Raw genomic sequence first — 112,919 nt, 5'->3', positions numbered from 1 at the left:
CATGAAGTGCATCACGCTCTGGTCGCCGAGGTCGAAATAGAAATAGACCTCGGAGCGGCGGTCGTGCAGGTGCGGCGGCATGGTGTTCCAGACGCTGCCAGTCTTGAGCACGGTCAGGCCCAGCAGCAGCTGGCAGGACTTGCAGGTCGCCGGGACGATGTACTGATAGATGGTGCGTTCGTTCGAGGTTTCCAGCGCGCCGCGTTCCAGCGGCACCGCCTTGTCGATCGAGATGTGCACGGTCTCGTAGCGCGCGTGCGCCGGGGTCGAGGCCAGGTAGAACTTCGCCGGGGTCGCGGCGTCGTCGGACGCGAACTCGACCTGGGCGCTGCCCATCGGCACGTACAGGCCGTCCTTGGGCTTGAGCGCGTAGGCCTGGCCGTCGACGGTGACCGTGCCGGCGCCCGCGCCGACGTTGACCACGCCCAGTTCGCGCCGGGCCAGGAACGGCTGGCCGGCGGCGGAGGCGGGCTCGGTCTGCGCCGGCAGCGACACCGGTGCGGCGACCGGGGCGGCGCCGCCGATCACGAAGCGCTCGTTGTGCGAGTAGTCGAGGCGGATTTCGCCGGCCGCGAACAGGTCGGCGATCAGGTAGCGGTCGCGCAGTTGCTCGTTGCTGGCGCCGACCATCATGTCGGGGTGGGTGGCGTGGTAGGTCTTGCGGAACATCGGGCCTCCGGAATGCGCATGCCTGCGATGCCGCCCGCGGCGGCTGATCCGGGGATCATAACGGGGTTTTGGTAACCGGTGTCAAAAGTTCGGGTCGAACCGGACCGGGGCCGTTCGGGGTGGGTGTGGCCCTACCGTATGTGGGAGCGAGCCAGATCACTGTGGGAGCGAGCCAAGTCGCGATCGGATCGCCCAGAGAAGGCGCGAACCGCTTCGCGCCCGCCTACCCAAAGTCTGCGGGATTGCGGAGCATCGGCGCGTCATCACTGTAGGAGCGGCGTAAGCCGCGATCGAAGCTGCGCACTCGCGCCGCCGGCACGTCATGGCCGACGGCCCGTCGCGGCTTACGCCGCTCCTACAGAAAGCCGCCAACAGAAAGCCGCCATGCCGCGATGCGCGGCCAATCGGGGGATCGAACCGCAGCACCCGGCCACCCGGGCAAGCCCGCCCTCAACCCGGCGGCGGCTGGCTCGAATCGCGCACCACCAGATGCGGGGTCACCGACACCGGCTCGCTCGGCGCGTCGCCGTCTTCGGGTTCCGGTAGCAGCAGCATCTGCGCGGCCTGGCGGCCGAGGTCGCGGATCGGCGAGTGGATCGTGCTCAGCGCCGGCCATAGCTGGGTCGCCAGCGGGCTGTCGTCGTAGCCGACCACCGACAGGTCGGCCGGGATCGACAGGCCGCGGCGCATCGCGGCCTTGTACACGCCGGCGGCCATCTCGTCGTTGCAGGCGAAGATCGCGGTCGGACGCGGCGATTTGGCCAGCAGGTATTCGGCGCCGGCGACGCCGGACTCGAAGGTATAGCCGCCCTCGAACACGTAGTCTTCGCCCAGTTCGATGCCGCGCTGGGCCAGGCCGTGGCGGAAACCGCCGCCGCGTTCGATCGAGGAGCGGTAGCGGCGCGGGCCGGTGATCAGGCCCAGGCTGCGGTGGCCCAGCGACTGCAGATAGTTGGCCGCTTCCACGCCGGCCAGGCGGTCCTGGGTGTGCAGCATGTTGGCCGGCTCGTCCAGCGGGATCGAGGCGATGCGCACGTAGCGCACGTCGATCTCGCGCAGCGCGGCGGCCAGCTGGTCGTCCTCGGACACGCGCGGGATCAGGATCACCCCGTGCAGCTTCTGCTGCAGGGCGAAGCGGCGGATGCCGTCGATGTAGTCCTCGCGATGGCTGTCGCAGGGATGCACGACCAGTTCGTAGCCCGAGTCGCGCAAGGCGTCCAGCGCGCCGTACTGCATGTTGACGATGTACTGCGCGGTCGGGTTGTCGTAGACCAGGCCGATCAGGAACGAGCGCCGGAACGCCAGCCCGCGCGCCTGCGGATCCGGCGCGTAGCCCAGCTGCTTCATCAGCGACTGGATCTTCTCGCGCGTGTCCGGCCGCACCAGCGGCGAATTGTTGATGACCCGCGACACCGTCTTCTTCGACACCTCGGCCAGGCGCGCGATGTCGTTGATGGTGGCCTTGCCCAGCGCGGGCATCTTGGCGGGCGCGCCATCGCCCCCGGCCGCATCGGCGGGACGGGCGCTGCGCGGACCGCGGCGCGAGCCGCGCGGAGGGGCTGGATTCATGGCGGCTCGAAGGCGGGGAACGGTCCGGTCCAGGGACCGGTGCTGGTTCGATTCTAGCCGGGCATGTCCCCGGTGGACATCGTCAGCTTACTTCAGCAGCGCCGGCAGCCACAGCGACAGTTGCGGGACGAAAGTGACCACCAGCAGCACCGCCAGCGCGGCCAGCCAGAACGGCCAGATCGTGCGCAGGGTCTCGCCCATGCTGATCTTGCCGATCGCGGTGCCCACGAACAGCACCGAACCCAGCGGCGGCGAGATCAGGCTGATGCCGCCCTTGAGGACCAGGATCACGCCGAAGTGGATCGGGTCGACCCCGATCGCCTTGGCCAGCGGCAGGAAGATCGGCGTGCAGATGATGATCATCGGCGCCAGGTCCATGAAGGTGCCCAGCACCAGCAGGATCAGGATCATCAGCAACAGCAGCAGGTTCTTGTCGGTGGTCAGCGAGGTCAGCGCGTCGACCGCGGCCGTCGGCACCTGCAGGTAGGCCAGTAGCCAGCCGAACGAGGCCGCCGAGGCGATCACGAACAGGATCATGCCGGTGGTGCGTGCGGCGCCGGCGACGGTTTCGAGGAAATCGCGCCAGCGCAGGTTGCGGTAGACCAGCGCGGTCACCAGCAGCGCGTAGACCACGGCGATGGCCGCGCTTTCGACCGCGGTGAAGATGCCGGCGCGGATGCCGACGAAGATCAGCGCGACCAGCATCAGGCCCGGCAGCGCGGCGACGAAACGGCGAACCACGATGCCCAAGCCGGGGAAGGCCTCGACCGCGTAACCGCGGCGGCGCGCGATCACCCAGCAGGTCGCCATCAGGGTCACCGTCATCAACAGCGCTGGGATGATGCCGGCGGCGAACAGATCGGCGATCGAGATGCTGCCGCCGGCCGAGGCCGAATACAGGATCAGGTTATGCGAGGGCGGCACCAGCAGCGCGACCATCGACGCGGTCATGGTCACATTGACCGCGAAGTCGCGATCGAAACCGCGCTTGACCATCTGCGGGATCATCGCGCCGCCGATCGCCGAGACGTCGGCGATGGCCGAGCCCGACACGCCGCCGAAGAACAGCGAGGACAGCACGCTGACCTGGCCGAGGCCGCCGCGCAGGTGCCCGACCAGGGCCGAGGCCAGGCCGATCAGGCGTTCGGAGATGCCGCCGCGCAGCATGATCTCGCCGGCGAAGATGAACAACGGAATCGCGATCAGCGAGGCCGAGCCGGCGCCGGCCGCGGTCTGCTGCACCACCACGATCGGCGGCAGGCCGATGTAGATCAGGGTCGCCAGCGCCGCCGAAGACAGCGCGTAGGCGACCGGCACGCCGACGATGAGCATCACGGCGAACACGCCGAACAGGATCGCGACTTCCATCATTCGCTCCGGGGACGATCGGTGAGCGGCGCGGTCAGGGCCGCGACCAGGCGTTGCAGCGCGAATACCGCCATCAGCGCGCCGCCCAGCGCCATCGGCGCATAGATCGCGCTCTGCGGCAGCGGCGCGCCGGCCATCGGCACGTTCAGCCCGTCCAGCAGCAGCTCGCCGCCCCACACCGCCAACACCGCACCGATGCTGGCGATCACCAGGTGGGAGAACGCCAGCAGCCAGCGCCGCAGGCGCGGCGGCGAGCGGTGGACCAGGATGAAGAAGCCGAAATGCGAGCCGCGGTGCACGCCCGCGGCGGCGCCGAAGCTCATCGCGGTGTTGAGCAGCAGCAAGGCCACCGGCTCGGTCCAGCCGGGCGAATCGTTGAGCACGTAGCGGGCGAACACCTGCAGCGCCTGCACGGCGACCATGCCGACCAGGGCGGTGCCGGCGACCGCGACCGCGAAGCCGGCGAGGCGGTCGAACGGGCCGTTCGGCGCGGCCTCGTCGTGTTCGAGGGCGCTGTCCGGAGCGAGGGCGATGGGAGCGTCTGCCAAGGGATCTGCCTCAGGCCAGGGAACGGATGCGGCGGTACAGGGTTTCGATCGCCGGGTCGCGGTGGTACTCGTCCAGCAGCGGCTGCACCGCGGCGCGGAACGCCGGCAGGTCGCAGTCGTTGATGCGTACGCCGCCTTCGATCACGGCCGCGCGCGCCAGCGCTTCGGACTCGTCCCACAGCCTGCGCATCACCGCGACCGAGCGCCGCGCGGCATCGCGCAGCAGTTCGCGGTCGTCCGGGCGCAGCGCCTCGAAACTGCGCCGCGACATCAGCAGCACGTCCGGCGCGTAGGAATGTTCGGTCTGCGACCAGAACCGCGCGGCTTCGAACTGGCGGCTGGAGTGGTAGCTGCGCAGGTTGTTCTCGGCGCCGTCGATCAGATGCGTCTGCAGCGCCGAAAACACTTCGCCGTAGGCCAGCGGGGTCGGGTTGCCGCCCAGCAGCCGGATCATGCGCATGAAGATGTCCGAGGCCGGCACCCTGAACTTGAGGCCGTGCATGTCGGCCGGGCCGCGGATCGGCCGGCGTACGTTGTAGAAGCAGCGCGCGCCGCAGTCGTAGATCGCCAGGCCGACCAGTTCGCGGCGGTCGAAATCGCGCAGCACCGCCGCGCCGACTTCGCCGTCCAGCGCGCGGCGCAGATGCGCGACCGAGTCGAACACATACGGCAGCGACAGCGCCTGGGTCAGCGGGAACGCGTTGTTGAGCGCGCCGCTGTAGACGCGGGTGATGTCGATGGCACCGAAGCGCGCCATGTCGATGGCTTCGGACTCGCGACCGAGCTGGCCGGAGTGGTACAGGCGCAGGCGCAGGCGGCCGCCGCTGGCGCGTTCGATCTCGCGGCCGATCCATTGCACCGCGGCCACGGTCGGGTAGTCCTTGACGTGCACGTCGGTGGCGGTGAGCAGGCGGCTGCCGTCGTCGGCGCGCAGAGCGGCCGGCGCCGCGGCGAGCGCGCAGGCGGCGCCCAGGCCCCGGATCGCGTCGCGGCGACTGGTCATGCGGCGTTCTCCGGTTGCGGATCCACGCTGGCGGCGCGCACCGTTTCGCAGTGCAGGCGGCCCCAGCGGCCGAACGAGATCATCGCGCTTTGTCCGGCCAGGATGTCGTGGATGCCGGTGGCCGCGCCGGTGGTCACCCACATGCCGGCCTTGAGCGGATAGCCGCGCTGCGCGCAGCGCGACAGGGCGAAGGCCAGCGCCGCGAGCAGGCCGCCGGCGATCGATCCGGCGCCGCCGTGGCCGACCGAGCGCCCGTCGATGAAGGTTTCGCAGCGCAGCTCGGCGTCGGCGAGGTCGCGCCAGCCCGGAATCTCGGGGCCGACGATCAGGCCGGCGTTGTTGCCGAAGTCCGAGACCACGATCGGCGGGCCGAGCAGGTTGATGTCCGGCAAGGGGCTGCCGGCCAGCTCGATCCCGATCGCCAGGACGTCGACCAGGGCGGCGGCGTCTTCGTGGCTGTACTCGGTGCGCTCGGGCGGGGCGTCGGCGCCGAGCCGAAACACGAACTCGGCCTCGACCGCGGCGAAACCGCCGCCGATGGCCGCGAACCGGCCAGGATGTCCACCGGTTGCCAGTTGCACCGCGTCGGCGAAGATCGGCCCGACCAGACGCTCCTCGCCCAGCCGGCGCTCCCAGGCGTCCGGGATGCGGCCGACCTTCCAGCCCGCGATCGGTTGTCCCCACAGCGCGATCGCCCGGTCCTGCACGGCATAGCCCTCGTCCAGGGTGCGCGGCAGCGTGCCCGGATAGTCCGGCAGCGCCTGCGCGGCGCGGCGCGCCGCGACCAGGCGCCGCGCGATCGCGCTGTCTTCGCCGCCATCTTCGATGGTCGATGTATCCATGCCGGATCGGATCCCCTGCAGCGTTTCCTCGTCGGAAGTGTTGTATAGGAAACCGGTGTCATTGACAATCCGGGCCTACACTCGGGCGCCGGAGGGGACAGATCGATGATCCAGTTGCAGGGGCAAAAACGTGGTGGGACGGGCGCCGGTGGTCGCGGACGCAGGCTGCGCTGGCTGGCCGGCGCGCTGCTGGGCCTGGCCGCGCTGGCACCGGCAATCGCCGCCGACACGCCCGTGCCGGCGTTCCCGGGCGCCCAGGGCTGGGCCGCGCACACGCCCGGCGGGCGCGGCGGCCGCATCCTGCGCGTGACCACGCTGGCCGCGTCGGGGCCGGGCTCGTTCGCCGAGGCGGTCGCGGCCAAGGGCCCGCGCATCGTCGTATTCGAAGTCGGCGGCGTGATCGACCTGGATCGCCAGGAAGTCCGCATCACCGAACCCTACCTCACCGTCGCCGGCCAGACCGCTCCACAGCCGGGCGTCACCTTCATCCGCGGCGGCCTGATCGTCGCGACCCACGACGTGGTCGTGCGGCATATCCGCGTGCGTCCCGGCGAAGCCGGCGCGGGCAAGAGGGCTGGCCTGGATTTCGACGCCATCACCACCGTGCGCGGCGCCCGCGACGTGATCGTCGATCACTGCTCGCTGACCTGGGCCACCGACGAGAACCTGTCGGCCTCGAGCACGCGCTTCTTCGGCGAGAGCGAAAAGGACTGGATGGAGAACGCCTCGCGCCGGATCACCTTCAGCCACAACCTGATCGCCGAGGGCCTGGCCAATGCCACCCACGCCAAGGGCGAGCACTCCAAGGGCTCGCTGATCCACGACCACGTCAACGAGGTGCTGATCGTCGGCAACCTCTACGCGCACAACTACGAACGCAACCCGCTGTTCAAGGGCGGCGCGCGCGGCCAGGTCATCAACAACCTGATCTACGACCCCGGCCAGCGCGCCGTGCACTACAACCTGATCGCGGAGGAATGGCTGGGCCATCCGTATTCGACCGGCCAGATGGTCGCGCGCGGCAACGTGATGCGCGCCGGGCCGTCGACGCAGGAACTGGCGTTCTTCATGGTCGGCGGTTCAGGGGACATCGAGCTCTACGCCGAAGACAACCTCGTCGTCGACCGCCTCGGCCGGCCGCTGCCGCAGCAGGCCCGCTACACCACCGCGCCGGTGCGGGTGATCGAAAGCGCCCAGGCGCCGCCGTTGCCGTTCGGGGTGACGTTGCTGCCGTCCGCGCAGGTCCAGGACGCGGTGGTCGCGCAAGCCGGCGCGCGGCCCTGGGACCGCGACGATATCGACCGCCGCATCCTCGCCGACACCATCGAGGGCCGCGGCAAGATCATCGACAGCGAAAGCGAAGTCGGCGGCTATCCCAAGCAGGCACCGACCCAGCAGGCATTCGTGCCGGAGGATTGGGACCTGGCGACCATGGAACCGCTGAAGCCGCTGCCGCGGCGTGCGCCGCTGAAGTGAGTTGCGTGCGACGCCGGCGCGCCGCTCAGCGCGCCGCGTCGTCGTCGCGCAGCAGTTTCGCCAGCGCCAGGTCCGAGCCGCGCAGGGCGGAGGCGAATTCGATCGCGATCCGGCGCGCGCCGGCCGGCGAGAAGTGGGTGTTGTCGGTCACCCCGTTCGGATAGTTCGGATGCTCGCCCGGCGCCAGTTGCAGGAACAGCCGCCGCGAGCCATCGACGCCGGCTTCCTGCAGCAGCGCCTGGCTGCGGCGCTCCAGATCGATCAGGGCCACATGCTCGCGCGCCGCCAGCGCCCGCACCCGGCCCGGATACTCGCCGTGGCTGTCCTGGACTCGGCCCTCCTCGTCGAAGCGGCGTCGCGATATCGGCGTCAGCAGGATCGGCGTGGCGCCGCGTGCGCGCACATCGGCGACGAAACCTGCGAGGTTGCGTTCGTAGTCGGCCAGCGGCGTGTAACGGTCGGGCTTCTCGACCGATTGGTCGTTGTGGCCGAACTGGATCAGCACCCAGTCGCCGGCGTGCAGGCCGTCCAGCAGCGCCTGCCAGCGGCTTTCTTCGATGAAGCTGCGGGTACTGCGGCCGTTCTTCGCATGATTGACCACGCGCACCGTGCCGGGCCGGAAGCGCGCGGCCAGGTGCTCGCCCCAGCCGGTTTCCGGGCGCTTCTCGGCGAGTTTCTCGGCCATGGTCGAATCGCCGGCGAGGTGGATCGCGACGGCCGGCGCGCGTTCGCCGGCGAAGCTCGCCGCCGTCGCCAGGCTCAGGCACAGCAACAGCAGGTAAGGCCAGCGACGCATACGTATCCTCGCGGTCAAAGTTCGGGTTGCCAGCCACCGAGCACCAGATCGCGGCGATGGCGCGCGACCGCGGCGCGGTCGAGCCGGCGCCGGCCGGGCGTGCGCGCCGCGCCGGGGCCGCGGCTGTCGTGTTCGTACAGGCGCCCCGCTTCCGGCGCCAGCATGGTGCGGCTGCCGTCGCGCGCCGTGTAGCCCATCGCGTCCCAGCCGCGCGGGTCGATGTGCGCGTCCATCCAGCACGACAGATACACCGCCGCGCCGACCGCGTCGGGATCGCCGTACTTGCCGTCGGCGAACGTGCGCCCGGGCCGCCAGGCGCGTCCGAGCGCGACGCTGGCGTCGGGCACCTCGGCGTCGCGAGTGAGGCGGCAGCGCAGGAAGCTGAGCCCGTAGGCTTGCGCGCTGGGCGTGCACGGCACCGCCACGTAGCCCTGGCGTTCCTTGCCCGGCCGGTAGCGCGAATGCAGTTCGCAATCCTCGAACAGCGCATTGCCGCCGCCGAACACGAAATCGACGCTGCCGGCGATGCGGCAACGCCGGAACAGGCTGCGGCCGGCGTCGGCGAACAAGGTGTCCTGGTGCCCGTGCAGATCGACTTCGTGCAGCACGCTGCGCTCGGCGCCGCGGTCCAGCATCAGCGCCACCGCCTGCGCGCCGTTGGGGCCGATCGGCTCGAAGCGCGGCGCGCTGAGGTTGCCGACGTAGTCGAACGCGTTCTCGATGCGCAGGCGTTCGGCGCGGAAGTCCGGCGCGCGCACGATCACGCTGGCGCAGCCCCAGGTGCCCCAGGCTTCGCCGTCGGGCCGCGCCATGCCGGCCGCGGCGTCGTAGCTGAGCACGCTGCCGGCGCGGTCCTCGCCGATCAGATGGATGTTGGGCTTGTCGATCAGCAGCTTCTCGCGCCATACGCCGCGCCCGATCCGGATCCGGTACGGGCGCCGGCCATCGCGCGGCGCCGCATCGATCGCGGCCTGCACCGATCCGAACGCCGGCGCGTCGCCACAGCCGGCGCCGCTTGCGACCACGGCGTCGAAGCCGGCGCCGGCCCGGGAGTCCGCGGCGCGCGCGCTGGCGGCGAGGGCGGCGGACGCCAGCGCCGCCTGCAGGAAGCGGCGCCGGCTGCGCGTGGCGCCGTCGATCACCGCGACGGACCCGCGCCGATCAGCACCGGGATCGGCACCAGCCAGGTCGGATCGATCCGGCGGTACAGCGTCGGCGTCCATTCCACCGTGCCGCTCAGGCTGTCGCCGTTGGCGGCATTGAACGCGGCGACCGGGTCGACCGCGCGGCCGTTGTGCAAGGTGCCGGCGGCCTGCAGGCGCGTGCCGTTGAGGCGCTGGATGAACAGTTCCGGCGTCAGGGCGCGATCGGTCAGGAAATGGTTGTTCTGCGCGAATATCTGCGACTCGATGCCGGCGCCCCAACTGTAGGCGTAACGCTCGGCTCCGGCGCGATCGGCGCTGTAGAGATTGTTGTAGACGTGCACCTGTCCGTAACGCACGCGCGGCACGCGCTGGCCGAGGTTGTGGAAATGATTGTGGTGCAGGGTCAGCCGCAGCTTGCCGCGATCGGCGACCGCGCTGTCAGAAGACCCCACCAGCATCGCCTTGTCGTGTTCGCTGAATCGGTTCCATGAAACCGTCACCAGATCCGATTCGTTGGTCACGTCGACCAGGCCGTCGTGGATCTGGTAGAGCCGGCCGAAGTAGCTCGGCAGGGTCGCGTCGTCGGTCGCCGCGTCCTTGAACTCGTTGTGGTCGATCCAGACATGGGTGGCGTTGCGCACCGAGATCGCGTCGTACTGAGAGTTCCAGTTGCCGGTGGCGCCGTCGGTCGGCGACCACTGCGGGAAGCAGTCGTAGGTGTCTTCGAAACGCAGATTGCGCACGATCACGTTCATCGGCTGGTTGCCGCTGGTGCTGCCGGGACGTATGTCGAACCAGGCGCCGCGCACGCGCGCGTCGCGGCCGACGCCGACGAGCGTGGTGTTGGCCGGAATCCGGATCCGCACGCGCGCCTGCTGCGCGGCGACCGAGGCCAGGCGCGCGCGCTCGAGCGGGCCGCTGGGATTGACGCGTCCCCAGGTCGCCGGATCGTAGGCGGCCAGGAAGGCCTCGAGCGTGTACGGGGTCGCGGTCTGCGGATCGGGGCGCGCGTAGTCGGCGCAGCTCAACGGCTGTCCGCCGGCGTCGACATTGGCGTCGATGGTGCCGACGATGCGGACGATTTTCGGAGTCGGGTCCGGAAACGCGAGCGCGGCGACCAGTTCGTTGCGGTCGTGCACCTCGTGCACGCGGTCCTCGGCGGCGGCCGAACCGCCGGTGGTGCCCTGCGGCAGCGCGGCGGTGGCCAGCGAGGCCCAGCCGTCGTTGGCGGGCAAGGTCTCGCGGTCGATGTCGCGGGCATGGCCGGCCTGCGCGGCCGTGGACAGCATTGCCAGCGCGATGCCGGCGCACAGGACGATTTTCGCGGCGTTCATTGCGGAAAGCTCCTTGTCGTGGTGCAGTCGATGGACGACGAACACGGAAGGCGCGCGTGGGCGGCTACGTTGCGATCGGATCGCCGGGCGATGCCTGCGCTGTCTGGATTCGTCGGGACTGTTGCGGTGACCCGTACTGCCTGCAGCGCCGGAGGTTCGGCCGGCGCGGATGCGAAACCGCCGAAGCCGGCCGCGTCGCATCCGCGCGCGGCCGGCACGATCGTCAATGCGCGATCACAGCTTGTAGCGGATGCCGAGGAAGTACTGGCGGCCGGTGTGGTGGTAGACCGAGGCACGGTCGCCCAGCGAATCCACCCACTGGTCGTTGTACTCGTCGGTGAGGTTCAGCCCTTCCAGGGTCAGCTCGATGCGGTCGTTGAGCTTCCACGAAGCCGACATGTCGATGGTGGTGGTGGCCTTGGTGCCTTCGACGTCGTTGTTGTTGCGGCCCGGCACCGTGGTCAGGTAGTCGTCGCGGTAGGCCGCCGAGACGCGCGCGCCGAAGCGCTCGCCTTCGTAGTAGAGCGTGGCGTTGTAGGCGTTCTTGGACAGGCCGGTCAGGTCGGTCCGCAGCGAGGACGCTCCGGTCGAAGTCACGTACTGGATCTTCGATTCGACGTAGGTGTAGTTGAGCTGCACGCCGAAGTCCTGCCAGAAGCCTTCCGGCAGGAAGGTGAAGGGCTGCTGGTAGCTCAGTTCGAAACCCTGCAGGCTGCCGCCGGGCGTGTTGACCGGAATGTTGAACTGGAAGTCGTCGGTGGGCGAAGCGCCGGTACCGGCGAGCAGGCTGTCGGGCAGGCCGGAGGTGTTGTACGGGCGGGTTTCGCGCGAGGTCTGCACGAAGGTGCTGATGTCCTTGTAGAACAGGCCCAGGCCGAGCAGGGCCTCGTCGGCGAAGTACCACTCCAGGCTCAGGTCGTAGGTCTTGGCGCGGAACGGTTCCAGCAGCGGATTGCCGCCGTTGACCGTGCGCGCGCCGCCGCTGACGTTGACGGTGACGCCGGGCGTGAGGTTGCCCAGGCCGGGACGCGACATCACCTTGGCGGCGCCGAAGCGGACCAGGAAATCCGGCGTCAGGTCGGCGACCAGGTTCAACGAGGGCAGGGTGTCGTCGTAAGTGCGCTGCACCGTGGTTCGCACCGGCACGCCGCCGACGATGGCGTAGCCGGTCGAGGTCTGCTTGGTGTCGACCTGGCGCACGCCGATGTTGCCGCTGATCGGGATCGAACCGAGCTGGGTGTTGAAGTCGCCCTGCAGGTAGAAGCCCTGGTCGCGTTCGGTGACGCTGCGGTTGTTGCCCAGCACGCCGGCGATCTTGTCGCTGACGGTGAAGGTGCCGGTGTTGCCGTAGATATTGAACACGCGGTTGAAGGCGTCGATGTCGGGAATCAGCCAGACCGAATCGTTGCCGGCGCCGGTGCGGGTGTTCTCCAGGCCGATCAGCGAGGTCAGGTCGGCAAGGCTGGTGCCGGCCGGCAGCCCGGGCACCGCCAGCTCGGACGCGCGCCGGAACTCGCGGCTCTCGAAGGTGTATTCCTTGAACTGCGCGCCGCCCTTGAGCTTGAAGGCCGGCGCCAGGTCCCAGGCGAAATCGAGTTGGGCGGTGTCGTAGGTATTGGTGGCGAACTGCGGGCGCAGGCGGATCTCGGAGATGCCGTTGACGAAGGTCCACTGGCTGGGATCGGTGACGTCGAAGCCGTTATCGATCACCGGCAGGCGATCGTTGCCGCGATAGTCGTAGCTGTAGCCCTGCACGTTCTGGCGGTCGAGCGTGATCGTGGTCTGGATCGGGTTTTCGAACTCGGACTTGGCGCGGCCGACCTGGGCGTGCAGCTTGAAGTCGTCGGTGAGCTCGTGGTCGCCGTAGAAACTGAACTGGGTGAACTTGGTGCTGAGTTCGTCGTAGCGCGCTTCCGAACGCACATCGACGTTGTTGAAGCGGCCGTAGACCAGGTTGCCGTTGCCGTCGACCTGGCCGTCCAGCACCACCGTCTGCGGCTTGCCTGTGCCGGTGCGGCTGAACGACACCGCCTCGATGAAGTTCTCGGTGCGGGTGGCGTCGAACTTGGCGTACAGCAGATCCAGGCCGATGTCGGTGCGGTCGCTGACCTTCCATTGCAGCGCGCCGGTCACGCCCAGGCGCTGCTGGTCGTGTTCGAGCACGCCGTAGCGCGGAATGCGCGGGTGGAACACGCCGGCGCCGCGCGCTGCGCTAAACGGCGAGGCCGCGCTGAAGCCGCCGCTGCTCGGGCCGTTGTCCCAGCGCACCGTGCTGTGGCCTTCCTCGACCAGGCGCCGGTCGGTGTAGGCGACCGAGAGCAGAGCGCCGAAGCGGCCGTCGCCCCAGGTGTTGCTGATCAAGGCCGAAGCGCGCGGGTCGGTGTCGCCGGACAGATCGTTGTAGCCGAGCTGGCCGCCGGCGACGAAGGTGAAGCCGTCGTAGTCGAACGGGCGCGCGGTCTGCAGGTCGACGGTGGCGCCGAGCGAACCTTCCTCGACTTCGGCCGACGCGGTCTTGCGCACCTTCAGGCTGTTGAACAGTTCCGAGGCGAACACGTTGAAGTCGAAACCGCGGCCGCGGTTGGCGCCGCCGGAACTGTCGGTGCCGCCGGTGGTGGTCAGCGCCTCCATGCCGTTGATGCGCACGCGGGTGAAGTCCGGGCCCAGGCCGCGCACCGAGATCTGCCGGCCTTCGCCGGCGTCGCGGGCGATCGACACGCCGGGAATGCGCTGCAGCGATTCGGCCAGGTTGAGATCGGGGAAGTCGGCGATGTCCTCGGCGACGATGGCGTCGACCACCCCGGTCTCGCCGCGCTTGATGTCCAGCGCGCGTTCCAGGCTGCCGCGGAAGCCGGTCACGGTGACGGTTTCCAGGTCCTTGGCCGGTTCGGACGCGGCCGGCGCCGCGTCCGCGCTGGTCTGCTCGGCGGCCGCCGCTGTGGCCGGCGCCGTGTTCTGCTGCGCGAACCCCACCGCCGGCGCCATTTGCAGGGCCAGGGCGATGGCGCCTGCAAGAACGGTAACCGGTGTCTTTTTTGCCGCGCGTTGCGATTGCATCTGGATCCCCTCCCAAAGTGGTCCGACGGCTGTATAGCGCTTGTTGACTAGCCTGCAGCGCTTGCTATGGTGTCTCGGGCGGTCGAATGACACCGCTGGTCAAAACCCTAGCAAAAGCTCGGGCCAACATCATGCTGCGGTGCGCAATCGGGTATTCAGGGGACCGGCGGGGCCGGCGCGGAGAGGTGGAATGAGTCAACGCATAGTGTGTTTCGGGGAGCTGCTGCTGCGCTTGGGCGCCCCCGGGCATGAGCGCCTGCTGCAATCGCCGGCGTTGCAGGTCCACGTTGGCGGCGCCGAAGCCAACGTCGCCGTGGCCCTGGCCCGCTACGGTCACGAGGCGGCCGTGGTCGGCCGGGTCGCCGATAACGCCCTGGGCGCTGCGGCGGTGGCCGAACTGCGCCGGCATGGGGTCGATACCCGCGCCGTGCAGCCCGCGCCGGGTCGCATGGGCCTGTACTTCCTGGAGACGGGCGCCGGCCATCGGCCCAGCAGCGTGCTCTACGACCGCGCCGACTCGGCCTTCGCCCGCGCCGGCGCCGATGCCTACGACTGGCCGGCCCTGCTGGAGGGCGCGGCCTGGCTGCATCTGTCGGGCGTGACCCCGGCGCTGGGCCCGGTCGCGGCCCAGGCCGCGATCGCCGCCGCCCAGGCCGCGCGCCGCGCCGGCGTGCGGGTGAGCTTCGACGGCAACTTCCGCAGCAAGCTCTGGCAGGCCTGGAGCGGCGACGCCGCGGCGATCCTGCGCGAGCTGATGGCGCAGGCCGAACTGATCTTCGCCGATCATCGCGACTTCGCCGTCGTGCTCGGCTTCGAGACCGATGCGGCGAGCGCCGAGCAGCGCTTCGCCGACGCCGCGCGGGCCGCGTTCGCCGCGTTCCCGCAGCTGCAGCGCGTGGCCAGCACGGTGCGCGTGCAGCACAGCGTCGACCGTCAGTCGTTGTCGGCGCTGTCGCTGCATCGCGACGGCGCCGCCGCGCAGACGCCGGTATGCGAACTGAGCGCGATCGTCGACCGCATCGGCAGCGGCGACGCGTTCGCGGCCGGCGTGCTGCACGGGCTGATCTCGGGCATGGACGAGGCGCACAGCCTGCAGTTCGGTTGGGGCGCGGCCTGTCTCAAGCACGCCGTGCCCGGCGACTTCGGCTGGTCGGACGCCGAAGAAGTCGCCGCCTTCGTCGCTCAGGACGGCTATCACGTCAGGCGTTGAGGCGACGCTCGCTTAGAGCAGCGCGTGATCCGGAACTTCGAGTTCCAGCGACAGCGCCAGGTGATCGGACAGCGCGGCCGGCACGGCGCGTGCGGAGGTGCAGCTCAGGCCGTCGCCGATCAGGATGTGGTCGATCGCCCTTTGCGGGCGCCAGCTCGGGAAGGTCGGCAGCGCGGACTGCGGCGGCTGCAGGCGGGTGCGCTGGAACAGGGTGCGCATTTCCGGCTGATCGACCGAGCAGTTGAAGTCGCCCATCAGCACCGCGTGCGGGTGGTCGTGCAGCAGTTCGGCGATGAAGGCCAGCTGCGAGGCGCGCGAGGCCGCGCCCAGCGACAGATGCGCGACGGCGACGGTCAGGGCGTCGTCGTCGTCGCCGAAGTGCGCCATCAGCACGCCGCGGCCCTTGACCCGGCCGGGCAGCGGATGGTCGATGACTTCGCGCGGTTCGAGCTTGCTCAGCAGGCCGTTGGCGCTGGAGGCGACGCTGCCGACGCGGCGGTTGGGCTGGTGGCTCCAGTAGTCGAAGCCGGCGCGCTGGGCCAGGTAGTGGGTCTGGTTGGTGAAGCCCGAACGCAGGCTGCCCGGGTCGCTTTCGTTGAGGCCGACGATGTCGTGCTCGCCGGCCAGTTGGGCGATGGTGTCGAGGCTGCCGCGCTTGTTGCCGGCGGGCAGCACGTGCGACCAGCTGCGGGTCGCGTAGTCGCTGTAGCGGCGCGTGCTGGACCCGGCCTGGATGTTGGCGCTGAGCAGACGCAGTCGTCTGCGCGTATCCATGCCGGCCGGGTCCATACGACGATTACTGCGCGGCGGCTGCGGCCGGGCCGGTGGCCGGAGCGCTGCCCTCGGCGGCCGGAGCGGCGCCGCCGGTGCGCGCGGCGCGTTCCTGCGCGACCAGGTGGTCGGTGATGCGCAGCATGTCCTCGAAGTTCTTGCCGATCACGCGGTACTTGCCGTCGACCACGATGTTGGGCGTGGACTCGACGCCGCTGCGGGTCAGGAAGGCCTCGGCGCGCTTGAGCTTGGCGTCGATCGCGAAGCTGGCGTAGGTGCTTTCGAACTGCTGCTTGTTGGCGCCGAACTTGGCGTAGAACTCGGCGAAGTCGACCGGCTTGACGCCGTTGACCGGCAGGCTGCGCTCCAGGTGCACGGCGCGGAACATCGCGTCGTGGGTGCGGCCGACCAGGCCCATCGACTCGGCGGTGTAGAAGGCCTTGGCGTAGGGCACCCAATAGCCGCCGAACGGCGCGGCGACCGGGACGAAGTTGACGTCGGCGGTCTGCTTGGCGCGCCAGGAGTTGACCAGCGGTTCGAACTCGGCGCAGTGCGGGCAGGTGTAGCCGAACACTTCGACCACTTCGATCTTGCCGGTGCCCGGCGCGTACGGCGTGCCGCCCGGGATCTCGACGTAGTCGGTGCCGGCGACCGGGGCCGGGCCGGTCGGCGCGGTGGCGACGGCGGCGGGCGTGATCACGGTCTCGGGCGCGGCTTCCTGGGTCGGCGTCGGCGCCGCGTTGGCGGGCGCGGCTTCGCTGCTCGGCGCGGCGGCGGTTTCGGCGGAGGGAGCGGCGGCTTCCTGCTGCTGGGTGCAGGCGGCCAGCGCGAACAGGGCGGCGAACAGGACGGGGTAACGGTGCGGCTGGGCCAGGCGCAGGGTCATGGATCGAATCTCCACAAAACGGTCGGATCGGATTGGCGGCGCGCAGACGGCAGTGCCGTCGCGACGCCGGGGAATGCGTCGGCCGTCAGGATAACGGCCGACGCGCTGAACACGGAGTGTAGGCGCGACCGGGGCGGCTCAACGCGCCTTGCCGGCCGCGCGCTCGCGCGCGACCAACTGGTCGACGATGCGCAGGCTCTCTTCGAAGCTGCGGCCGGCGACCCGGTACTTGCCGTTGACCACGAACATCGGCGTGGCGTCGACCCCGCTGCGGGTGATGAAGTCGCGCGCGCGCTCGAGCTGGTCCTCGATGCCCTTGCTCTCCATGGTCGCGGCGAACTTCTCGGCATCGGCGCCGTAGCGTGCGTAGAAGTTGGCGATTTCCTGCGGCGAGGCGTTGTTGATCGGCAGGCTGCGCTCTTCGTGCAGGGCATTGAACACCGCCTCGTGGGTCTTGCCGGTCAGGCCCATGGCCTGGGCGGTGTAGTAGGCCTTGGCGTAGGGCTGCCAATAGCCGCCGAACGGCGCCGCCACCGCGACGAAGTTCACGTCCTTGGGCTGCTTGGCCTTCCAGGCGGCGACCAGCGGCTGGGCGTGGGCGCAATGCGGGCAGGTGTAGCCGAACACTTCGACCACCTCGATCTTGCCGCGCACCGGCGCGTAGGGGCGGCCGTCGTCGATCACGAAGTAGTCGCGGTCCGCTTCCAGTGCCGGGGCGGCGGTCTTGCCGGCGGCCGACGCGGCCAGCGGCAGCAGCGCGCTCAGGGCCAGGGCGGCGAGGGTCGGGAGCAGGCGGAACGGGCGTGGGGTCATCGCAGGGTCTCGCGGCGATCGGATCGGGGGCGGTGAGGACCGCGTTGGGGGGCGTCCGGACAAAAAAAGACGCCGGCGTTAAGCATAACGGCCGGCGTCTCGAACCAGGAGTATCGGATGTGACCGGCGTCGCGCGCGGAAGTTCCGTGGCCGGTCTTAGTGCGTAGCGGCGGCGGCCGGCACGTGCGCGGCTCGCTCCTGTGCGATCAAAATGTCGGTAATGCGCAGCATATCCTCGAAACTGCTGCCGATCACCCGGTATTTTCCGTTAACGACCAGGGTCGGGGTCTGCTCGACGCCGCTGCGCATCATGAACTGCTTGCCGCGATTGACCCGGGTCACGGTGGCGAAGCTGTTCATGGCGGCCACGAACTGCTGCGGGTCGGCGCCGTAGCGGCCGTAGAAGCGGCCGATCGCGGCGTCGTCGGGCTTGTCGCCTTCGCCGGGCATGCTCTGTTCTAGGTGGATGGCGCGGATCAGGGCGTCGTGGCTGCGCCCGACCAGGCCCATCGAGTCGGACACGTAATAGGCGCGGGCGTAGGGCTCCCACTCCGGGCCGAACGGCGCCGGCACGTAGGTGAAATGCACGTCCGCGGCCTGCTTGGCCTTCCAGGCGTTGACCAGGGGCTGGAACTGGGCGCAGGCCGGGCAGACGTAGCCGAATACCTCGACGACCTCGATCTTGCCGGGCACCGGCGCGAACGGCTGGCCGCCGTCGATGGCCGCGTAGTCCTTGCCGGCGACCAGGCCCTGGGAGGCGGCGGCCGGTGGCGCGGCCGCTGCTGGGGCCGCGGCCGGCGTCGCCGCAGCAGGCGTCGCCGCGGCGGGTTCGGCGCCTGCGGCGACCGCGGGCTCGCCTTCGACGGCGGGTTCGGCGGCGACCGGGGCGCTGGCGGCGGGCTCGGCGGGCGTGGCGCTGTCGGCGGGCGCGGACGGCTTACAGGCGCTCAGCGCCAGCAATGCGATCAGCAGCGGAGCGAGACGGATGGGCGGCATGGTCGGCTCGGATCGTGGCCGGCCCGGGGCGGGCCGTTTCGGCGCCCACGATAAAAGAAATCGCGAAAGGAAATCGCGGGCGCAGGATCGCCGCGCCCGCGCAAACGAAAACGCCGGCCACGGGGCCGGCGTTTCGTGGCGATTGCGCGGAACGGGCCGCGCGCCGCGGGTCTCAGGCGCCGGTGGCCGGCTTGGCCGGAGCGGCGTCCTTGGCCGGCGCCGCCGGAGCGGGCGCGGCCGGAGCCGGTGCCGGAGCCGCGGCGGGCGCAGCGACGGCCGGCGCCGGCGCATCGGCGGCGGCGAAGTCGTCGGCGCGCTCGTGCAGGCCCTGCAGGTAGCTGGACAGCGAGCCGATTTCCTCGTCGGTGAGGTTCTTGGCCACGGCCGCCATCACGTTGAACAGGTGCGGATCGCGCTGGGTGGTGGTGCCGGCGCGGTATTCCTCGAGGCGGCGCTGGGCATAGGCGGCCTGCTGGCCGGCCACGTGCGGGTAGGCCGGGCCGGGGTTGCCGGCGCCGCCGGGACCGTGGCAGGCCATGCACGCCGGAATGCCGCGCGCCTTGTCGCCGGCCATGAACAGCTGCTGGCCGACCTCGAAGAACTTCTTGTCCTTGTTCGGACCCGACGCGATCACGGTGTCGTCGGCCACGCCGGCGCCGGACTTCTGGGTCGCGAAGTAAGCGCCCAGGTCGCGGGCGTCCTGCGCGGTCAGCGCATCGGCGTAGGGCTTCATCGCCGCGGCCATGCCGGTGTTGCGCTCGCCGCTCTTGAACAGGGCGATCTGGTGGGCGATGTAGCGTTCGCTCTGGCCGGCCAGGCGCGGGTACTGCGGATCGGTCGGATTGCCGTCCAGGCCATGGCAGGCCGCGCAGGTGCCGGCCTTGGTGGCGCCCGCCTTGACGTCGCCCCAGCTGGCCGGCTTCTCGACCAGCGGCGCGGCCTGGACCGGCTCCTTGTCGGGGATCGGCGTGATCGTGGGCTGGGCGTAGGCGACGGCGACGGCCGCCATAACGGTCAGACCGACGATGCCTAGGACGCGGGCTTGGCTCATGTAGCTGGGCTCCGAAACACTGGGATGGCGGGCCGCGATGCGGTCGCCGGAACCTCGGAATTATCGTCGCGGGGGCAGGGCGGGTCAACGCGAATCGCTGTCCGCAGGCCGCGCGGCCTGGGTTTTCGGGCCTGCGACGCGTTCCGCGGCGGGCGTTTCGCACCGTCGCCGTGCGATCCTAGCGCCCATGGCCAATCCTCTCGCCCGTGCCCGCTACCTGTTGGCGGCGCACACGCCCAAGCAACTCCCGCCCGACGGCGGCTTCGAAGTCGCCTTCGCCGGCCGCTCCAATGCCGGCAAGTCCAGCGCCCTCAACGCCATGTGCCAGCAGAACGCGCTGGCGCGGGTGTCCAAGACGCCCGGCCGCACCCAGCAGCTGGTCTTCTTCGACATTCCGCCCAGCACCGACCGCTACCTGGTCGACCTGCCCGGCTACGGCTACGCCAAGGTCCCGCAGGACCTGCAGGCGCACTGGCAGGCCTTCATCGACCAGTATTTCCAGACTCGGCAGGCGCTGCGCGGCCTGGTCGTGGTCATGGACATCCGCCATCCGCTCAAGGACTACGACCGCCAGATGCTCGGCTACGCGGTTTCGCGCGGCCTGCCGGCGCACGCCTTGCTGACCAAGGCCGACAAGTTCGGCCGCGGCCAGCAGTCGCAGGCCTTGCTGGCGGTGCGCAAGGACCTGTTCGCCGCCTACGGCAATTCGGTCAGCGTGCAGACCTTCTCCGGCGAGTCCAAGCAGGGCGTCGACGAAGCGCGCGCGGTGGTCGGCGGTTGGCTGGAGCTGTAGTCGCCCGGCGCGATCGCGCCGGGTGGGGCCTGCCTAGCCAGCGCGCCGCGCGACGTAGGCGCCGTGCGCCGGAAGGCGCAGGCGCTGGCCATCCCATTCGCCCTCGACCAGACCGTGGCCCTGCAGCGGCTGCCAGCCTTCGTGCGCGTCCAGCGCCATCTCCTGCGGCTGCGCCGACAGGTTGAACACCAGCAGCAATTCCTCGTCGCCGAGCCGGCGCGTGAATGCCAGCAAGGGTTCGGCGACCTCGCGGAACGCGATCTCGCCCAAGCGCAGCGTCGGCTGGCGCCGGCGCCAGGCCAGGAAGCGGCGGAAACCGTGCAGCGGCGACTGCGGGTCGGCCTCCTGCAGGCTCACCGAGCGCGCGCGGTGGCTGTCGGGAATCGGCAGCCACGGCGTGCCGTCGCTGAAACCGGCGCCGGCGCTGTCGTCCCAGGGCATGGGCGTGCGGCAGCCGTCGCGGCCCTTGAAACTGGGCCAGAACGCGATGCCGTAGGGGTCGCGCAGCGCTTCGAACGGCACTTCGGCTTCCGGCAGACCCAGCTCCTCGCCCTGGTACACGCAGACCGAGCCGCGCAGCGAACAGGCCAGCGCGCTGAGCTGGGTGGCGTAGTGCGCCGGCTCGCCGCCTTCGCCCCAGCGGCTGACCACGCGCTGCACGTCGTGATTGGAGATCGCCCAGCACGGCCAGCCTTCGCGCATCTGCGCTTCCAGCGTCCGCACCGTGGCGCGGATGTAGGCCGCGCTATGGTCCTGGGTCAGCAGCTCGAAGCTGTAGCCCATGTGCAGGCGTCCGTCGCGGGTGTACTCGCCCATGGTCGCCAGCGAATCTTCGGACGAGATCTCGCCCAGCGCCGCCGCGCCCGGATAGCGGTCCAGCAGCGCGCGCAGCTCGGCCAGAAAGGCCAGGTTCTCCGGCTGGGTGTTGTTGTGATGGTGGTACTGGAAGGCGTAGGGATTGTCGGGGCTGAAGCCGCGGCCGACGCGCCGTTCCTTGGGCTTGGGCGGGTTGTCGCGCAGCAGCGCGTCGTGGAAGCAGAAGTTGATCGCGTCCAGGCGCAGGCCGTCGACGCCGCGGTCCAGCCAGAAGCGCACGCTGTCCAGCACCGCCGCGCGCACCTGCGGGTTGTGAAAATTGAGGTCGGGCTGCGCGGCGAGGAAGTTGTGCAGGTAGTACTGGCCGCGCCGCGGTTCCCACTTCCAGGCCACCCCGCCGAACAGCGACAGCCAGTTGTTCGGCGGCGTGCCGTCCTCGCGCGCGTCGGCCCACACGTACCAGTCGGCCTTGGGATTGTCGCGGCTGGCGCGGCTTTCCTTGAACCAGACGTGCTCGGCCGAGGTATGGCTGAGCACCTGGTCGATCATCACCTTCAGGCCCAGGCCGTGCGCCTTGGCCAGCAGCGCGTCGAAGTCGTCCAGGCTGCCGAACAGCGGATCGACCTCGCGGTAGTCGGCGATGTCGTAGCCGAAGTCGGCCATCGGCGACTTGAAGAACGGCGAGATCCAGATCGCGTCGACGCCCAGTCCGGCGACGTACTCGAGCTTGTCGATGATGCCGCGCAGGTCGCCGACGCCGTCGCCGTTGTCGTCGCGGAAGCTGCGCGGGTAGATCTGGTAGATCACCGCGCCGCGCCACCACTGGGCCGCGCGCGTCGCCGCGCTGCCTTGCGTATCGCCGAGCGCGACGCCGGTGTGGACCGATTCGTTCAAAGCCACCTCGAATGGATGCGGGCGGCGCGCCTGCGTCGCCGCGGAGTGCTGGCGAGCTTACCGGCAGGCGCCGCGCCTGCGCGCGCCTGCATACGTATTCACTGCGATGCTGCATTGCAGCGCCGCGCATGAATGCGACATCGATGCGCATGCAAGGCCATGAATACGTATGCAAGGTGCGCTGCAAGGCGATCGGCCTGCCTAAGATTGGCCGCACCGCCGGAGCGACGCGACCGGCGAACGAAGCGGCGCGGCGCCATCGGCGCAGCCGCACACGAAGCAAGCTTCTGGGAGGGGGCATGTTGAAATTGAAGTCGGCTTCGTTGAAGCCCAATCTGTTGACCGTCGCGCTGGCCTCGCTGGGTTTGTGCAGTCCCTGGACCGCATGGGCGGCTGGACAGGACGCCACGGCGCCCACCGCCGACCCGGCGCCGGCCAACCAGGCGCACGAAATCGAAGCGGTCACCGTCACCGGCAACCGCCGCGAACAGTCGATCCAGAAATACTCCGGTTCGATCCAGGCCTTCACCGGCGACGAGCTCGACAAGCTCGCCATCAACGCCGACATTCGCAACCTGCAGAACGTGGTGCCGGCGCTGCAGATCACCAAGCAGGAAGGCAAGTACGAGATGTACCTGCGCGGCATCGGCGCATCGGATTCGGACTTCTCCTCCGATCCCGCGGTGGCGACCTATTACAACGGCATCTACCTGCCGCGCCCGCGCTCGATCGGGCCGATGTTCTTCGACGTCGAGCGCGTGGAAGTGCACAAGGGCCCACAGGGCACGGTGCGCGGCCGCAACGCCGCCGCCGGTTCGATCAACGTGATCTCCAAGCGTCCCGAGTTCGACGCCTTCAACGGCAACCTCAAGATCGGCGCCGGCAATTACGACTTCCGCACCTACGAAGGCGTGCTCAACGTCCCGTTCGGCGAGACCTTCGCCGCTCGTCTAGCCCTGTTCAACGAGTCGCGAGACTCCTACATCAGCAACGGCTATCCCTTCGATCTGGAAGGCCCCGGCGCCATCGACAACTCGGCCGCGCGCCTGAGCCTGCTGTGGGAGCCCAACGAGAACTTCACCGCCTTCGTCATGATGGACAAGGTCAAGGAGGAGGGCACAGGCGATCCGGGCATGTTCACCGAGCGCGCGCAGGCGCGCGGGATCGACATCGACGACCTCGACGATCCGTTCCGCCAGTACTTCCGCACCCAGGGCGAGACCACGAACGATATCGAAGGCATCTCCGGTACTTTCACCTACCGCTTCGACGATGCCTTCGCGGTCGAGTTCAGCACGGCCTACCGCAAATACGACTTCTACAACCGCAACGCTTCGCGCGAGTGGCAGCTGGGCCCGGTGTACCCGGGCAGCGAGGTCGAGGCCTACCACAACCCCGAACGCCTGCGGTGGAACGATACTTTCATGCAGGCCGACAAATCCAGCACGGCCATCAACGAGCTGCGCTTCTTCGGCGACACCGGTCGCCTGATCTGGTCGGCGGGCGTGTTCAACTACCAGGAGAAGTACGACTACGTGTCCTGGGACGTCGGCAACGGCTACTGGGGCGACTGCGAGTGGTTCGCGCCGGGCACCACCTGTGGCTGGCAGGACGGCCTGGGCGGCGAGAACCGCGGCGACGGCTCCAAGGTGCGTTCCAATGCGGTGTACGGCGACTTCACCTTCTCGGTCAACGACGACCTGCGCCTGCTCGCCGGCCTGCGCTACACCAAGGACAAGAAGACCGCGCGCGAGCGCCACGTGAAGTACCAGTTCGTGGTGCCCGACGCGCTGTTCCAGCAGTTCTTCGGCACCGCGCCCAATACCGGCACCAATCCGTGGACCACCGGCCTGACCCTGCTCTCGCCGGGCTTCCGCCTGCGCGATCCGGGCGCGCGCATGCCGGTGCCGACGGTGTGCACCAACAACGATTGGACCCCGGCCGCCACCGCCGGCTGCAACAACGGTCTGGACTACTTCCTCGACGGCTTCCAGAGCCTGGGCTACCAGGACAACTGGGACGAGTTCCTGAACCGCTACCGCGACCAGATCGATGTGATCATGCGCTCGGACTACGGCCCCAGCGCGACCAACGTCAGCGTCTACGAAGACGACTACCTCGACTGGCGCGTCGGCGCCGAGTACGACCTCGCCGACAACCAGATGCTCTACGCCACCGTGTCCACCGGTACGCGCTCCGGCGGCCTCAATCGCCCCATGACCCTGGCCGACGGCCGCGTGCTGTCGATCCAGTTCAAGCCCGAGCAGCTCACCTCCTACGAAGTCGGCTACAAGAGCGACGTCCACTGGGGCGAGATGCCGGTGCGCTTCAATGCCGCCCTGTTCTATTACGACTACCAGGACAAGGTGCTGCAGAACATGATCGACGTGCCGGCACCGACGCCGGACAATCCGAACGCGGTCACGCGCCAGGTGCTCAACGACAACGCCGCCAACGCCAGCGTGCTGGGCCTGGAGTTCGAGGGCCGCTTCGGCTTCGAGCACGGCCTCAGCCTGGGCTACAACTTCACCTACCTGGACACCGAGTTCAAGGACTCGGACGTGCTCGACACGCGTTCCAACCTGATCGTGCCGCTGGACGGCAACCGCCTGCCCAACACCTCGAAGTACAACCTCAACCTCAATCTGTCGCAGAACATGGGCGTGGATTGGGGCGCGGTCAGCTCCTTCGACTGGACGATCAGCCTGGCCTACCGGTCCGACTACTACCTGACCGCATACAACAGCCGCGGCTTCGGGCTCGACGCCAACGGCAACGTGATCGAGATCCCGCTGTCGCAGATGTCCTTCAACAACGGCTCCAACCCGGCCGGCGCCGGGCCCGCCGCCAACGGCCTGGCCATGAACGACAAGGTCGACGGCTATACCACGCTCAACCTGTCGGCCGGCCTCAACTTCGGCCAGGACGAGCGCTTCCGCGTCGACGCCTTCGTCTCCAACCTCACCGACGAGGCGTATTCGGGCAAGGGCTTCATCAACAACTCGGTCAACATTCGCTACCTCAACACGCCGCGGATGTTCGGGCTGCGCTTCGCCTCGAAGTTCTGACCGACGCCGCTGCAACCCGGCCGCCCTTCCCGTCGCACGGGCAGGGCGGTTACGGCGGCGGCGCACGAGCCATGACGGACCCGATCCATGACGGCCCCGATCCGATGACGACCAAACCGACGCTGTCGTTCTGGCAGATCTGGAACATGTGCTTCGGCTTTCTCGGCATCCAGTTCGGCTTCGCCCTGCAGAACGCCAACGTCAGCCGCATCTTCCAGACCCTGGGCGCCAGCATGGAGGCGATCCCGGTGCTGTGGATCGCCGCGCCGCTGACCGGCCTGATCGTGCAACCCATCGTCGGCTACCTGTCCGACCGCACCTGGACCCGGCTCGGCCGGCGCCGTCCCTACTTCCTGATCGGTGCGGTGCTGGCCACGCTGGCGCTGTTCGCGATGCCCAACTCGCCGACGCTGTGGATCGCGGCCGGCCTGCTGTGGGTGCTGGACGCATCCATCAACATCTCGATGGAGCCGTTCCGCGCCTTCGTCGGCGACCAGTTGCCGACCTCGCAGCGCGCCGGCGGCTATGCGATGCAGAGCTTCTTCATCGGCGTGGGTTCGGTGATCGCCAGCGCGCTGCCTTACGCGCTCGCCCATTTCGGCGTCGGCAACACCGCCGCGCCCGGCGCCGTGCCCGACACCGTGCGTTATGCGTTCTACTTCGGCGGCGCGGTGCTGCTGCTGTCGGTGGGCTGGACCGTGCTGCGCACGCGCGAGTACCCGCCGGAGATGCTGCGCGCGCACGACACCGCGCCGCGGCCGCCGCAGCGCGCGCTCGACGTCGCGCGCGCGCGCCGCCACGGCCTGGCCTGGCTGGTCGTGGGCATCGCGGGCGCCGGCGCGGTGCGGCGGTTCGGCTTCGATCCGCAGCTCTACATACTCGCCGGCCTGCTCGCCGGCTACGGCCTGGCGCTGGTGGCGGTCGGCCTGGTGCGGCGCGACCGCGCCTTCGCCCACATCATCGGCGACCTGCACGGCATGCCGGCGGAGATGCGCAAGCTCGCGGTGGTGCAGTTCTTCTCCTGGTTCGCCTTGTTCGCGATGTGGATCTACACCACCGCCGCGGTCACCCAGGTCCACTACGGCAGCAGCGATCCGTCCTCGGCGGCCTACAACGAAGGCGCCAACTGGGTCGGCGTGCTGTTCGCGGCCTACAACGGCTTCGCCGCGCTCGCGGCGATCGCGATCCCGTGGATGGTGCGCCGCCTGGGCCTGCGCCTGAGCCATCTGGTCAATGTCGGTCTCGGCGGCCTGGGCCTGCTGTCGTTCCTGCTGATTCGCGATCCGCAGTGGCTGCTGCTGTCGATGGTCGGCGTCGGCTTCGCCTGGGCCTCGATCCTGTCGCTGCCCTATGCCTTGCTGTCCGACAGCGTGCCGGCGGAGAAGATGGGCGTGTTCATGGGCATCTTCAATTTCTTCATCGTGATTCCGCAGTTGGTCGCGGCCAGCCTGCTGGGATTCTTGCTCAAGACCTGGTTCGGCGGCCAGCCCATGCAGGCCTTGGCGATCGGCGGCGTGAGTCTGATCGTGTCGGGCCTGTGCGTGTTGCGGGTGCGCGAGCCGGCGGTGCGTGCGCCATGAAAACCTGGTTCATGAAAGCCCGCTTCATGAAAACCCGACTCCCGTCGCGCGCCTTGGGCGCTGCGCTGCTGACGCTACTCGCGAGCACCGCCGCCGCCGCCGATACGCAAGGCGACTACTACGGAACGCTGGAACCCTTCGCCAGCGACGCCGTCTATTTCGTCCTCACCGACCGCTACGTCAACGGCGATCCGTCCGACGACCAGCGCGAACAGGGCGGCCCGGATCCGGCCACGCGCAGTTTCGACCGGCCCGTGCCCGGCGCGCCGGCCGGCGAGAGCGACAACATCGGCTACCTCGGCGGCGATTTCAAAGGCCTGCTCGCCAACGCCGGCTACATCCGCGAACTCGGCTTCGGCGCGGTCTGGCTTACGCCCATCGTCGACAACCCGGACCAGGCCTTCACCGGCGGCGAGGTGGTGACCTGGGGCGGCGCCTTCCAGGACCGCGGCAAGACCGGCTACCACGGCTACTGGGGCGTGGACTTCTATCGCCTCGACGAGCACCTGCCCAGCCGCGACCTGGATTTCGCCGGCCTCACCCAGGGCCTGCGCCGCCATGGCCTCAAGACCGTGCTCGACATCGTCGCCAACCACGGCTCGCCCTCGTTCACGATGCCGAGCGACCAGCCCAAGTTCGGCGAACTCTATCGCGACGGTGTGCTGGTCGCCGACCACCAAAACCTGGCGCCGGCCCAGCTCGATCCCGCCCATCAACCCTTGCACCGTTACTTTCATACCCAGGCCGACCTGGTGCAGCTGTCGAACATCGACGACACCAACCCCGAGGTGCTCGACTACTTCGTCGGCGCCTATACGCAATGGATCGACCAGGGCGCCGACGCGTTCCGCATCGACACCATCCGCCACATGCCGCATGCCTTCTGGAAAGCCTTCGCGCATCGCATCCGCGCCAAGCGGCCGGGCTTCTTCATGTTCGGCGAGGCCTTCGATTATCGGGCGCGCAACATCGCGCCGTTCACCTGGCCCGAGAACGGCGCTGTAAGCGTGCTCGACTTTCCGCTCAAGGAGCGGATGGCCGAGGTCTTCGGCCGCCGCAGCGCGGGCTACGAGCGGCTCGAGGAGCGGCTGTACCTGCGCCGCGGCCCGTACGCGAACCCGTACGAACTGATGACCTTCTACGACAACCACGACATGCCGCGCCTGGACGCGAGCGACGAGGGGTTCATCGACGCGCACAACTGGCTGTTCACCGCGCGCGGCATCCCGGTGGTCTACTACGGGTCGGAAACCGGCTTCATGCGCGGCCGCGCCGAGCACGCTGGCAACCGCAACTACTACGGCCAGGCGCGCATCGACGCAGCGCCGGGTCAGCCGATCTACGAACGGCTCCAGCGCATCGCGCGGCTGCGCGCGGCCACGCCGGCGTTGCAGCGCGGTCTGCAGGTGGATATGGAGTTCCGGGGCGATCGCGCCGCGTTCTATCGGGTCTACCAGCACGATGGTGCCGCGCAGATCGCGTTGGTGCTGCTCAACAAGGGCGCGGCGCCGGCGGACTTCGAGGTCCGGCGCTACCTGGAAGCCGGTGCATGGCGCGATGCCTTGGGCGATGGCAGCGTCGCTGTCGCCCGCGACGGCACCCTATCGGCCACGGTGCCGGCCCACGACGTCAAGGTGTTCGTGCTCGACGCGCCGCCCACGCGCAGGGACCTGCGCCGCGCACTGGACGCCTTGATGCGGCGCAAGCTCGTGCGTTGAACTGCGACCCCCGCGGTGCGCGCTCAGCTTCCGCTGGAACGCCGCACCACCAGCGAGGCGGGCAGGGTGATGCTCTCGGTGGTCTCGCCGAGGATCTGGCGCAGCAGGGTTTCCACCAGCAGCTCGCCGGCGCGCTTGGTGTCCTGGAACACCGTGGTCAACGGCGGGCTGGCGAAGCGCGCCATCGGGATATCGTCGAAGCCGACCACGGCCAGATCCTCGGGCACGCGCAGGCCGGCCTCGGCGAAGGCGCGCAGCGCGCCGATCGCGATCAGATCGCTGGCCGCGAACACCGCGTCGAAGCGGCCGCCGCGCGCCATCAGCTCGCGCGCGGCGGCGTAGCCGTCTTCCTCGAAGCTTTCCGCGTCGACCTGCAGGATCGCCTCCATGGCGCCACCGACTTCGCGCAGCGCGGCGTCGCAGCCGCGGAAGCGGTCGAAGAACTCCGGGCAATGGCTGGAGGCGCCGCCGAGGAAGGCGATGCGGCGATGGCCCAGGCCGACCAGGTGCTCGCCGGCCAGGCGTCCGCCGCTGAAGTTGTCGCAGCCGATCGACACACCCGGCTGATCCGGCAGCACCGCGCCCCAGCGCACGAAGCGCGTGCCTTGCGCGACCAGCTTCTCCAGCTTGCCCTTGTAGGCCAGGTAGTCGCCGTAGCCGAGCAGGATCAGGCCGTCGGCCTTCATGCTGTCCTCGTAGTCGGCGTGCCAGTCGTCGGAGAGTTGCTGGAACGAGATCAGCAGGTCCTGGCCCTCGCGTGCGCAGGCGCGCGTGATCGAGCCCAGCATGGACAGAAAGAAGGGGTTGATGTGCGACTCGTCCGGAGTCGGGTCCTCGAACAGCAGCAGCGCCAGCGTGCCCGAGCGTTGCGTGCGCAGGCTGGAGGCGTGGCGGTCGACCTTGTAGTTCATCTCGCGGACCAAGGCTTCGACCCGCTTGCGGGTTTCGGCGTTGACCAGCGGGCTGCCGCTGAGCACGCGCGAGACCGTGGCCTGCGACACGCCGGCGCGGTGCGCTATGTCCAGCGATGTGGCCTTGGATCTGCGGGTGCGCATGCACGGGGCCGGTCGACAGAGAATCCGCAGTGTAGTGAGCGCGTGGCCGCTGCGCATGCCGCATTGCCGCACGCGATCCATTCCGGTCATCGCGGTGACGTGGGTACGCCCATCGTGCTCGCGCTTGGCCTACGCCGGTGCAAGCTAGGTCGTCGCTTACGGCTCTGCATCGCGCAGGCGCGGATCCATCGCCGCGCGCAAGGCGTCGACCAGGGTGTTGATCGCGACGATCAGTGCGCCGACCACCAGCACCACGCCCAGCACCAGGGTGTAGTCGCGGTTGAGCGCGCCCTGGACGAAGTAGCGGCCCATGCCGGGGATGCCGAACACCTGCTCGACCACGGCCGAGCCGGTGACCACGTTGATCAAGGCCGGCGACAACCAGGCCGCGACCGGCAGCAGCGCCGGTTTCATCGCGTGCGCCAGCAACAGCCGCGCTTCCGACAGGCCGCGTGCGCGCGCCGCCTTGAGGTAGTCGGCCGACAAGGTTTCCAGCAGCGAGGCGCGGGTCAGGCGCGCGCAGTAGGCGATGTTGGGCAGCGCCAGCGCGATCACCGGCAGCACCACGTGGCTCCAGCCGCCCCAGCCGCCGGCCGGCAGCCAATGCAGGGTCACCGCGAACAGCAGCACCAGCAGCGGCGCGGCGACGAACTTCGGTATCGCCAGGCCCAGTCCCGCCGCGAACATCAACACGCGGTCGGTCCAGCGCCCGGCGCGCAAGGCCGCCCATGCGCCCAGCGGTATGCCCAGCAACAGCGCCAGCAGCAGGGCGAGGCCGCCGTTGAGCATCGACACCGGCAAGGCGCTGGCGATCAGCTGGGTCACGCGGTAGTCGGGGTACTGGAACGAAGGCCCGAGGTCGCCGCGGACCACGTCGCCCAGCCAGGCCAGGTATTGCGCGGGCAGCGGCCGATCCAGGCGGTACTGCGCGGCGAGCGCGGCCTGCACTTCCGGCGGCGCGGCCTTTTCCGTATCGAACGGGCCGCCCGGCGCGGCGCGCAGCAGCACGAAGCACAGCGTGGCCAGCAGCCACAGCGTCAGCAAGGCTTCCGCCAACCGTCCCAGCACGCGCTTCATCGCGCCGGTCCTGCGAAGGACAGCCAGCGGCTGGCGTGGCGATCGAGCGCGTTGGATTCGTAGCCGCGCACGCGTTCGCCGACCAGGTGCTTGGAGGTGTAGTAGTACAGCGGAATCACCGCGTCCGAATTCAACAGCCGGGTTTCGGCGGCGTGCAGCCAGGCGTTGCGCGCGGCTTCGGTCTGGGCGGCGTCGGCCTTGGCCAGGCGCTGGCGGAAGGCGGCGTCGTCGTAGCCGCTCCAGTTCAAAGGGCCGTCGCTGCCGAACGCGGCCAGGAAGTTGCGCGCGTCGGGCACGTCGCCGATCCAGCCGCCGCGGAACACCTGGGTGATCGCGCGCTGGCGGCGGTTCTGCACGAACACCTTCCATTCCTCGTTGCGCAGCCGCACCTGCACGCCCAGGGTCTGGCGCCACATCGCCGCCACCGCGAGCGCCAGGCGGCGGTGCGGGGTCGAGGTGTTGTAGCGCAGCTCGATCACCAGCGGCCGCTCGCGCGTGTAGCCGGCGGCGCGGTACAGCGCACGCGCCTGCGCCTCGCGCTGGGCCTGGCTCAGCGAGGCCCAAGCCGTCTGGGCCGGGGTGTAGCCGGCGATGCCGGGCGGCACGATGCCGTAGGCCGGGGTTTCGCCCAGGCCGGTGACGTGGCGGGTGAGCTTGTCGCGGTCGATCGCCATCGCCAGGGCCCGACGCAACTGCGGTTCGTCGCGCAGCGGCGGGCGGCTCAGGTTCATGCCCAGCCAGAACGCACCCAGGTAGGGCGACAGGCGCAGGCGCTCGCCGAAGCGCGCGCGCAAGGCCGTCAGCGGCTGCGGCGGCACCACTTCGGTGATGTCCAGGTCGCCGGCGGCGAAGCGCTGCAGTTCCGCGGCCGCGTCCTCGGTGACGTGGTAACGCACCTGCGCGATCGCCACCCGCGCGGCGTCGTGGAAGCGCGGATTGCGCTGCACCAGCAGATTGGCCTGCGGCGTCCACGCCGCGAGCGTATAGGCGCCGTTCGATACCAGCCGCCCCGGCCGGGTGTGCTGGGCCTGGTAGCGTTCAACCGCCGGCAGGTACACCGGAAACGCGATCGGCAGCGTCAGCAGCGCCGGCAGCGACGCGCTGCGCTGCAGGCGGAACACCACCGTGCGCGGATCCGGCGCCGACACGCCCAGTGCCGACGGCGGCTGCCGCCCGGCCTGCACCGCCTGCGCGTTTTCCAGCGCGTCGAACAGTTCGCCGAACGGCGCGGCGGTCGCCGGCGCGAACGCGCGCCGGAAACTGGCGACGATTTGGGGAGCGTCCAGGGCCTCGCCGTTGCTCCAGCGCAGGCCCTCGCGCAATACGAAGGTCCAGGTGCGGCCGTCGGCCGACACCGACCAGCGCTGCGCCATGCCTGGCACCAGCCGGCCGTGCGCGTCCTCGGTGACCAGGCCTTCGTACAGGTCGCGCAGCACATTGCCGCAGGCGACTTCCTGGCAGCGGTGCGCGTCCAGCGTGCTCGGCTCGGGGCCGTTGCCGCGCTCCAGCGTCTGTGCAGGCACGGCGCAGGGCATCAGCGCCAGTAGCAGGGCCGAACCATAGCGTTGCAGGGCGGACGTTGTTCGGTGCAAGGCGAGGGCTACACTGCCGGGGTCTGGTGATTGTAGGTCAGTGGCCGCATATCCCCGGAAGCAGCAAGGGCCGGGCGTCGCAGGACGCCGCCGGCCCTCCGCGCGTCGCGACGGCGGCGCGCGAGCAAGGCATCCCGCCTTGCAGCGCAGTGTCGACGAACGAGGTGCGTGTGTCCGGTCCCAGCCAGGTCAAGGATGTCCCGATTCCGCCGATGGCCAGCGGCGGTCGCACCGCGCTGATCGAATACCTGGTGTCCGGCGCGCGCGCCGACGACGACTGGAAGATCGGCACCGAGCACGAGAAGTTCGGCTTCCGCACCGACGACCTGCGCCCGCCGACCTTCGACGGCGAACGCGGCATCGAAGCCCTGCTCAAGGGCCTGACCCAGTTCGGCTGGGAGCCGGTGGAAGAACACGGCCGCGTGATCGCCCTGACCCGCGACCAGGCTTCGGTGTCGCTGGAGCCGGCCGGCCAGCTGGAACTGTCGGGCGCGCCGCTGGCGACCCTGCACGACACCTGCTGCGAGGCCGCGCAGCACCTGCGCGAAGTGCGCGCGGTCGCCGAGCCGATGGGGCTGGGCTTCCTCGGCATGGGCTTCCAGCCCAAGTGGCGCCGCGACGAAATGCCGTGGATGCCCAAGGGCCGTTACAAGATCATGCGCGAGTACATGCCCAAGGTCGGCACCCTGGGCCTGGACATGATGACCCGCACCAGCACCGTGCAAGTCAACCTGGATGTGCGCGACGAAGCCGACATGGTGAAGAAATTCCGCGTCTCGCTGGCCCTGCAGCCGATCGCGACCGCGCTGTTCGCCGACTCGCCGTTCACCGAAGGCAAGCCCAACGGCTTCCTGTCCTACCGTTCGCACATCTGGACCGACACCGACCGCGACCGCACCGGCCTGCTCGACTTCGTGTTCGAGGACGGCTTCGGCTACGAGCGCTACGTCGATTACCTGCTCGACGTGCCGATGTACTTCGTCTATCGCGACGGCACCTACATCGACGCCGCCGGCCAGTCGTTCCGCGACTACATGGACGCCAAGCTGCCGGCCTATCCGGACCAGCGGCCGACCCTGAAGGATTGGGCCGATCACACCACCACCGCGTTCCCGGAAGTGCGGCTGAAGAAATACCTGGAGATGCGCGGCGCCGATTCCGGCCCGTGGAACCGCATCTGCGCGCTGTCGGCGTTCTGGGTCGGCCTGCTGTACGACTCCAGCGCGCTGGATGCGGCCTGGGACCTGGTCCTGGACTTCACCCCGGAAGAGCGCCACGCCCTGCGCGATGGTGTGCCGAAGCAGGCGCTGCAGCTGCCGTTCCGCGACGGCAAGGTCCTGGACCTGGCCCGGCGCGCGCTGGAGATTTCCGCGCACGGCCTGGCCCGGCGCGGCAAATTCAACAGCAACGGCGCCGACGAATCGATCTACCTGGAACCGCTGCTGGAGTTCGTCGCACGCGGCCAGACCCCGGCCGAGCGCAAGCTCGAGCTGTTCCACGGCGCCTGGGGCGGCAGCGTGGATCCGGTGTTTACCGACTTCGCGTATTGAGGCGGCTCAGGCCGCGGTGCTCGATGCGGTGCGCCTGCGGCTTACCGCATCCTGCGTAGGGTGCGGTGATAACCGCAGCATCGCCGCCTGACGCGCAGCGCTCGATGCGGTGCGCCTGCGGCTTACCGCATCCTACATAGGGTGCGGTGATAACCGCAGCATCGCCGCCTGACGCGCAGCGCTCGATGCGGTGCGCTTGCGGCTTACCGCATCCTATGTAGGGTGCGGTGATAACCGCACCATCGCCGCCTGACGCGCAGCGCACACCTCGATCGCGTCGGATTCCGGCAGCGCCGCGGTGCTTCAGCCCGTCACCGCGTTCGCATTCGCCAACTGCTTGGACAACAGCCTGAGCTGGTCCAGTGCCGGCTTGTTCATGCGCCGTGCGTAGGGCGGCAGGCGCTTGGCTTTCGCCAGCGCGCCCTCGCACAGCTGGCGCGCTCGCTCGGTATCGCCCCAGCCCACCAGGGTCTGCGCGTAGTGCGCATGCGCGTCGAAGCCGCTGCTGTAGCCGACCAGAGTGTCGAACTCCTCGCGCGCCTTGGCGCGGTCGCCCTCGGCCGCGACTGCGCGGGCGTAGGTGAGGTGGCCCTCGTTGGAGCGGTAGTCGGGCCGACGCCGGATCAGCTCGTCGAGCAGTTCGCGCGCGCGCCGGGCGTGACCGCATTCCAGCAGCGCCTGCGCCAGCCGCACCTGGATATCGGGATCGTCGGCGTGGATGCCCTGCAGCGCCGATTCGTAGTGGGTCGCCGCTTCCGAAGCGCGGTCGCTGGCGAGCAGCGCATCGGCCAGGCGCAGACGGCGATCGGTGGTGGCCGCGTCCTCGAAGGCCTGCTGGGCCTCGCGCAGTTCGCGGCTGGGGTCGAGCGCGCGCTTGACCCCGCCGACCAGGGCGCGGCCATGGCGGCTGTGGCGCATCTCGGGCAGCCAGATCGTCAGGCCGTAGATCACGCTGCCGAGCAGCGGGAACATGAAAAGGATGCCGAGCCAGTAGCGCTCCTGCCCGCTGCGCACGGCGTGTACGGCGAAGAACAGCGCCACCAGCACGTGGGCGCCCAAACCCAGAAACGGCATACGGTCTCCCCTGTCCCGACCGGCGCACAGTGTCGGGGTTCCGCCTGCTTCTGGCTAGACCGTGGTGGGAGGAGCGAAACGCAGAGTCCAGGTCGTTACCGATGTAACCAAATTCATGAACGGCAGATTGCTGCAACGCACAAGTTGCTGTTATAGCCTAGCCATATGAATGTCATGACCGACACCAGCGACGAACCCTTGCGCGCGGTCGATTTCGCGCCCACCGACGCCTTGCTTCGCGAGGACGTAAAAAACCTGGGCGCGCTGGTCGGCGAGATCCTGGCCGAACAACGCGGCGCCGGTTTCCTCGATGCGGTCGAGCGTCTGCGCCGCGCCGCGATCCGGCGCCGCGAATCCGACCGCCCGCTGGCCGCACTCGCCGATGCCCTGGCCGACATCGACCTGGAGCAGGCCTCCGACCTGGTGCGCGCCTTCGCGACCTATTTCCAGGCGGTCAACCTGGCCGAACGCGTGCACCGCATCCGCCGCCGCCGCGACTACGAGCGCAGCGGCGCGGCCGCGCAACCCGGCGGCCTGCGGGACGTGCTGTCGGCGCTGGCCCGCGAAGGCGTCGGCGCCGACGAACTCGCGCAGCTGCTGCCGCGGCTGCGCATCGAACCGGTGTTCACCGCTCATCCCACCGAGGCCGTGCGCCGCGCCCTGCTGGAGAAGGAACGCCAGATCGTGGGCTGCCTGGTCGCCGACATCGACCGCAGCCGCACCCCGCCGGAGCGCCGCGCCGACCGCGAACGCATCCGCCTGGCCCTGACCGCGAGTTGGCAGACCGCCGAAGCGCCGGCCGCCAAGCCCAGCGTCGCCGACGAGTTCGAGCACGTCGGCTTCTATCTGTCCGACGTGCTCTACCGCGTGCTGCCGGTGTTCTACGAGATGTTCGAGGAAGCCCTGCGCGAGGCCTACGGCGATACGCCATCGCTGCCGGACGTGCTCGGTTTCGGCACCTGGGTCGGCGGCGACATGGACGGCAATCCCAACGTCGGCGCCGACACCATCGCCGCGACCCTGGCCGGTCAGCGCGCGCTGGTGCTGCGCGCCTACCGCCGCGACCTGGACGCGCTGGGCGAACTGCTGAGCCAGTCGGTGACGCGCGTGCGCATCGACGAAGCGGTGCTGGCGCGGGTCGAGGACTACAGCTACCTGTTGCCCAAGGCCGCCGCCGCGCTCAAGCCGCGCCACGCCGACATGCCGTATCGCAACCTGCTCAGCCTGATGTCCGCGCGCCTGCAGGCGACCGCCGACGAGAGCGTGCACGGCTATCCCGACGTGGCCGCGTTCCTGGCCGACATCGTCGCCATCGAGGACAGCCTCAACGCCAACCAGGGCGGACACGCCGGCGGCTTCGCGGTGCGTCGCCTGCGCCGTCGCGCCGAGTGCTTCGGTTTCCACCTCGCCAGCCTGGACCTGCGCCAGGACTCGGCCACCCACGACGCCGCTTTGTCCGCGGTGCTCGGCGACCCGGACTGGGAACGGCGCGCGCCGGCCGAGCGCGCGCAACGCCTGCATGCCTTGCTCGACGGCAGCGCGCCGCCGCGCAGCGACGGCAACGGCGCCGCGCGCGCCAGCCTGGACGTGTTCCGTGCGGTCGCAAGGCTGCGCCCGCGCTACGGCGAACATGCCTTCGGCCCCTACATCGTCAGCATGAGCCGCAGCGCCGCCGACGCCCTGGCCGTGCTCGCCCTGGCGCGCACCGCTGGCTGCGTTGACGCCGCCGGCCGCGTACCGCTGGACGTCGCACCGCTGTTCGAAACCGTCGACGACCTCGACGCCGCCGCCGACAGCTTGCGCGCGCTGTTCGCCGACCCGGTCTACCGCGCCCACCTCGACGCGCGCGGCGGCCGCCAGGTGGTCATGCTGGGTTATTCCGACAGCGCCAAGGACGGCGGCATGCTGGCCTCGCGCTGGGCCCTGCAGCAGACCCAGGTCGCGCTGACCGCGCTGGCCCAGGACAGCGGCGTGCGCATCGCGTTCTTCCATGGCCGCGGCGGTTCGATCAGCCGCGGCGGCGGCAAGACCGAGCGCGCGGTGATCGCCGCGCCGCGCGGTTCGGTCGACGGCTTCCTGCGCCTGACCGAACAGGGCGAGGTGATCCATCGCAAGTACGGCATCCGCGCGATCGCCCTGCGCAATCTGGAGCAGACCACCGGTGCGGTGCTGCGCGCGACCCTGCGCCCGCGCCCGCCCGAGCCGCGCGAAGCGGGCTGGCGTGCGATCGCGTCCGAACTGGCCGACGCCGCGCGCGCGCACTACCGCGCGCTGGTGCACGAGGACGCGCTGTTCCCTGCCTACTTCCGCGCCGCGACCCCGATCGATGTGATCGAACGCCTGCGGATAGGCTCCCGTCCGGCCAAGCGCGCCGGCGCCGGCGATATCGGTTCGCTGCGCGCGATTCCCTGGGTGTTCGCCTGGTCGCAGAACCGTGCCGGCCTGACCGCGTGGTACGGCGTCGGCACCGCGTTGGAGCGAGCGCTCGCGCGTCACGGCCGCGAGACCCTGGCCGAGATGGCGCGCGACTGGCCGTTCTTCACCACCCTGATCGACGATCTGGAAATGGTCCTGGCCAAATCCGATCCGGCGATCTTCGAGCGCTATTCGCTGCTCGCCGCGGCCCTGCCCGAAGGCGATCTGCATGCGCGCTTCCATCCCGGCATCGCCGCCGAATTCGAGCGCACCCGCACGGCGGTGCTGGCGATCAAGGGCAGTCGCGAACTGCTGACCGGCGACCACCGCCTGCGCCAATCGATCCGCCTGCGCAATCCTTATGTCGACCCGATCAGCCTGCTCCAGGTCGACCTGCTGGCACGCTGGCGTGCTGCCGGACGGCCCGACGATGCCTTGCAGCAGGCGCTGGTGGCGACGGTCAACGGCATCGCCGCGGGCGTGCAGAACACCGGCTGATTCGCGGCCGGCTTCCTTGCACAGCCTGTCGCCACGCGCATCCGGGCGTAGCCGCGACCCTACGAATCGACGATGGAAACCGGCCGGGCAGGCTTCGCCGCGCGCCCGATCTGATACTATCCCCCAGTATCAGGCGCCACAGACCGAGGCCGTTCCATGCCGCATTCCCCTGCAGAGAAAAAGCGAGTCCTGACCCGTGTCCGCCGCATCAAGGGCCAGACCGAGGCGCTGGAGCGCGCGCTGGAGCAGGGCAGCGAATGCGCGGCCGTGCTGCAGCAGATCGCGGCGATCCGCGGCGCCATCAACGGCCTGATGTCGGAAGTGCTGGAGAGCCACATCCGCGAGGAACTCGGCCAGGCCGTGTCCTCGCAGAAGACCCGCAGCGCCAGCATCGACGAGGTCGCCGCGCTGGTGCGCTCGTATCTGAAATGAATTCGCGGCACCGTTACCCGCTGCGCCCGAACCTCCGGTCGCAGCCCGTCTTTCCTTCCGCCTCGCGGAACGCCAACGCAGGAGAACCATCCCCATGAGCCGGGTCATCAAAAGCCGCGCCGCCGTCGCCTTCGCCGCCGGACAGCCCTTGCAGGTCGTCGAGATCGACGTCGAGCCGCCGCGCAAGGGCGAGGTGCTGGTGCGCATCGTCGCCACCGGCGTCTGCCATACCGATGCTTTCACGCTCAGCGGCGACGATCCCGAAGGTCTGTTCCCGGCCGTGCTCGGCCATGAAGGCGGCGGCGTCGTGGTCGAAGTCGGCGAGGGCGTCACCAGCCTCAAGCCCGGCGATCACGTGATCCCGCTGTACACGGCCGAATGCCGGCAATGCAAATTCTGCCTGTCGGGCAAGACCAATCTCTGCCAGGCCGTGCGCGCGACCCAGGGCCGCGGCGTGATGCCGGACGGCAGCTCGCGCTTCAGCTACAACGGTCAGCCCATCCATCACTACATGGGCTGCAGCACCTTCAGCGAGTACACGGTGGTGCCGGAAATTTCGCTGGCGGCGGTCAATCCCGAGGCCGCGCTGGAGAAAGTCTGCCTGCTCGGTTGCGGCGTGACCACCGGCATCGGCGCGGTCCACAACACCGCCAAGGTCCAGCCCGGCGACACGGTCGCGGTGTTCGGCCTGGGCGGCATCGGCCTGGCGGTGATCCAGGGCGCGGTGCAGGCCAAGGCCGGCCGCATCATCGGCATCGACACCAATCCGGGCAAATTCGAACTCGCCCGGCAGATGGGCGCGACCGACTGCGTGAACCCGAAGGACCACGAGCGTCCGATCCAGGACGTGCTGGTCGAGATGACCGACGGCGGCGTCGATTTCAGCTTCGAATGCATCGGCAACGTCCACGTCATGCGCTCGGCGCTGGAGTGCTGCCACAAGGGCTGGGGCGAGTCGGTGATCATCGGCGTGGCCGGTGCCGGCCAGGAGATCAGCACGCGTCCGTTCCAGCTGGTCACCGGCCGGGTCTGGCGCGGTTCGGCCTTCGGCGGCGTCAAGGGCCGTACGCAGCTGCCGGGTATGGTCGAGCAGGCGATGAAGGGCGAGATCGACCTCGATTCCTTCATCACCCACACCCTGCCGCTGGAACGCATCAACGAGGCCTTCGACCTGATGCATGAGGGCAAGTCGATCCGCACCGTGATCCACTACTGACATGCAGCGCATCGAATCCCACGCCTGTTTCGGCGGCCGCCAGGAAGTCTGGCAACACGAGTCCAGCGTGCTCGATTGCTCGATGCGCTACGCCGTCTACCTGCCGCCGCAGGCCAGCGGCGAAGCCTGCCCGGTGCTGTACTGGCTGTCCGGCCTGAGCTGCAGCGAGCAGAACTTCATCACCAAGGCCGGCGCGCAGCGTTACGCCGCCGAGCACGGCCTGATCCTGGTCGCGCCCGACACCAGCCCGCGCGGCGCCAGCGTGGCCGACGCCGAGGGCTACGACCTAGGCCAGGGCGCCGGCTTCTACCTCAATGCGACCCGCGAGCCTTGGGCGGCGCACTACCGCATGTACGACTACGTGGTCGATGAGCTGCCGGCGCTGGTTGATGCGCACTTCCCGAGCAGCGGCGCGCGCGCCATCAGCGGGCATTCGATGGGCGGGCACGGCGCGCTCACCATCGCCCTGAAGAACCCGGGCCGCTACCGCAGCGTATCGGCGTTCTCGCCTATCGTGGCGCCGTCGCAGGTGCCCTGGGGTGAGAAAGCCTTCGCTGCCTACCTGGGGGACGACCGCGATGCCTGGCGCGAGTGGGACGCGAGCGCGCTGGTCGCCCAGGCGCGCGAGCGGCTGCCGCTGCTGATCGATCAGGGCGAGGCCGACGAGTTTCTGGCCATCCAGCTCAAGCCGGAACTGCTGCGCGACGCCTGCGCCGCGGCGGGTCATCCGCTGCAACTGCGGATGCGGCCGGGCTATGACCATAGCTATTACTTCATCGCCAGTTTCATCGGCGAGCACATCGCGCACCACGCGGCGGCGTTGCGCGGCTGAGTGCGCAGCATCGGCTTCGATCGCGGCTCGGATCCGAGGCGGTTGCGGGTGCGCGTCGCCGCTCCGTTGGCGCGATCGCGGCTTACGCCGCTCCCACAGGAAGCGGCGGGCGCGGTGGCTGCGCGGAGGGGTCGCGCAGTTTCATGATCGACAGGGGAGCTCGACAGGGAGCTGGTGCTACGCGGCGGTGACGTCGCGCAGTTCCCAGCCGGTGCCGGCCAACAGCCGCATGCGGTGCTTGAGCACGGTGCCGGGAATGGTCGAGGTCAGCACCAGGTCGATGTGCAGATCGTCCTGCTGGCCGTCGACGGTGGCGGCGGGGTCGGTGGCGCCGAGGCTGGCGTCGACCTCGTCGGGGTCGGGCTGCTTGGCGCGCCAACGTTCGAACAGGTGGTTGCTTCGCAGCGCGTCCTGCAACTGCTCGGCGAAGCCCTCGGCGCTGACCGCGGAGAACGACAGCGAGGGATCGCTGCCGCGCGCGCGTTCGGCATCGGGAAGGCTGAGGTAGTAACGGGTGACCATCATGGCGTCTCGTGCGGGAACTGCCTCTAGCCTAGGACGGCGTACATGCGTGGTTTGTGAACGCCATGCGTCGAATCCGAGGCGATGCGACGCCGGTCAGCCTACGCGGGGCTTGCGCCCGCCCTTGCGCCCGCGCGCGGCCGGGCCGACGTCGGCGGCGTACTCGTTGCGCAGGCTGTCGATCAGCGAATACACCCAGGGCCGCATCGCCACCAGGATGCCCACGCTGCGGCGTTTCGACGGCGGCAGGCTGATGTCCAGCTCGGCCGCCTCCTTGAACTCGATCTGCAGGCGTTCGAGCTTGCGGCGCAGCACCGCCAGGGACGCTGCGCCCAGCTCGCGGATTTCCAGCGCCAGCAGGGTGTCCGGTGCGCGGAACTCGTCGAGCAGGAACTCGCGGCTGGCCGCGCCCAGGTAGCGGGCGCGCACCGGACCGTCGTCGCGCCAGGAGAAATCGCGTGGCACGCGCAGCCGCACCTTGTCGCCGGGCAGCAGTTCGACCAGCCCGAGCCGGTCCAGGCGCGCCAGCAGGCGCGTCAGTTCCGGCACGCCCAGGTCGTAGCCCTCGCGTATCGCATCGGCGCGCCAGCCTTGGCACAGCAGGTGGAACACCGTCATCAGGCGCGGCGATTGCGCCAGTTCGGCTTCCTGGCGCTCGCTCAGATGGCGAGGCGCGTCGCGCGCGCCGCGCGCCAGGCGCGCCAGCTCGAAGAAGTCCAGGTCGAGCAGGGCGCAAATCCGCTCCAGCCGTTCCAGGTCGATGCGGCCGCTGGACAGCAGGCGCTTGACCGTGGGTTCGGACACGCCCAGTTCGCGGGCGAGGTCGGCATAACGCCAGCCGCGCTCCTTGAGCACGGCTTTCAGCGCAGCGAGGACGCGTTCTCGTTCGGCCATGGGCGGGAGGTGGCGGCGGTCGGGACAGTAAGGATCATAATCCGATACTGGATTCATCGCGGTTGCGCCTGCCGATACCCGCCGGCAAGGTCCGATCTGCCTTCCCATCGGTCCGATCCATGCGAACCACGAGTGCGCCCGCCGTCGCCGCGCCGATCCAGCTCAACGACGTCCATTCCGGCCTCAACGCCACCTCCGTCGCCGGCCTGCTCAGCCCGCGAACGCTGGATGAGGCCTGCCAGGCGGTGCGCGACTGCGCGCGTCACGGCCGTTCGACCATCGCGGTCGGCGCGCGCCATGCGATGGGCGGCCAGCAGTTCCTGTCCGACGGCTGGCTGTTGGACACGGGCGGCTTGGACCGGATCGTCGATTTCGATCCCGAGCGCGGTCTGCTGACGGTGCAGGCCGGCGTGCGCTGGCCGGCGGTACTGGACTGGCTGGCGCGCCATCCGGCCAACCTGAAGGCGTGGACCATCCGCCAGAAGCAGACCGGCGCCGACGACTTCAGCATCGGCGGCGCGTTCGCATCCAACATCCACGGCCGCGGCCTCGCGTTCGCCCCCTTCGTCGAAGACGTGGAGTCGATCGTGCTGATCGACCATCGCGGCGAGCCGATGGTCGCCGACCGCCGTCGCAATGCGAACTGGTTCGCGCTGGCCGCCGGCGGCTACGGTCTGTTCGGTCTGGTCGCGCAACTCACCCTGCGGCTGGTGCCGCGCACGCGCTTGCGCCGCGAAGTCGAGCTGCTGCGCGTGGGCGCGCTGACGGCGCGGCTGGAGACCGCGATCGCGCAGGGTTGCAGTTACGGCGACTTCCAGTTCGCGATCGACCCGCGCAGCGACGACTTCCTCGATCTGGGCATCGTGTCCTGCTACCGCCCCGTTCCCGAAGACGAGGCGGCCGCCGAGTCGGCGCACCGCCACCTGCGCGCCCAGGACTTCGCCCACCTGCTGCACCTGGCGCATACCGATCCCAGCCGCGCCTTCCGCGAGTACGCGGACTTCTACTTGGCCAGCCACGGCCAGCACTATCTGTCCGATGCCCAACAGTCGGGCGTGTACCTGGACGGCTATCACCGCCCGATCGACGCGGCGCTGGGTCATTGCGGTTCGGAAATGATCACCGAACTGTACGTGCCGCGATCGCGGCTGGCGGAGTTCATGGGCGCCGCCGCCGACAGTCTGCGCCGCCATCGCGCGCAGCCGATCTACGGCACCGTGCGGCTGGTGACGCGCGATCCGACCAGCATGCTGGCCTGGGCGCGCGAGGACTGGGCCTGCATCGTGTTCAACCTGCACGTGCGTCATGACGCGGACGGGCGGCAGGCGGCGGCCACGGCGTTCCGCGCCCTGATCGACGACGCGCTGCGCTACGGCGGTTGCTACTACCTCACCTATCACCGCCATGCCACGCGCGCGCAGGTCGAGACGGCCTATCCGCAATTCCCCGAGTTCCTGCGCCGCAAGCGCGAACTCGATCCGGACCGGCGTTGGGACAGCGACTGGTACCGCCACCACGAAGCCTTGTTCGCGGACGGCGAACGATGAGTTCTGTGTCCACGTCCATGCTGGTGGCGGCCGCGACGGTGCAGCGTGCGCGCGGCGATCCCGGCGCCGAGGATGCGGCGATCGCGCGCGCCTGTCTGCGCCTGTGCGGGGACCGCAGTCCAGGCTTGCTGAGCCTGGTCGACAGCGCGCCCGGGCGCATCCTGCTGGCGCTGCTGGAGCGCCTGCTTTTGCCGGGCCTGCGCGCGCACTACGCGTGGCGGAAGCGCCGCATCGCGCAGTGGGCGGGACAGGCCTGCACCGACGGCAGCGCGCAACTGCTGCTGATCGGCGCCGGCTACGACGGCTTGGGCTGCGCACTGGCGCGGCGGCATCCCGATCTGCATGTGTTCGAGCTCGACCGCGAGGTCAGCGTCGCGATCAAGCGCCGGGCACTGGAGCAACTGGGCCTGCATCCGCCGCGTTTGCACCTGCTGGCGACCGACCTCATGCACGCCGATCCGCTGGCGACGCTGCGCGACTGCAACGAATTCGACGCCGCCCGCCCGACCCTGTGCGTCGCCGAGGGCGTATTGATGTATCTATCGTGGCCGCAGGCGCGGGCTCTGTTGAGTCGCCTGGCACGAGAGCTGGCGAGCCCTGCCATCGTGGCCACCGCGATGGAAACCCGCGACGGCCTGCCGGGATTCCGCCGCGAGCACGCCTGGGTTCGCCCTTGGTTGCGACGCCGCGGCGAACCCTTCCTATGGGGCTGCGACCGCACCGAACTGCCGGCTTTGCTGGGCGCCTGCGGCTTGAGGCTGCAGGCGCTCGCCGATCCGGCGGAACCGGGCGATCCCGACCCGAGCCCCGGCGAATGGCTGTTCCTGGCGCAGCGGATCGGCGCGTCCGGCGCCGCGCCGCCGCACTAGCCGCGCCTCAATCCAGGTGCACGTGCGCGCCGTGGCCCTTCGGGCAATGGCAGACCGCGGTCGGGCCGAATTCGACGCCGAAGGTCTGGCCGTCGCGGTGGCGCTGCCAGTAGAAGTTCGGCGCCTTCTCGCCGCGGTTGCCGATCTCGGCCATGTCGGCGTCGACGTCGAACAGGCGGCCGTCGACCATCACGTAGCGCGTGTCGGCGGTGGCGCGGATGTTCTGCAGCGGGTTGTCGTTGAGCACCACCAGATCGGCCTGCTTGCCGGTTTCCAGCGAGCCTAGCTGCCTGGACAGGCCGAGCAGGTCGGCGCCGTCGATGGTGGCGGCGCGCAGCGCTTCGAAGTTGCTGAAGCCGCCCTGGGTCAGCGACCAGATCTCCCAGTTCGGCGACAGGCCCTGCAACTGGCCGTGGCCGCCGACCTGGATCTTGATGCCGGCGTCGCGCATCTTCTTGGCCGACTTGGCGACCTCGATATGCCAGTAGTCCCAGTCCGGCGCGATCTCGCGCCGGATCGAGCGCGCGTCCAGGGTCTCGCGTGGGAAGAAGCGGTTGAGCTTCTTGTCTTCCCAGACGTTATCGCGCGCGTACCACCAGTACTCGCCCGAGGTGCCGCCGTAGCTCACCACCAGGGTCGGGGTGTTGCGCACGTCGGTCTGGCGCCACAGTTCGATCACGTCCTTGTACAGCGGCGCGACCGGCAGGTTGTGTTCGACGCTGGTGACGCCGTCCAGCACCATGGTCATGTTGTGGTGGAAGGTCGAACCGCCTTCCTCGACCACCAGCATGCCCAGTTCGCGCGCGGCCTGGTCGATCTGCTGGCGCTGTTCGCGGCGCGGCTGGTTGTAGCTCTTGACCGAGAACGCGCCGTTGGCCTTCATCCGGCGCAGGTGGCTGCGCGCGTCCTCCAGCGAATTGACCACGGCTTTGAAGTCGCCGTCGGCGCCGTACAGGATGGTGCCGGTGGAGAACACGCGCGGGCCGACCATGCGCCCGGTCTTGACCAGTTCGGCCTCGGAGAACACGAACTCGGTGGTGGCCGAGGGGTCGTGCATGGTGGTCACGCCGAAGGCGAGGTTGGTGTAGTAGGCCCAGTTCTGCTGCGGCACCACGCCCTGGCCGAAGTGCGCGGCGTGCGCGTGCACGTCGACGTAGCCCGGCACGATGGTCTTGCCGCTGGCGTCGATGCTGCGCGCGCCGGCCGGGATCGCCACCGACGACGAAGGCCCGATCGCGACGATGGTGTCGCCGCGGACCACGAGGGTGCCGTCCTCGATCACCTCCTGGGTCTTCTCCGCGTCGCGCATGGTGACGATGCGGGCGTGGGTGAAGGCGACGGTGTCCTTGGGCGCATCCACCGCCACGCTCAGGCCGACCGCGATGCCGCCGTCGTTGCTCGGCTTGGGCAGGTCCTTGGGTGCGCCGGGCAGGAAGGCGAAGCTCTGGCGCAGGTCGCGCGAGTGGTAGCGGTCGCCGACCATCCAGTGCAGCGACTTCGAATCCGCGCTCCAGTGCAGGTAGCTGCCGACATCGGCGCTGACCTGGGTCACCGGCATGGCCTTGCTGTCCTTGGACAGTTCGACCGCGCTGCCGGTGGCGACCAGCGGCGCGACGTAGGCGTTGAACAGTTCGGTGAAGGCGATCCAGTTGCCGTCCGGACTGATGCTGACCGCATCGACGTACTTCAGGCTGTAGACCTCGCGCGGGTCCTCGCCGTGCAGGCCGACCGACATCAGCTTCTTCTTCAGGCCGCCGCCGGTGAGGTAGTAGACGCGGCTGCCGTCGGCGCTGAACTGCGGCGATTCGCCGCTCTCGGCCACGCGCACCGCGGCGCCGCCGTCGGCCGGCATCACATAGATGCCCTGATCGCGCGACCACAGGCTGCCGGTGAGGCCGCCGCCGCCGCTCTTGGCGTAGGCGATGCGGCGGCCGTCCGGCGAGAAGCGCGGGCCGTAGTAGAAGCCGGGCTCACGGCTGATCTTGCGCGCGCCGCCGCCGTTGGCGTCGGCCACGTAGATCGCGGTCAGGTCCTGGTCGGACCAGGTCGTGTACAGCAGCTTGCGGCCGTCGGCGCTGAAGCTGGGCTGGTATTCGTAATGGCCGTCGTCGCGGCTCAGGCGCTCGGGCGCCCCGTCGGGCAGGCGCTTGCGCCAGAGGTGGCCGACGGCGTGGAAGATCAGGGTCTTGCCGTCGGCGCTGGTGGCGACGTCGCGGATCATCTTCGGCGTGAAGCGGCCTTCGTCCAGGGTCTGTTCGAAGCGCAAGGGCGCGGTCACGGTCTGATCGACCTGGGCGGTGAACGGCACATTGCTCGCCTTGCCGCTGGCCATGTCGACGCGCCACAGCTTGCCCTGGGCCCAGATCACCACCGCGCGCGAGTCCGGCGTCCAGTCGAAGTTGGCGTAGGGGCCGAAGATCGCCCAGGCTTCCTGCTGATCGTGCGAGAGGCCGTCCCAGACCGGGCGCACTTCGCCGCTGGCCAGGTCCATCACGTTCAGCACCGACTTGTCGCGCACGCGCTTCACGAACGCCAGCGACTTGCCGTCGGGCGAGGGCTGCGGCCGCACCGCGCCGCCGGGGGTGGAGATCAGGGTTTCGCTGTCGCCGGTCTGACGGTCCAGGCGCTTGATCGCGTAGATCGTGTCGTGGACGTTCTTGTTGTACTGGAACGCCGGGCCGTCGCTGACGTCCTCGGAGTAATAGACGTAGCGGCCGTCGGGCGAGACCGCCGGTTCGCCCAGGTCCTGCTGGTCGTTCTTCTGCTTGGTCAGCTGCAGGCCGCCGCTGCCGGCGGTGTGGTACAGCCACAACTCGCCGGCGCCCAGCGAGCGCTCGCCGGTGAAGTGCTTGCGGCCGATCAGGAAGCGGCCGTCCGGGGTCCAGGCCGGGTTGTTGAGCAGGCGGAAGTCTTCCTTGGTCACCTGCACCGCGTTGCTGCCGTCGCTGCGGATGCGCCAGAGGTTGTTGCCGCCGCCGCGGTCGGAGGTGAAAGCCAGCTCGCGGCCGTCGGGCGACCAGCGCGGTTGCACATCCCAGGCCGGGCCGCTGGTCACGCGCTGGGCGGCGCCGCCGGCGATCGGCAGGCGGTAGAGGTCGCCGAGCAGGGAGAACGCGACTTCGCGCCCGTCGGGCGAAACGTCCACGTCCATCCAGGTGCCTTCGTCGGTTTCGAAGCGCACGCTCTTGGTCGGGCCGTGCGCGGCCGAGACGTCCCACTTCTTCTCGTCCTTGGCTTCGCCGGGCTTGCTCGCGCCCTTGGCGGTCTGGGCCGAGGCGTGCGCTGGATCGTTGCCGGCCGGGTCCAGGGCGTCCTGTTCGAGCTGGTCGCGCGGCTTGTCGGCCTGGTCCTTGTCCTGCGGCGCGGGTTGCGGCGGTGGCATGGGCTGCGGCGCGGGCGGGTTCTGGGCGAGCGCCGGAGCGGCGGCGAGGGCGCTGGCGAGCGCAAGGACGAGCAGGCGGTGGCTGGGCATCGAGTCGGGTTCGAGCGGACGAGGCCCCGAGCCTAACCCGCACGGCCGCGCATGACCCTAGGCATGAAGTCGTGTTTGGGCGCAGCAGCCCGATCCGGCACGTCGCCGCGGCGCTGCGTCCCGGGGCGCGCGTCGGGCGCGGCTCAGGCGTCGAACTTGCTGCCGCCCTCGGCGGCGAAGCCCGCGGCGACCGCGCCCTTGCCGATGTTGACCATGCCGGTGAGGCTCATCACGCTCTCGAACAGCTCGACGTTGTGTTCGGCGCAGACCTCGCGCAGGCGCTCGTAGCCGGGCAGGGCGCGCATTTCCGCGAGCTCGCCGCCGTAGCTCAGGCACATGGTCGGGGTCATCAGCCCTTCGCGCACGCGCTTGCCGCAGTAGTCGAACAGCTTCTGCGCGGCCGCGTCGTAGCCCTTGATCTTGGCCACCGGCCCGGTCTCGCCGCGGTTGCAATGCAGCACCGGCTTGATGTCCAGCGCCGTGCCCAGGGTCGCGCTGAGAAAGCTCACGCTGCGGTCGCCGCGGATGCGGGTGCGCTGGCGCATGTAGTTGAGATCGCGCGGAATCAGATAGCCGTGGGTGTGCAGGGCCAGATTTTCCAGGCGCGCGCGGATCTTGGGCGCGCCCTCGCCGGCGTCGCGCAGGCGCGCGGCTTCGACCGGCAGGATGCCCTGGGCGGCGAACAGGTTCTGGGTGTCGATCACCCGCAGCGCGAACGGGGTGTTGTTGCCGGCGGCGCTGCGTATGGGCTTGTAATCGTTGAGGATCGCGAAGCTGGCCTGGTTGGCGTTGTCGTAGACCGGGCTGCGGGTCCGGGTGATGGTCATGCAGAACACGTAGTCGTAGTCGATCGCCAGCTGGCTCACGAACAGGTCGCGCACCTGTTGCACGGTGAACGGCGTGGTCTCGGCCTCGAAGCCGCGTTCGCCCAGGTGGGTGTTGAGGAAGTGCAGGGTGGCCTGTTCGTTGCGGTGGTCGGCCAGCACGGCCTCTCCGATCCGCACGGTGATCGGCAGCAGATGGATATCGTGCTGCTGCAGGTACTCCAACGGCAGATCGCAAGCCGAGTCGACGACGAGTCCGATGCGCATAGTCCCCCCCCGGGTGTTGGCGCCAAGACGTTCGAATTGTGACCGGCAGCATACCCGGCATGCGACAAGGGTGTGTCTACGCCCCTGAACGGCTCCGGCGCGGCGTTCAGCCTTGGCGCTGGACCGCCGCCGGCAGCGTGCCGACCCGGCGCATCTCCGGGTCGTCGAGCACGCCCGGATCGTGCAGCGCGGCCAGGGCGAACGCGTGCGCGTCGTTGCCCCAGAACATCGCACCGTCGAAGACCAGGGTCGGCACGCCGTAGACGCCGGCGGCGATCGCGGCCTCGGTGTTGGCGCGCAGCGCGGCCTTGGTGGCGTCGCTGCCGATCGCGGCCGGGTCCACGCCCAGCGCGGCGGCCAGCGGCGCCAGCGCCTCCAGGCTGTCGCCGGCGTGGCCCTGGCCCCAGATCCAGTCGAACACCGCGTCGACCGCTTCGGCGGTGGCGCCGGCGGCCACGCACAGGCGCAGCGCCGGCAGCGGATTGAACGGATGCGCGGGCGGGAAGCGCAGCGTCACCCCTTCCTGGCGCGACTGCCACAGCACGTGGCGGTAGGTGAATTCGCGCTTGCCCGGGATCTCGGCCGGGCCCTTCTGGCCGCATGCGGCCAGCACCGCGCCGAACACGATCGGCACTGGCCGCAGCGACGCGGTCGTCGCCGGCAGCGCCTTCACTTTCTGCCAGGCCAGGTAGGAGAACGGCGAAATGAAATCGAAGTACCAGTCGATGCTCGTCATGTCCGCGGCCCTCAGCGCCAGGCGCCCAGGATCACCCCGTACAGGATGAACTGCAGGATGTGGTAGCCGCTGTCTATCATCCACAGCTTGAGGCTGCGCTGGGCGAAGGCGTAATTGATGCCGAAGCTCATCGCCACGAAGAACAGGCCGACCACGAAGCCGAGCCCGAAACCGTCGGCTGCGCCGGCGCCGCTGGGCATCATCGCGGCGAAGATCACCGCCGACAGCAGGCTGCAGACGATGGCGACGGCGAAGATCCGCGCCGGATGGCGCGGCGCCGAATCCGGATCGACTCCGGCCTCGCGGCACCAGGCCTTCTTGAACAAGGGCCCGTACCAGATCCCGCCGAGCAGGAACGCGGACGCGGCGGCGGCGATCACCGCCAGCCAGTTGAAGTCGACGGGAGGCAGGGTCATGGGGTCTTGCTCCGGAACAGGGACGGGCGGCTTCAGCAGCCGACGGATTCGTAGGTGGACACCGCGTGCAGCAGTTCGCCGTCCCTGGCCTGCGACGACAGAAACAGCGTCGGTCGCGTTACGTTGTAGTGATCGCTGACATCGAAGATCAGGTCGAGCCGGCCGTCGCGGTCGAGGTCGCCGGCGAACAGCAGCTCCGGCGAGGCGTCGTCGCCGAGCAGGAGGAGGTCCGCCTCGCGCCGGCCTTCCACGCGCATCAGCACCTGTTCCGCCCCGCCGGGCGCGACCAGCACCACGGCACAGTCGCGTGCGTAGGCCTGGCTGCCGCGCTTGGGCGTGCACTGGGTGCGGATGCGATGGTCCCGGCCGGCGAGGTCGATGCGATAGCCCGGCGGAGCGACGCCTTGGCTGCGTTCGAGGATGCGGGCCCGGCTCACCGCGCCCACGGCCAGCGCGCCGCCACGCAGATAGGCCACGACCTGAGCGCCCTCGGCGTCCGGGTCCGGTTCCAGCGCCGAAGACACGCGCCGGCCGCTGGTCTGGCCGGGCGCGTCCAGGATCGGGTCTTCGCTGGCTTGCACCCGTAGCCGGGTCGGGGTCAGCGAGGCGCTTTCGGCCGAGGCGCGCAGCGCCAGCCAGGTTTCGCCGTCGCGGGCGACCGGCTCGTCGCCGTGAAACTGCCCGGGCGGCTGCAGCGCGATCGCGGCGGCCAGGATCAGCGGCGGCAATGACAACGATGACATCGGTAGCTTCCTGCGGGCCGGGGGCGAAATGCCGCCAGCATACGTCGCGCGGGGGCTTGTGGCGCGCACCGGCGCGGCCGACACTGGGGTGGACGCGGGGAGCCCGATGAAACGGATCTGGATCGCGGCCTGGCTGGTGTTGTGCACAGTCTGCGTGCCGGCGTGGGCGGTCGGCATCGTGCGCGTCGAACGCCTGGCGCAAGCGCCGCCGGCCTCGGCCGAGGCCCTGCGCGCGCTGCCCGATTCTGCCTACCAGACCCAGCCTTCCACCCTCCAGCTGGCCGGCGCCCAGAGCGGCCGCGGCTGGTGGCGCCTGCGCCCGGAGTCTTCGGAAGAGCCGCGCGTGCTGCTGATCTACCACCCCTACAGCGCCCGCATCACCGTGCTGGCCCCGCCCGACTACCGCGCCCGCCAAGCCAGCATCTTCGACCCCGAAGCCGAGCCCAGCCATTCGCGGCGCGCGCTGGCGTTCCCGCTGAGCGCGGCCGGGCCGGTGTACGTGGGCGTGGAGGGCGCGCGCTACCCCTTGCAGATCGCGGTGCGTTCCAGCGCCGACTACGCGGTCGAAGACCACCGCCACGTGCGCATGCTCTGGCTGAGCATGGGCATCCTGGTCGGCGTGTCGTTGGTGGTGCTGCTGTTCTGGGCGCAGTTGCGCGAGCGCGTCTATCTGCTGTTCTCGGCCAGCATGCTGCTGCAGCTGCTGTACGTGCTGTGCGCCTATGGCGACGCCTACACGCTGCCGATCCTGGCCTGGCTGGGGCGGTTCGGGGTCGCCGGCATCTGGTTCGTCGCCACCTCCTCGACGATAGTCACGGTGCTGTTCCTGATCGAGTTCGCCGAGTTGCGCCCGCGCGCGCCCTGGCTGACCCGCGCATTGCTGATCGTCGGCGCCTGGTTGCCGCTGCTGCTGCTGGTCGGGCTGGTGTCGCCGTGGCCGGCGAACAAGGCCTGGTTCCCGCTGCTGGGCAACGGCCTGCTGATGCTGGCCAACCTGCTGGCGGTGGCGACCCTGGGCACGGTCTGGCTGCGCGGCGGCCGCCACGCCGGTTTCGTGCTGATCGCCTGGGTCCCGCTGGTGGTGGTGTCGACCGCGCGCGCCATGCAGCTCAGCGCCGGCGTGCCGCTGACGTCGCTGCTCGAATACGGCCTGCCGGTGATGCAGGCCTTCGCCGCGGTGGTGCTGGTGCTGGGCCTGGCCGACCGCATGCTGACCTTCCGCCGCGAACGCGACGTGGCCCAATTGCACGCCGAGCACGACGCTCTGACCGGCGTGCTCAACCGCGCCGGCATCATCACCCGCCTCAACCGCGCCGTGGCCGACTCGCGCCGCAAGCGCCAGCCCCTGTCGGTGCTGTTCCTGGACCTGGACCACTTCAAGGCCATCAACGACACCTACGGCCACCCGGTCGGCGACGCCTGCCTGTGCGCGGTCACCGAGAGCATCCATTCCGAGACCATGCCGATCTACCAGCTCGGCCGCATCGGCGGCGAAGAGTTCCTGTTGCTGCTGCCGGGCGTCGGCAACGCGGTCGCGCTCGATACCGCCGAACAGATCCGGCGCAAGGTCGAGCGCCGCTGCTGCGAGGTCAAGGGCGTCAAGGTCGCATTGACCCTCAGCATCGGCGTGGTCGAGTGCGGCCCCGAAGACAGCGCCGCGACCCTGATCCAGCGCGCCGACGCAGCGATGTACCGCGCCAAGCACGAGGGACGCAATCGGGTGGTGTTGCTGGATGCGCAGGCGAGCGCGGTTTGACGGGCGCGCTGCGGTGCGTGTTTACCGCCTCTCTGGGTCCGCTTACAGTGCCCGTTACTTCATTCAAGCCGGCGCAGCTTAGTCCCGGCCAAGCTCAATCGAGTCCAAATGGCACACCTAGAACGATCGGTGGCGACACTGCGCGTATCCGGCCAGGACCTGCAGCCGGACGAGATCACGGTATTGCTGGGCGCGGCGCCCACGTATTCGCAGACCAAAGGCGAAAAGCGGGTATTCGCGTCGGGTCGTGAGCGGATACCTTCCCTCGGCTCATGGCACCTGTCCGCCAGGACCACGGAGCCCGAAGACTTGGACGCCCAAGTCGCGGAATTGCTGGCGCAGCTGACGCCCGACCTCGCCGTCTGGCACGAGCTTTCGCAACGTTACCGCATCGACCTATTCTGCGGCTGGTTTATGGGCGAAACCAACGAAGGCGTGGCGATCTCATGCCGCACCCTGCTTGCACTGGGTGAACGTGGGATCGAGCTCGGCATCGACCTCTACTCGCCTACCCCTGAGGAAGGAGTGCGATTTGGGCACGACTCGGCGATCATGGATTGCGACAGGTGACCATGAAGAAGCTGCTACTGACCGTCGCGCTCGCTGCACTCGCCTGCTTGGTCCATGCCGGGGATCTCCGATCCGCTGCGGCGGACGAATATCAAGCTTGCCTCAAGGAATCCGAGCAGGCCCGCAAGGAGTGCTCGTTCGGCGGATGCGGAAACATCCTGGGCGCCTGCTATGAACGACAGATTGCCGTGTTCGAAAACGACAGCGCCCAAGTCGCACGAGGGCTCAAGCAGGGCGCGTGCGCTGAGTCGGCCGAAACGATAGACGAGCAATTCGCTGAGCTGGAACGTCGCTTGCTCAAGGTCGAGCAGTTCAACGATACCTGGTCGGGCCTCGACCTTCGCGTCGAACTGGCGGCAGCGAAGAACAGGGCGCTAAGCTTGGCGGCGGCGGAATGCGCCACAACGGAGAAGGTTCCCTAGACGGTCCTTCATGACGCGATAACTCGGCGGCGCACTATCCCAAGCCGCTTCGCGATGCTGCTTGGCTCAAGTCCCAGGTCGTGCCTAGATGATTCAGCGGGTTCAACATTTTGCGGAGGCTGCAGAACGGTTCTGCGCTTGGGCCGAGGGAGGCTCTTCCTCGCCCGAGAACGAGGCGGTGGTTGCGCTCCAGCACCTCTCCAGCCTCTACCAGCAAGCACTCAACCTTCCCACGCTCTCAGGCGATGGGAACCCGGGCGAAGTGACTCACGATTTGGCCAGGCATTGGACCTCCTATGAGACTGGTAGGGCGACTCTCGGATTGGAACGAAGACAAGGGCTATGGCTTTGTCGTGCCGCATGGCGGCGGACACCGCGCCTTCGTTCATATCAAGGCGTTCCAGTTCGGGTCGCGTCGCCCGGTGGACGGCGACCTGATCTCGTACTCGACGGAAAAAGACGGTCGAGGCCGAACGAATGCGATAGAGGTACGATTCGCTGGCCAAAAGATCGAAAAACGAAAGCCGTCCAAGCCGGTGCCGAGGGCGGCCATCGGCATCATCTTTCTGCTGGCGGCCGCGGCCGTAACGCTGCTGGGCGTCCTTCCCGCCGTGATTGCAGCGGGGTACGCACTCCTCAGCTGCCTGTCCTACGTCATGTACACAGTCGACAAGGCCGCCGCCGGCAAGGGCATGCGCCGCACTCCGGAAAGCACCTTGCATTTCGTGGACATGCTCGGCGGCTGGCCCGGCGCGCTCATCGCCCAGCAACAATCGCGCCACAAGACCGTAAAGGCGTCGTTCCAGTCGGTTTTCTGGTTCACCGTGGTGGCCAATCTCGCGGCGGTCGGCTGGCTCTGGCACAGCGGTGTCGCGCGGTCTCTGACGGAAGCGTTGTTCGGCAATTAGAATTAGTTCAAGAGGGGGAGTATTACGGCCGCGGTTATCTCGATTGGAAGAGAGATGTATGCAAAAGCTCGCGGCGCCTCCGGGCATGGCGAAGCCTGACAATTCGAGGATCGTCGTCGATGACTCAAAGAAGCAAAACGAGCTATGTCCTTCCGGCCCTCATATACGTCCTGATCGTCGGCACTGCATTTTCCGCGGACGTGCAGCCCGTGCTCGTCAAAGCTTTCGGCGCCGAACCGTTTGGATATCCGGTGGCCCTGGTGGTTGCGATCGCCCAGGCCGTTCTCTGGCTTCCCTTCGTCTTCGCCATCCATCACTTCATGCTGATCGTCGAGCAAGCCAATAAGGACGGCCGCAGCATCGGCAGGATGGGTTTATTGGCGTATGCCGCGGACGTAGGGCGGCGCCATCCGCAACTGCGCCGGTCGCAAGTGTTTTCGATCGCAGGCCTGCTCTATTTCGTCGCGATCTGCGGCGCCTGGATCGCCTATGCCGATGCTAAGGGCATTTAAGCAATGATTGGCGCCGCTACCCCAATGGCACCCTGTGTTCCAAGGTCGCGCGGCGACAGGAAGACGGCGCATGGCTGTGGATCATCGATTATCCGACCATAGGCGAGTAATCTGCTTGCCGAAGGCGCAGGCCGGCCCTCTATGCGGGCCTGAGCCGTTCGTGGCCCGATTGGCTTGGGTTCGCAGACCTAATCGCCATGGTCTACGCTAAACCTTGACCTGCGATGCGACGGTTCATTCAAGCCGGTTCGGCTTCGATGCGAGTCGGTCCGATGCGGATCTGCTAAGGAAGAGCTTGTGCTAACTACGGTATTGATGGTTGCCAGCGCGGTGGTATTGCTTGCGCTGGGTACGCTGCATCTGGTTCTGACCTTCGTCGGGCCCAAGCTCAGGCCGCGCGATCCCGCGCTGGAGGCGCGCATGCGCGAGGTTTCGCCGGGCATCACCCGGCAAACGTCGATGTGGGACTGCTGGATCGGGTTCAACATCAGCCACAGCATGGCCGCGATGCTGTTCGGCCTGATCTACGGTTACCTGGCGATGGCGCACGGCGGCCTGCTGTTCTCCTCGCCGTACCTGCTGACGGTGGGTTTTCTGACCCTGGGCGGGCTTTTCGTGACGGCCAAGATGTACTGGTTCAGCAGTCCGCTGATCGGCATCGGCCTCTCGCTGGCGTGCTACTTGGCCAGCGTCGTTACGACGTTGGTCTGATGCCGCGCGCGCGGACTCCTGCGCGGTGCTGCCGGATTCAAGCTCTGGACGCGATATTCCCTATGCGGTGAGACGTGTTCCGATTGCGGCGGACTGCGCCTTAGCGATTCACGGAAGCGCTGCACGACTCGGCTGCATCAAACCTCAGGCCCGTTTCCATGCTGCATCACCTTTCCATTGCCGTCGCCGACCTGCAGAAGGCGGGCGCGTCCTACGACGCCGCGCTGGGAGCCTTGGGCTACAGGCGTGTGTTTGAAGACGATACCGCCATCGGCTACGGGGTCGAGGACGGAGAGGACAAGCTCTGTCTCAAGCTCCGCCCCGGTTCGGTCGTGCCGGGACCGGGATTTCATCTGGCGTTCGCCGCACCGTCGCGCGCGGCGGTCGACCGGTTCCATGCGGCGGCCTTGGCGGTCGCAGGCGCAGACAATGGCCAGCCGGGCCTGCGCCCGGACTATGGGCCCCACTACTACGCAGCGTTCCTGATCGATCCCGACGGCCACGCCATCGAGGCGGTCATCAACGGGCCGGTCTAGGCCGGTTTCGGCGCCAGAGAGGGGGCCACGCCGCAGTAGGATGTGGTGAGCACGGCGAACCGCATCGCGCCATGTCGGATGCGGCGTCGTTCGGTGCGGTTGTCACCGCACCCTACGCAAGGCCGAGCGCCAGGCGCAGAGCGCCATCGCAAAGCACAGCCAATGCAGCGAACCGCAGCGCGGCCCGCTGCATCGATAACCGCCTACCGCCCCGACGGCGCCGGATACGCGCGCGGCAAACCGTTTTCGGGACGCATATAACGATCGCGCAGTTCGGTCTGGCGGCTGCGCATCTCGATCGCGCGGCCGTTCATCCATACCTGCAGGGCGACGCTGCTGACTTCGAGCGGGTCGCCGCTCCACAGCACTACGTCGGCGCGGCGGCCCGGCGCGATCGTGCCGACTTCGCCCGCGACGCCGAGCGCTTCGGCGGGCACGCGGGTGAGGCCGGCCAGGCCGTCGTCCCAGGGAAGACCGGCGGCGACCGCGTTGCCGGCGAGCTGGCGGATCTTGCGCGCGTTGTGCGAGGCGTCGCCGCTCTGGCTGAAACCGACCGCGACGCCCGCCGCGCGAAGGCGCGCGGCGTTTTCCATGGTCGCGCCGATCTGGTCGAAGTCGCCGGGCAGGTTGGCGAGCGGGTCGACGAACACCGGCACCTTGGCCGCGGCCAGCTGCGGCGCGAGCTTCCAGGCCTCGGCGCCGCCGGCGATGGCGATGCGCACGCCGTGGCGTGCCGACCAGCGCAGCAGCTGACGGATGTCGGCGGCGCGGTCCACGCCGACCATCACCCGGCCGCCGCCGCCGAGGTAGCGCGCCAGGGTCGCGCGCCCGGCCGGCGTCAGCAGCGCGACGTTGGCGTCGGGGCCGATGCGGCCGCGCGCTTCGGCGATCAATTGGTCGAGGATCATCCACTGCGCCGCCCGCGAATTGCCGCTGAGGCCGGCGGCGTCGCCGCCGAGCTTCACGAACAGCACGCGCGCGCCGATCGGGTCGGGGCCGCCGTCCAGGCGCATGACGCCGCCCTGGCCGGCCACGAACGAACCGCCGGTCGCGGTGCCCGCGCCGAGCAGGGTCCAGCCGATGCCTTCGATACGGGTGACCGGGATGAGCACCGACTCCGGGTTGTAGGCCAGGGTCACGTCGAACTCCGGCCGCACCGTCATTTCCTTGGTCTCGGCGCCGAGCGCCACGGTGCGGTCGACGGTCGATTTCTCGCCGGAGACTTCCTCCAGGCCGATCTCGGTGATGCCGCCGAACAGGGTCGGCGTCAGCGGCCGGCCCTCGGCTTCGACGATCTGGGTCCCGGCCGGAGCGGCCAGGCCCTTGCCGATCGCGCGCACCTGGCCGTTGCCGATCAGCACGTCGGCGCCCTGCAGCGTGCCTTGCGCGGTGGCGGTATGGACGGTGGCGTTGCGGATCAGCAGATTCTGGGCGAAGGCGACGCCGGGCAGGGCGAGCGCGCAGGCGACCAACAGCGCAGCGCAGCGACGCGTCGGGCCGCGACGCGCGGCGTTGGCGCGGCTCACGGCGCACCTCCGGCGGCGCGTGCGCCCTGGCCGAGCAGGAAGTCCGAAGTCGGCTGGCGATTGCGGTCGTTGCGGTCGTAGATGCGCGCGCCGTCGACGTAGACCTGTTCGGCCTTGGCGTAGACGCTGAAGGGATTGCCGTTCCAGACCACCACATCGGCCATCTTGCCGGGCTCCAGGGTGCCGGTCTGGTCGAGCACGCCCAGCGACTTGGCGGCGTTCTGAGTCAGCCAGCGGATCGCGCGCTCAGGCGGGATGTCGATGCCGACGAGCTTGGCGTGCGCCATCACCTTGGCCGCCTCCTGATTGAGCCGCTGGATGCCTTCTTGCGAATCCGAATGCACGATCGCGCAGCTGTTCTGCGGGCGGTCGACCAGGGCGATGTTTTCCTGGAAGCCGTCGAAGGCTTCCATCTTGAAGCCCCACCAGTCGGCCCAGAGCGCGCCGCAGACGCCTTCGGCGGCCAGGCGGTCGGCGATCTTGTACGCCTCCACGGCGTGGTGGAAAGCGCTGACCTTGAAGCCGAACTCCTTGGCCAGGTCGAGCATGGTCGCCATCTCGTCGGCGCGGTAGCAGTGGATGTGGACCAGGATGTCGCCCTTGATCGCACCGGCCAGGGTGTCGAGCTTGAGATCGCGCTTGCCGCCGGCGTCCTTGTCGCTGTCGGCAGCGGCGCCGTTGCCATTGGACGAGCTCTGCCACCAGCTGCGCTTCTTCTTGGGCTGCTCGGCCTTGGGCGTGTTCTTGCGCACGTACTCGCTGGCGTCGATGAAGGCCGCGCGGTAGCCGGCGACGTTGCCCATGCGCGTGCCCGGCGAGGTGTTGCGGCCGCCGTAGACGCGCTTGGGATTCTCGCCGCAGGCCATCTTCAGGCCCCAGGGCGCGCCCGGGAACTTCATCGCCTGGTAGGTCGTGGCCGGCACGTTCTTGAGGGTGACGCCGCGGCCGCCGATCAGATTGGCCGAACCCGGCAGCACCTGCATCGTGGTGATGCCACCGGCCATGGCCGCGGCGAAGCCCGGGTCCTGCGGCCAGACCGAATGCTCGGCCCAGACGTTGGGGGTGACCGGGCTGGTCATCTCATTGCCGTCGCCGTGGGCGCTGACGCCGGGGCTGGAATACACGCCCAGGTGCGAGTGCACGTCGATCAGGCCGGGGGTGATCCATTTGCCGCGCGCGTCGACGCGGGTGGCGTCGGCCGGCGCGTCCAGGCCGGTACCGACCGCGACCACCTTGCCGCCCTGCATCAGCACGTCGGCGTCGTCCAGGCGCTGGCCGGTACCGGTCAGCACGGTCGCGTGCTGCAGCAGCACCGGGCCCGAGGCGATCGGCCGGTAGGTGCTGGGATACGGGTCCTGGGTGTAGCGCGAGCCGGACGCCGGCGCGGGCGGTGCCGCGTGCACGGCGCCGACCAGCAGTGCCAGGCCGCAGCCGGCCAGCAAGGGTCGAAGCATGATGGTTTTCCCCAAAGAGACGGCAAGCACAGCCCCGAACCCTAGCCGGCCCCCCGGGTGCCGCCAACCCTGACGATAGTCATGGGCGGTGCCACAATAGGCACACAACAACTAGAAAAGGCTGTCGACCGTGAAAGACAAAGAACAGATCGTCGAGAACTGGCTGCCGCGCTACACCGGCGTGCCCCTGGACCAGTTCGGCCAGCACGTGCTGCTGACCAACTTCGGCGGTTACCTGCACACCTTCGCCCGCCTCACCGGCGCCGAAGTGGTCGGCCTGGACAAGCCGATGCCCAGCGCCACGGCGGACGGCATCACCATGATCAATTTCGGCATGGGCAGCCCGAACGCGGCGACCATGATGGACCTGCTGTCGGCGATCATGCCGCAGGCGGTGCTGTTCCTGGGCAAGTGCGGCGGCCTCAAGCGCAAGAACGAACTCGGCGACCTGGTGCTGCCGATCGCCGCGATCCGCGGCGAGGGCACCTCCAACGACTACCTGCTGCCGGAGGTCCCGGCGCTGCCGGCGTTCGCGCTGCAGCGCGCGGTCTCGACCATGATCCGCGACCTCGGCCACGACTACTGGACCGGCACGGTCTACACCACCAACCGACGGGTCTGGGAGCACGACGAGGCCTTCAAGGAACGTCTGCGCGCGATGCGCTGCATGGCGATCGACATGGAAACGGCGACGATCTTCGCCGCGGGCTTCGCCAACCGGATTCCGTGCGGCGCGCTGCTGCTGGTGTCGGATCAGCCGATGATTCCGGAAGGCGTGAAAACCGAAGCTTCGGATGCCAAGGTCAGCGCGGAGTACGTGGACAATCACATCAACGTCGGCATCGAAGCGCTGAAGTTGATCCGGCGGCATGGCAAGTCGGTGCGGCATCTGAGGTTCGACGAGTAGTTTTGGCCGGCTGGGTGGGGGAGGTTCGCTTCGGATCCTCCTTCCGCTTTCTGCTTACTGTGAGAGCGGCGTAAGCCGCGATCGCTTGGCCCGTCCGCCCGCTCCAGCTTTGGGGTAGGAGCGGCGTGAGCCGCGACCACGACCTCCGGCCGTTGCATGAGTTTCGATGCGGATCGGCTTCGCTTTCTGCTTTCTGTGGGAGCGGCGTAAGCCGCGATTGCGAATTCCGAGGTTCGACGAAGGTTTCGATTCTCAAGTCAACGGCTTCCGCCTGCTGCGCATGGCGGGGATTTTTCGAAGGAACATCCTGTTCCTCGAAAAACGGCGCGCGTCCTGCGCGCCGCCCTTCGGGTCTGAGTGGGGTTGGGCGAGTGCGGGGCACTGGATTTCAATGCCGCAGCAACAGCAACAGCAACAGCAACAGCAACAGCAACAGCGGTTGTCGGGGGCGATGACGAGCGAGCCGAGGTTCGTCGCAAGTTCACCATCTGAAGTTGGAAGCGAATCGCAACAGGATGGTGCCTCGATTATCGGAGGCGCCGCCGCCCGGATGGCCGGTGCTCCGCGCCGCCGAAAATCGCAGAAAACAGCGTTCATCTAGCCAAATCTGCGACTCCGCGCACCCCACATCGCACCCCCTGAGACCTCCTCCGGGCACACTGGCGTCCAGCTTCGGGACACCGCCATGGAACAGGTCATCTATCTCCTCATCGGCGCCACCCTCACCTGGACGTTCTATTTCGTCCAGCGTCGGGTCGAGCGCCGCAGCACCGTCGATGCGATCGAGCGCGGGCAGAAACTGCTCGCGCTCAAGCAGGGACTGGACGGCAGCAACACCAGCCTCGACGACCTGCGTCGTTTCGAGACGCGCCTGATCGGCAAGGCCGAGACCGCCGCGCGCCTGGCCGACAACTACTTCAGCAAGGCCGAGGAAGTCGCGCGCCAGAGCGACGACGACGGCATCAGCCAGAACGACATGAACCGGCAGGCGATCGCTGAGTTCGAGCAAGTCGACGCGCGTCTGCAGGGACTGGTCGAACACCTGCGCCGCCAGCTCGACGGCGACGGCCGCGCCACCTTCGAGGAGGCGCACCGCGCCTGGCTCGGCTTTCGCGAACGCTACGCGCGGTTCATCTCGCAATCCTACTCGACCGGCTCGATCCGGCCCCTGATCCACGCGGTGACGCTGGAGAGCATCACCACGGCCTGGATCACCGAACTCGAGACCCAGCTCGGCGACGACGACGCCTGAGTCGCGGAACGCTGTGTCCGGGCGCATCGCGCACGCTTCGCACGCGAGCTGTTACCGTGCGCTCCCCATTCCCACCCGCGAGGCCATGCCATGACCGAACCGACCGCCCAGGACGTCGTCAATTTCTGGCGCGACGCCGGTTACGTGCGCTGGTTCGAGCGCGACGACGGCTTCGATGCGCGTTGCCGCGCCGGTTTCCTGGAAGCGCATTTCCGCGCCGCCTGCCGCGCCCACGACGACTGGATGCAGCAGGGCGAGGTCGGCGCCCTGGCTTTGCTGATCCTGCTCGACCAGATCCCGCGCAACGTGTTCCGCGGCAGCGCACACGCCTACGCCACCGATCCGCTGGCGCGCGCGTTCGCGACCCAGGCGATCGCGCGCGGCGACGATCAGCGTACCGATCCGGCGCTGCGCGCGTTCTTCTATCTGCCGTTCGAGCATTCCGAATCGCTGGACGACCAGCGCCGATCGGTCGAGCTGCATCGCACGCTGCCGGTCAGCGCGGGCGCCCCCGACCCGGCGCAATGGGCGCTGCAGCACCTGCAGATCATCGAGCGCTTCGGCCGCTTCCCGCACCGCAACCAGGCCTTGGGCCGGCAGAGCACAGCCGAGGAGCAGGCCTATCTCGACAACGGCGGGTTCAAGGGCTGAGGCGTCTACCCCAAGGCTTTGCGCCGGCCTTCTGTGGGAGCGACGTAAGCCGCGATCGCGTCGCTTCGGCTGCGTCGAAATCGCGGCTCACGCCGCTCCCACAGAAGGCGGCAACGTTCCCGTCGCGTTTTGCTTCGGGGTAGGAGCGACGTAAGTCGCGACCACGTCGCTGCGGTCGCCTGCGCAGGTCGCGGCTCACGCCGCTCCTACCCCAAAGCTTCGCGCCGGCTTTCTGTGGGAGCGACGTAAGCCGCGATCGCGTCGCTTCGGCTGCATCGAAATCGCGGCTCACGCCGCTCCCACAGAAGGCAGCAACGTTCCCGTCGCGTTTTGCTTCGGGGTAGGAGCGACGTAAGTCGCGACCACGTTGCTGCGGTCGGCCGCGCAGGTCGCGGCTCACGCCGCTCCTACCCCAAGGCTTTGCGCCGGCCTTTTGTGGGAGCGACGTGAGTCGCGATCGGATCGCTACGGCTGCGTCGAAATCGCGGTTCACCCCGTTCCCTCAGCGGGCGACGGTTCGTGCCATGCCGACCCGATCCGCCGCAACGCGGATTCGCAAAAAAACGGCCGCGGATTCCGCGGCCGTTTTCGCTCGAACCGATGACGGCTCAGTAACGCGGGATCGACCCGTCGATGTCGGCCCAGGCATCGATGCCGCCTTCGATGTTGTAGATCTCGCGGAAGCCGAGCTGGCGGAAATGCTCCGCCGCCTGGGCGCTGCGACCGCCGTGATGGCACAGGAAGGCCAGCGGAGCGTCCTTGGGCAGCCCCTCCAGCGCTTCCACGCCGGCATCGAAGCTGTCGTAGGCGACGTTGACCGAGGCCTGCGCGCGCTCGTCGGCCGGGCGCACGTCGATCAGGCGCAGCGTGCCTTCGCGCACGCGCGCCTGAGCGTCGGCGGGGGCGATCGCGCGCACGGTCGGCGGTGCGTTCGGATTGGTGATGACCAGGCCGCGGCCGCGTTCGTCGTCGGCCCAGTCGATCGACACGCCGTCGGCGCGGCGGGCGTTGACCCAGTCGGTCTGCACGCGCACGCCTTCGACGTCCACCGCGACCGCGTTGGCGTCGATCGGCGCCAACTGCAGGCGCACGTTGTGGCGCGCGTCCACTTCCAGCTGCACCGCGTAGCCGTCGCCGGCGTTGGCGACCGCGTCGCGCAGCATCTGCGCCGCGGCCGGGCTGATGCTCAGCTTTGGCGGGCTGCGGTCCGGCGCGGGCAAGCCCAGCGCGCTGTGCAGCTCGCCGCTGCCGGCCATCTGCTCGATGATGTCGCTGCCGCCGACCAGCTGGCCGTCGATATACAGCTGCGGGATGGTCGGCCACTCGCCGTACTGCTTGATGCCTTCGCGGATTTCCGGGTCGGACAGCACGTCGACATGGGCGTAACCCTGCGGCAGCAGCGCATTGAGCGCGCCGGAGGCCTTGGCCGAGAAGCCGCACTGCGGCGCGTTCGGCGCGCCCTTCATGAACAGTACGACGCGGTTGGACTGGAGCAGGGTGTCGATGCGCGTGCGCAGCGCGGGGTCGAGGGACATGGTGTGACGCCGGACGTGAGGTATCGGCGACATGGGGGCGGGCCGTGCGCGCCGCAAGGCCCGGACGGCGCTCCGCTAAGATGCGGTCCATGATTCCGGCCTCCGCCCCGCATCGACCGCCGCGCCGCCCCTGGGCCTGGGCCTGGCTGTTCGGCGCCTCGCAACTGGCGGTCATCGCGCTGTGGTGGGGGCTGGGCTGGCGGATCGGGCTGGCGGCGCTGCTGCTCAGCCATGGCCTGATGATCTGGGCCACGCTACGGCCGCAATCGCGCCTGTTCAGCCCGGTGCTGTCGCGGCTGAACGGCGACCGGCGCGAGGTCTGGCTGACCATCGACGACGGCCCCTCGGCCGACACCCTGGCGATGCTGGACCTGCTCGACGCCCACGGCGCCAAGGCGACTTTCTTCCTGGTCGGCCGCCGCGCCGCAGCGCAGCCGGAACTGGTACGCGAGATCGCGCGCCGCGGCCACGACATCGGCAACCACAGCCACAGCCACCCCGCGGCCTGGTTCTGGGCGCTGCCGCCCCGGCGCATGGCGGCGGAGGTCGCCGACGCGCAGGCGACGCTGACCGCGCTGACGGGGCGCGCGCCGCGCTGGTTCCGTGCGGTGGTCGGGATGGCCAACCCCTTCGTCGCGGCGGCGCTGCGGCGGCATGGTCTGGCCCGAGTGGCGTGGTCGGCACGCGGCTTCGATGCGGTGGCGGCGGATCCGCAGCGGGTGTTGGCGCGGATCGAATCGAATCTGGCGCCGGGCGCGATCGTGCTGATGCACGAGGGCGCGGGGCATGGACGCAATGTCGAAACGATGCGCCTGCTGCTGGAGCGGCTGGACGAGCTCGGCTACCGCTGCACGCTGCCGCAGCCGATCTAAGCGACAGCCGCTGCGGCCGCGATTGCGCATCTGCAGTGGGGTAGGAGCGACGTAAGTCGCGACCACGCGCCTCCGGCTGAATGCGCAGGTCGCGGCTCACGCCGCTCCTACCCCAAAGCCAAGACGGTGCCTTCTGCGGGAGCGGCGTAAGCCGCGATCGCGCAGCTTCGGCCGGGTCGAAATCGCGGCTCGCGCCGCTCCCACTCGGCTATCGCTGTACGCTGCCGCAGGCTATCTAAGCGACAGCCGCTGCGGCCGCGATTGCGCATCTGCTGTGGGGTAGGAGCGACGTAAGTCGCGACCACGCAGCTTCGGCTGAATGCGCGGGTCGCGGCTCACGCCGCTCCTACCCCAAGGCCAAGACGACTACCCCAAGGCCAAGACGACGCTTTCTGTGGGAGCGGCGTAAGCCGCGATCGCGCCGCTTCGGCCGGGTCGAAATCGCGGCTCACGCCGCTCCCACAGGAAGCTCGCGGCTTACGCCGCTGCCACAGAAGCTGGCGGTTCACGTCGTTGCCACAGGAAGCCGAGCGACATCCCTGCCGTTACTCCGGCTTGCTCGCCACGATCCGCCAATTGTTGAACGGCGTCTTGCCGAACAGCGGCGTGAATTCCACCTCCAGCGCCGCCTCGCGCAGGCGTGCGCGCAAGGCGTCGCCGTCGGGGTAGTAGCGCGGCATCGCGTTCATCCAGCCCACGGCGCGCGAAAATACGTCGGCGACGTGGGTGATCCGGGCGCGGCCGGTGCCGTCGGCCAGTCCGGTGCGGATCACCAGGCGTGCACCCGGGGTCAGCATCGCGATCATGGCGTCGATGGCGCGCGCCTGGGCATCGATCGGAATGAACTGGAGCACGTCCAGTATCACCACGCTGCCGCGGTGTTCGGGTACTTCGCGGGCGAGGTCGACGGTGTCGAAGCGGGCCTCGTGCAGCCCCGCGCGCGCGGCCGCACGCGCGGCGCGGCGGATCTTGCCGGCGTCGCTGTCGACGCCCCGATAAGGCAGATGGATGCCGTCGGCGCGCAGCGTGTGCGCGAGCAGGCCCAGGCCGCAGCCCAGGTCCAGCAAGGGCGCGCGGCTGCCGCGCAGGGCCGCGCTGACGCCGGGGTAGAGCGGGTCGCTGCCGAGTTTGGCGCGGCTGTAGTAGTAGTCCCAGCGGTTGCCGAGCGGATGCTCGGGCAGGAACGCGCGTGCGATCCGCATCGCCTGTCCATTGGCCATCGCTTGTGTCGCGTCGTTCATCGCTGCTGGTTTGCTCTGGTCGCGGTCGCCGCGTGCGTGCAGTGTGGCATCGACGCCGGCCGCGACGGAAATCGCGGCCCGCTTCGCTTCAACGCGCGCCGTTGGAAAGCAGGCGCCGCGCAACCGGCAGCGCGAGTTGCGTCCACTGCGTGTACATCGCCGCCGACGGATGCAGGCCGTCCTCGGCCAGCATCGCGGCCTGGGCGCCGAGTTCGCGCGAGACCGGGGTGATGTCGACCCAGGCCACGCCCTGGCGCTCGCACAGTGCGCGCGCGGCGTCGTTGAAGGCGTCGATCTCGGCGCCGATGGTCGCCGTGCCGCGCGCGTCGTTGCGGCCGAACGCGGTTACGCCCCAGTCCGGTATCGACATCGCCAGCACGCGCTGCGGGCGGTCGCCGGCGTAGCGGATCGCGCGTTGCAGCAGATCGCGGTACTCGCCGGCATAGTTGGCGACGCTGCGCGCGCGGTACTGGTTGTTGACGCCTATCAGCAGACTGACCAGCTCCCAGCGGCCCAGCGGCTCGGCCGCGTCCAGGGCAGAACTCAGTTCGTCGGTGGTCCAGCCGGTGGTCGCGATGATGCGCGGCCAGGCCAGGGTCGCGCCTTCCTCGCGCAGGGCGCGGGCCAGCTGCACCGGCCAGCGTCCGGCTTCCTCCACGGCTTCGCCGATGGTGTAGCTGTCGCCGAGCGCGAGGTAGGGCTGCAGCGGCAACGGCACGGCCACGGCGCGGCTCAGGCGACGGCGGCGCGTTGGCTCTGCGCCGCGCGTTCGGCGTGGCGGTCGAGCACGCGCTCGATGCGGTGGAAGACTTCGCGCAAATCCTCCGGCTGCGGCAGCAGGGTGACCCGGAAATGATTGCGATAGGGCACGTTGAAGCTCGAGCCCGGCACCACCAGCACGTCCTCGGTTTCCAGCAGTTCCAGCGCGAACTTGTGGTCGTCGAAGCCCTGCGCGGCGGCGCCGACCACGGCCGGGAAGGCGTACAGCGCGCCGGCCGGTGCGACCAGTTGCAGATGCTTGCTGGCCTCGACCGCTTCGATCACCGCGCGGCGCGCTTCGTACAGCCGGCCGCCCGGCGCGCACAGCGGCGTGATGGTGTCCTCGCCGTGCAGCGCGGCTTCGATCGCGAACTGGCCCGGCACGTTGGCACACAGGCGCAGCGCACCGAGCAGGTCCATGGCGTGATGGAAGTCGCCGCTGGCGACCGGGTCGCCGGACAGCACCGCCCAACCCACGCGCCAGCCGCAGGCGCGGTGGATCTTGGACAGGCCGCCGAAGCTCAGGCAGGGCAGGTCGCCGGCGATCGGCGCGACCGGAGTGAACTGGGCGCCGTCGTACAGGATGGAGTCGTAGATCTCGTCGCACATCAGCAGCAACTTGTGGCGCGCGGCGATGGCGACGATCTTCTCGATCAGCTCGCGCGGATACGCGGCGCCGGTCGGGTTGTTGGGGTTGATCAGCACGATCGCGCGGGTGCGGCTGGAGATCAGCTGCTCGATCTCGTCCGGATCGGGCAGGAAGCCGTTTTCCGGCTGGCAGCGGTAATACACCGGGCGGCCGTCGTTGAGGATGGTCGCGGCCGACCACAGCGGGTAGTCGGGCGAGGGCAGCAGCACTTCGTCGCCGGGATTGAGCAGGGCGCGCAGGCTGAGGTCGATCAGTTCGCTGACGCCGTTGCCGACGAACACGCGCTCGGGCGAGGCGTTGGGCGTGCCGCGCTGCTTGTGGAACGCGGCGATGGCTTCGCGCGCGGCCGGCAGGCCCTGCTGGTGGGTGTAGGGGTCGGTGTCGGCGATGCGCTCGGCGATCGCGCGCTGCAGATGCTCGGGAGCGCGGAAACCGAACGCGCCGGGGTTGCCGATGTTGAGCTTGATCTGCTTGCGGCCCTGGGCCTCGAGTTCGCGGGCGCGCCGAGCGAGTTCGCCGCGGATTTCGTAACGGACTTCGGACAGGCGTTCGCGGGTCTTCAAGGGGGGCTGGGACATTGCGGGGGCGGTATTTTGAGCGGAATACCCGCCAGACTAGCCGAATCGGCGTGCCGAAACAGCCGCCGCGGCGCGGCCTTCTGTGCGCTGCGTAGCGATCCGCGGCGGCGATCGCGGCGTCGCCGACGCGGCCGCCTATGTAGAATCCGGCCATGCACAGCCCGTCCGCCCTGTCTTGACCCCCGAGCTCACCGCGCTGCTGGCGATCGGCTGGCCCCTGCCGGACGGGGAGTCGCTGCCGACCGAGCCGAGCTGGCGCGAGGCGCTGGCGGCCCATCCGGCGGCCCGCCCGGTGCGGGTGATCGAGCAGCACCGCAGCGGCTATGTGGTCGCCGACGGCCCTGAAAGCGGTTTCCCGGTCGAATCCCTGCCGGAATGGCAGCGCCCGCGCTTCCCGCCCGAGCAGCGCCCGGGCGTGGGCGACTGGGTCCTGATCGAGGGCGCCGACGGCGGCAACCGCAAGATCGTCGCCCTGCTGCCCCGCCGTACCGCGATCAAGCGCGGCGCCGCCGGCGAGCACTACAAGCAGCAGCTGATCGCGGCCAACGTCGACACCGTATTCATCGTCTGCGGCCTGGACGCGGACTTCAACCCGCGCCGGATCGAGCGCTACCTGATGCTGGTCAGCGGCGGCGCCGAGCCGGTGATCGTGCTGACCAAGTCCGACCTGGCCGCGGCCGCCGACCCCCAGACCCTGCCCGAGGCGATGGCGACCCTGATCGAGCTGGCTGCGCAGAACATCGCCGTGCGCGCGGTCAACGCCAAGGACCCGGACTCGGTCGCCGCGCTCAATCCCTGGTTGCGGCCCGGCCGCACCGCCGTATTGGTCGGCTCCTCCGGCGCCGGCAAGTCGACCCTGACCAACACCCTGCTCGGGACGCAGCGCATGAAGACCGGCGCGGTGCGCAGCAGCGACGACCGCGGCCGCCACACCACCACCCACCGCGCGCTGATTCCGCTGCCCGCCGGCGGCTGCCTGATCGACACCCCGGGCATGCGCGAACTCAAGCCCACCGGCGAGGAAAACGTCGCCGAGAACTTCAGCGACATCGAAGCCCTGACCGAACAGTGCAAGTTCCGCGACTGCTCGCACGCACGCGAGCCCGGTTGCGCGGTGCGCGCGGCGATCGAAAGCGGCAAGCTCGATCCGCGGCGCTTCGCCAGCTACGTCAAGCTGCGCGACGAAGTCGCCGGCGCCGCCAACAAGCTCGCCAACCGGCGCGCGCAGAACTCGCAGGAAAAAGTCCTGGGCAAGGCGCTGAACAAGCGCCTGGACGAAAAGTACGGCAAGCACTGAGCCGCCCATGAGCAGCCTCCCGCCCGGTCTGCCCGCCGACATCCAGCAGCACGCGCTGCTGGACGCGCGCATGGTCCGCGCCGCGCGCGAGATCAAGCTGCTGACCCTGGCCAGCTGGCCGGCCGGACTGGAAATGCAATTCCTGGCCGACTACGCGCGCGGCAACGCCGCCCTGCCGCAGATCGTCTACCCCAAGCTCGATTTCAGCGAGGTCCGCCACGAGCTGGCCGCGATCGCCGCCGAGGCCGACCCCGATCATCCGCTGGGCCAGTACCTGGGCGAGTCCGCGCGCAGCTGGGGCACCGCCGCGGAACTGCTGGAAGCGCTGGGCAGCACGCGCGTGACCGCGCTGTCGATCGAGCTGTTCGGCAAGCCCGACGAACCGCTGCCCGGTCACGGCCCGAGCACGCGCGAGGCCGCGCGCCATTTCATCTCGATCGCCGACGAGCTCGACCACGAGCTGATGTCGCCGGCCGAGACGGTCAAGATCTCGGCCACCGCCCTGCATCTGCAGTTGCAGCGCGACCTGGACGACTACTTCGACGGCCGCGTGATCGAAGTGACCCTGGACCCGGACCTGATCGCCAAGGCCGCCGCCGGCGCCACCCGCATCCGCCTGCGCAGCGGCGCCGCCTTCAGCGACTACGACCGCGACCAGTTGCTGCAGCACGAAGCCTTCGTGCACTCGCTGACCGCGCTCAACGGCCGCGAACAGCACGTGCTGCCGAGCCTGGCATTGGCCTCGCCGCGCAGCACCGCGACCCAGGAAGGCCTGGCGACCTTCGCCGAGCAGATCACCGGCAGCATCGACATCGGCCGCATGAAGCGCCTGAGCCTGCGCATCGAAGCGGTGGCGATGGCCCTGGACGGCGCCGACTTCATCCAGGTGTTCCGCTACTTCCTCGACGCCGGCCAATCCCAAGAGGACAGCTTCGCATCGGCCCAGCGCGTGTTCCGCGGCGTGCCGACCCACGGCGGCGCGGCCTTCACCAAGGACACCGTCTACCTGCGCGGCCTGGTCGGCGTGCACACCTTCTTCCGCTGGGCCCTGCGCAGCGGCAAGTTGCACCTGTGCCGCTGGCTGTTCGCCGGCAAGATGACCCTGGCCGACGTGCAGCGCTTCGAGCCGCTGTTCCAGGACGGCGCGATCAAGCCGCCGCGCTGGATGCCGCCGTGGATCCAGCGCGCCAACGGCCTGGCCGGCATGCTCGCGTTCTCGCTGTTCGCCAACCGGATCCGCCTGGACCAGATGGCCGAAGGCGATTTCCGCGAGGTCGGTTGAGCGCTCTGCTTTAAGGGCAGCCCCTAGGTTGCGGCAAGCCGCAGGCGCACCGCACCAGCGCGCGCGCAGCGCTCAAGGCAGCGGCTTGAGCGACCCGTCGCGCTGAATCTCGTAATCCGCCGCCTCGCCGGCCGCGACCAGCCTCACCCGCTCGCCGATCTCGACCCCGGCATAGCTCGGAATCTCGTGCGACAGCCGCAGGTAGATCCACTCCTGGCCGACATCGGCCAGCTTCAGGCGCACGCCGCCGGCCGGGGCCTGCGCCACCGCGCGCGCCAGCGCCGGCGAGTACACCGCCTGGATGCTGCCGACCTCGTGCATGCGCCGCATCACGTTGACGCCGTGCCAGACGCTCAACAGCGCCGAGATCACCAGCACCGCCCGGCCCCAGCGCCGCATCCGCGGCCAGGCCGCCGCGCATACCGCCGCGGTCGCGGCGGCGTAGCCGTAACCGTACTGATTGGCCGATTCGGCCAGGATCATCACCGGCCCCAGCGCCGCCGTGCCGGCCAGCAGCCAGCCCAGGCACCAGCGCGCGCCGACCCGCCACAGCGCCGCCGCCGTCGCCAGCCAGACCAGGATCGCCAGCCAGACCCGGCCGTCGCCCAGGCCGCGCGAAAGCGTGCCGGCGATCGCCATCTTGGTTGCGATCGGCGGATACAGCTGGTATTCGATCCAACGCTCGGGGATGAAGGCGAAGCTCCAGCCGTAGTTGACGGCTTCGCGCGGCGAGAACAGCAACACACCGATGCGCAGGGCCAAATAGATCGCGACCGGCAGGCCCGCGACCACGGCCGCGATCAGCCATTCGCGGCGGCGGCCCAGGAACAGCCAGCCCAGGCCGAGCAGGGCCGGGATCACGATGCCGGCCTCCTTGGCCAGCAGCGCCAGCGAGGTCAGCGCGAATACCGCGACCCAGCTGATCCAACCGGGCCGTTCGCGTTGCGCCAGCAGGGCGATCAGCAGCGCGCAGCCGACCCAGATCAGGTCCGCCAGGGTGCCGACCCAGCCGTGGGTCAGGGCCGCGAACGGTCCCAGCGCGAACACCAGCGCGCCGCCCAGCGCCGGCCGCGCGGCCACGCCGAAGCGGCGCAGCAGTACCGCCAGCATCGCCGCATTGAGCCCGCCCAGCGTCACCATCAGGCCGTGGAAGAGCATCGGCCGCGCGAACAAATGCTCGGACAGCCACAGCCACAGCGAGAACGTCAGCGGCCGGTACTGGAAGGACTGCACGTCCGACCACAGGTAATCGCGGAAATGCCAGCCCGGATGCTGGCCGGCGAAGGCCGCCCACTGCAACTCGTCGTGGCTGTAATAGCCGGGGTTGAACACCAGCAGCGCCTGGGCCAGCAGCACGCACGCCAGGGCCACGATCGGCAGGGTCCATTGCGGCCAGGACCGCGGGGGATTGGGGTTCATTGCGCCTCCGGTCGCGCATTGTGTGCGCTGGCCGCACGCAAGACCATACAGCCATACGCGGGCGTCAGCGGCGGTCCCGGGAATACGGCTAGAATCGACAGCCCGCGCCCGTGGTCTGAAAAAACCGATGTCCGACAACTCGCCGACCAATAACGATCTCAAGCAGTCCGCGCTCGACTACCACCGCCTGAGCCCGCCCGGCAAGATCAAGGTCACCGCGACCAAGCCGATGGTGACCCAGCGCGACCTCGCTCTGGCCTACTCGCCGGGCGTGGCCTACGCCTGCGAGGCCATCGTCGAAGACCCCAACGCCGCCAGCGAGCTCACCGCGCGCGGCAATCTGGTCGCGGTCATCAGCAACGGCACCGCCGTGCTCGGCCTGGGCGACATCGGCCCGCTCGCCGGCAAGCCGGTGATGGAAGGCAAGGGCGTGCTGTTCCAGAAGTTCGCCGGCATCGACGTGTTCGACATCGAGATCGACGAACGCGACCCGGACAAGCTGGTCGACATCATCGCGTCCTTGGAACCGACCTTCGGCGGCATCAACCTCGAAGACATCAAGGCCCCCGAGTGCTTCATCGTCGAGCGCAAGCTGCGCGAGCGCATGAAGATCCCGGTGTTCCACGACGACCAGCACGGCACCGCGATCATCGTCGGCGCGGCGGTCTACAACGCCCTGGAAGTGGTCGGCAAGAAGATCGAAGACGTCAAGCTGGCCACCAGCGGCGCCGGCGCGGCCGGCATCGCCTGCCTGGACATGCTGGTCGCCCTGGGCATGAAGCCGGAGAACATCCTGGCGGTGGACCGCGACGGCGTGCTCTACACCGGCCGCGGCAAGATGGACCCGGACAAGGAGCGCTACGCGCGCGACACCGACAAGCGCAGCCTGGCCGACATCGTCGCCGGCGCCGACATCTTCCTGGGCCTGTCGGCCGGCGGCGTGCTCAAGGCCGAGATGGTCGCGACCATGGCCGACAAGCCGATCATCCTGGCGCTGGCCAACCCGTATCCGGAAATCCTGCCGGAAGACGCCAAGGCCGTGCGGCCGGACTGCATCATCGCCACCGGCCGTTCGGACTACCCGAACCAGGTCAACAACGCGCTGTGCTTCCCCTACATCTTCCGCGGCGCGCTCGACGTCGGCGCTACGGTCATCAACGAAGAGATGAAGCTGGCCTGCGTGCGCGCGATCGCGCAGCTGGCGCGCATGGAATCGTCCGACCTGGGCAGCGCCTACGGCGGCGACGTGCCGACCTTCGGCCCCGACTACCTGATCCCGCGTCCGTTCGACCCGCGCCTGCTGGTGATGCTGGCGCCGGCGGTGGCGCGCGCGGCGATGGAATCGGGCGTGGCCACGCGCCCGATCACCGACGTGGCGGCCTATAACGAAAAGCTCAGCCAGTACATCTACCGCACCGGCCTGCTGATGAAGCCGGTCTACGACCGCGCCCGCGCCGACCGCAAGCGCGTGGTCTACGCCGAAGGCGAGGAAGAGACCGTGCTGCGCGCGGTCCAGACCGTGATCGACGAAGACCTGGCCAAGCCGATCCTGATCGGCCGCCCGGACGTGATCCAGACCCGCATCGAGCGCCTGGGCCTGCGCATGCGCGAAGGCGTGGACTTCGAGTTGACCAACATCAACGACGATCCGCGCTTCAACGACTACTGGCAGCAGTACCACGCCCTGACCGAGCGCCGCGGCGTGACCCCGGCCGCGGCCAAGAACCTGCTGCGCTCGCGCCCGACCCTGATCGCGGCGCTGATGGTCGAGCGCGGCGAAGCCGACGCGATGATCTCGGGCCTGGTCGGCCGCTTCCACAAGAAGCTGGGCTACATGCGCAGCATCTTCGACTTCGACCCGGGCGTGCAGGGCACCTCGGCCATGACCGGCGTGATCAACGACCAGGGCGCGTGGTTCTTCCTCGACACCCATGTCCAGGTCGATCCCACCGCCGAGCAGATCGCCGAAGCCACTCTACAGGCGACCTACCGCCTCAAGCTGTTCGGCATCGAGCCCAAGGTCGCGCTGCTGTCGCACTCCAACTACGGCAGCCACGACAACCCGTCGGCGGCGAAGATGCGCAAGGTCCGGCAGATCATCCGCCAGCGCATGCCCAAGCTGGAAATGGACGGCGAGATGCAGGCCGACACCGCCTGGGACGACCTGCTGCGTCAGCGCATCTTCCCCAATACCACCCTGCACGGCCGCGCCAACCTGTTCGTGCTGCCCAACCTGGACGCCGCCAACATCACCTACAACATGGTGCGGGTGATGACCGACGGCGTCGCCATCGGCCCGATCCTGATGGGCCTGGACAAGCCGGCGCACATCCTCACCCCGGCCTCGACGCCGCGCCGCGTGGTCAACATGACCGCGATCGCCGCCGTCGATGCGCAGATCCGCGCTGCGCGGACCACCGGTCCCTAGCGCGGCGCTGACATGGGCGAGGGGGGCGCCTGCATCACGCCGACGACCGCGGTCAGACCCGCGGTCAGCGTGCTGCTGCTGTGCTACCGCGACGCCGGCTACATCCGCGCGGCACTCGCGGGCGCGTTCGCCCAGACCGTGCCCTGCGAAATCGTCGTCTCCAACGACTGCTCCGACGACGGCACCTTCGAGATCGCCTGCCAGATCGTCGCCGAGTACCGCGGCATCCACGACGTCAGCGTGCGCCGCACCTCGCGCAACCTGGGCGTCGCCGCGCATTTCAACGACGCCATGGCGCTGGTGCGCGGCGAGGTCGTGGTGATGATGGCCGGCGACGACATCGCCTACCCCGAACGCGTCGCGACCATCCTGCGCGCGTTCGCGGAAGCGCCCGAGGCGATGGTGCTGGGCAGCGACTTCGACTGCATCGACGCCGACGGCGAACGCATCGACATTCGCTTCCGGCGCCGCCCGGAGCGCTACGAGCTCGATTACTACGTGCGCGTGGGCCGCCTGATCGGCCTGCTCGGCGCCACCCTCGCGTTCCGGCGCGAGGTCTACGACCGCTTCGGCCCGCTGCTCGGTCCGATCGAAGACAACGCCCTGAGCCTGCGCGGCGCCCTGCTCGGGCAGTCGCTGTGCCTGCGCCAACCGCTGCTGCAGTACCGCCGCCACCCCGGCAGCGTCAGCGGCTGCGTGTTCGCCCGCGACGAAGCGCCCGAAGTCGCGGTGCGCCGCCGCTACGAACGCACCGTGCAGTTCTACCGCGGCACTGCCGACGACCTTGAACACTGCCTGCGGCAGATGCCCGAACTGCGCGGCCGCCCACTGCGCGACGCCCGCAACGTGCTGGCGATGTACCGCATCGAAGCCGACGCCCGCGAAGCCATCCTCAAGCACAAGCGCCGCCACTGGCTGGGCCCGGTGCTGCGCGGCCTGCTGCAGCCCGGCCTGCGCCGCAAGAGCGCCGAGCGCGCGCTGAAGCTGCTGCTCCCGCGCAGTTGGTTCGGCCTGCACCAGGCCTGAGCTCCACACAAGGCCCGCTACCGCTTCGGGGTAGGAGCGACGTAAGTCGCGACCACGTCCCTTCGGCCGCTCGCGCAGGTCACTGCCTGCTCCGCTCCTATCCCAAGGCCAGCCCCTGCTTCCTGTTATGTCGGTCCCTGGCTTCCTGTGGGAGCGGCGTAAGCCGCGATTTTCGTCCCATCCGAAGCCACGCAATCGCGGCTCACGCCGCTCCCACAGACCGCAACGACGCAGCGGTGGCAACAGCTGCCTGCTGTGGGGTAGGAGCGACGTAAGTCGCGACCACGCATCTTCGGCCACCACGCACCTCAGGCCATCACACGCCTCCGGCTGCCCGCGCAGGTCGCGGCTCACGCCGCTCCTACCCCAGAGCCAGCAGCCGCTCCCACAGAAAGCGATGCCGTCGTCGTCACGGCAGCGCGCCCAAGCCTCTATCCCAACTCCCGCCCCATCCAGGCCACCGCGAACTCCCGCAGCAGCCGCACCTTCGCCGACCGCCGCAGATCCGGATGCGTTGCGAACCACAACTCCGTGCGCACATCCGGCAAGGCCTCGGACAAGCGCTTCAAGCCCTTGGCCTCGTCGGCGAAATAGCACGGCAACAAGGCCCGTCCGAGCCCGGCCTGGCAGGCCGCCAGCGCCGCCGGCAGCGAATTGACCCGCATCGCGATGCGCGCCTCCGGCACCTGCTGCTGCAACCAGCGCGCCGACGCCAGATGCGCCAGCGCCTCATCGAACCCGACCCAGTCGCCACCCGGAATCGGACTGCGGTCGCCGGCACCCCGCGCGGCGTAGGCCGCGGTCGCGATGCTCGCCAAACGCCTGGCCGACAAGCCCTCCGGCGGCGCCTCGCTGGCGCGCAGGGCCACGTCGGCGTCGCGCTGCTGCAGGCTCGAAAACGCATTGGCCACGATCAGGTCGCAACGCAGCGCCGGATGCGCACGCCGGAATTCCGCGCACATCCGCGCCGCGACCGCCGCCAAGGTGTCGGGAATCGTGATGCGGATACGCCCCTCCGCGCGCGCATCCTGTCCGGCCAACTGCCGCGACAGGTGCTCCGCATCCGCCAGCATCCGCTGCGCGGCGACCATCACCAGCTCGCCCGCCTCGGTCGGCGTGTAGCCGCGGCGGCTGCGCCGGAACAGCGCCGCGCCCGCGCGCGCCTCGATCGCGGCCAGGCGCCGGAACGCACTGGAATGATCGACCTCCAGCAAGCGCACCGCGCCGCTCAGACTGCCGCTGGCGCCGATCGCGCGCACCAGTTCCAGATCCTCCAGGGACAGCCGATCGTGTCGCATCCGCAAGCAATCCTTGTCGTGGCGCCGGTACTCGCGGCGCGGGCCTGCGCGCAGGGTAACGGCTCCCGTTCCCCTCACGCATCGGACTCCGCCATGAAGCTCTACTACACCCCCGGCACCTGCTCCTTCGCCGCCCACCTGGTCATCCGCGAACTCGGCCTGCCGGTCGAACTGCAGCGCGTGCGCATCGGCCCCAACCCGGTCTTGGTCGCCGACGGCCGCGACTTCCGCCAACTCAGCCCGCTGGGCTACGTGCCGGTGCTGCAACTCGACGACGGCCGCCTGCTGCGCGAAGGCATCGCCATCCTCAGCTACCTCGGCGGCCTGGACCCCAGCGGCCGGATCGCGCCGGAAGCGCGCCGCACCGAACTACTGAGCTGGCTGACCTACATCGCCACCGAGCTGCACAAGACCTACAGCCCCTGGCTGTTCCACCCCGAGTACGGTGACCAGCCCGGCGCGGTCGCACGCGAACGCCTGGCGCCGCGCCTGGCCCTGGTCGACCGTCACCTGGCCGGCCACGCCTTCCTGCTCGGCGACGACTTCAGCATCGCCGACGCCTACCTGTTCACCATCGCCGACTGGTCGCGCGCGCTGAAACTGCCGCTGGACGACACCCCGCACCTGGCCGCCTACCTCGAACGCATCCGCGCCCGTCCCAGCGTGGCCGAAGCCCTGCAGGCCGAGCGCGCGCCGCAGGCGCAGGTCGCCGCATGAAACCCGCCACCGCTTGGCTGCTGCTGATCGCCGCCGGCTTCATCGACGTCGCCTGGGCGGCGTCGATGAAGCTGTCGCAGGGCTACACCCGGCCCGGCTGGACCGTGCTGTCGCTGATCGCCCTGGCCGCCTTCGTCTACCTGCTGGGCCGCGCCCTGACCGCGTTGCCCGTGGGCAGCGCCTACGCGGTGTGGACCGGCATCGGCGCCGCCGGCACCGTCCTGCTCGGCGCCGCCGTCTTCGGCGAAACCCTCAACCCCCTGCGCATCGGCGGCGTCGCCCTGATCGTCGCCGGCATCGTGCTGCTGCATCGGGCGCCGGCGTAGAGCGCAGCGAAGCGCATGGTTGCGCTTCCTGTGTGCCTTGCCTTGGGGTAGGAGCGGCGTAAGCCGCGACCACGCCCCCTCACCCCCAAACGGCGCCCCAGTACCGGTAATCCCGTAGCCGTCGCACCAGCCCAGCCCGCACGGGATTCAGCACCACATAACGCGCCGCATCGACTACCGATTCCTCTCGTCGCAAGGCGCGATCGTGATACGCCGGTGCCCACACCAGCGACAACTCGGGCGCTGCCATGCGCGCCTGCCGCGACGTATTCGACTTCAATCGACGAACCAGGTCCGGCAGGGTCTCCCACGGCCCCAGTTCCACCAGCCCATGCCAGTGGTCGGGCATCAACACCCAAGCCAGCAATATCGAACGCGTCCACAGCCGCTGATCCAGCAAAGCGCCGACCATCGTGGCGGCCAACGCGCCGTCAACGAACAGTGGCCGGCGGCGGGCGGTAGTGAATGTCACCAGATAGACCCGATGGGGCTCGGATACCCGTCCGCGGCGTAAAGCGCCATGGCCCGGGGGCTTGGGGTTCGCAATCGTCATGGAAGCAGCCTCGCCCCAGCACCCGGAGCCCCGCTATCGGGGATAAACGTCGTCGGCTGTCGGATTTCGCCTCGTTGGCGGGTCGCGGCTCACGCCGCTCCTACCCCAGGGCCGCGATGGCCGGGTGAAACGCGACACTGCCCCCACTCTCGCAACACCCCGTCCCACCCACCCCGACACCCCAAGCAAGGCCGCAACCGCCCCCATTTGTTAGACTCCGAACTCTAATCGCCCCCACTTCCGAGGCGCGGCCACGGGGCCGCGATATCGATGAACCAGCCGCTTGCCAGCTCCCTGCACGACCTGCTGCAGAACGATCCCGATCCCGCCGAAACCCAGGAATGGGTCGAGTCCGTCCAGGCCGTCATCGCCCGCGACGGCGCCGAGCGCGCCCACCAGCTGCTCGAAGGCATGGTCGAAGTCACGCGCCGCGCCGGCGCGCACCTGCCGTTCCAGCCCACCACCGAATACATCAACACCATCCCGCCGCACCTGGAGGCCAAAAGCCCCGGCGACGCCGCGATGGAATGGCGGATCCGCTCGCTGATCCGCTGGAACGCCATGGCCATGGTCGTGCGCGCCAACCGCAAGCCCGGCGACCTGGGCGGCCACATCGCCAGCTTCGCCTCGGCGGCTACCCTGTACGACGTCGGCTTCAACCACTTCTGGCGCGCCCCCTCGGCCGACCACCCCGGCGACGTCATCGGCATCCAGGGCCACAGCTCGCCCGGCATCTACGCGCGTTCCTTCCTCGAAGGCCGCCTCAGCGAATCGCACCTCGACCACTTCCGCATGGAAGTCGACGGCCGCGGCATCAGCTCCTACCCGCACCCCTGGCTGATGCCGGACTACTGGCAGGTCCCGACCGTGTCGATGGGCCTGGGCCCGATCAGCGCCATCTACCAGGCCCGCAACTGGAAGTACCTGGAAGGCCGCGGCCTGATGCCCAAGTCCGACCGCAAGGTCTGGGCCTTCCTGGGCGACGGCGAAACCGACGAACCCGAATCCCTGGGCGCCATCTCCGTCGCCGGCCGCGAAGGCCTCGACAACCTGGTCTTCGTCATCAACTGCAACCTGCAGCGCCTCGACGGCCCGGTGCGCGGCAACGGCAAGATCATCCAGGAACTCGAAGGCCAGTTCCGCGGCGCCGGCTGGAACGTCATCAAGACCGTCTGGGGCAGCTACTGGGACCCGCTGCTGGCCCGCGACACCAGCGGCCGCCTGCGCCAGCTGATGATGGAAACCGTCGACGGCGAATACCAGAACTGCAAAGCCTTCGGCGGCAAGTACACCCGCGACAACTTCTTCGGCAAGTACCCGGAAACCGCCGCGCTGGTCGCCAACCTGTCCGACGACGACATCTGGCGCCTCAACCGCGGCGGCCACGACCCGCACAAGGTCTACGCCGCCTATCACGAAGCCGTGAACACCAAGGGCATGCCCACCGTCATCCTGGCCAAGACGGTCAAGGGCTACGGCATGGGCGCCTCGGGCGAATCGCTCAACCCGACCCACGGCACCAAGAAGATGGACGACGAAGCCGTCCGCCTGTTCCGCGACCGCTTCAACATCCCCGTCACCGACGAGCAGCTCAAAGACGGCGCCGTCCCCTTCTACCACCCCGGCGAAAAATCGCCGGAAATCGAATACATGCTGGAGCGCCGCAAGTCGCTCGGCGGCTTCCTCCCGCAGCGCCGCCGCAAGGCCAGCACCTCGCTGGAAGTGCCCAAGCTCGAAGCCTTCGACCGCCTGCTCAAGAGCACCGGCGAGCGCGAGATCAGCACCACCATGTCCTTCGTGCAGGCCCTCAACATCGCCCTGCGCGACAAGCAGGTCGGCCCGCGCCTGGTGCCCATCGTCGCCGACGAAGCGCGCACCTTCGGCATGGAAGGCCTGTTCCGCCAGCTCGGCATCTACGCCCCGCACGGCCAGAAGTACAAGCCGGTCGACCGCGACCAGCTGATGTACTACCGCGAAGACACCACCGGCCAGGTCCTGGAAGAAGGCATCACCGAAGCCGGCGCGTTCTCGTCCTGGCTGGCGGCCGCCACCAGCTACAGCACCAACGACCTGCAAATGCTGCCGCTGTACATCTACTACTCGATGTTCGGCTTCCAGCGCATCGGCGACAGCGCCTGGCAGGCCGCCGACATGCGCGCCCGTGGCTTCCTGCTGGGCGCCACCGCCGGCCGCACCACCCTCAACGGCGAAGGCCTGCAGCACGAAGACGGCCACAGCATGGTCCAGGCCGGCCTGATCCCCAACTGCCGCAGCTACGACCCCACCTTCAGCTTTGAGGTGGTGACCCTGCTGCAGCACGGCATGCAGCGCATGCTCACCGAACAACAGGATGAGTACTGGTACCTCACCCTGATGAACGAGAACTACACCCACCCCGACATGCCCGAAGGCAGCGCCGACGGCATCATCAAGGGCATGTACCTGCTGCAGGACGCCGGCAAGCCCAAGAAGGGCGAACTGCGCGTCCAGCTGATGGGCAGCGGCACCATCCTGCGCGAAGCCATCGCCGCCGCCGAACTGCTGGACAAGGACTTCGGCGTCACCGCCGACATCTGGTCCTGCCCCAGCTTCAACGAACTCGCCCGCGACGCCACCGACGCCGAGCGCTGGAACCGCCTCAACCCCGAAGCCAAAACCCCGCGCAAGCCCTACGTCACCGAGTTGCTGGAAGGCCGCCAGGGCCCGGCCATCGCCGCCACCGACTACATCCGCATGTACCCGGAACAAGTCCGCGCCTTCGTCCCCATGCGCTACACAGTGCTGGGCACCGACGGCTTCGGCCGCTCGGACACGCGCGCGAACCTGCGCCGTCACTTCGAAGTCGATCGCTACTACATCGCCCACGCGGCCATCGCGGCGCTGGCGGCGGAAGGCAAGATGACCGGCAAGGACGTGGCTCGGGCGATCAAGCAGTACAAGATCGATGTGGAGAAGCCCAACCCCCTGGGGGTTTGAGCTGGAAAGCAGAAGGCGGCCGCAAGGTCGCCTTTTTGCTAAGTGCAGTCAGAGCAAGCTAAGGAAAGCGGATGGTCAGGAAGTTCATCGCAGCAACGCTGTTGCTGCTCTGCTCGATAAGCACCGGCATCGCAGCCGACCCATCCGGCAACCTCTACGAGAATGTCGAGCTAGGCCTGCGCCTGACCAAGCCGGACAGTTGGCACTTCGCAACGGCCGAGCAAAAGGCCGAACGCCTCGAGCGCTTGGATTTCGGTAGCGAGGCATACAAGCAGCAGGTCATCGCGCACACCGAGCCCGCCGTGGTGATCGCTCAGTACGCGGGGCAGCACGAAGGCATTAACCCTTCCCTCAACATCATGCTCAACTCCTTCGCGGGCATGCCCGAGCCGACGGCAGAAGGCGTGATCAAGCTGGCCTCGGGCATCAAGCAGGCGTACCCCGATGCGCAACTCTCGCCGGCGACGGACGTGGTGGTGGCGGGCCGCCGCAGCCGCCGCATCGCAATGGACTACACCGTACCTACCACCAGCGGCGATGCGCTAGCGGTGTCAGCCGTGATGTGGGTCGTCCCCGACGGCGACTTCTTTCTGGCGGTGGGTGGCTCCTATCCGCAAGGGGATCGCGCAGCCTTGGAGCAGATCGAGAAGACGCTGAAAACCTTGGAGTGGACGACAGCGCCTGTCGCTCAAAAGTAACGTCAAGGTCGACTGCTGCGTTGCCCATACCGGGGCGCGGCGCTGGCGGCGGAAGGCAAGATGACGGGCAAGGATGTGGTTCGGGCGATTAAGCAGTACAAGATTGATGTGGAGAAGCCGAACCCTCTCGGCGTCTGATCAGTCACCGTTGATGTGCCAAACCATGGGCGGCCTCTGGGTCGCCCTTGTTTTTTGCATGGCGCGATTCTAGGTTTGACGAAACGCATATGCGCGATCGGCCGCTGCGCGCCAAGGATGAATTCGATGAACGGATACCGTTTCGCCATCGTCAGCAGCATCGTATCGATGCTTGCCGTGAGTGGTTGTACGAATGCCGCCGACACCAGCACCGTGCACGCGGGCGAACTCAAGCTGGAGATCAAGCGGCAAGACGTGCTGCCCAGCAGCGCCCGATCGAAGGACGGAAAGCCCTATACGGGGCGCACCTACGGCACCTTCTTTGGCGACAAGGAACCGCGCAATTGCGTCGAGTGGGAAGGCAGCTTCGCCGACGGCGTTCCTATCGGTGAGTTCAATCTGTACTCGAACTGCGGCCAGTTGGATTCGCTATGGCGTTACGAAAATGGCGAATGGGTCGAGGTCAGGAACACATAAGCGGTACAGGCAACGTCGCTTGCGCAACACCTAGGCTTCCCAATTTCCAAGGAGCGACATCGATGAAAAGGAAACTCGCCGTTGCGCTGCTGTCGCTAGCTTGCGCCTCCTGCGCAACCGCAGGCTCCAGTTTCGACGGGCAATGGGGATATCGGCAGGAATGCCGCTTCGGCCATGTCGCCAATCTCCAACTGCACCAGAAGGGAAGTGAGATCAGCGGTACCTGGGACGACGGGACGCGTGTCAGAGGCGAGGACGGCCTATTGAAAGGCGAAGTCCGTAACGGCAGGGCCTTCCTGTGGTTTTGTTCGCAGTCTCAGGACGATCCTGCCCACACGTGCCCGAACTACGGCCAAGAAGAAGCCTACCTTCAGCCCGTGGGCGAGACGTTGGTCTGGTATCGCAGTTCGGTCCCCTACATCACGTTGCATCGCAGCGGCCCGGATAAGGCCGTTCCGGTCGATGAAAGCGACTGCGTCGAAGGCGACGAATAAGAAAATCCAAAAGAGAAAAGACGCTCCCAGTGAACGTACCTGCCGATCGAATGAACGCTCCCGCTGCGGTTCGGGTGGATCTGAGCGATGCACAGATGCGAGCGCTGGCCTACTTCGCGGTGGGCGTCTGCTCCGAGGGAAGCGATGCGGGCCGGGATGTTTCCAACCGCTTGTCCTTCGCCGGCACCGTACGCAACGGCGTTATGGTGCCGGTGGGAAACAGCGGTTTCACGATCGGCACATTGCAAGTCGATCTGGGGCAGCGACCCGACGCAGCGCGTGCTTTGACGGATGCCTACCAAGCCTGGGCCATCAGACAACATCCCGATTGGCGTCTGAACGATGCCCAGTACGCACAGACGGTTCGAGACCTCTCGCGCGACGGCCGTGCCATTACGGCCGAGCATGGCCGGCCTATGGATGCGGTCGTCAAGCAACGCCTGGACCAGTTCCTGCAATCAGACGATGGGGTTCGGTTCGTCCACGAGCGAGATATCGCCCAAGTGGATCACTTGATGGGCGGCATCGTGCGCAGCGTCAGGCAAACACCGCTTTATCGGCAATCGAACCTGGACGAGCGCGCCGACTTGGCCGCGATGATGATCAAACTGCAAAACCAGAGCGAGAACCGATGGACCACGCGCCTGGTGCAGAACATGAGCAATGGCCAGCTTGGCAGTGTTGCCGATGTCAGTCGCGCGATTGACGGATTGAGAGCCCAGAGCGGCAACGACGATTACATCGAATCGGGTCGGGACCATGCCGTCAGCGGTGCGCACGTGTTCACCGCCCTGCGCAAAATGGAACCGACCAATCCCATGCATCAGGCCTGGCAAAGCGTTCTGGCCGATCCGCTGGCGGACCCGACGCACCTGAACGCCGATCGGGCGCGCCCGAATCTCGCGGCCGAGTACGCAACCGTAAAGACCTTGTTTCTGCAGCACGCTCAAGCCCCAGGCTTCATCGAAGCGCTGGAGCGCGGCACCGGCCATGTCTACGGCCGGCCGCGCCAGGAAGGACAGGGCGCCCCGACCGCCGGCCTGTACTCGTCCGGTGACGACTTCCTCGTCTGGACGCGGGACGGCGCCGGCCACGCCAGGATGAACGACCGTTGGTCGCCCATAGACCGGGACGACCTGAGCCGGGTCCGCAATCGCGACGGCAGCGTCGACCTCTATATCGACCGCAACGGCACGACAGCGCCGCTGATGCATGCCGACCCGCGCGCCGCGCCCTTGCGCCCCGTGCCTCAGGGGCGTCGTACGGAAGCCGAGCCGATAGATCAGGGCTCGCCGGCGGGTGTTCGCTTGGCGGACCGCGAAACCGCCGCCGAGCACCCCTTGCTCACCCAAGCGCGCGCCGCGGTGCGACGCCTCGACGCCAGTCTGGGCCGCACCTGGGACCCGGCCAGCGAATGCATGAGCGCCAGCCTCGCATGCCTGGCGCGACAAAACGGCCTGACGGGGATCGACCATGTCGTCTTGAGCGGGCAGGGGCGTGAGAGCCGCCCAGGCGAGAACGTCTACGTCGTTCAAGGGCGCCTCGACAATCCCGCCCACCTCCACGCGCAGATGCGAACCGACGTGGCGGTGCAGACACCGATGCAAGACTCGATGCAGCGCCTGCAAGAGTTGGACAGGCAGATGGCGGCAGAGCAGGCCTTGCAGCCCGCGCTACAGCTGGAAGTCCAGCGCCGGAGCATGGGCTGATCCCAGCTGTTCCGACGGTTGCGGCCACAGCGACACACGTGCCAACCTGCATAGGAACTTCGAAGCCGACAGCTACTACAACGCCCGCGCTGCCATCGCCGCTCTAGCGGCGAAAGGCAAAGTAACTAACAAATGGGTGCGCGATTGATGTGGAAAAGCGGAATCCGATTTACGATCTAACCAGCACTCATGAGCTTCGCGCCTGCGGAGCTCTCGTTAAGGACGACAAATGGCCGCCATGCGATCAATCCACCCATTTCCTGCGCGCATGGCACCGGATGCCATATCTACATGGCTAGATGAGCTGCCAAACAATGCTTTAGTGCTCGATCCGATGTGCGGGTCGGGCGTGGTTCTGCGTCAGGCGATTGCTCAAGGATGTAGGGCGCGTGGCTTCGATGTAGACCCACTTGCGGTTCTAATGAGCCGGGTATGGACGTCGGCTGCAGACGTCAGCGAGCTAAATACTTGCGCCGCTATAGTAGTTCAGGAGGCGCGTCGGATTCGTGCCAGATACACGGCGCTGCCCGTAGTGCGAGCCTGTCCTGAAACTAAGCAATTTATTGAATACTGGTTTAGCGAACCACAAAGAACAGCGCTGGCACGACTCTCATTAGTGCTAGCGGATCAGAAAGGGTATGTGGATCAAAACTGCTTCGACGCTTTGTTGCTTGCTTTGAGTCGCACCATCGTAACGAAACACGTCGGCGCCTCATTGGCTTGGGATGTTTCTCATAGTCGCCCGCATCGAAAGCGAGAGATAAACGACTACGACGTGGAGGCCGGATTTCTCCGATCGGCAGCCAGGCTCGCCGAATTGTTAGCGAGTGATAGACCGGATCGAGCCGCTAGTGTCTCGCAAGGTGATTGCAGGGCGCTCAACTCTGTCGCGGATGGGGAGGTGGATGCAATATTTACATCACCTCCATATTTAAATGCCATTGACTACTTAAGAGGGCATAAGCTCGCTTTAGTGTGGATGGGCTACACCATTCCGCATCTTCGTTCCATTCGGGCGGCCGCCGTTGGAACAGAAAATACGGGTTGGATTAAGAGAAAAGTTAAGTCTGACATTGCTGAAAGAATTGAAGATCACCTGCCGAATGTTGCTGTGCTACCCATTCGGCATAGGCGGATAGTTCATAAGTACGCTTCTGATTCTTGGGGGATGCTGGCCGAAATGAAGCGAGTATTAAAGTCGGATGGATGCCTGGTTCTCGTGCTTGCTGATTCTGTAGTTCGTGGCGTCGAAGTTCAAAGTTCTTCAATATTTGGCTGGGTTGCAATGCAGCATGGATTCCGCTTGCGTAAACGAGAGGTTCGTGCAATTCCTGAGAATAAGCGCTATCTTCCAATTAACTCAAGTAGTGATGCTCTCAAGCGCAGAATGCGAAGTGAAATCATCCAGGTTTTTGATGTGGCTTGAGTTTATGGCTTCCACAATGGGTTCTGTAGTAGTGGGGTAGCGTTTCTTAAACTCCCCAGAAGAGCCAGTCAGTCGATACTGCCTTCTTTTCCTTCGATCAACTCTGAGATAGCCCTGGCGGGGGTCAGATAACTGCAGCGAAGGAATAACCTCGCTAGCCTCAACAGCTAGCATGCCATCTGTGCCGCACACTAGTACCAGAAACGCTGCTCCGAATCTGGACTTCAGGTTGACGAGCTCCCGCGTATGTGAGGGTTGAAAAGTAAACGACCATGGATTAAGGCGGTTTGTCGAGAATTTTATCTGAAGTCCCATCGAGCCGTTAATTATGTAGTTGAGGAGTCTCCCAGACTCTGTTTGTTCCTCTATCGTAATTGGAATCTCTGCCCGGTCGACTAGATCAGCGAGCACCGCTCCGTGATAAAGTTTGTATTCACGAATCATGTGCGGTGTTCCGAATGAACTGAATGTTCCCCACGAATTTATAGACAATTCGTGCGCGCCCATTCTTGTTGTGTAGCACGAAGACGTGATGCACCGTCCCCCGCGGGGCTTTTGAAACCTGGCTTTGACCGATAAAGCCGCGACGGCGCGTGATGGTTTCAGCATCATCTGCTTGTGCACTAACGTCCATGGGGTCATGAACAAATAATGCACCGTGAATTCCGGCCGAAGTCCGTTCGATATATCTTCTTAAGTACAAAGGGAGTGCGGTATCGCCAAGCAGCTCACTTAGCTGCTCGAGCTTACTTGAGGGATTGGAACTGTCTCTTAAGACGGCCTTGACCTCATCATCTAACTCGAACAATCCAAATGATATTTCGCCGCGGTCGAGATCGACGGTTGATCTATCGATACTGCCATTAGCTGCTGGTGCGATGCGATTGTCACCAAGCCAGACAAGAGAGCCTAGGCCTTCCTTGATTGCCATTAGCGCCAATCTATGGAAGACGAAACACCGGTGCCAATCAAGATATAATGATTGCGGCATTGTCAGCTCAAAGAATCTTAAGTAGTCACTACGGCTGCCAAACATTCGTGCGCGCTGTATGTACGTGTCTTGTTGAATTTTGTGCTTTACATCCCTCGTGAAGAACATCGAAAGAAGGTTATTTAGCGTTACTCCTCGGGAGACGATGTTTCCGCCGATAATGATTGTGAAGAGTGATTGCGGTGAAGTCGCCGCGCCTGAATTGTCCTTCCAGTCTCTTTCGCTATTCAGCACCACGATCGCGTGCCTGGAAATATTGTCAAGAATGTAGCTAGTTAAGGTGTTGGGGTTTACCTCTGGGTAGCGCTCTTTGCACAAATCCCAGATCGCGCGGGTATAGGCAATGAATTGCGGGCCGCTTCTGTCCACCAACACGCCCAGTGCTTGATGCATGACGTGCCAATCACTTCTGTGATCAATCTTCTTGCCGCTTGTGTGCACCAAGAGTGAGTAGCATTCTTCATGGTCATTCACATGAAGATTAAGTTGCGCAGCATTTACTAAAAAGCCGAAAAGAGCCTGTCTTGCGTACTTTGGGTCAGCGCCAGAGTCTGATAGCAATGTTCTCTGGTACTTGGTCGCGCCCTCAAGAGGGAAGAAAATATCCTGCCCCGTGTAATTCCGGTGCGGGGGAAAGTCGATCCAAGCGTTATTGTCGTTATCAAAAGTGTTGTTTAGGTCCAGGCGTGCAGGCGTCGCAGTCACGCCGATATAAACGCCTGTTGCCCCGAGTATATGAGTTATTAGCTCATTGATCTTGGTCTTGCCGCCGCTGTTTACCTTTCCATTAGGTGAGGCGTAGTCGGCTTCGTCATCGACCACTACCACATTCTCGGCGTGATCGAGTTTTTCTATCAGCTTCTTTAGGTCTGATCCATTTTTCTTGCAGAAGATTACGTGTGTTTGTCCGCGAATCTTGAAGGCGGGATCAAGAACTTCGCTGAAGTTTCTCGCGGCGGGCGCTAAGCCAGAGGTTTTGAAGCGGCCGAGGTTCTGTCCGAGCAGGTCGACACTATCGTTTAGGAGATGGACAATGATCTGATGGCCTTCATCAAGAAGCTTTGCCGTTAAGCAGATCATCATTTCCGTCTTACCGCTTTGCGGCTCTCCGTAGATGACAAATGATCGTCGATTATCTTGTAGGTTGCGGATTGTTCCCCGGACAGCAGCCTCAATCGATACGACATCCTTCTTCACCGATGTAAGTCGTTGGAGCTGTCGCTCGTACTGACCGCTTGGTTCACTTTTTTTGTGGAAATTGTTGATGTCGAATACAGCTTGCATGCTTCCCCCTTCTTCCTGATGTGAGGCGACACTTCTACCGAGAGTAATACCGACGTTGCCTCGGTGCTAGTTGGTTGTGGCTTCTTCCTTAGAAGCCAATCAATTGTTATATGCCGGGACGTGCCACTCCAGAATAGCGCTGGACAGAATATTACGTTTAACGTAATTTACGCTCCTGAGGTTTGCAGCCATCCTTTGCGCATGGCCCAGACCGACGTAGATGCCCGCTCCATCTTTGCGCAGCGGCTAAAAGCCGCCAGGGAAGATGCCGGGCTCACTCAGAAGGAGCTGGGCATGGCTATTGGTTTGCCGGCCGAAACGGCCGCCGTTCGCATCAACCGCTACGAAAAGGCCGTCCACGACGCCGATTTGGCGACGGCCTTACGTATCGCCGGGTCAATGGGGCTGCCGTTGGCGTACTTCTACGCCGAGACAGAGGTCATGGCCGAGGCCATCGTGACGTTCTGGCTGCTCAACCAGGCCGACCAGCGCAAGGTGTTGGCGGACTTGAAGAAACAGGTGTTCACCGAGCCGAAGAAGCCCACCAAGCGCTGAGCGCTCCGGCTGCCTCGGGCTCACGGGCCCGGGGAGAGCAGGGCGAGGGCGGGTGGACGCCAGCGATAGCCTGAGGCACCCATGGCGAAGCCAGCGCTGGACTGACGGAGTCGCGTCCGGGCGCTGGCGAGGGCGCGGGGGGCTTCACGGAGGGCGCTGGTGCCCTTACGACCTAGCGGTCAGCGCCCGCGAAAAGGGGTCAGGTTCATTCAGGCGACGCATGGTCCAGCACACAGCGACGCGTCATGCAGGGGCGTACCCGTACTGTTCCACCTGGCGCGGGTCGCCGTACTGCTCGGGTACCCGGATCGCCAGTTTCGATGGCTGGAACTCGCCGTTCACTCGCACCCAGCCTTCGAGTTGCAGTGGGGTGCCCGCGCGGATTTGATCCAACCATTGCGTGTACGTGCCCGGGCCGATGAGGACGTCCAGTAGTGATTCGTCCGCGAAGTCGCTTCCGGTCATGGAGAAGTCGATCTCATCCAAGGTCCACCGCAACAGCGCTAACAGGTTTCGCTCGGGGTCGCGCACGGCGTACGCCTCCTCCTCCGGCGGCGTCAGGCAACCCGAGGAAACGATGCCGGCCACCACTTTGCAGTACGCGACCTGATGCGCGTCGCAGGTGACCGAGCCGCCCGGCGGGCTGGGGCATTGGCAGTGACGCTTCATGGCGCTCCCTCTACGGTGATGACACAGTCCTGAACGGTCACGCGGAACGTCGGCGCGGCGCTGCCGAAGTAGACGGCGACCATGCGTTCGACCACGGCCGCGATGTCGGGGCCGCCGACCTCGGCGTCCTGCGGGATCGCCGTCTTGAGTTGGGCCTGGCTAAGCCCGGGATACTGCGTGGTACATCCCTCCAGGCCGGCGAAGGTTTCGACGGCTTGCCGAAACGTCATGCCGGCCGGCAGCTCCAAGGTGGTGCTGAAGCTGATGCGCACCAGCTCGTTCGCGAACTCCGTCAGCAGCAGGTGCTGTTCGGCCTGGGCGTTAGCGGGCTTGGCGATGGACGAGTGGTTGGAACGTGGGATCACCCTGGAGTGGGGGAAGTAGCGGTCGGCCTCGTCCCGGCTGACCACCGGCCGTATCCACGGCAGGAACCACACATAGGCGATGCGTTCTTCGATCAGTTCCTTGCCGCGGATCATCGGTTTGGGCTGGGCGATCAGGTTGCGGAAGTCGGTGCCCAGCGTCGTCAGCCACTGGTTGTCCTCGCCGGCCTTGAGGATCTGCGCCTGCGCGTGCCTGAGCAGATTGATGACGGGATAGAAGAAGTTCGCCCAGCGCGAGCCGGCCGAGGGCGAGGCCACCAGGAACAAACCGATGACGGTGCCTTGCTCGGCGATCTCGCCTTGCCGTTGCACCAGCAGGCGCCGCGTAACGATGCCGCCCATGCTGTGGCACACGAACACGACAATGCGTGATTGCAGGATGTTGTGGCGCTTGAGTTCGTCCCACAGCGCGTCCGAGGCGTCGGTCACGCGGAAGCGGCCGCCGAAGAACTGGCTGTGGTAACTGAAGACGTAGACGCCGGCGTCGCTCAGTTCATCGGCGGCCAGCTGCGGCCAATAGGCGCCGGTCTTCTTGTTTTTCCAGCCGCTGGCGCCGTCCGACATGATGCCGTGCACAAACACGACGGTGGGTGCGGTCGCGTCCGCCTTCGGCTTGATCCATTGGCTGTCCACCGATCGCCTCCATGGCCCCCTGGTCGGGAGTGATACGCCTTTCCGCGCCGCCCGTCGATATGGGGGCGGCCGCCGACCGGCGCCGGGAGGCCGCAACGGCGCTAAGGCGCGCAGACGTGTCGGCGCGTTCCTCATGGCCGCCCAGGGTGGGGCCCTAAGACCATGGAGGGGTGACGACCGCGGAGAGGGGGCGGGTCTGAGCTCGTTTGGACCCTCGACCATCCGCGATCGGGGGCGAAAATTCAACCGCTATAAGGGCGCGCTATGACCTGGGTGGAAGTGATCGATTCGGTAGCGAAGATCGGCCTGGGCGCCGTCATCGGCGGTCTGTTCTCGGTCGTTGCGCTGCGCATGAACTACAGGAACGACAGAGAGAAGGAGATGCGGGCCCGCAAGATCAAGACGGTCGAAGAGGCGGTAGACCTGACGGAGAAATTCTTCAGTACGCACTCGCATTTCATCTCGCGACTGGAGTGGATCGTCGAGGACGCGGATGGGGTGCCGATCCAGATCGCGCCGGAAACGCACGCAAAAATAAGGGAGCCAGACGCCTTGCTACTGGAGAGCGCAGACCAGGCGCATATCGCGGCGGCTCGTTTTAGCCTGCTCAATGCGCAAGACAGCTTCTCAAGTCTGAAGGGCACGATCGCCACGATCACGGACTTCAGAAACACCATGATGAAAAGCATGATCTTGCCCAGTTCACAGGAGCTCAGGGCGCATCAAGATAAGGCCAACGAACTTAAGGCGGAGGTTCAAAGGGAGGCCGCTAAGCTCTATGCCTCGCTTTAGTGCGTAGCGCAGAAGGTTTCACTGCGTGCGTTCATCGGCTGGCGCAGCCGTCGCCTGCGATGACGCCGGGCCAGGCGGCCCAGACGAGGGGCGCACGATGCTTCATCACGGGAATGCCGTTACGCTCCGCAGCAACTCAGCTTCAACGAAGGGGCGCCACCATGCTCAAGCTCTACGGGTTCTCGAAGGTCAACGCCGGCGCACGCGGCCACACCCGCGACCTGCGCGTGCTGTGGGCGCTCGAAGAGATGCAGCTGCCGTTCGAGGTGGTCGGCATGGACCACCCCGCGCACGACCTGAACACCGAGGCCTATCGCCGGCTCAGCCCGTTCGAGCAGATCCCCTCGATCGACGACGACGGTGTGGTGCTGTCCGAATCCGCCGCCATCGTGGTGTATCTGGCGAAGAAGTCCGGCCGCCTGATCCCCGTCGACCCGGCCGGCGAGGCGCAGGTGCTGCGCTGGTGCTTCGCGGCGATGAACTCGATCGAGATGCCGCTGCTGGCCCTGATGGTGCACGACTGGACGGCCGATGGCAGCGACCCCAAGCCGCGCCAGTTCCTGGTGGACTGGGTGCATCTGCGGATGGGCCACCTGGAGCGTTGGTTCGCCGACCGCGATTACGTCGCGACCGACGGCTTCAGCGTCGCCGACATCCTGATGGCGCACGTGCTGTCTGCGGGCATCAAAGCCCCGACCTTGATCGCGCCGTACCCGGGCGTGGCGGCGTACCGGGACCGCTGCCTGGCCCGGCCCGCGTGGCAGCGGACCTACGCGGCGTACTGCGCGCGGGTCGAAGCTGGCTAGGCCGTCGTCGGTCGTGCGGGTCGTCGCCCGCCGCCACTGCGCCCCCGCCTTGCATTTCCGTTTCGCCCGGCCACAAGATGCGGCAACGGCCGGCACAGCGGCCGGACCGGGCCAGGCGCCGCATGCGGCCGGCCTCACGGACTCAGGGGATAAGGACATCGCATGAACGGTAAGGCCGTGCTTTGCGCACTCATCGTGGGCGCGCTGCTGCCCATCGCTTCCAGCCATTCGCAACCCACGCCTGTCGTCACCGGTTGGTCGGTGGCCGGGTGGAACTTCCAGACCATCAGCACGGTGGCCACCGATGTCACCAACCACGGCCATAACGCCACCGCCGTGGGCGCGAACACCACGTCCTGGGGCTGGGCCAACCGCGGCGCCAGCCTGGCCGGGGGCAAGTACTACTCGGTGCCGTACTCGCCGGCGCTGAGTTTCGACACGGGCGATTTCAGCTTCGGCGCCTACGTGCGCATCGCCGCCACCAACAGCAACAAGACCCTGCTGGACAACCGCGGCAACGGGGGCGGCTACGTGTTCGCCGTCTCTAGCGCTCGGCGGCTGACGCTGCGTCTGACCGGCGCGCCCACCAAGATTCCGTATTCGTCCCTGGCCGAAATGGCGCTCACGCCCGACCGCTGGCACCACGTCGCCGTGGCGGTGGCGCGCAGCACGGGCACGGTGCAGTTCTATATCGACGGCAATGAAGCCGGCACCTGGACGCTGCAACAGGACATCTACAGCAACACCGACGCGCCGCTGTTGATCGGCAGCAGCTACGACGGCACCAGCCTGTTCAACGGCCGCGTGGACGAGCTCAACCTCTACAACCGCGCGCTGTCCATCGACGACATCGCCACGGTGATGGCGCCGGGTTATCCGCTGTACGAGCCCAACAGCTGGAACGGCGGCGCCGCCATCATCAGCAACAACTGCTACAACTACGCCAACAACAAGCGCACCAACACCTTCGCCCAACCCGGGCGCGCGTCGGGGCAGACCGCCGTGGGCATGAGCTGCGCCGTGGTCCACGCCGCCGCCGTCCGCGACGGCCTGGAACCCATCACCGACCCGTACGACCCCGGCTACAAGACCACCGTGGCCTTGGTGGTCGCGCCCGGGGAGGACTACCACTGGTACCGCCGCGACGCTTTCGGCACCTGGAGCCACAAGCCTGGGCAGACGGCCGCGACCAATCTGGACAACTCCGGCTCGCCGATCTACGACCCCGAGTACGCCGACCGCGGCCCCTACACCGACTTCTGCGGCTACTTCCGTTTGTGGTCCGACAGCGTGCAGGCCGGCGGCCACGAGGAAATCCGATGACTCCTTCATCTTCCAATCCGAGGTCCATGATGAAAGCCTGGACGCTGCGCGCATTCCTGCTGCTGTCGCTGACCGGAAGCGCCTGGGCGCAAACACCCGAAGCCCCCGCGCCGTCCGCGCTGCGGGTGACTTACCTGGTCTACTCGGGTCGCCCCAACCCCACCATCACCATCACCGACGCCAAGACCATCCGCTCGCTGCAATCGCAGCTGTCCGGCGCATTGGCTACCGGCGCAGGCGTGCGGTCGACGGAGCTGCCGTCGGTGCTGGGTTACAACGGGATCCGAGTAGAAGCCGTCGATCCAGCGGGGACGGGCATCGAATACACCGTGAAAGGCCGCTTCCTGCGCTCGGAAAATCGGAAAGCGAGTGCGCAAGCCAAGGCGTCCGCCGTCACTGCCACTGCATCGACCAGCGCGTCGCAGATCGAGGCGCAGCTGTTGAAGTTGGCGGAGAACCGGGGGGTTCTGAGTGCTTCGGCGCTCGCTACCGCGCGGAAAAGCGCTGGGAAGTAAGTTCCGGGGAAACGATACGAATAGGGCGGCCGAAAGGCCGCCTTTTTCGTTGCTGAACTGCTCGGTTTGGCTCAATCGACGCGACCGGTCGCAACATTCAGTTGCGGGCGATATGTGCAGTTCATCTCTCATACGGCACAACGCGTGCGCCGTTGACGGCGGGGCATTGAGCGGACGTATCCTAAGGCCGGAAAAACGCAGGGAGCGCCGCATGGAAATCAAGGTGGGAAAAGCAGCTGTGGTCGTGCTGGCCGGCGTTATCTGCATGGCCTGCACCAGCGTCATAGCAAAAGGGAAAGCGCCTGCCGCGCGATATCCGGCGGCGCTGCATGGGGTGTGGTTGGGGTCGGGTCCGGAGTACTGCAAGCATCCGGATAGCGAAGGCAGCGATTCACGCTTCGTGATTGCGCAGTCCAAGTTGACTGGTTACGAGGATTGGAGCGAGCCAGTCCATATCCAGCAGATTTCGAAGACACCGCAGGCATGGCGAGTGGCATCAACCCTTCATCGCGACGATTACACGTTCGATCAGGTGAGCATCATGTTGCTCAGTAATAAGGGTGGCGTCCTGACGGTCGTGAGCGAGAAAAACTCTATGGCGTACTACCGTTGCGCATGATCGACATGCTCGATCTATTCTCGAAGACCAATCGGTAGATGCTACCGTCAAGCAACTTCTGATGATGCGGACGCGATGATTGTGAAACCGAAAGCCCAGCACGTGGCCATGGCCTTGATGGTTGGGATGCTTTGCATGGCGTGCACATCTACATCCGCCAAAGGAAAGCAGGCCCGAGCTGCCTATCCGGCTGAGCTGCATGGCATATGGGAAGGCGGGGTTCCCGTCTGCAAGCTGCCGGGGAATCCGGACAGTGATGTCCGCATGGAGATCGGAGCTGGCAAGTTGGTCGACTACGAAGAGTGGAATGAACCGGTACGTGTGGTTCAGATTTCAAGGAATCCGAAAGCCTGGAAGATCGTGTCGAAGCTCCATTTAGATGATGGCGACGTATTCGAGGCTGAGGACATCTTCTTGCTCAGCGCCGAGGACAATGGCCGGCTGACGGTAGTCAATGGCCAGACGTCCTTGTCCTATTTTCGTTGCAAGTAGACGGTGGCGTTGATCACTTACGATTTCATCCGCGAAAGGGCGTGTAGACGTGTCTATATAGAGAGGATGCTGAAGTACAGAGCCTTGAGCCGTTGCCGAAGTATCGCGTCTCCAAGAAGGGGTCGTGAAAGCGTGGCGAACAGGGTGACCGAAAGGTCGCCTTTTTCGCGCCGGATCGTTCGGTTACGTTCGGCCGATGCGCCAGTCGCAACAATCAGTTGCGAGCGATGTTGTGCAGTTAATCCAGTCCGTGGCACAACACTTGCGCCGTTGACGGCAGGGCGTAGGTCGGACGTATCCTAAGGCCATAAGAACGCAAGGGGTGCCACATGGAATTCAAGGTGGATAAGGCGATCGCGATCGTGCTGGCTGGGGTGCTTTGTATGGCCTGTGCCCCTTCAGTAGCCAAAGGAAAAGTAGCTTCCGCGCACTACCCGAAAGTACTTCATGGTGTATGGCAGGCGGACTTTCCAACATGCAAGCTTCCCGGCAACCTCGATAGCGATGTTCGAATCGAGATAAAGCCAGACAAGTTGATTGATTATGAGCAATGGAATTCGCCGGTGCGGGTGATCCAGATATCGCGATCACCGCAGGCCTGGAAGATCAGCTCACGGGTTCATATCGATGAGAGCACATTCGATCACGAGGAGATTTACGCGCTTAGTGGGCAGGACAACGGGCAATTGACCATTGTCGACGGAAATCGCGCCATTACCTATGCGCGCTGCAGGTAAAGCATTCGCCGTTGCCATTGCGAACTGCGACTAGAGGGGCGGGATTCGACCATATGCCGATGGAACAGAAACACGAAGTGGCTCCCATGGATGATCCTTTACCGCACTACCGGGTGATCCAGAAGGGGCCTACGCACAACATCCCGGTCACAGACTTCGATAGTTTGGTAACGCATCACCCCCGCGACAATATTCGAGCGACTCTTCTTAACGGAGTGGTCGTCGGCGGCGAACCAATGCGCAGGCATGCGATGGTCGATTCCGAGGTCGAAGAAGTTGGAGTCTGGACGCCACAGGATAGTTACGGGCTCACACGCGACCAGGTTCTGGTGAAGAAAGATTTCATACTCGAAGACTCGCGCTTGGTCATCGGCGCGCGTGGCGCGCGCGACGTAGATGTGCCGTCGCCCCTGACCGGCTACGTCGGAAAACGCAACGATGCTAAAGGCCTGGTCGACATCTATGACCGGGAAGGCGGTCAGGTCATCGCCCGCATTCGCCACATGCGCGACATCGCTGTGAGCGAGGGCGACACCATCCAGTACGGCCAGGCGCTGGGGACTCAGAGCAATCGAGCAACCGAACACGTCCACGTGCATATGGAAGTCGATACCCGCTACTACCAGCAGTACGAGAACTACCTGCAGGACCTGTCCGATGGTCGGCTATCGATCGATCCGGCGCGGCGCGATCAGGGCATCGAAGCACGCGCCGTGATCGACGACGGCGTGATCCGCATCGGCGAATCGTCCGAACTGGCCCGCATCGCCCAGCAGCGCCTCAACGCCGAAGGATACCGCGACGCGAACGGACAGGCTTTGGTGGAGGACGGCGTATACCGCCTGCCGATGCAGGCGGCGGTCATCAATTACCAGAACGCCCAGGGCTTGCCCGCCACTGGCAACCTCGACCCCGCGACCTTGCAGCAGCTGGCGCCGCAGATGCTGCCGCCGCAGCTGAATCCAGAGCTGAATCCAGTGAACCCCGAGCGCGATGGCCGCTTGCCGGGCTCACGCAACGGAGGCTACGGCGGCGCCAATGACCGGCCCCTCAGCAACGACCCCCTGCTGCCGCAAGCCGAAGCCGCCATCCGTCGCCTCGATGCCAGTCTGGGCAAACCCTACGACGGCGACAGCGCCTGTATGGCCGCCAGCGCTGCCTGCCTTGCGCGCAAGCAGGGGCTGACCGGCATCGACCATATCGTGCTGAGCGCCGCCAACGATCGGGGCGTGGCCGCTGGCCAGAATCTGATCGTGGTCCAGGGCGACTTGCAAAGCCCCGGTCGCCAGCTGGCGAGCATGCGCACCGACGATGCCATGCGCACGCCGGTCGCCGACTCGGTGCAGCAGCTCAATCAGCTCTACGCCGCCAGCCTGTCAGCTCCGTCGCAAGACGCGCAGGCCCAGGGACGTCAGACCGGGCGCACCGCCTGAGGCTAATGCGCGGCGCGACCCGCAGCGGTCGCGCCGCGCGCTAGTTGCGAGGGGCTATGCCCCAGCATGCGTCGCAAGCAACGGGCCATATGGCTGGCATGCGAGAACCCCGCCGCCAAGGCGATCTCGCCGATACTGTGCTCGCTCTGCAGTAATAGGCAGCGCGCCCGCTCCACCCGCCGTTCCATCACATAGCGGTGCACCGGTACCCCCACGGCCTGCTTGAACAGCGGCTTGAAGTGCGAAGCACTGTAGCCCGCGACCGCCGCCAGTTCGGCCAGCGACAGCGGTTCGTCCAGGTGCGCTTCGATGTACTCCTGCACGCGCCGCAGGCGCCAAGCCGGCAGGGCACGGCCGGGTTTGTCGGCCGACAGCGATCGGCGCGATTGCAAGGCCAGCAAACGCGCAGCCAGCGCGGTGGCCAGGCTGTCGGTAAACAAACGCCCGCCCGGATACGCGTCGTGATCCTCGGCCTGCATCATCCAGCCGATGCGCTCGATCTGCGGATCGCGGATATGGATCGACGGCGCCAGCATCGCGCCGCCGGTGCCCAAGCCCATCGCTTGCGAGGTTTCGCCCAACAGCGTCGGTGTCAGCCGCAGCAACAGCGAACGCGCCGGCTGCGACACCACCCAGCGCGTGCTGGATCCGGCCGGCACCACGCAGAACTGGCCGTGCAGGCGCACGCCCTGGCGCTGGTGCCCGTCCATGCGGTACGACACCGGCACCGGCTCACCCAGGTGCAGGCACAGCACGTGGCGCCCGTCCACCGGCGAGTCGAACACGCCATGGGGCACGGGCGTGGTCAGCACGTCCAGCAGGGGCGCACGGTCCGGCCCGCCCGACAGCAGCGCAGCCGGGGGGGAGGGGTAACACGCGGGGCGGTCGCTCATGGGCCGATCCTCGTCCCCGCGCCGGGCCCGGACCAGTGCCGAAAATCATCCTTTCGTGTCCGCGCGCGGCCGTTTGTGCGCGCGCCGAGCGGGCGCCCTCGCCAGCATGGCGGGCAGACCCTCCCCGTACAGGACACCGCACATGCAACGCAGGCAATTCATCCAATTGGGCGCGGCCGCCCTGGCCGCCGGCGTGGCCGGCGCCTGCGCGCCGCTGGCGACGACCCGCCGCGGCCTCGCCGGTGCCGTCGGCGACGCGCCGCTGGACGCGGCCGCCTACCGCGCGCTGCGTCGCTACGCGCAGACCCCGTTCGGCCGCATCGCCTACGTCGAGCGTGGCCGCGGCCCGGCCGCTGTGTTCCTGCACGGCGCCCCGCTCAACGGCTATCAATGGCGCGGGGCCTTGGACCGCCTGTCCGCGTACCGCCGCTGCATCGCGCTCGATTTCATGGGGCTGGGCTACTCCGAGGTGCCCGAGCACCAGGCGCTGGACGCCCACGCGCAGACCGCGATGCTGGCGGCCACGCTCGACCGGCTCGGCGCCGACCAGGTCGACATCGTCGCCAGCGACAGCGGCGGCGCCGTCGCCCAGTTGTTCCTGATCCGCCACCCCAAGCGCGTACGCAGCCTGCTGCTGACCAACTGCGACGTCGAACCCGACAGCCCGCCGCCGAAGATCCAGCCGGTTCTCGATATGGCCCGCGCCGGTACCCTGGCCGACGCCACCGCCGAATGGCTGACCGACAAACCTAAAGCCCGCGCTACCTTCGGCGCCGCCGTCTTCGCCGACCCCAGCCGCTTCGCCGACGAGACCATCGACTACTACGTCACTCCGCTGGTCGCCACGCCGCTGCGCCGCGCGCAGTACCACGCCTTCCACCTCGCGCTGTCGCCCAACCCCTTGGCGGGCATCGAGGCCGAGCTCAAGCGCAGCCAGGTCCCGGTGCGCATCGTGTGGGGCGCGGCGGACGACATCTTCGATCAGGGCGATGCGGAGTACCTGGATCGCACCTTCCCGAACTCGCAAGGCATCCGCCGCGTGCCACGCGCGAAGCTGTTCTTCCAGGAGGAGTTTCCGGAGGTGATCGCCGAAGAGGCGCGCAAGTTGTGGGGTGTGGCTTAGGCCTGCCGCCACGCGGAGCTGGCCGGGCGCGTCGTCAGCCGGGCGAGGAGCAGCGCGCCAGCAGCGGGACGACCGCGTCCATGATTTTTATGGAACCCAGGCTTTGAAAGGACGTGGCGTCGAACAATTTGGCCTGCACCGCCGATTTGATCAGCGGCAGGGCTTCTTTCAGTTCGGCGTCGCTGGCCGGATTGCGTTCGTCGCCCCAGCGACGGTACAGCGCGAACAGGCGCAGGCCTTCGGGGCTGGCGTAGAAGCGCTCCATCTCGGCCTGCTCGTCCGCGCTCAAAGACTGCGCGATCACTTCCTGCATGACGTCGACCACGGGGGTGGCGGGAATGCGCTCGACGCACGCGATTTCGTCCGGCGTGGCGTCATGCGTGCTGCGCACCATGTCCGCGAGGTCGTCCACGTAGGCCGAGGCCATGGCCTTCGCGGTAGCGGAGGCCGGCGGTACGCCAGCCGCCCAGGCGGGGGCGCTCAGCGCGAGCGAAAGCAGCAGCAGGGGCGCGAATGGCATGGCGTTCCTTCTTGGGCGGGTGCGGTATTGCGGGCGGTGTGGCGACGGTCAGCTTGCGGATGCCGAGCGGCGTTTGCGAGCCCGCTGGGCAGCGCGGTTGATGCGCTTTACCCAGTCGTCGCCCACTCGGACCGACACGCCGAACCTGTCCTCGTGTTCTAGGCACAGGAAGGCGAGCCCGGCCATGATCGCGGCGAAGAACCCGTAGATCCAACCCATGGTGGAGCCGGGGCCAAGCAAGGCCGACTTGTATGCGCCGCCTACGGCGGCGGACATGGCTGCGAAGTAACCCAGCATCAGCGCGACTCTGGCGAACCGGCGCCACGGCAGGGTGGCGTGCCAACCCTGCCGCCAACGGACCTTCTGCGACGCGCTGTCGTAGACCATCAGGCCCCATAGCGACGACAAGTCGATTAGGGACTGGCTACTGTCCGGGCGGCTCAGCGCCAAGCGGATCACCGGCGTGGGCAGATAGGTGCCGAACACGTGTCGCACCGCCATCTGCAGCCACAGCGCATCGCGTTCCCGGCCGTCGGACCAAAGTTCCAGGAACTCCTTGCGGTGCTGACCGCGACGCCCGTGCAGGCCGAACACGCCGCGCACCGCGTAGAAGCCCAGGGCGGCCACCACGCCAAAGATCAGGAAGGATCCGCCCCCCGTCTTGATGACTTCCTCGAGCATGCGACCTCCTGTCCTGCCATGCGCCATCTTTTACCGTCGCGCGATCCCAGGCAAGAGCGGCGTCGCCGATGCAGACGCAACTCAGGTTTGCTCGGTGGTGGCCCCATCGTCCAAGGACGACCGCCCTGCTTCCTGTAGGAGCGGCGTAAGCCGCGACCGTGAAAGCGATACGGCTGCGCTACCGCGACTCACGTCGCCCCCACCGACATCCAAAGCGACGTCGCTCCAACAGGGGGAGCGACGCAACGGCATTCAAAACACCTTATCCGGGTCTTTGATATACGTCCCCGAAAACTCCAACCGAACGTTCGCGATCGCCGCTTTCAGCTTGCCCAGGTCCAGCGTATCGGTGTCGCCCGCCTCCACCTTCGGCGAGGACAGGATCCAATCGGTGTACAGCGTCGGCTCGGGGTACGAGGTGCGGAATTCCTCGGCGATCGCGGCGCGTACGCGGATGCAGTCGAGAGCGGGGTCGGTGGGGACGTTGGCCAGGTCGTAGCGGAACGTCAGGTTTACCGGCGCGCCGTGGAAGTGGAAGTCCTGGACCTGGCCGGCGACCAGTTTGCGGTCGTCGTAGGCGCCGCTGGTGCGCACGGTGAATTCGATTTCGCCCTTGCTCGGGCGTCGGCCTTCGACCCATTCCACCCAGACGAAGATTTCACCGACGCGCACACGGCTGATGCGGCCCCACCCGGACAGCGGGCCGCGGCTGGGGGTGAAGCGCAGTTCCACGCGCTGGCCGCCGAGCAAGGCCTCGCGCGCGCTGGCGGGCAGGGCGTACTTGTTGCGGGTATAAGGCTGCGGCATGGGGCGGAAGCTGTCCAAGGCGCGCGCCTGCATCTTCTTCAGGTCGGCGATGGCGACCAGGTCGCCGGCCAGGTCGGCGATGCCGCGGTGGTTGTCGCGCGGCGGCAGCGGATCGCTCAGCGCCCAGTAGCGATAGGCCGCGTCGAACTGGCCCAATGCGACCAGCATCGAGCGCTGCACGGCGCGGTAATTGCCCCACAGCACGATCATGGCCTGGCCGGACAGCATCTCTTCCTTCTTCAGGCCTTCGATCTCGCGGGCGACGGCGTCGTACTGGCGGCGCGCGATCTCCGACTGCAGCTTGGCGCGCGCGATTTCCTGCACCAGCGGCGGCAGCGCGGCTTGCGCGGTGGTCAGGGCGCGGCCGTAGATCACCAGGATCTTGAGTTCCTTCAGGTACTCCTCGGCGCCGCCGATGCTCTCCTTGATCGCCGGGGCCAGTTGGGTCTCGACTTCGACCCACAGCTGATCCCAATAGGCGCCGGCGGACGGCGCGCCCTTGGCGTCGTCGGACAGGGATTCGCGGGTGAGCGCGGACAGGTCGTCGGCGAACTTCTTGGCGTTGTCGATCTTGTCGACCGCGGCGACGATGGCCAAGCACATCGTGACGACCTTCTCGATCGCCTTGCCCACCTTGACCAGGGTCTTCATGATCTCGGCCAGCTTGGCGGCGGTGCTGGCGACGTCGGCCGCGGCCTTGGCGGCGCCGGCCGCGCCGGCGGCATTGCCGCCGAACATCGAAGCCACGCCAGACACGAACGAGAACACCGCGCCGACGATCGCGAGCGCGGCTTCGCGTTCCTTGGCGGCTTTCCAGGCGTCCATGCCGCGCTTGAACTCGGCTTCGGCGCGGCGCACGTTGCCGCTTTGCGGTTCTATCGAATCCTGCGCGCGTTTGACGTTGGCGGTGGCCAGGCGCAGGTTCTCGGCCAACTGCTGGCTCACCAGCTTCTGGAACGAGCCGGCGTCTTCCTTTTCGCCCAGCACCAGTTTGGCCGCCTTCTTGCGCGCGTCCAGCTCGTAGCTGCGGTCGCTGAGGCGGGCGAAGGTGCCGGCGTAGGCCTGCAAGGCGGGCACGTGGTCCTTGGCGATCTCGCCGTAGAACGAGGCGCTCAGGTACGGTATCTGTTCGGGATCGAAACGTACCGGGCGCAGCAGTTCCTGGGCGGAGCGGCAGCCCAGCGATACGGTGTCCCAGGCGCTTTGGTTCGGCACCAAGGCCATCAGGCCTTCCATCCGCGACAGCAGCTCCAGCGCGAGCTCGCCCTTGCCCTCCATGCCCAGCGCTTGCGCGGCGAACAGCATGCGGTCCAGCAGCTTGGTGCAGCCCGGTAGCGGCAGCGCGTTGAGGTCGATCGCTTCCTCGGTGAACGGCAGCGGCTTCCTCTCGTCCAGCGGATACGTGCTGACCACCACCTGCCGCGGCGTCAGCGGGCTGGGCAGGTCGCGCTTGCCGCGGACTTCGTGCTCGACCCAACTGGAGTCGTTCCACTTCATCCAGCGCTCCACGCTCATCTTCTGGGTCGCAGGGCTGAGAGCGCCGACATAGAAGCCCAGGCGGAAGGTGATCTCCCAGCCGCGCTTCTCCAGCAGCAATTGCGCGCCGGCCTCCAGGCGCCGCGCCATCACCACGATATGCTCGAACTCGCGGCACAGGATGGGCGCGTCGGCCGCATGCTGCGCGGTGATGGTGTCGGCGAAGATCAGCAGGCGGTCTTCGTTGTCGCGCTCGGTCTTGACCGCGGCCACGCGATGCAAAGCATCGTCCAGTCCCAGCCGCATCCCCACCACCAGCCACCAATTGCCGACGCGGCCGACCCGCACCAGCGGACCGGCGTGGTAGGGGTTGTCGATGATCGCGTCCCAATCGGGCTCGTCCGCGCGCAGGGCGGGGTCGGTCAATAACGTAGACATGCAGCCTCCAGTGATATCCGCAAGAAACATCCGTGTTGCGGCGGGGGAGGCCAGGCCACGAAATCCGAGACGTGGGCCGCAAGTGGGCGAGTATAAGGGCGCTTTCCATCCATTGGATGCGGGCACGTCCGAATCGCCTTCGCGCTCTCGGGGAGATGCGGTAACGTGGCCGCCTGGACCGTCCAGCTTGGGAAACGCAAAGGCGCCATGTTCGGCATATTCAAGAAGAAGGCGCCGCCCTCGCGGCCACCCGAGCGCTTCCCGCCCGTTCCGGACTGGCGGCCGGATATGGCGCTGCCGCTGGATAAGATGGTCGAGCGGTTGCGCTTCTACACCAACGGCAAATGCGACCTGGCGGTCTTTACGCATGGGACCTGCGTCATCCTCCCGGACGACTTGTCCGACGAGGATGCCGGTGCCTACGCCATGGATGTCCTGTCCAAGATTTACCACTACCACCCGGACATGAATCCGACGCCGATGAAGGGTGGCGACGTCCTGGTGAGGTACAACCACCCGGCGGCCAATCTGGTGCTGGACGATCTCGCGCAATTGCATTGGGCGCAGATCGAGCGCAATCACCTGCGCGCACTGGCCACGCATGAAGTGCTGATGACGCCGCTCGGCCAGAACGTCTTCGACGATGTCGGGAAGAAGGCGTTGTTCGGTCGCTGCTTCATGTTCATGGATGCGCAGAGTCCACGCATCGTCCGGATCGTGCGCAAGGGCGAATGAGGTCGCGGCCAAGTGGTGTGGGCGCCTACGGCTGCGCTTGCAGGAACTCCAGCGTCATCGCCACGAACTGCTGGTGAAACTCCACATTGGCCAAATGCACCGCCGGCAGCGTCACCAGCTTCGCGCCCGGGATCGTCGCCGCGATCAGTTCGCCATGGCTGGCCGCGGTTACCGGATCGTACTGCCCGGCGATCACCAGGGTGGGATTGGGGATTACAGCGATGGGGCGGCGTAGGTCGGCGTCGCGCACGGCGGCATAGGAGCCGGCCAGGCCCTGGCGGTCGGTGTTCAGCAGCATGGCGCGGAAGCGGTCGACGACGGGCGGGTTGGCATCGAGCATGCGCTGGGGGAACCAGTTGGCCAGGAAGATCTCGGCGGTGTCGCGCATGTCCGGCGCCGCCTGCACGGCGGCGATGCGCTCGTCCCATTGCGGGGCCGGGCCCAGGTAGGGCGAGGTGTTGCTGAGGATCAGGCGGTCGATGCGTTCGGGCGCATGCACGCCCAGCCATTGGCCGATGAAGCCGCCCAGCGACAGGCCGAGGAAATGCGCGCGTTCGATATCCAGCGCATCCATCAATTCGAGCACATCGCGGCCCAGGCGATCCAGCGAATAGGCGCCGGTCGGAACGCCTGTCCCGCCGTGGCCGCGGGTGTCGTAGCGCAGCACGCGGAAGTGCTGGGACAGCGCCGGCACTTCGGCGTCCCACATGTGCAGGGTGGTGCCGATGGAGTTGGACAGGACCAGCACGGGCAGGCTGGGATCGCCGTCGAGGCGGTAGGCGATGCGGGTGCCGTCGCCGGCATTGAGGAACTGGGTGTCGCTCATGGTCGTGGCTCTCGTGGGGTGACGGCGGGGTTCGCCGTGGAGAGCAGGCTAGTGAGGGACGGCCGGGCTTGATATAACAAAGTTCGCACAGTCTTTGTCAGAAAATACGACATGGCCGAATTCACCCTGCACGACCTGCAATGCTTCGACGCCGTGGTCCAGGCCGGCGGTTTCCAGGCCGCGGCCACGGCCTTGAACCGCTCGCACCCAGCGGTGTTCGCCGCGGTCGCCAAGCTGGAGCGGCAGCTCGGCCTGAGCCTGCTCGACCGCAGCGGTTACCGCGTAGGCCTGACCGACGCGGGGCGCTCGTTCCACCGGCGCGCGCAGTCGCTGCTGTGCGAGCTCGACGGCCTGCGCACGCACGCGGCGCAGCTGGCGATGGGCGAGGAAAGCGAACTGCACGTGGTGATCGGCGACCTGTGCCCTCGGCCAGAAGCGCTGGGTTTGCTCGGACGCTTCTTCGCGCAGTGCCCGAGTACGCGCCTGCATCTGCATTTCGAAGCGGTGACCGGGCCGTGGGAACGCTTGTTCGATGGCGACGCCGATCTGATCCTGCACCGCATCGACAAGAGCGACCCGCGCCTGGAGTGGCTGGACCTGGGCAAGGTGCCGATGCTGCCGGTGGTGGGGGCCGGGCTGCTGCCCACGCCGCTGCCGCGCGCAGTCACGCCCGAGCGCATGCGCGGGTACACCCAGTGCGTGATGCGCGACACCGCGCGGCATTCGCCGTCGCGCGACTACTTCGTGATCGAGGGCGCGCCGCAGTGCACGGTCGGCGATCAGCTGATGAAGAAGGAAATCATCGTGCAGGGCCTGGGTTGGGGGCACATGCCGCGGTTCCTGATCGAGGACGAGTTGCGCGACGGCCGACTGCTGTCGATCGCCGGGCGGCACCTCCCCGGGCGGGTCGAAGAACTGGTGGCGGCGCGCCGTCGCGATCGCCCGCAGGGCCCGGTCGCGCAACGGCTGTGGCAGTACCTGGAAGCGCAGGCTTCGCAGTTGCGCGCGGCGCTCGATCCGGCCGCGCCGACGCCGCGGAGGACGCCGGCTTTGCGACGTAGCTCCAGGGCGTCGACGGCTGCGCGGTGAATGCTGCGAAGGCCGCTATCCCGTCATCGGAAATAACGAATGGTCAGGATCGGCATAGTCGGCTCGGCGATTTCTCGTAAGCTGTGCGCATGCCCACCTATATCGCCTTGCTCCGTGCTGTGAACGTCGGCGGCACCGGAAAACTGCCCATGGCCGAACTGCGCGAGATGTGCGTCGCGGCCGGGTTCCAGGACGTGCGCACCTACATCGCCAGCGGCAACGTGGTGTTGCGCAGCCCCAAGAGCGCGGTCCAGGTCAAGCAGGCGCTGGAAGCGAGATTGGCCGAGTACGCGGGCAAGCCGGTCGGCGTGGTGGTGCGCTCAGGCGCCGATCTGGCGCGGGTGCTGGCCGGCAATCCCTTCGCCGAAGGTGCGCCAAATCGGGTGGTGGCGATCTTCCTCGGCGATCCGCCGGCGGCCGACGCGCTGGACACGGTCCGGCATCGTCGCGAGGAGCGGATCGCGCTGGGCGAGCGCGAGATCTACGTGCATTACGGCGACGGCATGGCCGACTCCAAACTGGTGATCCCCGCCGCGCGCGCGGGCACGGCGCGCAACATGAACACCGTCGCCAAGCTGATCGAGTTGGCCGGCGCGGATTGAAACGCGACCGCACCGCTGCGTCGGTGGCGATGCCGAGCGCTTGACCTCAAGCACGCTTGAGGCCGTAGCGTGATGGCCTGTCGAAGAACGAGACCAATTGATGCCACCGCAATTGCAACATCTGGACATCTACTTGAAGCGCCTCGGCTACGCCGCGGCGCCTGCGCCGACCTTGGACACGTTGCGCGAGCTGCAGCAGCGCCATACCGCGGCGTTCGCGTTCGAGACCCTGTCCACGCTGTTGCGCATGCCGGTTCCGGTCGATCTGCCGTCGCTGGAACGCAAGTTGCTGCACGACGGCCGCGGCGGTTATTGCTACGAACTCAATCGGCTGTTCCAGGCCTTGTTGCAGGACCTGGGCTACGACGCGCGCAGCCTGACCGGGCGCGTGGTGATGGGCGGGCCGGAGGACGCGTTGCCGGCGCGCACGCACCGGATGCTGCTGGTGACCGTCGACGAGGTGCGCTACCTCGTCGATGTCGGGTTCGGCGGCCTGGTGCCGACCGCGCCGCTGGATCTGGACAGCGACGAGGTGCAGGCCACGGCGCACGAGGACTACCACCTGACCCGACACAACGGCGATTATCTATTGCGCGCCGAAGTCGGCGGCCAGTGGCGCGGCTTGTACGTGTTCGACCTGGCGCCGGCGGCCGAGATCGACCATGTGGTCGGCAATTGGTACGTGTGCACGCACCCGGACTCGCCGTTCCTGGGGCAGCTGTTCGCCGCGCGCACCGGTCCTGGCATCCGCAAGACCTTGAATGCCGGAAGTTACGCGCTCCATCGCAACGGCGCGCCCAGCGAGCGCCGCGAGTTGCCCGATGCCGACGCGGTGATCGCGGTGCTGCGCGAAGAGCTCGGAGTTCGCGTGCCGGACGATCCGGCGCTGCGCGCGGCGATCGAGCAGCGGTTGGCGCAGCGCGAGGAAGGGTGACTGGAGCGGCGCGCCGCCGTCATTGGCCCCTAGGCCAGCAGATGGCGCAGCTGTAGTCGCCAGCGGCATCCTCGGGTTCCTGGGCCCGGGCGATGGTCTTGCGGATGTAGGCCTGGCGTTCGCGCATCAACGCATCGCGCGGCGCGCCGTAGTCCACCGCCAGTTCGTACAGCGCGTCGGCGTTCTCCAACGGGCCGCCGGCCAGGTTCAGGGTCGCCCAGTCGGAGAGCAGGTTGGCCACGACCGGATCGGGCGCCGGGACGAACTGGGTGCGCTCCATGAGTTGATAACTCAGCGACCGGTCCAGTTCCCAGGGTTTCACGGGCTGGCCGTCGTTGCCAGCCGGCATAACCGCCGGCAGCGCGGGTGCCGGCTTGGCTTCGAAACGCAGCCCGGCGATTGAATGTCGCTGGAGATAATCCGGCTCGCGCGCCGCGGCGATCTTGGCTTGAAGGATGCGCGCGTGCAGCCATTCCGTGCGCAGGTGTTCATTGGCGTTGCGCTGGATGCCCAGGCGGATCCAGCGCAACGCGACGTGGTCCTGCCCGGCCAGTTCGAGCGCGGTGCCCAGGTTGGCCGCGGTTTCATGATGACCCGGATAGCGGCGCTCGAGGCTGAGAAAGTGGCGAATCGCCAACGGGTACTGGCCCTGGTAGATCAACAACACGCCGAGATTGGTCAAGGACGCGAAGCTGGGCTGCTTGCGCGCCGCGGCGATCGTTTCGGTCGCGCGCTTCAAAGCGTATTCGCGGCCATCGCGTTTGCGCATCGGCTCGGTGAAATCCTCGCCTAGATACCAATCCGGTGCGAAGCGCCGGCCGCTACGGTCGGTGCCGACCTCGTTGATGCAGGCATGCGCAGTCGAGGCGAGCAACAGCAATGCAGTCGCGAGCAGGATCTTCATCGGCGGGTTCCCCTGAGTGCGGCCATCCTGACCGCGCGTCGAAGCATAAAGCAGGCGAAGTCGGGCCGGTATTCGGTTCGGCGCGAAGTTTCAGCGCTTCGAATCGACCAGAACCAAGCCGTAGGGAGCGCAGTCAGGCGATCGCGCCCGAGACGTGCAACGCGTGTTCGACGAGGCTGGGTAAGGCCGTGACGGCATGCCGGTGCGAAGAACTGAGCGACCGACGGAAGCCGGAAACGAAAAATCCCGCCGTAGCGGGATTCTTCGTGAGATGGGTCAGCGGCGCGATCGCCGCGACGGGCTCAATGGTGCAGCAGCACGTCGGCGATGATGCCGGTGGCGACCGCGATCAGGATCATGCGGCCGTCGTCCATGCGCACCCAGCGGTGGCCGCGCGGCGGCGGGGCCAGGTGGTAACGCGGGTAGTCGTCGATGTAGTAGCGCGGCTGCATGTAGACCACGTCGATGCGCTGGCCGCGGCGGTAGTCCTTGTGCCAGCCGTTGTGGCGGCCCGGCGGATGATTGCGGCCGTCGTAGCTGTAGTAATAGCGGCTGTCGTAGCGGTCGTAACCGCGGTCGCCGCGGTCGCGACGGTCGTAGCGATCGTCGTCGTGGCGGTCGTAGCGATCGTCGCGGTCCTGGTGCTTGTCGTGTCCGTGGCCATGGCCCTTGCCGCGGCCATCGGCCATCGCCGGCGAGGCGAGGACGGTCAGCGCAAGCGCGGCGGCCAGCAATATGCGTTTCATGCGGATTCTCCCGGTTCTCGGATGGCGTTCGTTGCCATGCGTTGTAATCGCATTGGGTCGTCGATGCAGCTGCATCATGTGCCAAACGCGACCTGCGTCGAGAGTTCCGGGCATTCGTGTTTAAGGTTCCTTTAACCCTGGCCGGAACGCCGGCGCCGCCTCGCGCCGACGTAACCGGTTACAGGGAGGGATTACTTAACCGACACCAAATTTAAAGAAACATGCCGCCCGATGCCTCGATGCGCTGCGCGTTGATCCAGCGGTTGTCGGGCGCCAGCAGGGACGCGAACACGCCGCCGATATCGTCCGGCTGACCGACCCGGCCGAGCGCGGTCTGCGAGGCGACATAGGCGTTGACCTCGGCGTTGTCGCGCACGGTGCCACCGCCGAAGTCGGTTTCGATCGCGCCCGGGGCGACCACGTTGACCGCGATGCCGCGCGGGCCCAGTTCCTTGGCCATGTACTTGGTCAGCACTTCGATCGCGCCCTTCATCGATGCGTACGCGCCGTAGCCGGGCAGGGCGAAGCGGGTCAGGCCGGTGGAGACGTTGACGATGCGGCCGCCGTCGGCGATCAGCGGCAGCAGTTTCTGGGTGAGGAAGAACACGCCCTTGAAATGGATGTTCACCAGTTCGTCGAACTGCGCTTCGGTGGTGTCGGCCAGCGCGGCGTGGGTGCCGATGCCGGCGTTGTTGATCAGGTGGTCGAAGCGATCGCGCTGCCAGTGCGTAGCGAGCGCGTCGCGGACCTGGGCGGCGAAGGCGTCGAAGCTGCGGCTGTCGCCGACGTCCAGCTGCAGGGCGACCGCGCGCCGGCCCTGGGCCTGGATCGCGGCGACGACCGCGTCGGCTTCGGTGCGGTTGCTGCGGTAGGTCAGGATGACGTCGTTGCCGTAGGCGGCGAGCTTGAGCGCGGTGTTGCGGCCCAGGCCGCGGCTGCCGCCGGTGATGATGGCGATGGGGGTGGTGGTCATGGCGGAGTCCTCGGGGGTGGTGTGGGGGCCACTCTATTGGCGCGACATCGGCTGATAAATCTGCATAATTCGATTTATCTGTTCGCCATTACTGAACAATAGGCCGCCGCCGGGAGCCCGCGATGAACCAGATCGAGGCCATGCACGTCTTCGTCCGCGTGGCCGAGCTGGCCAGCTTCACCCGCGCCGCCGACAGCCTGGGGCTGCCCAAGGCCAGCGCCTCGACCGCGGTGCAGCAGTTGGAAAACCTGCTCGGCACGCGTCTGTTGCACCGGACCACGCGCAAGGTCCAGACCACTCAGGATGGGCAGGCCTTCTACGAGCGCTGCAAGGACCTGCTGGCCGACATGGACGAGCTGCAAGGCATGTTCCAGCAGGCGCCGCAGTCGCTGCGCGGCCGTCTGCGCGTGGACATGCCCAGCGGCATGGCCCACAGCGTGGTGATCCCGCGCCTGCCCGAGTTTCTGGCCCTGCATCCGCAGTTGGAGCTGGAATTGAGCAGCGCAGACCGCCGCGTCGACCTGGTGCGCGAAGGTTTCGACTGCGTGGTGCGGGTCGGCTACCTGGGCGACAGCGCCCTGATCGCGCGGCCGCTGGGCCAGTTCCGCGTGGCCAACTGCGCCAGCCCCGGCTATCTGCAGCGACACGGCGTGCCGCGGAGCCTGGAGGACCTGGCCTCGCACCGTCTGGTCCATTACGTGACCAGCCTGGGCGGCCGGCCCGACGGCTGGGAATACTGGGACGGCGCGGCCTACCGCATCCTGCCCATGGCCGGCGTGTTGACCGTCAACAACGTCGAGGCCTACCGGACCGCCTGTCTGACCGGCCTGGGCCTGATCCAGGCCCCGCTGATCGGGCTGCAGCCCTACCTGGAGCGGGGAGAACTGGTCGAGGTGCTGCCGCAGCTGTGCGCCGAGCCCATGCCGGTGTCGCTGCTGTACGCCAACCGGCGCAATCTGCCGCGGCGCGTGCAGGTGTTCATGCAGTGGATGGCCGAGGTCTTGCAGCCGCATCTGGACCCGGCGGACGAGTTCCGGCCGGCCGAAAAATAATTTCGCGGCGCGTGTCGATCACGGGCGCCTTGCTTCGTCGTCAAGAAGAGCAGGCCGGAAACGACCCCGTATTTTGCCCGCCAATCTACCCTCCACCCTCAAGGATTCGTCATGGCTACCAAGATCTTCGTCAACCTCCCGGTCCAGGACCTGGACCGCTCCGTCGCCTTCTATACCAAGCTCGGTTACTCGTTCAACGCCAAGTTCACCGACGAGAACGCGACCTGCATGATCGTCTCGGACGACATCTACGTGATGCTGCTGGTCAAGCCGTTCTTCCAGACCTTCGTGAGCAAGCCGATCGGCGATGCCGGCAAGAACGTGCTGGCCATCCTCAGCATCAACGCCGAGGACCGTGCCGGCGTCGACGCGCTGGTCGAGAAGGCGATCGCGGCCGGCGCCAAGTCGCCGGAAGCCAAGGATTACGGCTTCATGTATCAGCGCGGCTACGAAGACCCGGACGGCCACCAGTGGGAAGTGTTCTACATGGACCCGGACGCCGATCCGAGCGCGGCGCAGAGCGCCTAAGCGGTCCGCCTCGACGGTCGCCGGACTCGCCGGCGACCGTCGTTCGCCTGGATGCACCACCGCGGCCGGTCGCCGAGGCGCCGGCCCGTGCGGTGGTGATCGGCCTAACGCATCGGATCGCAGCGCGGCCGAACCCACACTCCCGGCACATTCCGCCGCCCCGAGGCGCTGCCATCATCGCGGCCACCTTCCTCCGACCTGGGCGAGTCCGCAGCGATGAAGAAATCCATGACCTGGCGGTCCGGCCGCAGTCTGGCGATGGCCGGCGCGCTGTCGATGCTGTCGGCCCTGACCGCGAGCGCGGCCGCAGCCGCCGAGCCATGGCCGGGGCAGTCGCTGACCTCCAGCGACGGCACCCGCATCCACTACGTCGACAACCGGCGAGCGGGCGAGGCTCCGGCGCTGGTGTTCGTGCCCGGTTGGGGCATGGACTACACGATCTGGGAGGCGCAGCTGGCGGCGTTCGCCGGCGGGCATCGAGTGATCGCGATGGACCCGCGGTCGCAGGGCGCGTCGCAGCAGAGCGGCGGCGGCAATACGCCGGAGGTGCGGGCCGGCGACATCGAAGCGTTGTTGGCCGCGCAGAATCTCAAGGGCGTGGTCTTGATCGGCTGGTCGCAGGGCGTGCAGGACATCGCCGCCTACGTGGACCGCTACGGCACCGGCCGTGTCGCGGGCCTGGTGCTGGTGGACGCGGCGGTGTCGCGCGGTGCGGCCGGCGCGCAGTCCGATCCGCAGGCGGCGCGGCGCTTCCTGGAGATGATGGCGGTCTACGCCGCGCATCCGCGCGAGTACCTGCAGGGCATGATGGGCGCGATTTTCGTCAAGCCCTTGCCGGCGCAGAAGCTCGAACACCGCGTCGATACGGCATTGCGCACGCCGGTGAGCACCGGCGTGGCGATGCTGGTGGCGGATATGTACGGCGTCGATCGCAGCGGCGCGCTGAAGAAGTTCGACCGGCCGACCCTGATCGTGGCGGCCTCGGGTTCGGATGAACTGGCCGCGCAGAAGGCGGCCGCGGCGCAGGTGCCGGGGGCGACCTTGGAGGTCGTGACCGATGCGGGGCACGGCGTGTTCGTGGATCAGCCCGAGGCGTTCAATGCCGCGTTGCGGAAATTCGTCGAGGGCTTGCGGCGCTAGGCGCGCATCGCGCTCGAGGCGGAGTCGTCGGGGTCCGGATGGGGCTATCGCGGCTTACGCCGCTCCCACAGGAGGCGCAGGTCTTACAGGCGCGCAGCTGTGGCCGCGATCTTGGGCGGAGGCGTAACCGCGATTCCGCTTTGGGGTAGGAGCGGCGTAAGCCGCGAGCGCGTCAGTAACCGAAACTATGCGGTCGCGGCTTACGCCGCTCCTACCCCAAGGCCGCGGCCTCCGCCCGGACTTCACACGCCCGGACGCTTGAACTCGCGGTCGATCCAGCGGTTGAGCAGCAACTTCTCGTAGCGCAGCGGGTCGCTGTTGCTGAGCGTGTTGGCGCTGCTGAGGAAGCCCATGTCGCTGAGCTTGCGCTCGCCTTCGGCGATGACCTGGCCGTCGGCGCCGATGCGGCGGAAGCTGAGCGTGATCCGCGGCGGGTAGATGTCGCGGATGAAGCGGGTGTCGTCGAAGGCGGCGCCGCGCCAGGGCTCGAAATTGCCGGCGCGGCGGATGTCGAGGATGTCGACTTCCAGGCGCTCGCCGGCGGGCAGGCGGGTCTGCGCGCGCTTGCGCAGGTGCTGGGCGATGTCCTCGACCCAGTTGCCGCGCTTGGCTTCGCTGGAGTTGCCGCTGTATCGGATCTCGGTGAACTGCGCCGGGTTGCCCCAACGCACATCGACCGGGCC

Annotated in this window: 102 protein-coding genes (2 of these 102 running past the window's edge); 54 read left to right on the top strand and 48 right to left on the bottom strand. The window is 67.7% G+C overall.

Annotated features, from left to right (window positions below):
- The 6 genes from kduI to ASD78_RS09925 form a co-directional block, all read right to left on the bottom strand.
- Positions 1 to 669, bottom strand: partial view of a 5-dehydro-4-deoxy-D-glucuronate isomerase gene (gene kduI, locus ASD78_RS09950; RefSeq protein ID WP_055901889.1) — the 5' portion only. The gene continues 177 nt to the left of window position 1, outside the view; the window shows 669 of its 846 coding nt (coding positions 1-669); it begins with the start codon at positions 667 to 669; its stop codon lies beyond the left edge, outside the window.
- 450 nt (positions 670 to 1,119) lie between these two features.
- A complete protein-coding gene (locus ASD78_RS09945) occupies positions 1,120 to 2,148 on the bottom strand; it encodes a LacI family DNA-binding transcriptional regulator (protein ID WP_056100974.1) in 1,029 nt (342 codons plus the stop codon).
- A 177-nt stretch (positions 2,149 to 2,325) separates the two neighbouring features.
- Positions 2,326 to 3,606 carry a TRAP transporter large permease gene (locus tag ASD78_RS09940; protein ID WP_055901887.1) on the bottom strand — a complete coding sequence of 427 codons (1,281 nt, stop codon included), beginning with the start codon at positions 3,604 to 3,606 and terminating at the stop codon, positions 2,326 to 2,328.
- Entirely contained in the window at positions 3,606 to 4,139 is a 534-nt protein-coding gene (locus ASD78_RS09935; protein WP_056100972.1) for a TRAP transporter small permease, read from the bottom strand. Before ASD78_RS09935 ends, ASD78_RS09940 begins: the two co-directional genes overlap by 1 nt.
- Before the next feature lie 25 nt (positions 4,140 to 4,164).
- Positions 4,165 to 5,157 (bottom strand): TRAP transporter substrate-binding protein, encoded by a 993-nt coding sequence (locus ASD78_RS09930; protein WP_056100809.1) that lies wholly within the window; start codon positions 5,155 to 5,157, stop codon positions 4,165 to 4,167.
- Positions 5,154 to 5,999, bottom strand: a complete 846-nt coding sequence (locus ASD78_RS09925; protein WP_055901881.1) for a hypothetical protein — start codon at positions 5,997 to 5,999, stop codon at positions 5,154 to 5,156. The genes ASD78_RS09930 and ASD78_RS09925 overlap by 4 nt, the downstream gene beginning before the upstream one ends.
- A 105-nt stretch (positions 6,000 to 6,104) precedes the next feature.
- Here ASD78_RS09925 and ASD78_RS09920 point away from each other — a divergent pair, with 105 nt between their 5' ends.
- Positions 6,105 to 7,475: a pectate lyase gene (locus tag ASD78_RS09920; protein WP_056100807.1), complete on the top strand. Its 1,371-nt coding sequence runs from the start codon at positions 6,105 to 6,107 to the stop codon at positions 7,473 to 7,475.
- Positions 7,476 to 7,500: 25 nt separating this feature from the next.
- Here ASD78_RS09920 and ASD78_RS09915 read toward each other — a convergent pair whose 3' ends face one another.
- The 4 genes from ASD78_RS09915 to ASD78_RS09900 form a co-directional block, all read right to left on the bottom strand.
- Positions 7,501 to 8,271: a rhamnogalacturonan acetylesterase gene (locus tag ASD78_RS09915; RefSeq protein WP_056100804.1), complete on the bottom strand. Its 771-nt coding sequence runs from the start codon at positions 8,269 to 8,271 to the stop codon at positions 7,501 to 7,503.
- 14 nt (positions 8,272 to 8,285) lie between these two features.
- Positions 8,286 to 9,413: a pectinesterase family protein gene (locus ASD78_RS09910; RefSeq protein ID WP_162250159.1), complete on the bottom strand. Its 1,128-nt coding sequence runs from the start codon at positions 9,411 to 9,413 to the stop codon at positions 8,286 to 8,288.
- Positions 9,410 to 10,750 carry a hypothetical protein gene (locus tag ASD78_RS09905; protein WP_056100802.1) on the bottom strand — a complete coding sequence of 447 codons (1,341 nt, stop codon included), beginning with the start codon at positions 10,748 to 10,750 and terminating at the stop codon, positions 9,410 to 9,412. Before ASD78_RS09905 ends, ASD78_RS09910 begins: the two co-directional genes overlap by 4 nt.
- A gap of 234 nt (positions 10,751 to 10,984) precedes the next feature.
- Positions 10,985 to 13,807 (bottom strand): TonB-dependent receptor, encoded by a 2,823-nt coding sequence (locus ASD78_RS09900; RefSeq protein WP_056100799.1) that lies wholly within the window; start codon positions 13,805 to 13,807, stop codon positions 10,985 to 10,987.
- A gap of 190 nt (positions 13,808 to 13,997) precedes the next feature.
- Between ASD78_RS09900 and ASD78_RS09895 the strand changes: the two genes are divergently transcribed.
- Positions 13,998 to 15,017: a sugar kinase gene (locus ASD78_RS09895; protein ID WP_056100796.1), complete on the top strand. Its 1,020-nt coding sequence runs from the start codon at positions 13,998 to 14,000 to the stop codon at positions 15,015 to 15,017.
- A gap of 12 nt (positions 15,018 to 15,029) precedes the next feature.
- On the opposite strand, the gene ASD78_RS09890 is transcribed toward ASD78_RS09895, so the two are convergent.
- The 5 genes from ASD78_RS09890 to ASD78_RS09870 all read right to left on the bottom strand — a co-directional run bounded on the left by ASD78_RS09890 (position 15,030) and on the right by ASD78_RS09870 (position 19,534).
- Positions 15,030 to 15,791, bottom strand: coding sequence for an endonuclease/exonuclease/phosphatase family protein (locus ASD78_RS09890; protein WP_055902024.1), 762 nt, complete (start codon positions 15,789 to 15,791; stop codon positions 15,030 to 15,032).
- Between the two features lie 22 nt (positions 15,792 to 15,813).
- Positions 15,814 to 16,674: a thiol:disulfide interchange protein DsbA/DsbL gene (locus tag ASD78_RS09885; RefSeq protein WP_055901851.1), complete on the bottom strand. Its 861-nt coding sequence runs from the start codon at positions 16,672 to 16,674 to the stop codon at positions 15,814 to 15,816.
- A 138-nt stretch (positions 16,675 to 16,812) separates the two neighbouring features.
- The gene (locus ASD78_RS09880) at positions 16,813 to 17,487 is read right to left on the bottom strand and encodes a thiol:disulfide interchange protein DsbA/DsbL (RefSeq protein ID WP_056100793.1); all 675 of its coding nucleotides are present in this window, start codon (positions 17,485 to 17,487) and stop codon (positions 16,813 to 16,815) included.
- Positions 17,488 to 17,643: 156 nt separating this feature from the next.
- A complete protein-coding gene (locus ASD78_RS09875) occupies positions 17,644 to 18,483 on the bottom strand; it encodes a thiol:disulfide interchange protein DsbA/DsbL (RefSeq protein WP_056100789.1) in 840 nt (279 codons plus the stop codon).
- Between the two features lie 172 nt (positions 18,484 to 18,655).
- Positions 18,656 to 19,534 (bottom strand): c-type cytochrome, encoded by an 879-nt coding sequence (locus ASD78_RS09870; RefSeq protein WP_055901842.1) that lies wholly within the window; start codon positions 19,532 to 19,534, stop codon positions 18,656 to 18,658.
- A gap of 187 nt (positions 19,535 to 19,721) precedes the next feature.
- Here ASD78_RS09870 and yihA point away from each other — a divergent pair, with 187 nt between their 5' ends.
- A complete protein-coding gene (gene yihA, locus ASD78_RS09865) occupies positions 19,722 to 20,327 on the top strand; it encodes a ribosome biogenesis GTP-binding protein YihA/YsxC (protein WP_056100786.1) in 606 nt (201 codons plus the stop codon).
- A 33-nt stretch (positions 20,328 to 20,360) separates the two neighbouring features.
- On the opposite strand, the gene ASD78_RS09860 is transcribed toward yihA, so the two are convergent.
- Positions 20,361 to 21,950, bottom strand: a complete 1,590-nt coding sequence (locus ASD78_RS09860; protein ID WP_056100967.1) for an alpha-glucosidase family protein — start codon at positions 21,948 to 21,950, stop codon at positions 20,361 to 20,363.
- A gap of 386 nt (positions 21,951 to 22,336) precedes the next feature.
- Here ASD78_RS09860 and ASD78_RS09855 point away from each other — a divergent pair, with 386 nt between their 5' ends.
- The 3 genes from ASD78_RS09855 (at position 22,337) to ASD78_RS09845 (ending at position 28,403) form a co-directional block, all read left to right on the top strand.
- Positions 22,337 to 25,105 carry a TonB-dependent receptor gene (locus tag ASD78_RS09855; protein ID WP_162250158.1) on the top strand — a complete coding sequence of 923 codons (2,769 nt, stop codon included), beginning with the start codon at positions 22,337 to 22,339 and terminating at the stop codon, positions 25,103 to 25,105.
- A 104-nt stretch (positions 25,106 to 25,209) separates the two neighbouring features.
- Entirely contained in the window at positions 25,210 to 26,685 is a 1,476-nt protein-coding gene (locus tag ASD78_RS09850) for an MFS transporter (protein WP_056100779.1), read from the top strand.
- A gap of 26 nt (positions 26,686 to 26,711) precedes the next feature.
- The gene (locus ASD78_RS09845; RefSeq protein ID WP_056100964.1) at positions 26,712 to 28,403 is read left to right on the top strand and encodes an alpha-amylase family glycosyl hydrolase; all 1,692 of its coding nucleotides are present in this window, start codon (positions 26,712 to 26,714) and stop codon (positions 28,401 to 28,403) included.
- Between the two features lie 23 nt (positions 28,404 to 28,426).
- On the opposite strand, the gene ASD78_RS09840 is transcribed toward ASD78_RS09845, so the two are convergent.
- The 3 genes from ASD78_RS09840 to ASD78_RS09830 all read right to left on the bottom strand — a co-directional run bounded on the left by ASD78_RS09840 (position 28,427) and on the right by ASD78_RS09830 (position 32,058).
- Positions 28,427 to 29,458 (bottom strand): LacI family DNA-binding transcriptional regulator, encoded by a 1,032-nt coding sequence (locus ASD78_RS09840; RefSeq protein ID WP_056100776.1) that lies wholly within the window; start codon positions 29,456 to 29,458, stop codon positions 28,427 to 28,429.
- A 156-nt stretch (positions 29,459 to 29,614) separates the two neighbouring features.
- Complete coding sequence (locus tag ASD78_RS09835) at positions 29,615 to 30,535, bottom strand: ABC transporter permease subunit (protein WP_056100773.1); 921 nt, start codon at positions 30,533 to 30,535, stop codon at positions 29,615 to 29,617.
- Positions 30,532 to 32,058, bottom strand: a complete 1,527-nt coding sequence (locus ASD78_RS09830; RefSeq protein ID WP_162250157.1) for a peptide ABC transporter substrate-binding protein — start codon at positions 32,056 to 32,058, stop codon at positions 30,532 to 30,534. The genes ASD78_RS09835 and ASD78_RS09830 overlap by 4 nt, the downstream gene beginning before the upstream one ends.
- A 281-nt stretch (positions 32,059 to 32,339) precedes the next feature.
- Here ASD78_RS09830 and ASD78_RS09825 point away from each other — a divergent pair, with 281 nt between their 5' ends.
- The gene (locus ASD78_RS09825) at positions 32,340 to 33,677 is read left to right on the top strand and encodes a glutamate--cysteine ligase (protein ID WP_156087697.1); all 1,338 of its coding nucleotides are present in this window, start codon (positions 32,340 to 32,342) and stop codon (positions 33,675 to 33,677) included.
- Between the two features lie 303 nt (positions 33,678 to 33,980).
- Here the strand turns inward: ASD78_RS09825 and ASD78_RS09820 are convergent, their stop codons facing one another.
- On the bottom strand, positions 33,981 to 34,751 hold the full coding sequence (locus tag ASD78_RS09820; protein WP_082559605.1) for a tetratricopeptide repeat protein: 771 nt from the start codon (positions 34,749 to 34,751) through the stop codon (positions 33,981 to 33,983).
- 174 nt (positions 34,752 to 34,925) lie between these two features.
- Between ASD78_RS09820 and ppc the strand changes: the two genes are divergently transcribed.
- The 4 genes from ppc (at position 34,926) to fghA (ending at position 40,144) form a co-directional block, all read left to right on the top strand.
- A complete protein-coding gene (gene ppc, locus ASD78_RS09815; protein WP_056100961.1) occupies positions 34,926 to 37,664 on the top strand; it encodes a phosphoenolpyruvate carboxylase in 2,739 nt (912 codons plus the stop codon).
- 156 nt (positions 37,665 to 37,820) lie between these two features.
- The gene (gene frmR, locus ASD78_RS09810) at positions 37,821 to 38,096 is read left to right on the top strand and encodes a formaldehyde-responsive transcriptional repressor FrmR (RefSeq protein ID WP_056100766.1); all 276 of its coding nucleotides are present in this window, start codon (positions 37,821 to 37,823) and stop codon (positions 38,094 to 38,096) included.
- Between the two features lie 106 nt (positions 38,097 to 38,202).
- Positions 38,203 to 39,312 carry an S-(hydroxymethyl)glutathione dehydrogenase/class III alcohol dehydrogenase gene (locus ASD78_RS09805; RefSeq protein ID WP_056100957.1) on the top strand — a complete coding sequence of 370 codons (1,110 nt, stop codon included), beginning with the start codon at positions 38,203 to 38,205 and terminating at the stop codon, positions 39,310 to 39,312.
- Between the two features lies 1 nt (position 39,313).
- Positions 39,314 to 40,144 (top strand): S-formylglutathione hydrolase, encoded by an 831-nt coding sequence (gene fghA, locus ASD78_RS09800; RefSeq protein ID WP_055901813.1) that lies wholly within the window; start codon positions 39,314 to 39,316, stop codon positions 40,142 to 40,144.
- Positions 40,145 to 40,321: 177 nt separating this feature from the next.
- Here fghA and ASD78_RS09795 read toward each other — a convergent pair whose 3' ends face one another.
- Together ASD78_RS09795 and ASD78_RS09790 are read right to left on the bottom strand one after the other, a co-directional pair.
- Positions 40,322 to 40,666, bottom strand: a complete 345-nt coding sequence (locus ASD78_RS09795) for a hypothetical protein (RefSeq protein WP_056100954.1) — start codon at positions 40,664 to 40,666, stop codon at positions 40,322 to 40,324.
- Positions 40,667 to 40,762: 96 nt separating this feature from the next.
- Positions 40,763 to 41,560, bottom strand: coding sequence for a helix-turn-helix transcriptional regulator (locus ASD78_RS09790; protein ID WP_056100763.1), 798 nt, complete (start codon positions 41,558 to 41,560; stop codon positions 40,763 to 40,765).
- Between the two features lie 119 nt (positions 41,561 to 41,679).
- Here ASD78_RS09790 and ASD78_RS09785 point away from each other — a divergent pair, with 119 nt between their 5' ends.
- Both ASD78_RS09785 and ASD78_RS09780 read left to right on the top strand, forming a co-directional pair.
- Entirely contained in the window at positions 41,680 to 43,107 is a 1,428-nt protein-coding gene (locus tag ASD78_RS09785; RefSeq protein WP_056100759.1) for an FAD-binding oxidoreductase, read from the top strand.
- Complete coding sequence (locus tag ASD78_RS09780; protein WP_082575527.1) at positions 43,104 to 43,976, top strand: class I SAM-dependent methyltransferase; 873 nt, start codon at positions 43,104 to 43,106, stop codon at positions 43,974 to 43,976. The genes ASD78_RS09785 and ASD78_RS09780 overlap by 4 nt, the downstream gene beginning before the upstream one ends.
- Before the next feature lie 7 nt (positions 43,977 to 43,983).
- Here ASD78_RS09780 and ASD78_RS09775 read toward each other — a convergent pair whose 3' ends face one another.
- From ASD78_RS09775 to ASD78_RS21115, 5 genes are all read right to left on the bottom strand, one after another.
- Complete coding sequence (locus tag ASD78_RS09775; protein ID WP_082575526.1) at positions 43,984 to 47,448, bottom strand: amidohydrolase family protein; 3,465 nt, start codon at positions 47,446 to 47,448, stop codon at positions 43,984 to 43,986.
- A 143-nt stretch (positions 47,449 to 47,591) separates the two neighbouring features.
- Entirely contained in the window at positions 47,592 to 48,539 is a 948-nt protein-coding gene (locus ASD78_RS09770; protein ID WP_055901800.1) for a DegV family protein, read from the bottom strand.
- A gap of 106 nt (positions 48,540 to 48,645) precedes the next feature.
- Positions 48,646 to 49,275, bottom strand: coding sequence for a 2-hydroxychromene-2-carboxylate isomerase (locus ASD78_RS09765; RefSeq protein ID WP_055901796.1), 630 nt, complete (start codon positions 49,273 to 49,275; stop codon positions 48,646 to 48,648).
- An 11-nt stretch (positions 49,276 to 49,286) separates the two neighbouring features.
- Positions 49,287 to 49,691 carry a DUF1761 domain-containing protein gene (locus ASD78_RS21120; protein WP_055901793.1) on the bottom strand — a complete coding sequence of 135 codons (405 nt, stop codon included), beginning with the start codon at positions 49,689 to 49,691 and terminating at the stop codon, positions 49,287 to 49,289.
- Between the two features lie 32 nt (positions 49,692 to 49,723).
- Positions 49,724 to 50,434 (bottom strand): hypothetical protein, encoded by a 711-nt coding sequence (locus ASD78_RS21115; protein WP_162250156.1) that lies wholly within the window; start codon positions 50,432 to 50,434, stop codon positions 49,724 to 49,726.
- A gap of 106 nt (positions 50,435 to 50,540) precedes the next feature.
- On the opposite strand from ASD78_RS21115, the gene ASD78_RS09750 reads away from it, so the two are divergent.
- From ASD78_RS09750 to ASD78_RS09720, 7 genes are all read left to right on the top strand, one after another.
- Entirely contained in the window at positions 50,541 to 52,190 is a 1,650-nt protein-coding gene (locus ASD78_RS09750) for a diguanylate cyclase (RefSeq protein ID WP_056100753.1), read from the top strand.
- Positions 52,191 to 52,319: 129 nt separating this feature from the next.
- Complete coding sequence (locus ASD78_RS09745) at positions 52,320 to 52,760, top strand: DUF4279 domain-containing protein (RefSeq protein WP_235566476.1); 441 nt, start codon at positions 52,320 to 52,322, stop codon at positions 52,758 to 52,760.
- 2 nt (positions 52,761 to 52,762) lie between these two features.
- A complete protein-coding gene (locus ASD78_RS09740) occupies positions 52,763 to 53,182 on the top strand; it encodes a hypothetical protein (protein ID WP_056100745.1) in 420 nt (139 codons plus the stop codon).
- A gap of 296 nt (positions 53,183 to 53,478) precedes the next feature.
- Positions 53,479 to 54,090, top strand: coding sequence for a DUF1294 domain-containing protein (locus ASD78_RS21510; protein ID WP_056100739.1), 612 nt, complete (start codon positions 53,479 to 53,481; stop codon positions 54,088 to 54,090).
- A 119-nt stretch (positions 54,091 to 54,209) separates the two neighbouring features.
- Positions 54,210 to 54,602 carry a hypothetical protein gene (locus ASD78_RS09730; protein WP_055901782.1) on the top strand — a complete coding sequence of 131 codons (393 nt, stop codon included), beginning with the start codon at positions 54,210 to 54,212 and terminating at the stop codon, positions 54,600 to 54,602.
- Between the two features lie 297 nt (positions 54,603 to 54,899).
- The gene (locus ASD78_RS09725; RefSeq protein WP_056100736.1) at positions 54,900 to 55,313 is read left to right on the top strand and encodes a hypothetical protein; all 414 of its coding nucleotides are present in this window, start codon (positions 54,900 to 54,902) and stop codon (positions 55,311 to 55,313) included.
- Between the two features lie 158 nt (positions 55,314 to 55,471).
- Complete coding sequence (locus ASD78_RS09720) at positions 55,472 to 55,849, top strand: VOC family protein (RefSeq protein ID WP_056100735.1); 378 nt, start codon at positions 55,472 to 55,474, stop codon at positions 55,847 to 55,849.
- A 203-nt stretch (positions 55,850 to 56,052) separates the two neighbouring features.
- Here the strand turns inward: ASD78_RS09720 and ASD78_RS09715 are convergent, their stop codons facing one another.
- Together ASD78_RS09715 and ASD78_RS09710 are read right to left on the bottom strand one after the other, a co-directional pair.
- Positions 56,053 to 57,324: an amidohydrolase family protein gene (locus ASD78_RS09715; protein WP_200944158.1), complete on the bottom strand. Its 1,272-nt coding sequence runs from the start codon at positions 57,322 to 57,324 to the stop codon at positions 56,053 to 56,055.
- A gap of 47 nt (positions 57,325 to 57,371) precedes the next feature.
- A complete protein-coding gene (locus ASD78_RS09710; protein WP_056100729.1) occupies positions 57,372 to 58,829 on the bottom strand; it encodes an amidohydrolase in 1,458 nt (485 codons plus the stop codon).
- Positions 58,830 to 58,959: 130 nt separating this feature from the next.
- Between ASD78_RS09710 and ASD78_RS09705 the strand changes: the two genes are divergently transcribed.
- The 4 genes from ASD78_RS09705 to ASD78_RS09695 all read left to right on the top strand — a co-directional run bounded on the left by ASD78_RS09705 (position 58,960) and on the right by ASD78_RS09695 (position 61,639).
- Positions 58,960 to 59,736, top strand: coding sequence for an AMP nucleosidase (locus tag ASD78_RS09705; protein WP_055901770.1), 777 nt, complete (start codon positions 58,960 to 58,962; stop codon positions 59,734 to 59,736).
- A 166-nt stretch (positions 59,737 to 59,902) separates the two neighbouring features.
- The gene (locus ASD78_RS20715) at positions 59,903 to 60,337 is read left to right on the top strand and encodes a hypothetical protein (protein WP_156087689.1); all 435 of its coding nucleotides are present in this window, start codon (positions 59,903 to 59,905) and stop codon (positions 60,335 to 60,337) included.
- Between the two features lie 84 nt (positions 60,338 to 60,421).
- Positions 60,422 to 60,988, top strand: a complete 567-nt coding sequence (locus tag ASD78_RS09700) for a lysozyme inhibitor LprI family protein (protein ID WP_056100726.1) — start codon at positions 60,422 to 60,424, stop codon at positions 60,986 to 60,988.
- 90 nt (positions 60,989 to 61,078) lie between these two features.
- Positions 61,079 to 61,639 carry a DUF924 family protein gene (locus ASD78_RS09695; protein ID WP_056100724.1) on the top strand — a complete coding sequence of 187 codons (561 nt, stop codon included), beginning with the start codon at positions 61,079 to 61,081 and terminating at the stop codon, positions 61,637 to 61,639.
- Positions 61,640 to 62,247: 608 nt separating this feature from the next.
- Here ASD78_RS09695 and grxD read toward each other — a convergent pair.
- Positions 62,248 to 63,174, bottom strand: coding sequence for a Grx4 family monothiol glutaredoxin (gene grxD / locus ASD78_RS09690; RefSeq protein WP_056100720.1), 927 nt, complete (start codon positions 63,172 to 63,174; stop codon positions 62,248 to 62,250).
- A gap of 89 nt (positions 63,175 to 63,263) precedes the next feature.
- Here grxD and ASD78_RS09685 point away from each other — a divergent pair, with 89 nt between their 5' ends.
- Complete coding sequence (locus ASD78_RS09685; protein WP_056100715.1) at positions 63,264 to 64,046, top strand: polysaccharide deacetylase family protein; 783 nt, start codon at positions 63,264 to 63,266, stop codon at positions 64,044 to 64,046.
- Between the two features lie 545 nt (positions 64,047 to 64,591).
- On the opposite strand, the gene ASD78_RS09680 is transcribed toward ASD78_RS09685, so the two are convergent.
- From ASD78_RS09680 to ASD78_RS09670, 3 genes are all read right to left on the bottom strand, one after another.
- Positions 64,592 to 65,266 carry a methyltransferase domain-containing protein gene (locus tag ASD78_RS09680; protein WP_056100951.1) on the bottom strand — a complete coding sequence of 225 codons (675 nt, stop codon included), beginning with the start codon at positions 65,264 to 65,266 and terminating at the stop codon, positions 64,592 to 64,594.
- 109 nt (positions 65,267 to 65,375) lie between these two features.
- On the bottom strand, positions 65,376 to 66,011 hold the full coding sequence (locus ASD78_RS09675; protein WP_235566475.1) for an SGNH/GDSL hydrolase family protein: 636 nt from the start codon (positions 66,009 to 66,011) through the stop codon (positions 65,376 to 65,378).
- A gap of 8 nt (positions 66,012 to 66,019) precedes the next feature.
- On the bottom strand, positions 66,020 to 67,273 hold the full coding sequence (locus ASD78_RS09670; protein WP_056100711.1) for a pyridoxal phosphate-dependent aminotransferase: 1,254 nt from the start codon (positions 67,271 to 67,273) through the stop codon (positions 66,020 to 66,022).
- Positions 67,274 to 67,448: 175 nt separating this feature from the next.
- Between ASD78_RS09670 and rsgA the strand changes: the two genes are divergently transcribed.
- A complete protein-coding gene (gene rsgA, locus ASD78_RS09665) occupies positions 67,449 to 68,570 on the top strand; it encodes a ribosome small subunit-dependent GTPase A (protein ID WP_056100945.1) in 1,122 nt (373 codons plus the stop codon).
- Positions 68,571 to 68,577: 7 nt separating this feature from the next.
- A complete protein-coding gene (locus ASD78_RS09660) occupies positions 68,578 to 69,852 on the top strand; it encodes a flavohemoglobin expression-modulating QEGLA motif protein (RefSeq protein ID WP_056100708.1) in 1,275 nt (424 codons plus the stop codon).
- Positions 69,853 to 69,924: 72 nt separating this feature from the next.
- On the opposite strand, the gene ASD78_RS09655 is transcribed toward ASD78_RS09660, so the two are convergent.
- The gene (locus ASD78_RS09655; protein WP_056100704.1) at positions 69,925 to 71,271 is read right to left on the bottom strand and encodes a hypothetical protein; all 1,347 of its coding nucleotides are present in this window, start codon (positions 71,269 to 71,271) and stop codon (positions 69,925 to 69,927) included.
- Positions 71,272 to 71,398: 127 nt separating this feature from the next.
- On the opposite strand from ASD78_RS09655, the gene ASD78_RS09650 reads away from it, so the two are divergent.
- Positions 71,399 to 73,699 carry an NADP-dependent malic enzyme gene (locus tag ASD78_RS09650; RefSeq protein ID WP_055904864.1) on the top strand — a complete coding sequence of 767 codons (2,301 nt, stop codon included), beginning with the start codon at positions 71,399 to 71,401 and terminating at the stop codon, positions 73,697 to 73,699.
- Between the two features lie 12 nt (positions 73,700 to 73,711).
- A complete protein-coding gene (locus ASD78_RS09645) occupies positions 73,712 to 74,725 on the top strand; it encodes a glycosyltransferase (protein WP_056100699.1) in 1,014 nt (337 codons plus the stop codon).
- Between the two features lie 431 nt (positions 74,726 to 75,156).
- Here the strand turns inward: ASD78_RS09645 and ASD78_RS09640 are convergent, their stop codons facing one another.
- Complete coding sequence (locus ASD78_RS09640) at positions 75,157 to 76,161, bottom strand: LysR family transcriptional regulator (RefSeq protein ID WP_156087688.1); 1,005 nt, start codon at positions 76,159 to 76,161, stop codon at positions 75,157 to 75,159.
- Here ASD78_RS09640 and ASD78_RS09635 point away from each other — a divergent pair.
- Together ASD78_RS09635 and ASD78_RS09630 are read left to right on the top strand one after the other, a co-directional pair.
- Positions 76,117 to 76,740: a glutathione binding-like protein gene (locus tag ASD78_RS09635; protein ID WP_056100696.1), complete on the top strand. Its 624-nt coding sequence runs from the start codon at positions 76,117 to 76,119 to the stop codon at positions 76,738 to 76,740. The two genes, ASD78_RS09640 and ASD78_RS09635, sit on opposite strands and share 45 nt — an antisense overlap.
- Entirely contained in the window at positions 76,737 to 77,066 is a 330-nt protein-coding gene (locus tag ASD78_RS09630; protein ID WP_056100692.1) for a multidrug efflux SMR transporter, read from the top strand. Before ASD78_RS09635 ends, ASD78_RS09630 begins: the two co-directional genes overlap by 4 nt.
- A gap of 79 nt (positions 77,067 to 77,145) precedes the next feature.
- Here the strand turns inward: ASD78_RS09630 and ASD78_RS09625 are convergent, their stop codons facing one another.
- Positions 77,146 to 77,619 (bottom strand): transposase, encoded by a 474-nt coding sequence (locus ASD78_RS09625; protein ID WP_056100690.1) that lies wholly within the window; start codon positions 77,617 to 77,619, stop codon positions 77,146 to 77,148.
- A gap of 270 nt (positions 77,620 to 77,889) precedes the next feature.
- On the opposite strand from ASD78_RS09625, the gene aceE reads away from it, so the two are divergent.
- The 6 genes from aceE to ASD78_RS20710 all read left to right on the top strand — a co-directional run bounded on the left by aceE (position 77,890) and on the right by ASD78_RS20710 (position 85,537).
- Positions 77,890 to 80,595: a pyruvate dehydrogenase (acetyl-transferring), homodimeric type gene (gene aceE / locus ASD78_RS09620; protein WP_056100686.1), complete on the top strand. Its 2,706-nt coding sequence runs from the start codon at positions 77,890 to 77,892 to the stop codon at positions 80,593 to 80,595.
- A gap of 71 nt (positions 80,596 to 80,666) precedes the next feature.
- Positions 80,667 to 81,293: a hypothetical protein gene (locus tag ASD78_RS09615; RefSeq protein ID WP_056100683.1), complete on the top strand. Its 627-nt coding sequence runs from the start codon at positions 80,667 to 80,669 to the stop codon at positions 81,291 to 81,293.
- Between the two features lie 264 nt (positions 81,294 to 81,557).
- Positions 81,558 to 81,908 (top strand): hypothetical protein, encoded by a 351-nt coding sequence (locus ASD78_RS09610; protein ID WP_156087687.1) that lies wholly within the window; start codon positions 81,558 to 81,560, stop codon positions 81,906 to 81,908.
- Between the two features lie 62 nt (positions 81,909 to 81,970).
- Positions 81,971 to 82,402, top strand: coding sequence for a hypothetical protein (locus tag ASD78_RS09605; RefSeq protein WP_056100677.1), 432 nt, complete (start codon positions 81,971 to 81,973; stop codon positions 82,400 to 82,402).
- Between the two features lie 29 nt (positions 82,403 to 82,431).
- Complete coding sequence (locus ASD78_RS09600; protein ID WP_156087686.1) at positions 82,432 to 84,111, top strand: XVIPCD domain-containing protein; 1,680 nt, start codon at positions 82,432 to 82,434, stop codon at positions 84,109 to 84,111.
- 229 nt (positions 84,112 to 84,340) lie between these two features.
- Positions 84,341 to 85,537 (top strand): site-specific DNA-methyltransferase, encoded by a 1,197-nt coding sequence (locus ASD78_RS20710; RefSeq protein ID WP_156087685.1) that lies wholly within the window; start codon positions 84,341 to 84,343, stop codon positions 85,535 to 85,537.
- 433 nt (positions 85,538 to 85,970) lie between these two features.
- On the opposite strand, the gene ASD78_RS20020 is transcribed toward ASD78_RS20710, so the two are convergent.
- The gene (locus ASD78_RS20020) at positions 85,971 to 87,812 is read right to left on the bottom strand and encodes a Z1 domain-containing protein (RefSeq protein WP_082575523.1); all 1,842 of its coding nucleotides are present in this window, start codon (positions 87,810 to 87,812) and stop codon (positions 85,971 to 85,973) included.
- Between the two features lie 201 nt (positions 87,813 to 88,013).
- Here ASD78_RS20020 and ASD78_RS09595 point away from each other — a divergent pair, with 201 nt between their 5' ends.
- Positions 88,014 to 88,367: a helix-turn-helix transcriptional regulator gene (locus ASD78_RS09595; RefSeq protein ID WP_056100671.1), complete on the top strand. Its 354-nt coding sequence runs from the start codon at positions 88,014 to 88,016 to the stop codon at positions 88,365 to 88,367.
- 243 nt (positions 88,368 to 88,610) lie between these two features.
- Here the strand turns inward: ASD78_RS09595 and ASD78_RS09590 are convergent, their stop codons facing one another.
- Entirely contained in the window at positions 88,611 to 89,036 is a 426-nt protein-coding gene (locus ASD78_RS09590) for a hypothetical protein (protein ID WP_056100668.1), read from the bottom strand.
- Positions 89,033 to 90,052 (bottom strand): alpha/beta hydrolase, encoded by a 1,020-nt coding sequence (locus ASD78_RS09585; RefSeq protein ID WP_056100666.1) that lies wholly within the window; start codon positions 90,050 to 90,052, stop codon positions 89,033 to 89,035. The genes ASD78_RS09590 and ASD78_RS09585 overlap by 4 nt, the downstream gene beginning before the upstream one ends.
- Before the next feature lie 264 nt (positions 90,053 to 90,316).
- Between ASD78_RS09585 and ASD78_RS09580 the strand changes: the two genes are divergently transcribed.
- The 8 genes from ASD78_RS09580 to ASD78_RS09545 all read left to right on the top strand — a co-directional run bounded on the left by ASD78_RS09580 (position 90,317) and on the right by ASD78_RS09545 (position 96,769).
- On the top strand, positions 90,317 to 90,844 hold the full coding sequence (locus ASD78_RS09580; RefSeq protein WP_056100663.1) for a hypothetical protein: 528 nt from the start codon (positions 90,317 to 90,319) through the stop codon (positions 90,842 to 90,844).
- 161 nt (positions 90,845 to 91,005) lie between these two features.
- Positions 91,006 to 91,650 (top strand): glutathione S-transferase family protein, encoded by a 645-nt coding sequence (locus tag ASD78_RS09575; protein WP_056100660.1) that lies wholly within the window; start codon positions 91,006 to 91,008, stop codon positions 91,648 to 91,650.
- Between the two features lie 162 nt (positions 91,651 to 91,812).
- The gene (locus ASD78_RS09570) at positions 91,813 to 92,973 is read left to right on the top strand and encodes a LamG domain-containing protein (RefSeq protein ID WP_056100656.1); all 1,161 of its coding nucleotides are present in this window, start codon (positions 91,813 to 91,815) and stop codon (positions 92,971 to 92,973) included.
- Positions 92,974 to 92,999: 26 nt separating this feature from the next.
- Positions 93,000 to 93,488, top strand: a complete 489-nt coding sequence (locus ASD78_RS09565; protein ID WP_056100651.1) for a hypothetical protein — start codon at positions 93,000 to 93,002, stop codon at positions 93,486 to 93,488.
- A gap of 211 nt (positions 93,489 to 93,699) precedes the next feature.
- On the top strand, positions 93,700 to 94,107 hold the full coding sequence (locus tag ASD78_RS09560) for a hypothetical protein (protein WP_056100648.1): 408 nt from the start codon (positions 93,700 to 93,702) through the stop codon (positions 94,105 to 94,107).
- An 81-nt stretch (positions 94,108 to 94,188) separates the two neighbouring features.
- Complete coding sequence (locus tag ASD78_RS20705; protein ID WP_156087684.1) at positions 94,189 to 94,599, top strand: hypothetical protein; 411 nt, start codon at positions 94,189 to 94,191, stop codon at positions 94,597 to 94,599.
- 329 nt (positions 94,600 to 94,928) lie between these two features.
- Positions 94,929 to 95,336 carry a hypothetical protein gene (locus tag ASD78_RS20700; protein ID WP_156087683.1) on the top strand — a complete coding sequence of 136 codons (408 nt, stop codon included), beginning with the start codon at positions 94,929 to 94,931 and terminating at the stop codon, positions 95,334 to 95,336.
- A 59-nt stretch (positions 95,337 to 95,395) separates the two neighbouring features.
- Entirely contained in the window at positions 95,396 to 96,769 is a 1,374-nt protein-coding gene (locus ASD78_RS09545; RefSeq protein WP_162250154.1) for an XVIPCD domain-containing protein, read from the top strand.
- Between the two features lie 2 nt (positions 96,770 to 96,771).
- On the opposite strand, the gene ASD78_RS09540 is transcribed toward ASD78_RS09545, so the two are convergent.
- Positions 96,772 to 97,662, bottom strand: coding sequence for an AraC family transcriptional regulator (locus tag ASD78_RS09540; protein WP_056100637.1), 891 nt, complete (start codon positions 97,660 to 97,662; stop codon positions 96,772 to 96,774).
- Between the two features lie 142 nt (positions 97,663 to 97,804).
- On the opposite strand from ASD78_RS09540, the gene ASD78_RS09535 reads away from it, so the two are divergent.
- Positions 97,805 to 98,785 carry an alpha/beta hydrolase gene (locus ASD78_RS09535; RefSeq protein ID WP_056100634.1) on the top strand — a complete coding sequence of 327 codons (981 nt, stop codon included), beginning with the start codon at positions 97,805 to 97,807 and terminating at the stop codon, positions 98,783 to 98,785.
- A gap of 34 nt (positions 98,786 to 98,819) precedes the next feature.
- On the opposite strand, the gene ASD78_RS09530 is transcribed toward ASD78_RS09535, so the two are convergent.
- The 3 genes from ASD78_RS09530 to ASD78_RS09520 all read right to left on the bottom strand — a co-directional run bounded on the left by ASD78_RS09530 (position 98,820) and on the right by ASD78_RS09520 (position 102,707).
- The gene (locus tag ASD78_RS09530) at positions 98,820 to 99,305 is read right to left on the bottom strand and encodes a hypothetical protein (RefSeq protein WP_056100631.1); all 486 of its coding nucleotides are present in this window, start codon (positions 99,303 to 99,305) and stop codon (positions 98,820 to 98,822) included.
- 48 nt (positions 99,306 to 99,353) lie between these two features.
- Positions 99,354 to 99,986, bottom strand: a complete 633-nt coding sequence (locus ASD78_RS09525; protein WP_056100628.1) for a hypothetical protein — start codon at positions 99,984 to 99,986, stop codon at positions 99,354 to 99,356.
- A 252-nt stretch (positions 99,987 to 100,238) separates the two neighbouring features.
- Positions 100,239 to 102,707 (bottom strand): hypothetical protein, encoded by a 2,469-nt coding sequence (locus tag ASD78_RS09520; RefSeq protein WP_156087681.1) that lies wholly within the window; start codon positions 102,705 to 102,707, stop codon positions 100,239 to 100,241.
- Positions 102,708 to 102,872: 165 nt separating this feature from the next.
- Between ASD78_RS09520 and ASD78_RS09515 the strand changes: the two genes are divergently transcribed.
- The gene (locus ASD78_RS09515; RefSeq protein WP_156087680.1) at positions 102,873 to 103,442 is read left to right on the top strand and encodes a hypothetical protein; all 570 of its coding nucleotides are present in this window, start codon (positions 102,873 to 102,875) and stop codon (positions 103,440 to 103,442) included.
- A 25-nt stretch (positions 103,443 to 103,467) separates the two neighbouring features.
- On the opposite strand, the gene ASD78_RS09510 is transcribed toward ASD78_RS09515, so the two are convergent.
- Positions 103,468 to 104,268: an alpha/beta fold hydrolase gene (locus ASD78_RS09510; protein WP_056100617.1), complete on the bottom strand. Its 801-nt coding sequence runs from the start codon at positions 104,266 to 104,268 to the stop codon at positions 103,468 to 103,470.
- A gap of 111 nt (positions 104,269 to 104,379) precedes the next feature.
- Between ASD78_RS09510 and ASD78_RS09505 the strand changes: the two genes are divergently transcribed.
- The 3 genes from ASD78_RS09505 (at position 104,380) to ASD78_RS09495 (ending at position 106,893) form a co-directional block, all read left to right on the top strand.
- Positions 104,380 to 105,357: a LysR family transcriptional regulator gene (locus tag ASD78_RS09505; protein ID WP_056100613.1), complete on the top strand. Its 978-nt coding sequence runs from the start codon at positions 104,380 to 104,382 to the stop codon at positions 105,355 to 105,357.
- 89 nt (positions 105,358 to 105,446) lie between these two features.
- Positions 105,447 to 105,959, top strand: coding sequence for a DUF1697 domain-containing protein (locus ASD78_RS09500; protein WP_056100610.1), 513 nt, complete (start codon positions 105,447 to 105,449; stop codon positions 105,957 to 105,959).
- 100 nt (positions 105,960 to 106,059) lie between these two features.
- A complete protein-coding gene (locus ASD78_RS09495; RefSeq protein WP_056100604.1) occupies positions 106,060 to 106,893 on the top strand; it encodes an arylamine N-acetyltransferase in 834 nt (277 codons plus the stop codon).
- Positions 106,894 to 106,912: 19 nt separating this feature from the next.
- Here the strand turns inward: ASD78_RS09495 and ASD78_RS09490 are convergent, their stop codons facing one another.
- From ASD78_RS09490 to ASD78_RS09480, 3 genes are all read right to left on the bottom strand, one after another.
- Entirely contained in the window at positions 106,913 to 107,797 is an 885-nt protein-coding gene (locus ASD78_RS09490; RefSeq protein WP_056100602.1) for a hypothetical protein, read from the bottom strand.
- Between the two features lie 302 nt (positions 107,798 to 108,099).
- Positions 108,100 to 108,543 (bottom strand): RcnB family protein, encoded by a 444-nt coding sequence (locus tag ASD78_RS09485; RefSeq protein WP_056100599.1) that lies wholly within the window; start codon positions 108,541 to 108,543, stop codon positions 108,100 to 108,102.
- A gap of 211 nt (positions 108,544 to 108,754) precedes the next feature.
- Entirely contained in the window at positions 108,755 to 109,516 is a 762-nt protein-coding gene (locus tag ASD78_RS09480; RefSeq protein WP_055904754.1) for an SDR family oxidoreductase, read from the bottom strand.
- 122 nt (positions 109,517 to 109,638) lie between these two features.
- Here ASD78_RS09480 and ASD78_RS09475 point away from each other — a divergent pair, with 122 nt between their 5' ends.
- The 3 genes from ASD78_RS09475 (at position 109,639) to ASD78_RS09465 (ending at position 112,236) form a co-directional block, all read left to right on the top strand.
- Positions 109,639 to 110,568, top strand: a complete 930-nt coding sequence (locus tag ASD78_RS09475) for a LysR family transcriptional regulator (RefSeq protein WP_056100597.1) — start codon at positions 109,639 to 109,641, stop codon at positions 110,566 to 110,568.
- 111 nt (positions 110,569 to 110,679) lie between these two features.
- Positions 110,680 to 111,096, top strand: a complete 417-nt coding sequence (locus tag ASD78_RS09470; RefSeq protein WP_055904748.1) for a VOC family protein — start codon at positions 110,680 to 110,682, stop codon at positions 111,094 to 111,096.
- A gap of 228 nt (positions 111,097 to 111,324) precedes the next feature.
- Positions 111,325 to 112,236: an alpha/beta hydrolase gene (locus ASD78_RS09465; RefSeq protein WP_056100594.1), complete on the top strand. Its 912-nt coding sequence runs from the start codon at positions 111,325 to 111,327 to the stop codon at positions 112,234 to 112,236.
- A 242-nt stretch (positions 112,237 to 112,478) separates the two neighbouring features.
- Here ASD78_RS09465 and ASD78_RS09460 read toward each other — a convergent pair whose 3' ends face one another.
- Positions 112,479 to 112,919: the 3' portion of a DUF3016 domain-containing protein gene (locus tag ASD78_RS09460; protein ID WP_056100586.1), read on the bottom strand. Its footprint extends 117 nt past the window's final position; only the last 441 of its 558 coding nucleotides appear in the window; its start codon lies beyond the right edge, outside the window — the gene reads right to left on this strand; it ends in the stop codon at positions 112,479 to 112,481.

Origin of the sequence: Lysobacter sp. Root667, from assembly GCF_001427715.1 — a bacterium.
GTDB lineage: Bacteria > Pseudomonadota > Gammaproteobacteria > Xanthomonadales > Xanthomonadaceae > Lysobacter.
This window is presented reverse-complemented; position numbering and strand designations above follow the sequence as displayed.

Coding starts and splice junctions, on each gene's coding strand:
- yihA (WP_056100786.1), top strand. CDS start 19,722: ATGGCCAATCCTCTCGCCCGTGCCCGCTACCTGTTGGCGGCGCACACG.
- grxD (WP_056100720.1), bottom strand. CDS start 63,174: ATGTCCCTCGACCCCGCGCTGCGCACGCGCATCGACACCCTGCTCCAG.
- ASD78_RS09605 (WP_056100677.1), top strand. CDS start 81,971: ATGAAAAGGAAACTCGCCGTTGCGCTGCTGTCGCTAGCTTGCGCCTCC.
- ASD78_RS09765 (WP_055901796.1), bottom strand. CDS start 49,275: ATGACGAGCATCGACTGGTACTTCGATTTCATTTCGCCGTTCTCCTAC.
- ASD78_RS09500 (WP_056100610.1), top strand. CDS start 105,447: ATGCCCACCTATATCGCCTTGCTCCGTGCTGTGAACGTCGGCGGCACC.
- ASD78_RS09625 (WP_056100690.1), bottom strand. CDS start 77,619: ATGACGATTGCGAACCCCAAGCCCCCGGGCCATGGCGCTTTACGCCGC.
- aceE (WP_056100686.1), top strand. CDS start 77,890: ATGAACCAGCCGCTTGCCAGCTCCCTGCACGACCTGCTGCAGAACGAT.
- ASD78_RS09525 (WP_056100628.1), bottom strand. CDS start 99,986: ATGCTCGAGGAAGTCATCAAGACGGGGGGCGGATCCTTCCTGATCTTT.
- ASD78_RS09925 (WP_055901881.1), bottom strand. CDS start 5,999: ATGGATACATCGACCATCGAAGATGGCGGCGAAGACAGCGCGATCGCG.
- ASD78_RS09590 (WP_056100668.1), bottom strand. CDS start 89,036: ATGAAGCGTCACTGCCAATGCCCCAGCCCGCCGGGCGGCTCGGTCACC.
- ASD78_RS09880 (WP_056100793.1), bottom strand. CDS start 17,487: ATGACCCCACGCCCGTTCCGCCTGCTCCCGACCCTCGCCGCCCTGGCC.
- ASD78_RS09710 (WP_056100729.1), bottom strand. CDS start 58,829: ATGCTTCGACCCTTGCTGGCCGGCTGCGGCCTGGCACTGCTGGTCGGC.
- ASD78_RS09485 (WP_056100599.1), bottom strand. CDS start 108,543: ATGAAACGCATATTGCTGGCCGCCGCGCTTGCGCTGACCGTCCTCGCC.
- ASD78_RS09870 (WP_055901842.1), bottom strand. CDS start 19,534: ATGAGCCAAGCCCGCGTCCTAGGCATCGTCGGTCTGACCGTTATGGCG.
- ASD78_RS09475 (WP_056100597.1), top strand. CDS start 109,639: ATGAACCAGATCGAGGCCATGCACGTCTTCGTCCGCGTGGCCGAGCTG.
- ASD78_RS09635 (WP_056100696.1), top strand. CDS start 76,117: ATGAAGCTCTACTACACCCCCGGCACCTGCTCCTTCGCCGCCCACCTG.
- ASD78_RS09480 (WP_055904754.1), bottom strand. CDS start 109,516: ATGACCACCACCCCCATCGCCATCATCACCGGCGGCAGCCGCGGCCTG.
- ASD78_RS09680 (WP_056100951.1), bottom strand. CDS start 65,266: ATGGCCAATGGACAGGCGATGCGGATCGCACGCGCGTTCCTGCCCGAG.
- ASD78_RS09785 (WP_056100759.1), top strand. CDS start 41,680: ATGCGAACCACGAGTGCGCCCGCCGTCGCCGCGCCGATCCAGCTCAAC.
- ASD78_RS09685 (WP_056100715.1), top strand. CDS start 63,264: ATGATTCCGGCCTCCGCCCCGCATCGACCGCCGCGCCGCCCCTGGGCC.
- ASD78_RS09535 (WP_056100634.1), top strand. CDS start 97,805: ATGCAACGCAGGCAATTCATCCAATTGGGCGCGGCCGCCCTGGCCGCC.
- ASD78_RS09740 (WP_056100745.1), top strand. CDS start 52,763: ATGAAGAAGCTGCTACTGACCGTCGCGCTCGCTGCACTCGCCTGCTTG.
- ASD78_RS20710 (WP_156087685.1), top strand. CDS start 84,341: ATGGCCGCCATGCGATCAATCCACCCATTTCCTGCGCGCATGGCACCG.
- ASD78_RS09495 (WP_056100604.1), top strand. CDS start 106,060: ATGCCACCGCAATTGCAACATCTGGACATCTACTTGAAGCGCCTCGGC.
- ASD78_RS20020 (WP_082575523.1), bottom strand. CDS start 87,812: ATGCAAGCTGTATTCGACATCAACAATTTCCACAAAAAAAGTGAACCA.
- ASD78_RS21510 (WP_056100739.1), top strand. CDS start 53,479: ATGAGACTGGTAGGGCGACTCTCGGATTGGAACGAAGACAAGGGCTAT.
- ASD78_RS09510 (WP_056100617.1), bottom strand. CDS start 104,268: ATGAGCGACACCCAGTTCCTCAATGCCGGCGACGGCACCCGCATCGCC.
- ASD78_RS09465 (WP_056100594.1), top strand. CDS start 111,325: ATGACCTGGCGGTCCGGCCGCAGTCTGGCGATGGCCGGCGCGCTGTCG.
- frmR (WP_056100766.1), top strand. CDS start 37,821: ATGCCGCATTCCCCTGCAGAGAAAAAGCGAGTCCTGACCCGTGTCCGC.
- ASD78_RS09580 (WP_056100663.1), top strand. CDS start 90,317: ATGACCTGGGTGGAAGTGATCGATTCGGTAGCGAAGATCGGCCTGGGC.
- ASD78_RS09825 (WP_156087697.1), top strand. CDS start 32,340: ATGGCCAGCGGCGGTCGCACCGCGCTGATCGAATACCTGGTGTCCGGC.
- ASD78_RS09905 (WP_056100802.1), bottom strand. CDS start 10,750: ATGAACGCCGCGAAAATCGTCCTGTGCGCCGGCATCGCGCTGGCAATG.
- ASD78_RS21120 (WP_055901793.1), bottom strand. CDS start 49,691: ATGACCCTGCCTCCCGTCGACTTCAACTGGCTGGCGGTGATCGCCGCC.
- ASD78_RS09930 (WP_056100809.1), bottom strand. CDS start 5,157: ATGACCAGTCGCCGCGACGCGATCCGGGGCCTGGGCGCCGCCTGCGCG.
- ASD78_RS09695 (WP_056100724.1), top strand. CDS start 61,079: ATGACCGAACCGACCGCCCAGGACGTCGTCAATTTCTGGCGCGACGCC.
- ASD78_RS20700 (WP_156087683.1), top strand. CDS start 94,929: ATGGAATTCAAGGTGGATAAGGCGATCGCGATCGTGCTGGCTGGGGTG.
- ASD78_RS09700 (WP_056100726.1), top strand. CDS start 60,422: ATGGAACAGGTCATCTATCTCCTCATCGGCGCCACCCTCACCTGGACG.
- fghA (WP_055901813.1), top strand. CDS start 39,314: ATGCAGCGCATCGAATCCCACGCCTGTTTCGGCGGCCGCCAGGAAGTC.
- ASD78_RS09945 (WP_056100974.1), bottom strand. CDS start 2,148: ATGCCCGCGCTGGGCAAGGCCACCATCAACGACATCGCGCGCCTGGCC.
- ASD78_RS09835 (WP_056100773.1), bottom strand. CDS start 30,535: ATGAAGCGCGTGCTGGGACGGTTGGCGGAAGCCTTGCTGACGCTGTGG.
- ASD78_RS09660 (WP_056100708.1), top strand. CDS start 68,578: ATGAGCAGCCTCCCGCCCGGTCTGCCCGCCGACATCCAGCAGCACGCG.
- ASD78_RS09915 (WP_056100804.1), bottom strand. CDS start 8,271: ATGCGTCGCTGGCCTTACCTGCTGTTGCTGTGCCTGAGCCTGGCGACG.
- ASD78_RS09540 (WP_056100637.1), bottom strand. CDS start 97,662: ATGAGCGACCGCCCCGCGTGTTACCCCTCCCCCCCGGCTGCGCTGCTG.
- ASD78_RS09630 (WP_056100692.1), top strand. CDS start 76,737: ATGAAACCCGCCACCGCTTGGCTGCTGCTGATCGCCGCCGGCTTCATC.
- ASD78_RS09790 (WP_056100763.1), bottom strand. CDS start 41,560: ATGGCCGAACGAGAACGCGTCCTCGCTGCGCTGAAAGCCGTGCTCAAG.
- ASD78_RS09850 (WP_056100779.1), top strand. CDS start 25,210: ATGACGACCAAACCGACGCTGTCGTTCTGGCAGATCTGGAACATGTGC.
- ASD78_RS09565 (WP_056100651.1), top strand. CDS start 93,000: ATGATGAAAGCCTGGACGCTGCGCGCATTCCTGCTGCTGTCGCTGACC.
- ASD78_RS09545 (WP_162250154.1), top strand. CDS start 95,396: ATGGAACAGAAACACGAAGTGGCTCCCATGGATGATCCTTTACCGCAC.
- ASD78_RS09840 (WP_056100776.1), bottom strand. CDS start 29,458: ATGCGCACCCGCAGATCCAAGGCCACATCGCTGGACATAGCGCACCGC.
- ASD78_RS20715 (WP_156087689.1), top strand. CDS start 59,903: ATGCGGATCGGCTTCGCTTTCTGCTTTCTGTGGGAGCGGCGTAAGCCG.
- ASD78_RS09530 (WP_056100631.1), bottom strand. CDS start 99,305: ATGCCATTCGCGCCCCTGCTGCTGCTTTCGCTCGCGCTGAGCGCCCCC.
- ASD78_RS09940 (WP_055901887.1), bottom strand. CDS start 3,606: ATGGAAGTCGCGATCCTGTTCGGCGTGTTCGCCGTGATGCTCATCGTC.
- ASD78_RS09720 (WP_056100735.1), top strand. CDS start 55,472: ATGCTGCATCACCTTTCCATTGCCGTCGCCGACCTGCAGAAGGCGGGC.
- ASD78_RS09775 (WP_082575526.1), bottom strand. CDS start 47,448: ATGCCCAGCCACCGCCTGCTCGTCCTTGCGCTCGCCAGCGCCCTCGCC.
- ASD78_RS09875 (WP_056100789.1), bottom strand. CDS start 18,483: ATGCCGCCCATCCGTCTCGCTCCGCTGCTGATCGCATTGCTGGCGCTG.
- ASD78_RS09645 (WP_056100699.1), top strand. CDS start 73,712: ATGGGCGAGGGGGGCGCCTGCATCACGCCGACGACCGCGGTCAGACCC.
- ASD78_RS09520 (WP_156087681.1), bottom strand. CDS start 102,707: ATGTCTACGTTATTGACCGACCCCGCCCTGCGCGCGGACGAGCCCGAT.
- ASD78_RS21115 (WP_162250156.1), bottom strand. CDS start 50,434: ATGTCATCGTTGTCATTGCCGCCGCTGATCCTGGCCGCCGCGATCGCG.
- ASD78_RS09780 (WP_082575527.1), top strand. CDS start 43,104: ATGAGTTCTGTGTCCACGTCCATGCTGGTGGCGGCCGCGACGGTGCAG.
- ASD78_RS09595 (WP_056100671.1), top strand. CDS start 88,014: ATGGCCCAGACCGACGTAGATGCCCGCTCCATCTTTGCGCAGCGGCTA.
- ASD78_RS09900 (WP_056100799.1), bottom strand. CDS start 13,807: ATGCAATCGCAACGCGCGGCAAAAAAGACACCGGTTACCGTTCTTGCA.
- ASD78_RS09505 (WP_056100613.1), top strand. CDS start 104,380: ATGGCCGAATTCACCCTGCACGACCTGCAATGCTTCGACGCCGTGGTC.
- ASD78_RS09795 (WP_056100954.1), bottom strand. CDS start 40,666: ATGGTCACCCGTTACTACCTCAGCCTTCCCGATGCCGAACGCGCGCGC.
- ASD78_RS09730 (WP_055901782.1), top strand. CDS start 54,210: ATGACTCAAAGAAGCAAAACGAGCTATGTCCTTCCGGCCCTCATATAC.
- ASD78_RS09890 (WP_055902024.1), bottom strand. CDS start 15,791: ATGGATACGCGCAGACGACTGCGTCTGCTCAGCGCCAACATCCAGGCC.
- ASD78_RS09650 (WP_055904864.1), top strand. CDS start 71,399: ATGTCCGACAACTCGCCGACCAATAACGATCTCAAGCAGTCCGCGCTC.
- ASD78_RS09610 (WP_156087687.1), top strand. CDS start 81,558: ATGAACGGATACCGTTTCGCCATCGTCAGCAGCATCGTATCGATGCTT.
- ppc (WP_056100961.1), top strand. CDS start 34,926: ATGACCGACACCAGCGACGAACCCTTGCGCGCGGTCGATTTCGCGCCC.
- ASD78_RS09820 (WP_082559605.1), bottom strand. CDS start 34,751: ATGCCGTTTCTGGGTTTGGGCGCCCACGTGCTGGTGGCGCTGTTCTTC.
- ASD78_RS09570 (WP_056100656.1), top strand. CDS start 91,813: ATGAACGGTAAGGCCGTGCTTTGCGCACTCATCGTGGGCGCGCTGCTG.
- ASD78_RS09845 (WP_056100964.1), top strand. CDS start 26,712: ATGAAAACCCGACTCCCGTCGCGCGCCTTGGGCGCTGCGCTGCTGACG.
- ASD78_RS09470 (WP_055904748.1), top strand. CDS start 110,680: ATGGCTACCAAGATCTTCGTCAACCTCCCGGTCCAGGACCTGGACCGC.
- ASD78_RS09490 (WP_056100602.1), bottom strand. CDS start 107,797: ATGAAGATCCTGCTCGCGACTGCATTGCTGTTGCTCGCCTCGACTGCG.
- ASD78_RS09770 (WP_055901800.1), bottom strand. CDS start 48,539: ATGCGCATCGGACTCGTCGTCGACTCGGCTTGCGATCTGCCGTTGGAG.
- ASD78_RS09670 (WP_056100711.1), bottom strand. CDS start 67,273: ATGTCCCAGCCCCCCTTGAAGACCCGCGAACGCCTGTCCGAAGTCCGT.
- ASD78_RS09750 (WP_056100753.1), top strand. CDS start 50,541: ATGAAACGGATCTGGATCGCGGCCTGGCTGGTGTTGTGCACAGTCTGC.
- ASD78_RS09920 (WP_056100807.1), top strand. CDS start 6,105: ATGATCCAGTTGCAGGGGCAAAAACGTGGTGGGACGGGCGCCGGTGGT.
- ASD78_RS09655 (WP_056100704.1), bottom strand. CDS start 71,271: ATGAACCCCAATCCCCCGCGGTCCTGGCCGCAATGGACCCTGCCGATC.
- ASD78_RS09855 (WP_162250158.1), top strand. CDS start 22,337: ATGTTGAAATTGAAGTCGGCTTCGTTGAAGCCCAATCTGTTGACCGTC.
- ASD78_RS09560 (WP_056100648.1), top strand. CDS start 93,700: ATGGAAATCAAGGTGGGAAAAGCAGCTGTGGTCGTGCTGGCCGGCGTT.
- ASD78_RS09615 (WP_056100683.1), top strand. CDS start 80,667: ATGGTCAGGAAGTTCATCGCAGCAACGCTGTTGCTGCTCTGCTCGATA.
- ASD78_RS09895 (WP_056100796.1), top strand. CDS start 13,998: ATGAGTCAACGCATAGTGTGTTTCGGGGAGCTGCTGCTGCGCTTGGGC.
- ASD78_RS09575 (WP_056100660.1), top strand. CDS start 91,006: ATGCTCAAGCTCTACGGGTTCTCGAAGGTCAACGCCGGCGCACGCGGC.
- ASD78_RS09885 (WP_055901851.1), bottom strand. CDS start 16,674: ATGACCCTGCGCCTGGCCCAGCCGCACCGTTACCCCGTCCTGTTCGCC.